Annotated in this window: 98 protein-coding genes, 1 tRNA gene and 2 pseudogenes (1 of these 101 running past the window's edge); 39 read left to right on the top strand and 62 right to left on the bottom strand. The window is 56.8% G+C overall.

Features of this window, described 5'->3' with window-relative positions; all coding sequences use genetic code 11:
• Window positions 1-110: 110 nt before the first annotated feature.
• The 3 genes from hisC to hisG form a co-directional block, all read right to left on the bottom strand.
• Window positions 111-1,163, bottom strand: a complete 1,053-nt coding sequence (hisC, locus tag J4D97_RS03495; protein WP_208306364.1) for a histidinol-phosphate transaminase — start codon at window positions 1,161-1,163, stop codon at window positions 111-113.
• A gap of 148 nt (window positions 1,164-1,311) precedes the next feature.
• On the bottom strand, window positions 1,312-2,604 hold the full coding sequence (gene hisD / locus J4D97_RS03490; RefSeq protein WP_208306363.1) for a histidinol dehydrogenase: 1,293 nt from the start codon (window positions 2,602-2,604) through the stop codon (window positions 1,312-1,314).
• Window positions 2,605-2,703: 99 nt separating this feature from the next.
• Window positions 2,704-3,555 (bottom strand): ATP phosphoribosyltransferase, encoded by an 852-nt coding sequence (gene hisG, locus J4D97_RS03485; RefSeq protein ID WP_243900103.1) that lies wholly within the window; start codon window positions 3,553-3,555, stop codon window positions 2,704-2,706.
• A 485-nt stretch (window positions 3,556-4,040) separates the two neighbouring features.
• Here hisG and J4D97_RS03480 point away from each other — a divergent pair, with 485 nt between their 5' ends.
• Window positions 4,041-5,021, top strand: a complete 981-nt coding sequence (locus tag J4D97_RS03480) for a DUF2911 domain-containing protein (RefSeq protein ID WP_208306362.1) — start codon at window positions 4,041-4,043, stop codon at window positions 5,019-5,021.
• 227 nt (window positions 5,022-5,248) lie between these two features.
• The gene (locus tag J4D97_RS03475) at window positions 5,249-5,716 is read left to right on the top strand and encodes a hypothetical protein (protein WP_208306361.1); all 468 of its coding nucleotides are present in this window, start codon (window positions 5,249-5,251) and stop codon (window positions 5,714-5,716) included.
• 79 nt (window positions 5,717-5,795) lie between these two features.
• Here the strand turns inward: J4D97_RS03475 and J4D97_RS03470 are convergent, their stop codons facing one another.
• From J4D97_RS03470 to mnmA, 6 genes are all read right to left on the bottom strand, one after another.
• Entirely contained in the window at window positions 5,796-8,330 is a 2,535-nt protein-coding gene (locus J4D97_RS03470; RefSeq protein ID WP_208306360.1) for a TonB-dependent receptor, read from the bottom strand.
• A 125-nt stretch (window positions 8,331-8,455) separates the two neighbouring features.
• Complete coding sequence (rpe, locus tag J4D97_RS03465; RefSeq protein ID WP_185283652.1) at window positions 8,456-9,139, bottom strand: ribulose-phosphate 3-epimerase; 684 nt, start codon at window positions 9,137-9,139, stop codon at window positions 8,456-8,458.
• Between the two features lie 122 nt (window positions 9,140-9,261).
• Entirely contained in the window at window positions 9,262-9,576 is a 315-nt protein-coding gene (locus J4D97_RS03460) for a hypothetical protein (protein ID WP_185283651.1), read from the bottom strand.
• 64 nt (window positions 9,577-9,640) lie between these two features.
• Entirely contained in the window at window positions 9,641-11,329 is a 1,689-nt protein-coding gene (locus J4D97_RS03455; RefSeq protein WP_208306359.1) for a S8 family peptidase, read from the bottom strand.
• 169 nt (window positions 11,330-11,498) lie between these two features.
• A complete protein-coding gene (locus tag J4D97_RS03450; protein WP_208306358.1) occupies window positions 11,499-12,242 on the bottom strand; it encodes a hypothetical protein in 744 nt (247 codons plus the stop codon).
• Between the two features lie 170 nt (window positions 12,243-12,412).
• Window positions 12,413-13,555, bottom strand: a complete 1,143-nt coding sequence (gene mnmA, locus J4D97_RS03445; protein WP_243900102.1) for a tRNA 2-thiouridine(34) synthase MnmA — start codon at window positions 13,553-13,555, stop codon at window positions 12,413-12,415.
• 275 nt (window positions 13,556-13,830) lie between these two features.
• On the opposite strand from mnmA, the gene J4D97_RS03440 reads away from it, so the two are divergent.
• Window positions 13,831-14,442 (top strand): hypothetical protein, encoded by a 612-nt coding sequence (locus J4D97_RS03440; protein WP_208306357.1) that lies wholly within the window; start codon window positions 13,831-13,833, stop codon window positions 14,440-14,442.
• A 175-nt stretch (window positions 14,443-14,617) separates the two neighbouring features.
• On the opposite strand, the gene trmB is transcribed toward J4D97_RS03440, so the two are convergent.
• From trmB to J4D97_RS03400, 8 genes are all read right to left on the bottom strand, one after another.
• Window positions 14,618-15,280, bottom strand: coding sequence for a tRNA (guanosine(46)-N7)-methyltransferase TrmB (trmB, locus tag J4D97_RS03435; protein ID WP_208306356.1), 663 nt, complete (start codon window positions 15,278-15,280; stop codon window positions 14,618-14,620).
• 151 nt (window positions 15,281-15,431) lie between these two features.
• On the bottom strand, window positions 15,432-16,736 hold the full coding sequence (locus tag J4D97_RS03430) for a bifunctional folylpolyglutamate synthase/dihydrofolate synthase (protein ID WP_208306355.1): 1,305 nt from the start codon (window positions 16,734-16,736) through the stop codon (window positions 15,432-15,434).
• Window positions 16,737-16,812: 76 nt separating this feature from the next.
• The gene (locus J4D97_RS03425; RefSeq protein WP_208306354.1) at window positions 16,813-17,727 is read right to left on the bottom strand and encodes a hypothetical protein; all 915 of its coding nucleotides are present in this window, start codon (window positions 17,725-17,727) and stop codon (window positions 16,813-16,815) included.
• A gap of 145 nt (window positions 17,728-17,872) precedes the next feature.
• Entirely contained in the window at window positions 17,873-18,271 is a 399-nt protein-coding gene (locus J4D97_RS03420) for an ExbD/TolR family protein (protein ID WP_185283644.1), read from the bottom strand.
• Between the two features lie 94 nt (window positions 18,272-18,365).
• Window positions 18,366-19,070: a MotA/TolQ/ExbB proton channel family protein gene (locus J4D97_RS03415; RefSeq protein WP_185283643.1), complete on the bottom strand. Its 705-nt coding sequence runs from the start codon at window positions 19,068-19,070 to the stop codon at window positions 18,366-18,368.
• Window positions 19,071-19,076: 6 nt separating this feature from the next.
• Window positions 19,077-20,285 carry an SPOR domain-containing protein gene (locus J4D97_RS03410; protein ID WP_208306353.1) on the bottom strand — a complete coding sequence of 403 codons (1,209 nt, stop codon included), beginning with the start codon at window positions 20,283-20,285 and terminating at the stop codon, window positions 19,077-19,079.
• A 172-nt stretch (window positions 20,286-20,457) separates the two neighbouring features.
• Entirely contained in the window at window positions 20,458-22,158 is a 1,701-nt protein-coding gene (locus J4D97_RS03405) for a TonB-dependent receptor (RefSeq protein ID WP_208306352.1), read from the bottom strand.
• 283 nt (window positions 22,159-22,441) lie between these two features.
• On the bottom strand, window positions 22,442-25,609 hold the full coding sequence (locus J4D97_RS03400) for a tetratricopeptide repeat protein (protein ID WP_208306351.1): 3,168 nt from the start codon (window positions 25,607-25,609) through the stop codon (window positions 22,442-22,444).
• Window positions 25,610-26,321: 712 nt separating this feature from the next.
• On the opposite strand from J4D97_RS03400, the gene J4D97_RS03395 reads away from it, so the two are divergent.
• The 4 genes from J4D97_RS03395 (at window position 26,322) to J4D97_RS03380 (ending at window position 30,764) form a co-directional block, all read left to right on the top strand.
• Window positions 26,322-27,797 carry a sensor histidine kinase gene (locus tag J4D97_RS03395; protein WP_208306350.1) on the top strand — a complete coding sequence of 492 codons (1,476 nt, stop codon included), beginning with the start codon at window positions 26,322-26,324 and terminating at the stop codon, window positions 27,795-27,797.
• A complete protein-coding gene (locus tag J4D97_RS03390; protein ID WP_185283638.1) occupies window positions 27,784-28,191 on the top strand; it encodes a response regulator in 408 nt (135 codons plus the stop codon). The genes J4D97_RS03395 and J4D97_RS03390 overlap by 14 nt, the downstream gene beginning before the upstream one ends.
• 70 nt (window positions 28,192-28,261) lie before the next feature.
• Window positions 28,262-29,740, top strand: coding sequence for a carotenoid oxygenase family protein (locus J4D97_RS03385; protein ID WP_208306349.1), 1,479 nt, complete (start codon window positions 28,262-28,264; stop codon window positions 29,738-29,740).
• Between the two features lie 163 nt (window positions 29,741-29,903).
• Window positions 29,904-30,764 (top strand): BLUF domain-containing protein, encoded by an 861-nt coding sequence (locus J4D97_RS03380; protein ID WP_208306348.1) that lies wholly within the window; start codon window positions 29,904-29,906, stop codon window positions 30,762-30,764.
• A gap of 18 nt (window positions 30,765-30,782) precedes the next feature.
• On the opposite strand, the gene J4D97_RS03375 is transcribed toward J4D97_RS03380, so the two are convergent.
• Both J4D97_RS03375 and parS read right to left on the bottom strand, forming a co-directional pair.
• Window positions 30,783-31,244 carry an RES family NAD+ phosphorylase gene (locus tag J4D97_RS03375; protein WP_208306347.1) on the bottom strand — a complete coding sequence of 154 codons (462 nt, stop codon included), beginning with the start codon at window positions 31,242-31,244 and terminating at the stop codon, window positions 30,783-30,785.
• 3 nt (window positions 31,245-31,247) lie between these two features.
• Complete coding sequence (gene parS, locus J4D97_RS03370; protein WP_208306346.1) at window positions 31,248-31,697, bottom strand: type II RES/Xre toxin-antitoxin system antitoxin; 450 nt, start codon at window positions 31,695-31,697, stop codon at window positions 31,248-31,250.
• 318 nt (window positions 31,698-32,015) lie between these two features.
• Between parS and J4D97_RS03365 the strand changes: the two genes are divergently transcribed.
• Window positions 32,016-32,621 (top strand): 2,3-bisphosphoglycerate-dependent phosphoglycerate mutase, encoded by a 606-nt coding sequence (locus J4D97_RS03365; RefSeq protein ID WP_208306345.1) that lies wholly within the window; start codon window positions 32,016-32,018, stop codon window positions 32,619-32,621.
• Window positions 32,622-32,700: 79 nt separating this feature from the next.
• Here J4D97_RS03365 and holA read toward each other — a convergent pair whose 3' ends face one another.
• Window positions 32,701-33,759: a DNA polymerase III subunit delta gene (holA, locus tag J4D97_RS03360; protein WP_243900101.1), complete on the bottom strand. Its 1,059-nt coding sequence runs from the start codon at window positions 33,757-33,759 to the stop codon at window positions 32,701-32,703.
• Between the two features lie 167 nt (window positions 33,760-33,926).
• Here holA and tyrS point away from each other — a divergent pair, with 167 nt between their 5' ends.
• The gene (tyrS, locus tag J4D97_RS03355) at window positions 33,927-35,231 is read left to right on the top strand and encodes a tyrosine--tRNA ligase (RefSeq protein ID WP_208306343.1); all 1,305 of its coding nucleotides are present in this window, start codon (window positions 33,927-33,929) and stop codon (window positions 35,229-35,231) included.
• A 254-nt stretch (window positions 35,232-35,485) separates the two neighbouring features.
• Here tyrS and J4D97_RS03350 read toward each other — a convergent pair.
• Window positions 35,486-35,659 (bottom strand): annotated as a pseudogene (locus J4D97_RS03350) (histone H1); the annotation flags it as partial.
• A 249-nt stretch (window positions 35,660-35,908) separates the two neighbouring features.
• The gene (locus J4D97_RS03345) at window positions 35,909-37,150 is read right to left on the bottom strand and encodes an aminotransferase class I/II-fold pyridoxal phosphate-dependent enzyme (protein ID WP_208306342.1); all 1,242 of its coding nucleotides are present in this window, start codon (window positions 37,148-37,150) and stop codon (window positions 35,909-35,911) included.
• A 307-nt stretch (window positions 37,151-37,457) separates the two neighbouring features.
• Here J4D97_RS03345 and accC point away from each other — a divergent pair, with 307 nt between their 5' ends.
• Both accC and J4D97_RS03335 read left to right on the top strand, forming a co-directional pair.
• Window positions 37,458-38,966 (top strand): acetyl-CoA carboxylase biotin carboxylase subunit, encoded by a 1,509-nt coding sequence (gene accC, locus J4D97_RS03340; RefSeq protein WP_208306341.1) that lies wholly within the window; start codon window positions 37,458-37,460, stop codon window positions 38,964-38,966.
• Window positions 38,967-39,073: 107 nt separating this feature from the next.
• Window positions 39,074-39,424 (top strand): Dabb family protein, encoded by a 351-nt coding sequence (locus J4D97_RS03335; RefSeq protein WP_208306340.1) that lies wholly within the window; start codon window positions 39,074-39,076, stop codon window positions 39,422-39,424.
• A gap of 101 nt (window positions 39,425-39,525) precedes the next feature.
• Here the strand turns inward: J4D97_RS03335 and J4D97_RS03330 are convergent, their stop codons facing one another.
• Together J4D97_RS03330 and J4D97_RS03325 are read right to left on the bottom strand one after the other, a co-directional pair.
• Window positions 39,526-40,056, bottom strand: a complete 531-nt coding sequence (locus J4D97_RS03330; protein WP_208306339.1) for a BLUF domain-containing protein — start codon at window positions 40,054-40,056, stop codon at window positions 39,526-39,528.
• Window positions 40,057-40,269: 213 nt separating this feature from the next.
• Entirely contained in the window at window positions 40,270-41,148 is an 879-nt protein-coding gene (locus J4D97_RS03325) for a universal stress protein (protein WP_208306338.1), read from the bottom strand.
• A 607-nt stretch (window positions 41,149-41,755) separates the two neighbouring features.
• On the opposite strand from J4D97_RS03325, the gene J4D97_RS03320 reads away from it, so the two are divergent.
• Window positions 41,756-42,157 (top strand): hypothetical protein, encoded by a 402-nt coding sequence (locus J4D97_RS03320; RefSeq protein ID WP_208306337.1) that lies wholly within the window; start codon window positions 41,756-41,758, stop codon window positions 42,155-42,157.
• 52 nt (window positions 42,158-42,209) lie between these two features.
• Here the strand turns inward: J4D97_RS03320 and bshB1 are convergent, their stop codons facing one another.
• From bshB1 to J4D97_RS03280, 8 genes are all read right to left on the bottom strand, one after another.
• Window positions 42,210-42,929: a bacillithiol biosynthesis deacetylase BshB1 gene (bshB1, locus tag J4D97_RS03315; protein WP_208306336.1), complete on the bottom strand. Its 720-nt coding sequence runs from the start codon at window positions 42,927-42,929 to the stop codon at window positions 42,210-42,212.
• 106 nt (window positions 42,930-43,035) lie between these two features.
• Window positions 43,036-44,142 carry a M23 family metallopeptidase gene (locus J4D97_RS23710; protein ID WP_279592404.1) on the bottom strand — a complete coding sequence of 369 codons (1,107 nt, stop codon included), beginning with the start codon at window positions 44,140-44,142 and terminating at the stop codon, window positions 43,036-43,038.
• A 130-nt stretch (window positions 44,143-44,272) separates the two neighbouring features.
• Window positions 44,273-45,217: a thioredoxin-disulfide reductase gene (trxB, locus tag J4D97_RS03305; protein WP_208306335.1), complete on the bottom strand. Its 945-nt coding sequence runs from the start codon at window positions 45,215-45,217 to the stop codon at window positions 44,273-44,275.
• Between the two features lie 192 nt (window positions 45,218-45,409).
• Window positions 45,410-46,273, bottom strand: coding sequence for a sigma-70 family RNA polymerase sigma factor (locus J4D97_RS03300; RefSeq protein WP_022823752.1), 864 nt, complete (start codon window positions 46,271-46,273; stop codon window positions 45,410-45,412).
• 117 nt (window positions 46,274-46,390) lie between these two features.
• Window positions 46,391-48,541, bottom strand: coding sequence for a polyribonucleotide nucleotidyltransferase (gene pnp, locus J4D97_RS03295; protein ID WP_208306334.1), 2,151 nt, complete (start codon window positions 48,539-48,541; stop codon window positions 46,391-46,393).
• Between the two features lie 175 nt (window positions 48,542-48,716).
• Complete coding sequence (gene rpsO / locus J4D97_RS03290; RefSeq protein WP_185283620.1) at window positions 48,717-48,992, bottom strand: 30S ribosomal protein S15; 276 nt, start codon at window positions 48,990-48,992, stop codon at window positions 48,717-48,719.
• A 153-nt stretch (window positions 48,993-49,145) separates the two neighbouring features.
• Entirely contained in the window at window positions 49,146-50,609 is a 1,464-nt protein-coding gene (locus J4D97_RS03285) for an LptF/LptG family permease (protein WP_208306333.1), read from the bottom strand.
• A gap of 91 nt (window positions 50,610-50,700) precedes the next feature.
• A complete protein-coding gene (locus tag J4D97_RS03280; RefSeq protein ID WP_185283618.1) occupies window positions 50,701-51,114 on the bottom strand; it encodes an START-like domain-containing protein in 414 nt (137 codons plus the stop codon).
• Between the two features lie 130 nt (window positions 51,115-51,244).
• Here J4D97_RS03280 and J4D97_RS03275 point away from each other — a divergent pair.
• Window positions 51,245-51,318 (top strand) — tRNA-Met (locus J4D97_RS03275).
• Between the two features lie 161 nt (window positions 51,319-51,479).
• On the opposite strand, the gene rplT is transcribed toward J4D97_RS03275, so the two are convergent.
• From rplT to J4D97_RS03235, 8 genes and pseudogenes are all read right to left on the bottom strand, one after another.
• On the bottom strand, window positions 51,480-51,824 hold the full coding sequence (rplT, locus tag J4D97_RS03270) for a 50S ribosomal protein L20 (protein WP_185283617.1): 345 nt from the start codon (window positions 51,822-51,824) through the stop codon (window positions 51,480-51,482).
• A gap of 163 nt (window positions 51,825-51,987) precedes the next feature.
• Window positions 51,988-52,182: a 50S ribosomal protein L35 gene (rpmI, locus tag J4D97_RS03265; RefSeq protein ID WP_208306332.1), complete on the bottom strand. Its 195-nt coding sequence runs from the start codon at window positions 52,180-52,182 to the stop codon at window positions 51,988-51,990.
• A gap of 153 nt (window positions 52,183-52,335) precedes the next feature.
• A pseudogene (gene infC / locus J4D97_RS03260) lies at window positions 52,336-52,893 on the bottom strand (translation initiation factor IF-3); the annotation flags it as partial.
• A 159-nt stretch (window positions 52,894-53,052) separates the two neighbouring features.
• Window positions 53,053-54,990: a threonine--tRNA ligase gene (thrS, locus tag J4D97_RS03255; protein ID WP_208306331.1), complete on the bottom strand. Its 1,938-nt coding sequence runs from the start codon at window positions 54,988-54,990 to the stop codon at window positions 53,053-53,055.
• Window positions 54,991-55,120: 130 nt separating this feature from the next.
• The gene (locus tag J4D97_RS03250) at window positions 55,121-56,269 is read right to left on the bottom strand and encodes a tetratricopeptide repeat protein (RefSeq protein WP_208306330.1); all 1,149 of its coding nucleotides are present in this window, start codon (window positions 56,267-56,269) and stop codon (window positions 55,121-55,123) included.
• Between the two features lie 43 nt (window positions 56,270-56,312).
• Entirely contained in the window at window positions 56,313-57,134 is an 822-nt protein-coding gene (locus J4D97_RS03245; RefSeq protein WP_208306329.1) for a hypothetical protein, read from the bottom strand.
• Window positions 57,135-57,233: 99 nt separating this feature from the next.
• On the bottom strand, window positions 57,234-59,981 hold the full coding sequence (locus J4D97_RS03240; protein ID WP_243900144.1) for a DNA gyrase/topoisomerase IV subunit A: 2,748 nt from the start codon (window positions 59,979-59,981) through the stop codon (window positions 57,234-57,236).
• Between the two features lie 352 nt (window positions 59,982-60,333).
• Window positions 60,334-62,271, bottom strand: coding sequence for a DNA topoisomerase IV subunit B (locus J4D97_RS03235; protein ID WP_208306328.1), 1,938 nt, complete (start codon window positions 62,269-62,271; stop codon window positions 60,334-60,336).
• A gap of 225 nt (window positions 62,272-62,496) precedes the next feature.
• Between J4D97_RS03235 and J4D97_RS03230 the strand changes: the two genes are divergently transcribed.
• The 3 genes from J4D97_RS03230 (at window position 62,497) to J4D97_RS03220 (ending at window position 65,856) form a co-directional block, all read left to right on the top strand.
• A complete protein-coding gene (locus J4D97_RS03230; protein ID WP_243900100.1) occupies window positions 62,497-63,675 on the top strand; it encodes an AI-2E family transporter in 1,179 nt (392 codons plus the stop codon).
• Window positions 63,676-63,756: 81 nt separating this feature from the next.
• Window positions 63,757-64,221, top strand: a complete 465-nt coding sequence (locus J4D97_RS03225) for a PA2169 family four-helix-bundle protein (protein WP_208306327.1) — start codon at window positions 63,757-63,759, stop codon at window positions 64,219-64,221.
• Between the two features lie 165 nt (window positions 64,222-64,386).
• Window positions 64,387-65,856 (top strand): exonuclease domain-containing protein, encoded by a 1,470-nt coding sequence (locus tag J4D97_RS03220; RefSeq protein ID WP_185283610.1) that lies wholly within the window; start codon window positions 64,387-64,389, stop codon window positions 65,854-65,856.
• 38 nt (window positions 65,857-65,894) lie between these two features.
• Here J4D97_RS03220 and J4D97_RS03215 read toward each other — a convergent pair whose 3' ends face one another.
• Window positions 65,895-67,505, bottom strand: coding sequence for a hypothetical protein (locus J4D97_RS03215; RefSeq protein ID WP_208306326.1), 1,611 nt, complete (start codon window positions 67,503-67,505; stop codon window positions 65,895-65,897).
• A gap of 153 nt (window positions 67,506-67,658) precedes the next feature.
• On the opposite strand from J4D97_RS03215, the gene J4D97_RS03210 reads away from it, so the two are divergent.
• Entirely contained in the window at window positions 67,659-69,260 is a 1,602-nt protein-coding gene (locus J4D97_RS03210) for a hypothetical protein (RefSeq protein ID WP_208306325.1), read from the top strand.
• A 185-nt stretch (window positions 69,261-69,445) separates the two neighbouring features.
• Here the strand turns inward: J4D97_RS03210 and J4D97_RS03205 are convergent, their stop codons facing one another.
• The gene (locus J4D97_RS03205; RefSeq protein WP_185283607.1) at window positions 69,446-70,558 is read right to left on the bottom strand and encodes a DNA topoisomerase IB; all 1,113 of its coding nucleotides are present in this window, start codon (window positions 70,556-70,558) and stop codon (window positions 69,446-69,448) included.
• Between the two features lie 99 nt (window positions 70,559-70,657).
• Complete coding sequence (locus tag J4D97_RS03200; RefSeq protein WP_243900099.1) at window positions 70,658-73,318, bottom strand: TonB-dependent receptor domain-containing protein; 2,661 nt, start codon at window positions 73,316-73,318, stop codon at window positions 70,658-70,660.
• Window positions 73,319-73,643: 325 nt separating this feature from the next.
• Here J4D97_RS03200 and J4D97_RS03195 point away from each other — a divergent pair, with 325 nt between their 5' ends.
• From J4D97_RS03195 to J4D97_RS03185, 3 genes are all read left to right on the top strand, one after another.
• The gene (locus tag J4D97_RS03195; protein WP_208306324.1) at window positions 73,644-74,771 is read left to right on the top strand and encodes a sensor histidine kinase; all 1,128 of its coding nucleotides are present in this window, start codon (window positions 73,644-73,646) and stop codon (window positions 74,769-74,771) included.
• 50 nt (window positions 74,772-74,821) lie between these two features.
• Entirely contained in the window at window positions 74,822-75,565 is a 744-nt protein-coding gene (locus J4D97_RS03190; RefSeq protein WP_185283606.1) for a LytR/AlgR family response regulator transcription factor, read from the top strand.
• A gap of 69 nt (window positions 75,566-75,634) precedes the next feature.
• Window positions 75,635-76,774: an App1 family protein gene (locus tag J4D97_RS03185; protein WP_208306322.1), complete on the top strand. Its 1,140-nt coding sequence runs from the start codon at window positions 75,635-75,637 to the stop codon at window positions 76,772-76,774.
• A 182-nt stretch (window positions 76,775-76,956) separates the two neighbouring features.
• On the opposite strand, the gene J4D97_RS03180 is transcribed toward J4D97_RS03185, so the two are convergent.
• On the bottom strand, window positions 76,957-77,370 hold the full coding sequence (locus J4D97_RS03180) for a YybH family protein (protein WP_243900098.1): 414 nt from the start codon (window positions 77,368-77,370) through the stop codon (window positions 76,957-76,959).
• A 150-nt stretch (window positions 77,371-77,520) separates the two neighbouring features.
• Between J4D97_RS03180 and J4D97_RS03175 the strand changes: the two genes are divergently transcribed.
• The gene (locus tag J4D97_RS03175; protein WP_208306321.1) at window positions 77,521-78,987 is read left to right on the top strand and encodes a Gfo/Idh/MocA family protein; all 1,467 of its coding nucleotides are present in this window, start codon (window positions 77,521-77,523) and stop codon (window positions 78,985-78,987) included.
• A gap of 168 nt (window positions 78,988-79,155) precedes the next feature.
• Here the strand turns inward: J4D97_RS03175 and mtgA are convergent, their stop codons facing one another.
• Window positions 79,156-79,902, bottom strand: coding sequence for a monofunctional biosynthetic peptidoglycan transglycosylase (gene mtgA, locus J4D97_RS03170; protein ID WP_208306320.1), 747 nt, complete (start codon window positions 79,900-79,902; stop codon window positions 79,156-79,158).
• Between the two features lie 131 nt (window positions 79,903-80,033).
• On the opposite strand from mtgA, the gene J4D97_RS03165 reads away from it, so the two are divergent.
• Window positions 80,034-80,669 (top strand): LON peptidase substrate-binding domain-containing protein, encoded by a 636-nt coding sequence (locus tag J4D97_RS03165; RefSeq protein ID WP_185283601.1) that lies wholly within the window; start codon window positions 80,034-80,036, stop codon window positions 80,667-80,669.
• Window positions 80,670-80,958: 289 nt separating this feature from the next.
• Entirely contained in the window at window positions 80,959-82,230 is a 1,272-nt protein-coding gene (locus tag J4D97_RS03160) for a metallophosphoesterase (RefSeq protein WP_208306319.1), read from the top strand.
• On the opposite strand, the gene J4D97_RS03155 is transcribed toward J4D97_RS03160, so the two are convergent.
• The gene (locus J4D97_RS03155; protein ID WP_208306318.1) at window positions 82,187-83,086 is read right to left on the bottom strand and encodes a diacylglycerol/lipid kinase family protein; all 900 of its coding nucleotides are present in this window, start codon (window positions 83,084-83,086) and stop codon (window positions 82,187-82,189) included. The genes J4D97_RS03160 and J4D97_RS03155 overlap by 44 nt on opposite strands.
• An 8-nt stretch (window positions 83,087-83,094) precedes the next feature.
• Window positions 83,095-83,904: a M48 family metallopeptidase gene (locus tag J4D97_RS03150; protein WP_185283598.1), complete on the bottom strand. Its 810-nt coding sequence runs from the start codon at window positions 83,902-83,904 to the stop codon at window positions 83,095-83,097.
• A 177-nt stretch (window positions 83,905-84,081) separates the two neighbouring features.
• On the opposite strand from J4D97_RS03150, the gene J4D97_RS03145 reads away from it, so the two are divergent.
• Window positions 84,082-84,276, top strand: a complete 195-nt coding sequence (locus J4D97_RS03145; protein ID WP_185283597.1) for a hypothetical protein — start codon at window positions 84,082-84,084, stop codon at window positions 84,274-84,276.
• Between the two features lie 80 nt (window positions 84,277-84,356).
• On the opposite strand, the gene J4D97_RS03140 is transcribed toward J4D97_RS03145, so the two are convergent.
• On the bottom strand, window positions 84,357-85,160 hold the full coding sequence (locus J4D97_RS03140; protein WP_208306317.1) for a murein L,D-transpeptidase catalytic domain family protein: 804 nt from the start codon (window positions 85,158-85,160) through the stop codon (window positions 84,357-84,359).
• A 195-nt stretch (window positions 85,161-85,355) separates the two neighbouring features.
• Between J4D97_RS03140 and J4D97_RS03135 the strand changes: the two genes are divergently transcribed.
• The gene (locus J4D97_RS03135) at window positions 85,356-85,742 is read left to right on the top strand and encodes a hypothetical protein (RefSeq protein WP_185283595.1); all 387 of its coding nucleotides are present in this window, start codon (window positions 85,356-85,358) and stop codon (window positions 85,740-85,742) included.
• A 90-nt stretch (window positions 85,743-85,832) separates the two neighbouring features.
• Here the strand turns inward: J4D97_RS03135 and J4D97_RS03130 are convergent, their stop codons facing one another.
• Both J4D97_RS03130 and J4D97_RS03125 read right to left on the bottom strand, forming a co-directional pair.
• On the bottom strand, window positions 85,833-86,237 hold the full coding sequence (locus tag J4D97_RS03130; RefSeq protein WP_208306316.1) for a hypothetical protein: 405 nt from the start codon (window positions 86,235-86,237) through the stop codon (window positions 85,833-85,835).
• A gap of 243 nt (window positions 86,238-86,480) precedes the next feature.
• Complete coding sequence (locus J4D97_RS03125) at window positions 86,481-86,951, bottom strand: DUF4199 domain-containing protein (protein ID WP_208306315.1); 471 nt, start codon at window positions 86,949-86,951, stop codon at window positions 86,481-86,483.
• Window positions 86,952-87,248: 297 nt separating this feature from the next.
• Here J4D97_RS03125 and J4D97_RS03120 point away from each other — a divergent pair, with 297 nt between their 5' ends.
• Together J4D97_RS03120 and J4D97_RS03115 are read left to right on the top strand one after the other, a co-directional pair.
• Window positions 87,249-88,871 carry an ABC-F family ATP-binding cassette domain-containing protein gene (locus tag J4D97_RS03120; RefSeq protein WP_185283592.1) on the top strand — a complete coding sequence of 541 codons (1,623 nt, stop codon included), beginning with the start codon at window positions 87,249-87,251 and terminating at the stop codon, window positions 88,869-88,871.
• A 17-nt stretch (window positions 88,872-88,888) separates the two neighbouring features.
• On the top strand, window positions 88,889-89,761 hold the full coding sequence (locus J4D97_RS03115; protein WP_208306314.1) for a hypothetical protein: 873 nt from the start codon (window positions 88,889-88,891) through the stop codon (window positions 89,759-89,761).
• Between the two features lie 92 nt (window positions 89,762-89,853).
• Here the strand turns inward: J4D97_RS03115 and J4D97_RS03110 are convergent, their stop codons facing one another.
• A complete protein-coding gene (locus J4D97_RS03110) occupies window positions 89,854-90,009 on the bottom strand; it encodes a lmo0937 family membrane protein (RefSeq protein ID WP_185283590.1) in 156 nt (51 codons plus the stop codon).
• A gap of 356 nt (window positions 90,010-90,365) precedes the next feature.
• On the opposite strand from J4D97_RS03110, the gene J4D97_RS03105 reads away from it, so the two are divergent.
• The gene (locus J4D97_RS03105; RefSeq protein ID WP_208306313.1) at window positions 90,366-91,256 is read left to right on the top strand and encodes a 3-hydroxyacyl-CoA dehydrogenase family protein; all 891 of its coding nucleotides are present in this window, start codon (window positions 90,366-90,368) and stop codon (window positions 91,254-91,256) included.
• A gap of 318 nt (window positions 91,257-91,574) precedes the next feature.
• Window positions 91,575-92,123 carry a peptide-methionine (S)-S-oxide reductase MsrA gene (gene msrA / locus J4D97_RS03100; RefSeq protein WP_185284245.1) on the top strand — a complete coding sequence of 183 codons (549 nt, stop codon included), beginning with the start codon at window positions 91,575-91,577 and terminating at the stop codon, window positions 92,121-92,123.
• Window positions 92,124-92,288: 165 nt separating this feature from the next.
• Here the strand turns inward: msrA and J4D97_RS03095 are convergent, their stop codons facing one another.
• Complete coding sequence (locus tag J4D97_RS03095) at window positions 92,289-93,119, bottom strand: 2,3,4,5-tetrahydropyridine-2,6-dicarboxylate N-succinyltransferase (protein WP_185283588.1); 831 nt, start codon at window positions 93,117-93,119, stop codon at window positions 92,289-92,291.
• 105 nt (window positions 93,120-93,224) lie between these two features.
• Complete coding sequence (locus J4D97_RS03090) at window positions 93,225-94,733, bottom strand: M28 family peptidase (protein WP_243900097.1); 1,509 nt, start codon at window positions 94,731-94,733, stop codon at window positions 93,225-93,227.
• A gap of 172 nt (window positions 94,734-94,905) precedes the next feature.
• On the opposite strand from J4D97_RS03090, the gene J4D97_RS03085 reads away from it, so the two are divergent.
• The 4 genes from J4D97_RS03085 to mnmE all read left to right on the top strand — a co-directional run bounded on the left by J4D97_RS03085 (window position 94,906) and on the right by mnmE (window position 99,543).
• Window positions 94,906-96,048 (top strand): glycosyltransferase, encoded by a 1,143-nt coding sequence (locus J4D97_RS03085; protein WP_208306312.1) that lies wholly within the window; start codon window positions 94,906-94,908, stop codon window positions 96,046-96,048.
• 111 nt (window positions 96,049-96,159) lie between these two features.
• Window positions 96,160-97,161 (top strand): 3-oxoacyl-ACP synthase III family protein, encoded by a 1,002-nt coding sequence (locus J4D97_RS03080; protein ID WP_243900142.1) that lies wholly within the window; start codon window positions 96,160-96,162, stop codon window positions 97,159-97,161.
• A gap of 227 nt (window positions 97,162-97,388) precedes the next feature.
• Window positions 97,389-98,048 carry a metal-dependent transcriptional regulator gene (locus J4D97_RS03075; protein ID WP_185283586.1) on the top strand — a complete coding sequence of 220 codons (660 nt, stop codon included), beginning with the start codon at window positions 97,389-97,391 and terminating at the stop codon, window positions 98,046-98,048.
• Between the two features lie 103 nt (window positions 98,049-98,151).
• Window positions 98,152-99,543: a tRNA uridine-5-carboxymethylaminomethyl(34) synthesis GTPase MnmE gene (gene mnmE, locus J4D97_RS03070; protein ID WP_208306310.1), complete on the top strand. Its 1,392-nt coding sequence runs from the start codon at window positions 98,152-98,154 to the stop codon at window positions 99,541-99,543.
• 4 nt (window positions 99,544-99,547) lie between these two features.
• Here mnmE and J4D97_RS03065 read toward each other — a convergent pair whose 3' ends face one another.
• Window positions 99,548-99,934, bottom strand: coding sequence for a hypothetical protein (locus tag J4D97_RS03065; RefSeq protein WP_208306309.1), 387 nt, complete (start codon window positions 99,932-99,934; stop codon window positions 99,548-99,550).
• Window positions 99,935-99,964: 30 nt separating this feature from the next.
• Entirely contained in the window at window positions 99,965-100,429 is a 465-nt protein-coding gene (locus J4D97_RS03060) for a hypothetical protein (protein WP_208306308.1), read from the bottom strand.
• An 88-nt stretch (window positions 100,430-100,517) separates the two neighbouring features.
• On the opposite strand from J4D97_RS03060, the gene J4D97_RS03055 reads away from it, so the two are divergent.
• The 4 genes from J4D97_RS03055 to J4D97_RS03040 all read left to right on the top strand — a co-directional run bounded on the left by J4D97_RS03055 (window position 100,518) and on the right by J4D97_RS03040 (window position 104,126).
• Window positions 100,518-101,153: a hypothetical protein gene (locus J4D97_RS03055; RefSeq protein WP_208306307.1), complete on the top strand. Its 636-nt coding sequence runs from the start codon at window positions 100,518-100,520 to the stop codon at window positions 101,151-101,153.
• A 136-nt stretch (window positions 101,154-101,289) separates the two neighbouring features.
• The gene (locus J4D97_RS03050; protein ID WP_208306306.1) at window positions 101,290-102,168 is read left to right on the top strand and encodes a helix-turn-helix transcriptional regulator; all 879 of its coding nucleotides are present in this window, start codon (window positions 101,290-101,292) and stop codon (window positions 102,166-102,168) included.
• 133 nt (window positions 102,169-102,301) lie between these two features.
• Window positions 102,302-103,186 carry an NmrA family NAD(P)-binding protein gene (locus J4D97_RS03045; RefSeq protein WP_208306305.1) on the top strand — a complete coding sequence of 295 codons (885 nt, stop codon included), beginning with the start codon at window positions 102,302-102,304 and terminating at the stop codon, window positions 103,184-103,186.
• 4 nt (window positions 103,187-103,190) lie between these two features.
• Entirely contained in the window at window positions 103,191-104,126 is a 936-nt protein-coding gene (locus tag J4D97_RS03040; protein WP_208306304.1) for an alpha/beta fold hydrolase, read from the top strand.
• A 269-nt stretch (window positions 104,127-104,395) separates the two neighbouring features.
• Here the strand turns inward: J4D97_RS03040 and J4D97_RS03035 are convergent, their stop codons facing one another.
• From J4D97_RS03035 to J4D97_RS03025, 3 genes are all read right to left on the bottom strand, one after another.
• Window positions 104,396-105,124, bottom strand: coding sequence for an MIP/aquaporin family protein (locus tag J4D97_RS03035; RefSeq protein ID WP_208306303.1), 729 nt, complete (start codon window positions 105,122-105,124; stop codon window positions 104,396-104,398).
• Window positions 105,121-106,659, bottom strand: coding sequence for a glycerol kinase GlpK (gene glpK, locus J4D97_RS03030; RefSeq protein WP_208306302.1), 1,539 nt, complete (start codon window positions 106,657-106,659; stop codon window positions 105,121-105,123). The genes J4D97_RS03035 and glpK overlap by 4 nt, the downstream gene beginning before the upstream one ends.
• A 203-nt stretch (window positions 106,660-106,862) precedes the next feature.
• Window positions 106,863-108,482: a glycerol-3-phosphate dehydrogenase/oxidase gene (locus tag J4D97_RS03025; protein ID WP_208306301.1), complete on the bottom strand. Its 1,620-nt coding sequence runs from the start codon at window positions 108,480-108,482 to the stop codon at window positions 106,863-106,865.
• A gap of 283 nt (window positions 108,483-108,765) precedes the next feature.
• Between J4D97_RS03025 and J4D97_RS03020 the strand changes: the two genes are divergently transcribed.
• Complete coding sequence (locus J4D97_RS03020; RefSeq protein WP_243900096.1) at window positions 108,766-109,518, top strand: DeoR/GlpR family DNA-binding transcription regulator; 753 nt, start codon at window positions 108,766-108,768, stop codon at window positions 109,516-109,518.
• Window positions 109,519-109,585: 67 nt separating this feature from the next.
• On the opposite strand, the gene J4D97_RS03015 is transcribed toward J4D97_RS03020, so the two are convergent.
• Entirely contained in the window at window positions 109,586-110,482 is an 897-nt protein-coding gene (locus tag J4D97_RS03015; protein ID WP_208306299.1) for an aldo/keto reductase, read from the bottom strand.
• Between the two features lie 245 nt (window positions 110,483-110,727).
• On the opposite strand from J4D97_RS03015, the gene J4D97_RS03010 reads away from it, so the two are divergent.
• Entirely contained in the window at window positions 110,728-112,017 is a 1,290-nt protein-coding gene (locus J4D97_RS03010) for a citrate synthase (protein WP_185283574.1), read from the top strand.
• Window positions 112,018-112,112: 95 nt separating this feature from the next.
• Here the strand turns inward: J4D97_RS03010 and J4D97_RS03005 are convergent, their stop codons facing one another.
• From J4D97_RS03005 to J4D97_RS02995, 3 genes are all read right to left on the bottom strand, one after another.
• A complete protein-coding gene (locus J4D97_RS03005) occupies window positions 112,113-112,475 on the bottom strand; it encodes a hypothetical protein (protein ID WP_208306298.1) in 363 nt (120 codons plus the stop codon).
• Between the two features lie 324 nt (window positions 112,476-112,799).
• A complete protein-coding gene (locus J4D97_RS03000) occupies window positions 112,800-113,171 on the bottom strand; it encodes a hypothetical protein (RefSeq protein ID WP_208306297.1) in 372 nt (123 codons plus the stop codon).
• A gap of 296 nt (window positions 113,172-113,467) precedes the next feature.
• Window positions 113,468-114,558, bottom strand: the 3' portion of a protein-coding gene (locus J4D97_RS02995; RefSeq protein WP_185283571.1) for an OmpA family protein. 856 nt of this gene lie beyond the right edge of the window; 1,091 of the gene's 1,947 nt are visible here — the last part of the coding sequence; its start codon lies beyond the right edge, outside the window; its stop codon occupies window positions 113,468-113,470.

The following is a 114,558-nucleotide window of genomic DNA, read 5'->3' as shown; positions in this document are numbered from 1 at the left end:
AAGCAAAGCCAACGCTTCGCGTGTGGTAGAACAAAATAAGTCGTCGATTGCAGCAGCTACCCCTGTCAGGGCTTGGAGATCTGACAGGAGTATAGGCGGCCGGGCAATTTCTATTTAGGATATTCCCGTAACGCCGCTAACAGCGCCTCGTTTTCCTGGGGCGTGCCCACCGTGAGGCGCAGCGTGCCGGCGCAGCCGGGTTGCGTCGTGCGGTTACGCACCACAATACCTTTGCCGAGCAGATAGTCATACACGGCCGTCGCATCGGGGCGGAAGCGGGCCAGCAGGAAATTAGCGTCGGAGGGGAATACTGCTTCCACCATTTCCAGGGTAGGCAGCTGTTGGGCCAGCCAGTCACGGCCTTGTAGCAACTCCTGCTTCATGGCCTCGAAGCGCGGTGCATCCTGCAAGGCAGCCAGCGCATGCTGCTGCGTGGCTTCCGATATATTATAAGGAGGCTTGATTTTGTTGAGGTACCCAATGATGTCCGGCGAAGCGAAGGCCATACCCAGGCGCAAGCCCGCCAAGCCCCAGGCTTTGGAGAAGGTTTGCAGCACCACTAGGTTTGGAAATTCTGCCAGGCGCATGGTCCAGCTGGGCGCGGCGGCGAAGTCGGCGTAGGCCTCATCCACTACCACTAAGCCGCGGAAGCCGCGCAGCACTTGCTCGATATCCTCGGCGCGGAGCAGGTTGCCGGTAGGGTTGTTGGGGGAGCATAGAAACACCAGCTTGGCGTCGGAGGCCACAATGCCTTCGATTACCTCCAGCGAGAGCTGGAAGTCGGGCGTGAGGGGGTGGCACTCCAAGGCCACATCGTTCAGGTTCGCGGCTACCTCGTACATACCATAGGTAGGCGGCAGGATGAGGATGCGGTCCTGGCCGGGCGTGCAGGTGAGGCGCACCAGTAGGTCGATGGCCTCATCGGAGCCGTTGCCGAGGAAGATTTGCGCGGGCTCCACGCCTTTCAGCTTGGCAAGCTCAGCTTTCACCTGGCGCTGCAAGGGGTCGGGGTAGCGGTTGAAGCTGGCGGGGCCAGCCGAGCCCAGGCTGTTTTCGTTGGCGTCGAGCATCACCTGCGCCTCGCCCTGAAACTCGTCACGAGCCGAGGAGTAGGGCTTCATCGCGCGGATATTCGGGCGAACCAGATTTTCTAAGTCAAACATGGTTGAGGGTATTTGTCAAGTTGAGCGCAGCGCAACGGAGTCGAAGCATCTTTATGAGTACTTCTATTGAGTACTTCTATCGGTAGCAACGAAGCGGGCGAGATACTTCGACTCCGCTGCGCTACGCGCAACTTGACGTTCTTTTGTTTTACTTTTTCGCCAACGATTTCAGCCGCAATGTCACGGCGCGGGCGTGGGCGCGGAGGCCTTCGGCTTCAGCCATCGTTTCCACAACGGGCCCTACCTGTTGTAGCCCCTGAGCGGTGATGCGCTGAAAAGTGATTTTCTTGAGAAACGAATCCAGCGACACGCCGCTATAGTTGCGGGCGTAGCCGTTGGTGGGGAGCGTATGGTTGGTGCCCGAAGCGTAGTCGCCGGCGGCTTCGGGCGTGAGATGCCCCAGGAACACCGAGCCGGCGCTGGTGACGCCTTCGGCCAGCTGCTCGGCATTTTCCACCGACAGAATCAAGTGCTCGGGCGCGTACTGGTTCGAGAAAAACAGCATCTCTTCCGGCGTGCGCAGCAGAATAGCGCGACTCTCTTGCAAGGCCTGGGCTGCTACCTCGCGGCGGGGCAACTCGGCTAACTGGCGCGCCACCTCAGCCGTTACCTGGGGCAGCAGTTCCACCGAGTCAGTGAGCAGCAGTACCTGCGAGTCGGGGCCGTGCTCGGCCTGGCTCAGCAAGTCGGCCGCCACGAAGGCGGGGTCGGCAGTGCTATCGGCAATAACCAGCACCTCCGACGGCCCGGCGGGCATGTCAATGGCTACCCCGTGGCGAGTAGCCAGCTGCTTGGCGGCCGTCACGTAGCGGTTGCCGGGGCCGAAGATTTTGTCGACGGCCGGCACGCTCTCGGTACCGCCGGTGAGGGCGGCCACGGCCTGCGCCCCACCCGCCTTAACAATCGTCGTGATACCCAGCAGCTGCGCCGTGAACAGAATCACCGGGTTCACGGAGCCGTCTTTCTGCGGCGGCGTGCACAGCACCACCTCCGGGCAACCCGCTAGCCGCGCCGGTACGCCCAGCATCAGCAAGGTGCTGAACAGCGGCGCCGTGCCTCCCGGAATGTAGAGCCCTACCCGCTGCACCGGCACCGATTTGCGCCAGCACGTCACGCCCGGCATGGTTTCTACTGGTTCTTCCGCATGAAATTGGGTGGCGTGAAATTTCTCCACGTTGGCACGAGCCTGCCGGATGGCCTGCTGCAACTTGGCGGGCACTTGCGCAGCGGCGGCTTCCAGTTCGGCCCCGCTCACGCGCAGGTCGGTGAGCTGCACGCCATCGAAGGTAGCCGCGTAATGGCGCAGGGCCTCGTCGCCACGCTGGCGCACATCGGCAAAAATCTGTGCCACGCGCGCCTCCACCTCAGCGGCCTCGGCGGCGGCGGCCCGCTGTTGCAACGCCGGCCACTCGGCCGGCACGGGGTATTGAAAGGTTTGCATTTTTTAGGAGCTGATAGCTATTAGCTGTTGGCTGATAGCTGTTTTTCTTCCACTCAAGAGAAGCTAACAGCCATCAGCCAACAGCTAACAGCTCAAAATCTAGGCTATCATCTTTTCAATCGGCAGCACGAGCAGGCCCTCGGCCCCAACGGCTTTGAGCTGGTCGGTGACGTGCCAAAAGTCATCCTCGTTCACCACCGACTGCACCGACACCCAGCCTTCCTCGGCCAGCTTGGTTACGGTAGGCGACTTGATGCCGGGCAACAAGGCCTTCACCTGGTCGAGCGCCGCCACAGGGGCGTTCAGGATAATATATTTGTTGCGGCGGGCGCGGCGCACGGCCTGCATCCGGAAGCGCAGCTGGTCGAGCAACTCCTGCTTTTCGGCCGACAGGTTTTGGTTGGCAATCAGCACCGCCTCGGAGCGAAACACGGTTTCCACTTCGCGCAGGCCATTGCCCAGCAAGGTAGAGCCGCTGCTCACGATGTCGCAAATAGCGTCGGCTAGGCCAATGCTGGGAGCAATTTCCACTGAGCCGCTGATGGTGTGCAGTTGGGCTTTCACGCCTTCTCCGGCCAGGTAGCGGCCCAGGATTTCGGGGTAGGATGTGGCAATATTCTTCCCTGCCAAATCGCCTACCCCGTTGTACTCAGCACCGCGGGGCACGGCCAGGCTCAGGCGGCACTTGCTGAAGCCCAAGGTTTCCACTTCCAGCGCCGGCAGCCCGGCTTCGATGAGCACGTTCTGCCCCACAATACCCAGGTCGGCCACGCCATCCTGCACGTAGCCGGGAATGTCGTCGTCGCGCAGAAACAGGATTTCGAGGGGGAAGTTGGTGGCTTCGGTTTTGAGCTTATAGGTACTGCTGAGGAAGGAAATACCGCACTCACGAATTAGATTCAGGGAATCTTCGCTCAGGCGGCCCGACTTCTGAATGGCCAGACGAATCATGTTGGTTATTAAAAAGTAAGAATTAAAAATTAAGAAGCTCCGAGTAGGTAGCGCTTAATTTTTACGTCGGTGGGAAGGACAAATTGGGAAGGCGCCCCGGCGAAAATCGCCCACAACGGGTAGGGCCGTCCTGCGGGAACGGCCGGGGAGCTGGTAATGCAGCCTCCCAACGGGGCAATATGATTCGTGGATTCCTCTAGAAAGAGGAATGATGTTCGTGTGCATGATGATGCGCCACGCGCAGCCGGCCGGCGGCCACAGGGGCGGCGGGGCAAAGGCAGATTAGCGAGGAGGCAACAACGAACATAGAAAAAGCAACTAGTGGCACAAAAGTACACGCCCGACGGTAGGATGAAAATTTTTTACCGAAAAAATTCAGCAACGCCAGATCTTTGCACCTCAATTGTGCAAAAAACTCTCGTTTTGGCACAATTGTTTCGAGTTTAGTTATTTCTGATCTGCTTCGCCTACTTTTTTATTGTTGCATGAATTTTCGCTCTCGTCGCCTGTTGCTGGCTTGTTTTGGTTTATGGGCCGGCTCTGCTCTTTTTAGTAGCACCGCTACCTACGCACAACAGGCACCCGTTGCCGACACTACCAGGCAAAAATCCATTGGAACCCCAGCGCAGGCTCCGGCTGCCCTGGCCTCTGCCACCACCGGGCAACCCCAGCTTCCCCTACCCCAGGCCAGCCCGCACGCTGTGATTGCGCAAACCTTGGGGCTGACAGACGTGACGGTAGACTACCACTCGCCCGCCGTTCGGAGCCGGGCCGTGTGGGGTGCGCTGGTGCCCTATAACCAAGTGTGGCGGGCGGGTGCCAACGAAAATACGCTGATTACGTTTTCACGCCCCGTGAAGCTGAACGGCAAGGACGTGGCAGCGGGCCAGTACTCGCTGTACGTCTACCCGCGGGCCGATTCGGAGTGGGACTTCATTCTGAACCGCGTGACTACGCACTGGGGCACGGAGAACTACGACCCCAAAGACGATGTGGTGCACGTGCCCGTATTGCCCGAAAAAGCTAATTTCCAGGAAACCCTGCTCTATTGGTTTTCGGAAGTGAAACCCGCCAGCGGCCGTCTTAATCTTACGTGGGAACGACGCACGCTAAGTATGCTTATTGAAACCGACGTGCAGACGCAAGTGCTGGCCGGTATTGCCCAAACGCTCACGCAACATCCCGGCAACTGGCAGCTGCTGGCCCAAGCCGCCGACTATCTGGTGCAGAACAACCTGCAACCAGAACTGGCCCTACGCTACATCAACGAGTCGTTGCGCCTCAACGATGCGTACGCCAATAACTGGATTAAGGCCCAACTGTTAGCCTCCCAGCAGGACTATACTACAGCTCTCATCTACACCCGAAAGGCTCTAAAACTAGGCTCTAAAGATGATGACGACTTTAAAAATCAGCAGGCCACCATGCGCGTCGCCCTCACGGAGTGGCAGGCTAAGGCGTACTAAGTAGTATTCCAAGAGCAAACATTCAACTAGAAGGGGTATGTAGCTGAGCTACATACCCCTTCTAGTTTTACTACTGAAACTGTATTCAAAAGACGTCCGTCATCTTGGCACAGGCCTTATATAATGTATAATTTATCCTATAAACACTTAGTTAAGCCACGCAGCTTTAAAACAGCTATACTATACTTGCAGATCGATTTTCTCTTGTTTATTCTTTTTACACATATATGAAAAAACCTTTACTCTTTCCTACCCTTGCATTCCTACCTTTCGTAACAAAGGCGCAGTCAGCTGTTGCTATTGGGCGCTTGATTGGGAGCGGTGTTGTGTTGGCCACGCGAACCAAGTCGAACGCGGCGCACAAAGCGGACAAGGCCGCCGCTACTACCACGCATTTTAAGGCTGGCTCGCAGTCTATTCCGCAGAAGCGGACGCCGCCCAACCAGGTACAAGGCAAAGCCAAAGAGGATATCCAAACGCTGGAATCGTTTCTGACTTCCTGCCAGCAAGCCTATGCCCGGCCGGAGGAGAAAACCATTTGCTTGACTCCGGATTTTGCCCGCACGCTCATCCAGAATATTCATAAGGCGCAGCCTACCTGGAACGTGCAACCCTACAAGCTGGAACTAGCCTTTTACGAACAGGAGCAGCAGCGTCGTCAGCAGCCTCCCGTTGCCGGTGAAGTTGGTCAGTAACGCACGTAATGTACTAGACAACAACAGCGCCTTCCTACCATCCGAGGGTAGGGAGGCGCTGCTGTTGTTGACATAAGTTCTAAAACCGCCCGATCAGGCGCAGGTTTACCACCCGTTGCGAGAGGTAATTGGCCACGGCGTACGTCCGGCCATTGATGTCCTGCACGTAGCTATAGCCGGCTACGTTATTGGCTTGCAGCACGTTGAGGATTTCCAACCCGAGCCACAGGCTTTGCAGTTGGCCGGGGTGGCGGCTATTCTCGGACTCGGCGCGCACCGTTAGCACTTTGGAGAAGCCCAGGTCTACGCGCTTGTAGGAGCGCACTAGCGTGCTGGTGCCGCGGGCGTCGGGGTCATTGGGGGGGCTGAAGGGTAGGCCCGTGCCGAAAACCAGGTTCACGTAGCCCCGCACCGAAGGATTGTCGGGAAGGTGGTCCTGGAAGAAAATGCCCGCGTTCAGGCGCTGGTCGCTGGGGCGGCGGATGTAGCCTTTGGCTTCCCTACCCGTTACCTGGCCCTGGGCGTTGTAGACGTTCATCGAGTCGCCATCCAGGTTCTCGCGCGTTGTCAGCACGCCCAGGCTGAACCACGATTCGGCGCCGCGCACAAACTCCCCGCTGATGCGCGCATCGATTCCGGTGGCGTAGGCACGGGCGTTGTTTTTGGCAAAGTAGCGCAGGCGCAGGTTGTCCACGTCGTAGGGCACCACATCGGTCAGGTACTTATAATATACCTCGCCCGAGAAGCAGAACGGCCGGTCAAACTGCTGAAAACGGATTTCGGTGCCTGCAATGGCGTGCAGCGACTTTTGTGCCCGCAGCTCGGGATTGAGTTGAGCCTGAATGAGCAGCGCATCTTGCGGGGTAGCCTGCGTGCCGGTCTGGTTGCGTAACTCGCGGTAAAAGGGCGGCTGAGCATACAGGCCCACGGCCGCCTTATACGATACATTAGGATGGCGGCGCGACACCTGCGCATACTGCACCCGCGGGCTCACGATTAGCTGCTGATTGACAGACCAATAATGCGCCCGCACGCCCAGCGTGAGCGTTTTCAAGGAATCTATGTCAACGGTATTCTGCACGTAGCCCTGGGTGCGGTAGCTGTCCAGATTCAGGTCCGATACCAGGCGGGTGCGGCGGTACTCGGGCACATAATCAGCCGAATCTACGAAGCTATACTCGTCCAGCTGATCGTCAATCTGCTCCCTACCCGTCTTCACCCCGAAGCGTACCAGATGGCGGGCGGCGGGCGTCCACTGACCTCGAGCTTCCAGCGTAAACACCTTCGCCAGCAGCGTGTTGCGGGAGTGGTCGAAGCGGGAGCCTACGTCGCGCACGCGCACCTCGCGGTTGAAATCGGGGCCGGGAGTGCGGTTCACCTCCGAGAAACGGTAGCTGGCCTCCACGTCGCGGTACTCCAGCTCCCGCGATATAAACGCGCCGGCCAGCAGCTCGCCTTGCAGGCGGTCGGTGAAGCGGTGGCGCAGGTTCAGGCCGCCCTGGTAGGTGTCGTACTGCATCCGCTCGCGGCCGTCGTAGAAGATGGTGAGGCGCGTAAGTTGGTTGCCCGCTGCGTTGAAGGTGCTCTGCCCACTCTCCGGCGTGAAACGAAAATCGTTGTGGGCCGTTGTGGCTAGTACCCCCAACGAGGTGCGGGTTTCGTCACCCGCACGACCCAGATTAGCATTCACGTAGAACTGGCCGTCGTAGAAGGTAGGGTTGTAGCCGCCCTGCTGCTGGCGCAGCGACTGCAACACGTAGCGGGCGTTTTTGTAGCGCACGCCGGCCAGGTAGCTCACGCGCTTATTGGGTGAAGTGGCTTCCACGTGGGCCGTGCCACCTACCAGACTAGCCGAGCCCGAAGCAGCAAAACGGCGGGGCGTTTTGTACTGCGCGCTCAGCACCGAGGACAGCTTATCACCGTACTTCGGCTGCCAGCCACCGGTCGAAAACTCCACGTTCTCCACCAAATCGGGGTTGATGAAGCTGAGGCCTTCCTGTTGGGCGGCCGTCACCAGAAACGGCCGGTATACCTCGAAGCCGTTCACATACACGAGGTTTTCCTCGTAGTTACCCCCCCGCACCGAGTAGGTGCTGGTCAGTTCGTTGTTGGCTACCACGCCAGGTAGGGTGGTCAGGATCTTGTTGAAATCGCCAAAGGTGGAGGGCAATTCCTTCACCGCCCGCGGGTCGAGGGGCGTGAGGCTAACCTGCTCGCGGGTATCGGCTTGGTCGCGGCGGCCGCGTACGGTTACGTTGCCGATGGCGCGGGAATCGGCCTGCAAGGTGAGCTGCAATGGCTGAGGTATAGTGGTCGCCAGAGGCACACGCAGAGCCTGAAATCCTAGGCTGCGCACCACCAGCACCGGCGCGGGTTCACCCGCCGGAAATAACACCCGCAGCCGAAAATAGCCTTGCTCGTTTGTCGTAGTGCCGCCGGGCTGGCCTTCCACGCCTACCCCCACTTGGGGCAATGGCTCGCCGGCCGCGTCGCGGACAGTGCCACTCACCAACTGCGAAGCTACTTGCTGCGCCACGGCGGCGGGCATTCCGCCCAACAGCAACACCGCTACAATTCCCCAAAAAAAACAACCCGAACGGTCCGAGTGCGTCATATATTGATTATCTGATATGCTAATTGGTTGATATGCTGATGATATAATGCAACACTACGACCTCACTGACAACCATTCTATAACACCTATCATATAACTCCATCAACTCATCAGCGCATTAGCAATCAATACGCCACCTCATCCACCTGTTGGCGTAACTTGGACAGCGTGCCCACCGGGTCGCCGCCGCTGAACACAAAGCTACCAGCCACCAGCACATCGGCGCCGGCCTGCACCAGGGCGGCGGCGTTGTCGCTGCTCACGCCCCCATCGATTTCAATAAGAGCCGGGGAGCCACAGTCTACCAGCAATTCTTTTAGGGCAGCTACTTTACGCAGGGTGTTCGGGATGAACGTTTGGCCGCCGAAGCCGGGATTCACGGACATTACCAATACCATATCCAGATCGGGGGCAATATCTTCGAGCAAACTCACGGGGGTAGCCGGATTCAGAGCCACGCATGCTTTGCAGCCCAGCTTCTTGATTTGCTGCACCACCCGATGCAGGTGCGGACAAGCCTCGTAATGCACCGTGATGCTACTAGCGCCCGCATCGCGAATGGCGTGCAGGTAGTCCTGCGGACTTTCGATCATCAGGTGCACGTCGAGGGGCTGCTTGGCGTAGCGGGCAATGGCTTCCAGCACGGGCACACCAAAGGAAATATTAGGCACGAAACGGCCGTCCATCACGTCGCAATGCAGCCAGTCGGCGGCGCTATCGGCCAAGCGCTCCACTTCGGCTTGCAGGTTGGCAAAATCACTGGCCAGCAGCGAAGGCGCCAGCTGAGGTTTCGGACGGGTAGCATTCATAGGGCGAAGATAGTAGTGAAACGGTGAGTGGTGAGATAGTGAGGTTGATGTTCTAATAGCGCCATGTGCGCAAACTGCGCCAGCAGAACGTCAACCTCACCCTCTCACCACTCACCATTTCATTACTTTTTCCAGGCTTGCCAGTCGATTTCGCCGTTTTCGCGCTTGCGCAGGAAGTAGGTTTGGTCGTCTTTCTGGGTTTTACCGAACGTCACGTCGCCCCGGCAATCGAGGCATTTGACGCTGGTATATTTGAACTTGTCCTGGGCCACGCGGGAGGTGAGGTCCAGGTTGTCGGAACCGCAGAGGCCGCAGGCGGGCACGTCGGGGAAGCTCAGACGGTCGTATTCGGCCACTACCTCGTGGAAGTTGGGGCCTTGCACGGTGAAGTGAAACTGTCGTCGACCAATGCGCTTGGTCACCATTAATTGTAACATCGAAAAAAAGTAAGGAATTAAAAAAACAAGAGAAAGCCAGCCGTGAACCGAGCCAGCGGCTGCGCTACAATCGAATCAGGCGCAACGTGTAGGGGGGGCCGCCGCTCCTACCCAATCGGCAGCTATATACACCCGGCCGCAACGCGGTAGTAGGCAGCTGCACGATGGCGGCGTTAGATGCGGGCAACAGCAGTGTTGTTACCAGCGTCCCCCGCACATCGTAGAGGCGCACTTCCAGCGGCTGACTGCGTAGCTCGGCGGGGAGCTGCAGGGTGCACGCGGCCGCGCCGGCCGGCACAGGATTCGGATACAATTGTACCCGATTCCCTACCCCCACGGTGGGCGCCGTGGGTAGGGGGATACCCGCCACCGCTTGCTGCGCCCGCCCAAAGTTGGGGATGCCGTAGCCTAAGAGAGTATCCGGCGTGGTGGCTTGCGAAGCCGAGCGTTGCAGATACTCAATTACCTGCTGCGCCGTGAGCGTGGGGTGTGCCTGCCAAAAACCGGCGGCCAGTCCCGCCGTGATAGGGCTGGAAAAGGAGGTACCATTGCCGCGCCCTATGGCTCCGCTGGGATACACAAAGGCCGCCTGCCGGCCCATAGCACTCACATTGGGCTTCAGGCGGTTATCGGCCGTAGGACCAATAGAACTGAAGTTAGCCCGAGCGCCCAGCGAGTCCACAGCGCCTACCGTCAGGATGGAATCAGCGTCGGCGGGGGCCGTGAGGTAGCGCCAGCGGTTGTTGCCCTCGTTGCCGGCACTGCTGACTACCAGCATTCCTACCCGCGCCGCCACGGTAGCCGCCCGCGTGCTGAGTGCGGTGCGGCCATCTAGCTCGGCGTAGGTGTAGTCGACAGAAGGTGCGTCGAAGGTGTTATAGCCCAACGAAGAGTTGATGATGTCGATGCCCAGCGAATCGGCGCGCTCGGCGGCAATCAACCAGTTGACTTCCTCAACCGGTTGCTCCGAGGCGACATCCTCCGTAACAAACAGATGGTAGGTTGCCTGCGGAGCCGTACCGATAAAGACGCCGGGTTGGTTACCGGCCATCGTGGAGAGCACCAGCGTACCGTGGTTGTCATACTGATATACATTCTGGTCGCGTCCAACGAAGTTGTACACGCTAGCTAAGCGGTTTTCCTGATAGAGCGAGGTGAAAACTGCCCCCGTATTCACTCCCGGAAAGCCACCATCAAATACGGCAATCTGCATGCCTTCGCCCCGAAAACCAGCATCGTGCATCACGTCGGCCCCAATCTGGTGGGTTTGGGCGTAGGCCCTGCCGTAGTCGGCGCGGGTACCGGCGGGGCGGGCGACAGTAGGCGCGCTACCCTCGCCGACCGGCGAAACGACAACCCCTACCCCACTCCGATTGAGCGTACGCGCACTTCGCACGCACGGCAGCGCCTGCACCACGGCCAGGGTAGCAGAGTCGCACTCCACTACCACCGCATTGAACCACCGCGAGGTGTACCATACCTTGGCACCGCTTACGGACTGCACCTGCTCTACGTAGACAGGATCTACAGGTAGGTCGCGGGATTGTAGGGCGATGCCTTGGCGGGTACGGCGCTCCAGGGCGCGGGCGGTTAGAAAGCGTTGGGGGGCGCTGAGGCTGTACGGGGTGTTGGCTTTGTCGCGCAGATAGACCAGGTGCTTGCGCACAGTGGGCACGCCTGGGGGCCGCAGCGCAGCTGCCGCCCGGTTTGTGAATGACCAGCAGGCCATTACTAATAAAATGAGAATCCGCATGAGGATGGCGCTACTTATTAGCTTCCAAGATACAGCTTTTTTGCGGCTTCTACGTATTTTAATACCCTCTCTCTATCCCAATATTCCTTTGCAATACAAAGGAGAAACGGCCCGTGTTTCCACAGGCCGTTTCTCATATTTTTAGCAAACTAAGTAACTATCCTACCGCTTATAGATTACCGGTTTCCAACAGCGTTTCCCGGCGCACCTGCCCACGATATATATTGGTTTTGGAGGGAACACAATTGCCGGTACCGCAGTACACAAACCGCCTCCGCACGCGTGCTACCGGACCTACGCCCTGGGCATATACCTGCCGGTACTTGGCCACGTTGTAGAGGCCGTCGTCGAGGGTAGTGCCGGTGGCAGTATTGAGTTCGGTATCGGTGGTGGTTACGGTGCGTTCGTAAGTGCGGCCGTTCACCGTATAAGACTCCCCTACTTGCTGGTACTGCCGGTTCTGGGCCGTCACGGTATCCAAGGCGTTGTACGCGTCGCGGTTCCAGCTGTAGCCGGTGCGGGTAGGAAACACCAGCTCCACGGTGCGGCGGTTGTTGCGAATCTGTTGCAGGGTACGGTCAGTGGGCAGCAGCACCAGGGTGCTGTCGTCCTGCCAAGCTTCGGTGGCGGTAGCACGGCGCGAGCGGATCACGTTGTAAGCCGTCTGCCCGCTAGCATCGGTGAAGGTACCCGCCACCCGCTCCCGGAACTGAAACTGCTGCACCGTCAGCACGTTGTCGCGCCAGAGGCTGTCAGTCACGGCGTAGGTACGGTAGGTGCCTACCGTCACAGGGTAGTAATCGTTTTCGGGTGCGGGTGTTTCCTCATTGCTCTTTGTGCAGGCCACAGCGGCCAACGCCAGTGAGCCAATAAGTAGTAACTGGCCTAACGGCCGCGTATAGCGTTGCGTCATAATTCAGTTTCTAGTTGTCAGTTGCTAGTTAGACCGTCATTTCGAGCTTGTCGAGAAATCTCGCGTGCTACAGTAATCCAATCGTTAGGAATTACCAGGAGGACGCAAGATTTCTCGACAAGCTCGAAATGACGGTCTTCATATACAACTTGCTACGGGCAACCCGCCACTTAAAGAGCAGCCAGCTCGGCCGGTAGCGGTAGCTCGCCAATAACGTGCCGTTCTATCCAACCGCCGCCCAGCACGTCCTGGCCGTCGTAGAACACAGCGGCCTGACCGGGCGTGATGGCGTGCACGGGCTCCTCGAAGTACACGCGAACTTTATCGCCTACCTGCTCCAGAAACGCTGGGGCACCATCGTGGTTGTATCGCACTTTGGTGGTACTGGGAACCAGACCACGGCCTTCCAGAGAGGCAAATTTGCCCATATTCAGCTTGCCAACCACGGTGGCCGTACTGGCCAAGTCGTCGTAATTGCCCAGCACTACCTGGTTGGTTTCGGGGTGAATGGCCGTAACGTAGACCGGGAAACCCAGCGCCACGCCCAGGCCCTTGCGCTGCCCAATGGTGTAGAAGGGGTAGCCCGCGTGGGTACCCACCACCGTACCGTCGCGCAGCACAAACTGGCCGCCAGCCACGCGCTCCTCCAGGCCCGGCACCCGGCGACGCAGAAAACCGCGGTAATCGTTGTCGGGAATGAAGCAAATTTCGTAGCTCTCGGGCTTGTTGACCAGCTCTGTGAAGCCACGGCGGCGTGCCTCGTCGTAAATCTCGGTTTTGCGCATGGCGCCCAAGGGAAATAGCGTGCGGCTCAGGCTTTCCTGCGACACCCCCCACAGGGCGTACGACTGGTCCTTGTTCTCGTCCACGCCTTTGCTAATCACGTAGCGGCCGTCTTCGTGGCGCACCTGGGCGTAGTGCCCCGTGGCGATGAACTCGCAACCGAGCTGATCGGCGCGGCGCAGCAAGGCATCCCACTTGATGTGGGTGTTGCAGAGCACGCAGGGGTTGGGCGTGCGGCCCGCTAAGTACTCGTCGGTGAAGTTGCTAATGACAAAATCCCCGAACTCGTCACGGATGTCGATAATATAGTGCGGAAAACCCAGCTCCACGGCAATCTGCCGGGCGTCGTTGATGCTGTCGAGGGAGCAGCAGCCGGTTTCCTTTTTGGAACCACCCGCCGAAGCATAGTCCCAGGTTTTCATGGTCATACCGACCACCTCGTAGCCTTGCTCGTGCAGCAGTACCGCCGCCACCGAGCTGTCGATGCCGCCGCTCATCGCGACCAGCACCCGTCCTTTCATCGTGTTCATGGAGAGTAGAAAAACGCCCGGGAGTCCAAAGTTCCCGGCCGCTGGGCAAAGATACGGAATTGCGTTTTGAGGCTGATTGTCGTTGTCATTCCGCGCAGAGCGAGAAATCTAAAAAACACCAACACAACGATTATTCAACAGATTCCTCGCCGTGCGCGGAATGGCAAGTATACTTTTGTCAATCTTTGCACTTTCAACCGGCCGGTGCTTGCGGGCTGGGCGTCTAATAAAACCACGGCCCCAAGTTCCCCAAGTCCCTAAGACCCTACCCCTCTATGCTCCGTATCCCCGTTCTCGTTCGCGGCATCAACAACCTATCCGACGCCCGCTACTGCGCCGGCATGGGCGCCGACGGCCTCATCTTCACCCTCGACCCTACCCTGCCTGATGCCGTGACGCCTACCCTCATGGGTGAGCTGGCCGGTTGGGTGGCCGGCGTGAAGCTGCTGGGCGAGTTCGACGCGCAGCCGGTATCAGAGATTAATCGGCTGGTGGAGGAATGTGGCCTTCAGGAAGTGTTGCTACGACAGCTACCTACCACGCCACTTTCGGTAGCCTCTTTGCTCACCGTGAATCTCGCCGATACCATCAGCAGCGCCCAGCGCGAGGAAATGGCGCAGCAATACACCTCCGTTTTCCCGGCTGGTTTTGGGGTAGTCGTCACGCTCGATTCGACTCACCTAGACATTACCACTCAGCAGGCGCTGGCAGAAGCCGCCGCCCGTTTCCCGCTATGGCTCAGCGGTGCTATTACCCCCAACAACGTGCTTTCCCTACTCGATACCGTGCAGCCGGCCGGCTTCATCCTCTCCGGCGGCGACGAAATCAAACCTGGTCTGCGCGATTTTACGGAGTTGGAAGCAGTGTTTGAGGCGTTAGAAGAGTAGAGAGAGGAAAGAGTAAAAAGTCGTTTGTCATCCTGCGCTTGCGAAGGACCTTCTCACGTCAGCATGAGTCGTTGTTACGCCTGTTGTTCTGAGGGCATAAGGTTCTTCGCAAGCTCAGCATGACAGACATGCTGCTTCTATTCACCATTTTATTACCTCACTACTTCCTATTCCTTCAACTCAGTGTAAACTGCACGTACTTAATCGGCACGCCCAACGTGCGGTATTTACGCTCGAAGGTTGTCTGGATGTCCTCGGCGTGGGGTAGCAGCTCGGGCGTGGCGTAGAGGTCTTTGGTGTGCGCCAGGATGGTAGCGCCGGGGCGTTCTTGCAGTACCTCCAGCGTATACTCGAACAGTCCTTCATTGTCGGTTTTGAGGTGGATGAGGCCGCCGGGCTGTAAGGTTTGCTGGTACAGATCCAGGAAGCGCGGCGAGGTGAGGCGGCGCTTGATATCCCGGTCGCGGGGGCGCGGGTCGGGGAAGGTAATCCAGATTTCGGTCAACTCGCCGGGCGCGAAGTGCGTGAGCAGGTCGTGGGCGCGGGTGCGCACGAAGCCCACATTCGTGAGGCCCAACGCCTCGGCACGAGTACTCCCCCGCCAAATTCGGTCACCCTTGATGTCGAGGCCCAGGAAATTGCGTTCGGGGTAGCGCTCGGCCAGCCCTACCGTGTACTCGCCCTTGCCGCAGCCTACCTCTAGGGTAATGGGATGATTATTCTGAAAAAAAGCCTCGTGCCAACGCCCGCCCAATTGCTGATACGTATCCTTACCCGGTTCTACAATATCCGGACGGTTGGCATTTTCCGCAAAGCGGATTAATTTGATTCGACTCACGGAGTGGTGAAATGGTGCGATTGTGAATGGTAACCCGTCTGTCATCCTGCGCTTGTGAAGAACCTTCTCACGGTAGAACGACAGGCGTAACAACGACTCGTTCTAACCTGATAAGGTCCTTCGCAAGCGCAGGATGACAGCGAAAAAAGTATTAAAGCTCGTCTACCTCGGCCACTACAAAAGTACTACCGCCAATATAGACGACGTCTTCGGCCGTGGCGGCGGCGCGGGCCGCTTGCACCGCTTCGGCCACTGTGGGGTAGGCGGCACCGTGCAGCCCTACTTCGGCCGCCTGAGCAGCCAGCGCTTCGGCTGGCAAAGCCCGCGGGATGCTGGCCTGGCAGAAATAGTAGGTGGCCTCTGGGGGTAGCAGGCGCAGTACCGGGGACACGTCTTTATCATTAACAACACCTAGTACAAGATGAAGTTGTTGGTGCGGCAGTTGGGCCAATTGGTGCATGGTCAGGCGCAGGCCGGCCTCATTATGGGCCGTGTCGCAGATGGTGAGAGGCTGACGACTGATGATGGTCCAGCGACCAGCAAAGCCGGTGAGGCGGCTGACTTCACGCAAGCCCGTGCGCAAGGCATCTTCTGAAATCGTGAAACCCTGTTGCTGCAATTCGTCCACCGTGGCCAGCACGCCGGGCAGGTTCAGGCGCTGGTAGTCGCCCAGCAACCCTAGCTCCAACTGCGCCAGGTAGGGCGTGCCGTGGCGTTGCACGTCTACCAGTTGGGTAGCCGCTTCAGGCGCGACAGTTTCCACGGGTTGCAACACTTGATATTCCTGATCAGCAAAAAGCAATGGCGCGTTTTCCGCCTGAGCTTTCTGCTCGAAAACCTCCACTACCTCCGGCTGGGTCTGGCTGATGATGGCCGGTACGCCGGGCTTAATGATGCCCGCTTTTTCGGCGGCAATCAGTGGCAGCGTGTCGCCGAGCATAGCTTGGTGGTCGTAGCTGATGTTGGTGATGAGCGAGACGAGCGGCGTGATGATATTGGTGGAATCCAGCCGACCGCCCAGCCCTACCTCTATTACGGCAATATCTACCTGCTCCTCGGCAAAATACGAGTAGGCCAGCGCTACGCACATCTCAAAAAATGACGGCTGGATTTCCTCGAACAATGGCTGCCATCTCGCTACCCATTGCACCAGATAATCGGGCGTTAGCTCTTGTCCGTTGAGGCGGATGCGCTCCGTGAACTCGCGCAGGTGCGGCGACGTGTAGAGCCCTACCCGGTAGCCGGCCGCTTGCAACACGGCGGCCAGCATGTTGGAGCTGCTCCCCTTGCCGTTGGTGCCCGCCACGTGCACAGCCCGAAACTTTCGCTCGGGGTTGCCCATTGCCACCGCCAGTGCTTCCGTGTTGCCGAGGCCTTTCTTGAAGCCCGCCGCCCCTACCCGCTGGTACATGGGCAGTTGCTGATAAAGATAAGCCAGGGTTTCGGTGTAGTTCATCAGAAGCGGACTAGAAGGACAACGCCGCCGACCAGAAATCCAGTCGGCGGCGTTGCAAAAGTAACAGAAAGCGGTTTTATCGTACTGTAAAGCGGAAGGTGTAATAGCCCGAGCCACCGCCCGTGGCCGAGGTAGTCCGCCGGAACTCGGCGTTTTGTAAGGCATCACGACAGGCTTTTTCCTGCGCTGCCGACACGTTACCGGACACCTTCGTAATAGCATCTACCTCACCATCGGCATTCACCTTGATGCGGAAGCGCACGAAACCGGAGTTATTGTCCAGAGCTGGCGCAGTGGGGCGGTTTACAAAAGCCCAACCGCTCATTTCCAGCCCGCCCGCGCCGCCGCTGCCGGGGCTGCTGCCGCTACCACCGCTGCCGGGCTGGCCGTACAGTGCCTTGGCATCGAGGGTGCCGCGTGGGTCGCCTTGGTCACCCACGCTGCCGGGCCGGTCGCCGTTGTTGTTGCCAGTGGGCGTGTTGCTGGTGCCGTTCACGCCGTTGCCGCCACCCGAGGCACTACCGCGGGGCGTGTAGAGCGTGCGGGGCTTGGGAGCTGGTTTGGGCGGCGCTTCTTCCCGTACCTCCTCGCGGGGTGGCTCGGGGGTAGGCCGGGGCGCAGCCCGCGTCACGGGCGGCACCGATACAGGACTTTCCTCGGCCTCGCTGGTTATTATCTTCTCCTGCACGGCCGGCTGGGGCGGGCTCGGCGGTGTCGTTACGGGAGCGGCCCGCGGCTGGGGCGACGGATTATTGGCGGGCGGACGGCTGTCCTCGCGGTTGCGCGAGTCGTTGGCCGTGGCTAGGCTCTGAATGTCACCCGAACCAGCCTCATCAATGCCATAGTTCAGCTCTACCCCATCGCCACCAAAGGTCAGGGGCGGATCGGGCTCCCGAAACACAGTAAATACAAACACCGCGGCCAGCAGTCCGTGAATAATCACGGCTCCCAGGAGGGCCTCGCGGCGGTGCTCTTCGCGGTGGGTTGCCATAGAGTGACTGAGTGATTGAGTGGCTAAGTGAATTTTGCTGTTCGACGTGCGGTCAAACAAAAAACCCTCTTCGTAAATGCAGCACCTAAGCAGCTAGATGGCCGAGCAACAAAGCGAGAACTCACTCAGTCACTTAGCCGCTCTGTCACTTTTGGGCCTGCGTGGCCATGACCATTTTGATTTTCAGGCGGTTGCCGATTTCCAGTACATCTACCAGCTTCTGCACGTTCAGGCCAGAATCAACGCGCAGCACGACGGTAGTATTTTCCTGGCCCTGCACGCGGCTACCTAATTCCTGCTCCAGAGTAGCAGCCGTTACGGGCTGGCGGTCAATGAAGTACTCCCCGTTGGCATTCACCGATACATTGATGGTCTGCTTCATGACGGCCTTACCCGAACGGGCATTGGGCAGCATGAGCTTAATCACGTTTGGGTTCACCATCGTGCTCACAATCAGGAAAAACAACATCAAAAAGAACATGATGTCGTTCATCGAGCTGGTCTCGACGTGCGAAGAAAGCTTTCGGCGACGGGTGAGATTCATCTTCTTGAGCTGTTAGCTTTTGGCTGATAGCTGTTAGCTTTTCTCGAACGTCAAGCTAATAGCCAACAGCCATCAACTAACAGCTAACAAACTTTTAGTTGTCCTGTAGAATATCCATGAACTCCACGGCGGAGTTCTCCATGCGTAGCACCAGGTTTTCGACCATGATGCTGAGCCAGTGGTAGCCAATGTGGGCAATGATACCCACGATGAGGCCGGCGGCCGAAGTCACCATCTTGGTGTACAAACCACCCGAAATCTGCGCGATGCCGAAGTCACCGGTGGTGGAGATGGAGTAGAAAATCTTGATTACGCCGATAATCGTACCCACGAAACCGAGCATGGGCGCAATACCAGCAATGATGCCCAGCACGCCAATACCTTTTTCGAGGCGGGCTACTTCAATTTTGCCTACGTTTTCTACGCTGGCCTCAATCTCCTGTAAGGGTAGGCCAATGCGGCGAATACCCTTCTCAATCATACGGGCTAGCGGTGAGGGCGTTTGCGCGCACAGCATTTTAGCTCCCTGCAAGTCGCCGCGCACCATCAGGCTCTTGATGCTACCCATGAAGCCGCCGGGAATAGTCGCTGCCCGCCGAATCGTGATATACCGCTCGATCATGATATAAATCGAAACGAACGAAAGCAGAAAGATTGGCACCATAATCCAGCCGCCCTTTAGAATCAGGTCGAGCAGGGAGAGGTCGGTGGTATCGGCAACGGGAACGTTGGTAGCTGCGGCGGCAGAGTCAGCGGCTACGGTGGCGGCAGTGGTAATCTGCAGCAGGAATGCACTCATGCTAGACTAGTAAGGGAGAACCCAGGGGGAGGAACTGGAATACTTTTTCAGCTGCGCTAAGTGCGCGGTGGCTGTTGGCTTGTCGGTGAAGTTTCCTACTGACACGCGGTAGTAGCGGCTGGTTGCGGAAGGCAGAATAATTTGCGCGTCTTGTCCTTGCTTGCTTAGCTGCGTCAGGCGCTGCTGAGCTTTCGGCAGGGAGTTGAACACATCAGCAATAACGTAGAAACGGCCCGTGCGGCTTTTAATTGTAGTCTCAACTTTGGCAGCTGGTGCCACGGTAGGAGCCACAGCTTTGGTGGGTGCTACCACCGCGGGTTTGGCAGCGGCTACCGGAGTTGATTTTTTAGCCGGAGCAGCGGGTACAGTGGTTACCGGCGCAGCTTTTTTAGCGGCGGGCACCGCTACCGTGGGCGCCGGGGCAGGCGTGGCTACTTCGGTTCCCCACGCAGCGGCAGTAGCTGGGTCTTCCGCAGCTACGGGGGTAGCAGCCTCAACGGGCGCTTCTGCTACCGTCGACCACTCCGTATTATCGGGGCGTGGCGACAGGGTAGCCTGCTGGCGCATAGGCCGCACCGAAGCCGGCGCCGATACTTCCGATTGCGCCGGTGCACCACTACTGAATCGTAGCGCGTCGGGCAGAAAATCAAGATTGAGGATATACAGGTACTGCGCTGACAGCGCCAGCCCTACCACCACTGCCACGGCTGCTGACTGCCACAGGCGCCGAGCCCGGCGTCCGGCGGCCAACTGCGGCACGGCCGGCTGCCGCTCGCGAGCTAGCAGCGCATCCGTAGCGCGCACCGGCCGCGACACTAGCTCTGGCAGGCCGTAGCTGGCGGGCAGCAGGTTTTGGGAGCCCGTGTATTCAAAATCCAGCCCACGACCCGCCGCTTGCCGGAACACGCCGATACCGGGCAGCTCGGCGCGTTGCTGATTCTCCAGATCGGTGCGCAGGCGAGCTACGGCATCCTGCACCAGCTGGCGGGCATGCCCGGCGCTTACACCCAGGGCGCGACTCAGCGCATCGACCAGCAACCCATCGTTGCGAGTCAACGACTGATTGAAGGCCACACGCTTGGTAGGCGGCGCCAAGGTATGGCGCACCGGATGAATCTGCGCTGGGGCGTAGTCGGCAATCAACCCACCAAAATCAGGAATAATAACGCAATCGTGGTGTTGAAGCAGGGTGCGAATATGGTCGGAAAGCTGCACGGGCAGGAAGGTCAGAGGGTAACAGAAAACGACAAGATATTGGTCAGCCGCTAAAAATTGAAAACCTTTCCGGTCTTGCTACCCCACTTTAGCACAATGGGGTAGCAAGACCGGAAAGGTCCTACATGGAATAGCAATGCAACGCAAAATCAGGCATTAACACAGTGAGCGGTTAAAAATCATACGTAACACCTGCCAAAACGTTAATTCCTTTCACTGGGTAGTTCAGGAAGTACTGGTATTGGCGGTTGAGCAAATTATTGCCCATGGCAAAGATTGACAGATTTTCCGAGAATCGGTAATCAGCCTTCAGGTTCAGGTCTATTACGGAGCTGGTAGGCAGCACTACCCGCTCGCGCACAGTGCCGGCCGGCGTGAGCACCGGGCGGTAGCCCGTGCCGTAGCTAGAGCTATACGTATACAGCTCGGCACCCACGCGCAGCTTCTCGCTGGCGTTGTAGCTGCCGAAGATGCTGGTTTGGAATTTGGGCCGGTGGAAAGCTTCGGCCAGGGTTTTGGTGTTGTAGCCGTTGTAGTCGGCCTTCAGGCCCAGCCGGAACTTCTCGGCGGCGTTGTACAGCGCCTCGGCGTGCACCTGCAACAGCTGAGTTGATTTCTCGTCATACACCAAGTCAAACTTGGTAGTGTCGCGGGCGTTGTTGTTGTAGAAATACAGGTTCTGGTCGTTGGAAACCGTCACTTTGGCGTTCAGCTCCAGGTTGCGGGCGGGCGTAGAATTGAAGCCCACGTAGAGGGTAGGACCGCGACGGGTGTCGGCCACGCGCTGGTTCTTCGCCAGCCAGGGGTTTTCGGTGGTCAGGTCGTAGAGCGTGACGCGCTGCAAGGCGCCGCCCAAGCCTGCATACACCAGAAACTTATCTTCCGTAACAGTGTAGCCCACGCGCACAGCGGGGTAAATTTTGAACTGGCTTCGGTCGTTGATGGTGTCGCCGGTGTACCCCAGGTTAGCGCCCACGGATATGGCCAGACGGTTCAACAGTAACTCGTAGCTGGGTGCAATCTGCACAAACGGTCGGCTCACAGTGCCAATAGAATCCTGCTGCGAGATGAACGACAGGTCGCCATTCACCACCACGCGCCCCTTTTCGGCCAGTGAATACGCCGATTTGAAGCCGATATTAAAGTTGCTTTCGCGGGCCTCAAACTGGTCTTTCCAGTAGTTGAACCCTACCCCCAAATCGTATTGGAAAGGAGCGTCGGCGGAGCGGTTGCGCACGTACACCTTGGCCGCAGCGCGGTAGAACACCTGCTTCAGCGCGTCGGGGTCGTCGGGCAGATCGGGCACGTTGCGGTTGTAGCCGTAGAAGTTGTACCGCTCACGGCCTACGTCCAGCTTGGCACCCAGCGCCACCGGGCCGTTGTAAATCTCCCCGTTCAGGCCCAGGCGAGTCTGGGCCTGGCGCGAGTTCTGCTTGTCAATCGGCCCACGCGACGACGACAGATGGCTGAAATCGAGGCCGTAGCTGGCGCGGTCGTCGCGGGTGTTGTGCAGGTAGGCTTTGCCATACACGGTGCCGTAGTTGCCCAAACCGGCTTTCACGTAGTTGCCCGTGAGCGGCAACAAGTCTTCCTGCCGGATGGTGAGCACCCGCACCGCGGGGTTAAGCCGGTCGGTGGGTAGGCGAAAATCGGGGTAGTTATAGGTGGTAGCGGCCGCCTGCTTGGTCGGCGGCTCGATGGCTACTTTTTCGTAGTTGCGGGCCGCTTCGGGCAACTGGTTCACGCGCTCCTTCACAATCTCCACTTCGGCCTCTTCAATCTTGCCGCCGGGCTTTTTCTGAGCCTGGGCAGCAAGCGGCGCAGCAGTCAGCGTAGCCAGGGCCAGGTAGGTATAGTAGGTAGTTCGTTTCATGGAATGGTTGTGCTGGCGTGGGACCTTACCCCCCCGCCCCCCTGCAAATGCTTAATGCGCATTACCTCGGGGAGAGGGGGGAGCCAGACGACGGGGTGGGTGGTTTTTAGTTGTTGTCGAGTGACGGGAGTAATAGAAAACAGTTGTCATCCTGAGCCTGCGAAGGACCTTCTCACGCTAGATCAATTTATTGCGCTTATTGGTTTCACGTGAGAAGGCCTTCGACACTGGCTTGATGCGCCACATGCTCAGGATGACAAATGATTTTCGCTACCATTCGAACCTACTGCGGCGTGGCCGTGGAGTCGGGTGGCGCGGTGGTGGGCGTGAGGTTACTGCGGACAGGTGCCGATTGACGAGTAGCGGGTTTCTTGGTGGTAGGCGCAGCGGGTGCGGCGGCCGGTGCGGCTGGCGTCGTGCTGCTACCCTCGGCCGGCAGAGCCGATAGGCGCTGCTTGGCACCTTCAATAATCTCGGCTAACGGGAAGTTGTTGTCGATGATGGAGTTGAGCGTGGCGCGGGCCTGGAACGTATCACCTTGCGCGGCGTAGATGTCGGCAATCAGCAGGAAGCCCCTACCCTGCCACGTCTCGAAAGCCGAGCCGTTGGTTTTGTAGGCGGCGTCCAGGGCATCGTCATATTTCTTCTGCTCAAACAGAATCTGCGCCACAGCATACTGCGCTTCGGCAGCGTTTTCGTCGGTGCCGGCGGCAGCTTTGTTCAGCTCCGTAATGGCCTGATCAAGGTTGCCGGCTTTGTAGCTCGCCTTGCCCAGGTAGAGCGGGGCCGCACCGGCCGCACTCAACGACGCGCCACTCTGCGCAATCAGCTCTTGGGCCACGCGGCGGGTGTTGTCGTAGTCGCCGCTTTCGTAGTAGCTTTTCATCAGCCCTACCCCGGCATTGGCCACTTCGCGCTTGTTGGTGCTGGACTCGCGCAGGCGCTGGAAGTACTTAATGGCCTCAGGATAATTCTTGTTGGCGTACTCCAGATCGGCCACGCGGCTCACGGCGCGGTTCACGTACTCGCTCTTGTTTTCCTCTACCACCGCTTTCAGGCGGGGCAGTGCCTCGCCTGGCTTGTTGGTTTGCAGGTAGGAATCGGCCAGGTAGTAGCGGCCGTTAGCGGCCAGGGCGTTATCGGGATACTGCTTAAGGTAGCTTTCCAGGCGCGGAATGGCCTGGGCGTATTTCTCGGCCAGGTACAGCGACTTGGCCGCTTCAAACTCCACGCTCACGGCGGCGTTGCTCTGTGGGTTCTGCTGCTTGAACTGCGCCAGAGACTTATCGAACTCCTCCGTGCGACCCAGCGCCGTGAGGCTTTCCTGCAAGCTATACAGGGCACTATTAGCGGCCTGCGTGCCGGGGTACTGATTTAATACCTGCTGAAAATCAGCCACGGCTTTGTCGTGCTGCTCTAGATTGGCGTAGGCCACACCGCGCTTTTGTAACGCCTGCGGGGCCAACGCGCTATTGGGGCGAGCTTTCAACAAGCGCGAGAAGCCATCCACGGCAGCCTGGAAATTGGCACCCTGAAAATCCAGCTCGGCCTGCTGGTACACGGCCTGCTCGGCGTAGCGCGAGTTGGGGTTGGTTTTCAGCAATGTGCTGAGCGTGCCGGCAGCCTCGTCGCGGCGGCCCAACAGGCCCAGCACCACGCTTTTTTGGTAGTAAGCGTAGTCCTTGTCGGCCGCATTGGCCTGAATGACTTTGTCGTAATAAGTCAGCGCCTGCGGGTAGGTTTTGTCCACGTAGGCGATGTCGCCCAGGCGCAGGGTCACATCGTAGTAGTTAGGGTTGGCCGGGCGGGCGGTTTTGTCGCCCAGCCACGCGGTAAACTGTGGCTTGGCGCGGGCGTAGTCCTTGGTATTATAGTAGGCATAGCCGAGGCCATAGCGGGCCTGCTGCTCAATGTCATTGTCGGCACCACCGCCCGAGCGGGTGGTGCGGGCCGCCGCGGCGTAGGCCGTAATGGCCTCGGGGTAGCGCTGGCCCACGCTGTAAATCTCCCCCTGCAACACTTGCGCCTGGGCACGCAGGGCGTCGTCCTGCGGATATTTCAGCGACTTGTCCAGCAACGCCAGTGCCTCCGTGAACTGGCTGTTGTTATAGAGCGTGGCCGCCTGCAAGTACGTCACGCGCTGGTAGGTAGCCTTCAGCTTGGGGCTCAGCGAGTTCAGCTTTTCGAGGTAGGCAATGGCCTTGGCGTAGTCCGACGAGTTCAGGAAGCTGGTGCTCAGCAAATCGTCCACCACGTCGGCGTTCTTGGAGCGCGGGTACTGCTTGTCGAAGTCCTGCAACACCGTAGTCACCTCCTGCGAGTTACCCAGCTCGTAGTTGATTTGGGCGTACTTCACGGTGGCATTTTCCGTAATCTGCTGGTCGAAGGTGGCCTTGCGGGCCGCGTCGAAGGCGTTGAGGGCGGGCTGCTTCTGATTGAGCTTCAGGTAGCTCAAGCCCAGGTGGTAAGCCGCGTTCTGCCCCAGCGAGTCCTTGCGGGCCGCCACGGTTTTAAAGCTGTTGGCGGCGTTCTTGTAGTCGCCCAACTGGTAGTTGGCGTACCCAATTTTATACTGCAAGGCCGGCTCGATGCGCTTGCGGCCGGCGGCGTACTTATCAAAGTAGGGCGCGGCCTGCTTAAAATCCTGCTTCTGGTAGTAGGCGTCGCCCACCAGCAGCTGGATTTCGTCGGCCGACTGCGGGGGCGGCGTTTGGTTCAGCGCGGCCGCGCCGTAGCGGATCAGGCCATCGTAGTCGCCTTCCTTGTAGTAAATCTGGCTCATCACAGCCGGCACTACGGGGCGGTAGGCGTCGTTCTGCTCGGCCACGCCCAGGTCCTGGCGGGCGGCGGCGTAGTCGCCGGCCTGGTAGGCCAGGTAGCCGGCATAGTAGCTGCTGGCGTAGCGGTACTGGTGGTTGCCCTGCTTGCTGCGGTCAAACAGCAACTTGGCCTTGTCGAACTCTTTTTGGGCGAAGTAGGAATAAGCCAGCTTGAACTCGGCCTCGCCCCGCTGCTCCAGCGCCAGGTTATCGGCCTCTACCCGTTGCAGGTAGTCGACGGCCTTGGGGTAGTCTTTCTTGGCAAAGTAAAACTTGCCCAGCTCCAAAAAGGCCGAGGCAGCCTTGGGGTGAGCCGGATTATGAGCCGCAAAGGCCAGCATCTGGCCCTCGGCGTCGGGGTGCAGCAGGTAGAGGCCCGATACGGCATCGTAGTACTCGGCGTCTGCGCCGCGGTCCTGGGTGAGTTGGGTGCCAGCGCGGCGCTCCGTGGCGGCCAGGTAGCGGCGAAATGCCTGCTGGGCCGCGCCATACTTGGCCCGATCGAACAGCTCCAGGCCTTCCTGGTAATAGCATTCGGTATTGGTGAAAACCTGCGTTTGCTGGGCCAAGGTAGCGGCCGGAACGGCGGCGCTGAGCGAGGCAGCCAGCGCCAGACGGGGTATAAACTTCATTACGAGGCGTTACGGAAAGGGGCGCCATCCGCCCGGAATCGGCCAAAAGTAGCGAAAATTGCCGGGCTAGGGTAGGAATTGTGCTACTTTCTAGCGGAAACGTCCCTACCCTGTGCTTTGGTATATACCTTATTAGGTCCGCAGGGTAAGGCTTCTCGTATTCGCTATGCCTATCTGCTCGACCTCCGTTCCACCCGTAAGGAGGAACGATACTAAGGCTATCCTCCTACTCGTTTCTTATCCGCTAATCAAACCGAAGCACTCCACACCGCCCGCTTTCTATGCGTTGGAGTGTTTAAACTTCAGATTCGCAGACATTCCGCACAACACGCAATAAGCCTCTCACGTCCCTACCTCTGTTGCTTTATTTCTCACATTTGGCCGAGCTACAATCTACTTTCCCCGATTGAAAATACGCATTAGCCGAAAAGTGACAATATTTTTAGTCAATCATTCTTTTACATCGTTATAGTTATATTATACACTAAACAACAGGCTTGTTAAGCCTTTATTATATTATAAAATTATATTTATTTATCAGTATGGCTAGACTATTGCAGGCGCTTCTACCTGTCCCAATATGGTTGTGCGCTATGCGCTTTCAACTACTTTTTGGGGAGTTTTCTGTTCAGCGCCACAACGTTAGTACGGCGCTTTAGCCTTATACAAAATGAACCAGGGTAGCGCCGAAGCTGAATTGTACCAGCACCTTATGACGAAAACTGTCATTTTTGACTTTTTGCAGACCCAGGTACTCGATGGGTTGTGGTACCAGGATGTGCAGGCGACTACGCACGAACATGATTGGGTGAGCCCTACCTTCTGGCGCACGCTGGGTTATGAGCCCGAGCAGGTACCTGCTGGCCCTACCCCGTGGCGGGCGACCATGCACCCCGCTGATTTGGCACTGGCCCAACTGCATCTGGAAGCCTGCCTGCAAGACCCCGATCATTCATACGATCATCTGTTGCGGTGCACCCATCGGGATGGCTCCGTGGTGTGGTTGCGCGGCCAGGGCCTGCTGCTGCGCAATGAGCAAGGCACGCCCACACGCCTGCTGGTAGCCCTGCGCAACATCACCAAGGAAAAGCACGCGGAGGCTTATGCCGAGGAAATAGCCAACCACTACGGCCTAATTCTGAGCAATCAGTCGGTCTATATTGTGAAGACCGATACGAAGGGCGACTACACCTACGCCAATGATATTTTTTACGAGCGTTTCGGGTATGGGCAGGATATTATAGGCACTTCTTCGTTGCTCAGCATTATTGAAGAAGACCGCCAGAAATGTCTAGCTATGGTGATGCGGTGTTTCGAGGAGCCCGAGGTAGGCCACCAGGTTATTCTGCGCAAGCTCTCCTCTGATAACACCGTCAAATCGAACCACTGGGAGCTGAAAGGAACGCTCAATGAGCAGGGCCAAGTAGAGGAAATTCTGTGCGTGGGCTACGACGTGACGCTGCTAGTAGAGAACCTGCAAAAGTCTCAGCACCTGCTGGATGTAACCAGCCAACAGAACATCCGGCTGCAAAATTTCGCCTACATCATCTCCCACAACATCCGCTCGCACTCCGCCAACCTTACCTCGCTGGTGCAGCTGCTCACGGAAGCGGAAGACGAGGAGCAGCACGCCATGTTTTTGCAGATGCTCCAAACCAGCACTCAAAAGCTAGCCGAAACCATCGTCAATCTGAGCGATATCGTTGCTGTGAACAGCAACGTCAACAAGCCCAAAGAACGGCGCTTCCTGCGGGCCGAAATCGACAGAACACTGGAAGCGTTGAGCGTGTTAATCCATCAGCACAAGATAACGATGGACGTGCACGTGCCCGCTGACCTCGCCATTACCGTCGTTCCGGCCTACCTCGATAGTATTCTGCTCAACCTGATCAGCAACGCCGTGAAGTACCGCTCGCCACACCGGCCCGCCGTTATCCGGTTGCACACGTACCAGGAACCGGGTTTCATCGTATTGAAGGTGCAGGACAACGGCCTGGGTATTGATATGGTGAAAAACCGCGCGAAGCTATTTGGCATGTATAAAACCTTCCACGATAATGAAGATGCGCGCGGGGTAGGCTTGTTCATTACCAAAAACCAAATCGAAGCCATGCAGGGCAGCATTGCCGTGGAAAGCGAGGTGGGAGTTGGGTCTACCTTTAAAGTCTATTTCAATGAAAACGCCTAAGCTGGCTTACGTGGTAGAAGATGACCCGATTACTTCCTCCATCACCAAGCTAATTCTGCGGAAGTCACTGGCCTGTGAGAAGGTGCAAACGTATGCCAACGGTCAGCGGGCCTTTGACCATCTATCTGCGGCGCTTCACAACGGCGCTGACCTGCCCGATCTGATTGTGCTGGACCTGAATATGCCCCTGATGGATGGCTGGGAGTTTTTAGACGCCTTCTCTGGTCTGCCCCTACCCACGAGCGTGTGCGTGTTTATCCTGACCTCCTCCATCCATCCTGATGACATCACGAAAGCGGCGCACTACAAGGAAGTGCACGGCTATTTCTCGAAGCCGCTGGACGACCACAATGTGGAGCGCATGCAGCGGCTATTTCAGACATGCGGCGAGTAACTGCGGCTGATGTTTCGATTCCTCGTCTCTTCCGCTCTCTTTTTCCTACCCTTCCTCTTCCTCACTCGCTATGTCGGTTCGTCACTACCCTGTTTTAGGTGATTACCTGGCGGCCAACCGCCAGGCCGCCGCCGAATACGACGATGTAGAGCTGGAGTTGGTAGAAGGTGCCCTACCCCCGGAACTGGTAGGCACCCTGCTGCGCAACGGTAACGGCCGCTTCGAGCACCACGGCGTGCCCTACGAGCATTTGTTTGACGGTGATGGCATGGTGGCGCGCTTTCATTTTGACGGGCAGCGCGTGCGCTACCGCAACCGCCACGTGCAAACCGCCGAGTTGGTGGCCGAAGAAAAAGCTGGGCGCATGCTCTACCGTAGCTTCGGCACCAACCTGCCCGGTGGCTTGCGGGCCAACTTCGGCAAAACGCAATTCAAGAACACCGCCAATACCAGCTTGGTAGCGCACGGCGGCCAGCTACTGGCGCTTTGGGAGGGCGGCCTCCCCCACCGCCTCGACCCCGACACTTTGGATACGTTGGGCCGCTTCGACTACGAGGGCGTGCTGCGCAACCCCTTTTCCTGGCTCGACCGGCGGATTACGCCTGAGCTGCCCTTTTCGGCCCACCCCAAGGTGCACCCTACCACCGGCGTGCTGCACAATTTTGGCACGGTAGCCGGCCGGCAGCATCGGTTGGTGCTGTACGAGGTAAGCCCAGCCGGTCAGGCCCGCATAGCGCACGTGCTGCCTATGCCTGCCGCTACCTTTGCCCATGATTTTGTGCTGACGCAGAGCGGCCACCAGATTTTCTTCCTGACGCCGGTGGCCTTTGATGTGCTGCGGGCGCTTACGGGCCTGGCCTCGCCGGCAGCCTCCATCCGCGTGGGCCGCGACCAACCCACGCAGGTAGTGGTAGTAGCCCCCGATGGCCAAGTGCACCACTTAGCTACGGACTTCGGCTTTGTGTTTCACTTTGTGAATGGCTACCAGGATGCGGATGGTACGCTGGTGGCCGACGCATTGCTCCTCGAGGACTACCCCGATACGTTGAGCATCAAGGCCTACTTGACTGGCTACCTACCCGATGACCAGTTGCAGGCCCAATTCGTCCGTTTCCGCCTCGACCTCACGCGCGGCACCGTGACGCGTCAGCCGCTATCGGACCACGAAGGCGAGCTACCCGAAATCAACCCCGACCGGCTGGGCCAGCCTTACCGCTACACCTGGACCATTGGCCGCCCCCCGCATCACTCGACTCCCCTACTCGACCACCTGATCAAGCTTGATGTGCAAACTGGTGAAGTCCGCTACGCCTACCAGCCGGGCGCGCTGTGCAGCGAGCCGGTGGTAGTGCCCCGGTCGGCAATGCCCGGCTACGCATCGCCGCTCGAAGACGAGGGCCACGTACTCTACCTACGTTTTGATGCTATCAGCAACCGTACGGAGTTGCTGGTGGCCGATGCTGCTACCCTGGCTACTGTAGCCCGCTTGCGGCTGCCACATCATATTCCTTTGGGGTTTCACGGCATATGGCTACCAGCGGCAGAATAGGTCTATACACATTTGCTTCTTGTATTTTTTTATTATCGATGAAATTGTATTTTTCTATCGCATTTCATATTATCCCTACGCTTCAGCTTGATTATGGGAATAATATAGTTGAATTTTAGCTTGTGATTCCAGCCGTATAATTTTGCAGCATAAGTAGTATTTTATGAATAATTCTACCCCCAACGCCGGCTTAATCTACGTAATCGAGGACGATAGCACCACCGCCACTATCACCCGAATACTTCTAGAGAAGGCCCTGGTCGGAAGCCGGGTGCAGCTTTATGCCAACGGTCAGCAGGCGCTAGAGCGTTTGACCCTTGCGCGCCAAGCGGGTGCATCTCACCTTCCCAGCCTTATCCTGCTGGATTTGAATATGCCGCTGATGGATGGTTGGGAGTTTCTGGATGCGTGCAATCACCTGACCATGGGCGAGCCAGTCTGCATTATGGTACTGACCTCCTCCATCAATCCGGAAGATCGGGCCAAAGCAGCTTGCTACCAAAACGTAGCCGGCTTCTTCAGCAAGCCACTAGATACAAGCACGATAGAGCGTATCCTGCGCCTGCGGCGGGCTGCCAGCGGGCCTACCCAGCGCACCGCCGCCACCGGCACCGAGGCCCCTCTGCACCACCTCATGTATCAGAGTCGGGCTACGGCCCCTATGGGCGATGCCGAGCTTACGCAGCTGCTTACGCAGTCGCGGGCATTCAACGCAGCCCACGACATAACCGGAATTCTCCTCTACAGCCAGGGCAACATCATCCAGTTGCTGGAAGGCCCTGAACCCAACATACGTACAGTCTTTGCCCGTATTCTGCGTGATGCTCGTCATACCAGCATCATAAAGCTGGCGGACGGCCCCATCAGAAAGCGGTTATTTGCGCAGTGGACCATGGGATTCCGCACCGCCGCTCCCACTGACTTTGCCAACCTGCTGGGCTATATCAACCCGCAGCACACCGACCGCCTGGCCCCCGCCGACCCCGATCTACAGGAATTGCTGGTCGCTTTCGCGGCTGAGTAAGGTACTATTTCCAAAAAATCAACTGTTCTCGGCGGCCTTTATTCGCGCATCAAACCGAAACCCCTCACGCCCTACTATCTGTACCCGACGGAACTCCGGGTGACGGGCATTGAGGATATAGTTGAACTCCTGCGGTACAATGGACGAAGGCACGCGTAGCACGGCCGCACGGCGAGCCACGTACCACGCCTCGCCCAATGGCTGGCACACGGCGTAGCGGCTGGCCTGCTCCCAGTCGGGGGGCAGTTGGGTCAGGATGATTTCCTCGATCAGCAAATCATCGGGAATATCAATTACAAGCACGCTGAACTGGTCGTTGAGGCCTTCGCCGCCGCGATGCACTACGTTTTCGAGGCAAGCTAGGGCCCGACTGGCAGCGGTGTAGATAACAAAACGGTCTTGGTAGTTCCAACGCGCCCGACGGCCGGAGGCAAACAGGTCGTCGGCGTACTTGGTGAGGCAGATGCGGTAGACGCGCACAGCTTAGCTCAGGTCGCCGTAAGCAATGCGCGTCAGCTCCTCCTCCACCAGATCGATACCGCCGCTGGTTTCGAGCAGGCGCAGGGGTACCTCCTGGTCGAGGCCATGGGCAGGCTTATCGAGCCAGCGTAGAAAAGCCGCCGCTTCGCCGAACACCTCTACCCCAAGCTGGTAGAGCGCAATGATTTTCAGGGTTTTCTCGCTGGCCGTGGCGCTCAGCGGTTTGTTTTCTTGGGAGTAATTGCGTAGCGTTTTGGTCGACAAATCATACACCGCTTCGAGCTGACTGGCGGCCCAATGGTAGGCCTCAGCCACTTCAAAAACCGTAGCGGCTGGAATTCCCTTCCGGGCCGTCATCACCAGGGCGAAGGAATCCTGACTGGTAAGTTTCCAGGCGGCCCACTTCGTAGTGCGGGGCTTCTGATTGGATGAACGGGCGGCGGTAGCAGTCATGGCGCGGAGAGAAATAATTCCCGAAGATGGGAAATATTTCTTAGTAACGTGGAAATATTTCCCATAGTTTCCTACCCTTGTTTTGTTGGGCCTACCCGACCGTCATTCCGAGCTTGTAGAGGACTCTCACGTGCTAATGGGAGATAAGAATTACTAACACGCAAAATTCCTCGACAAGCTCGGAATGACGGTCAGGTAGGTATTACGCAGATTTGCAAAGTCTCCCCGCCAAACACTTCACGCGCTGTTCACGGAGACGATAGCACCTTAGCTGCTATAGTTCGGCGGTTCCGGCCGTCATCACCCAACTTCCTCCTGATGTCCTTACTCGTGCTTGTACGCCACGGCCAGTCCGTTTCCAACCTGCAAAACGTCTTCACGGGCAGCCTCGATGTAGCCCTGACGCCCAAAGGCGAACAGGAAGCCCAGGAAACCGCTACCAAGCTGCGTGGCTTCCACTTCGATACCGCGTTTTGTTCCGATATGCTTCGCGCCCGGCGCACCCTCGATATTATGCTGCGCCAGCTGGGCCAGGCCGATATCCCTACCCACTACAACGCGGCCCTGAATGAGCGCTACTACGGTAATCTACAAGGCCTCAACAAAGCCGACACCGTGCAGAAGTATGGCGAGGAGCAGGTAGATCAGTGGCGCCGCAGCTACGACGTGGCCCCGCCTGACGGCGAGAGCCTGCACCAGACCCAGGACCGGGTAGTAGCCTACTATGAGCAGGCCATTGCGCCGTCGCTGCAACAAGGCCAGCACGTGCTGGTGGTAGCGCACGGCAACTCACTTCGGGCGCTCCGCATGTACCTGGAGCACTTTTCGGCTGAGCACGTGAAGGGGCTGGAAATCCCGACCGGCGGCGCTCGCGTCTACGAGCTAGACAACGCGTTGCATATCAAAGAAATGAGCGATTTATAGATTCTAGTTGATCGTGTTAGCCTAAGCCAGCTACTGAACCCAGATTCCTCGTTGCGCTCGGAATAACAGGTTACGGCTCCTACCCTACCACCGCCTGCAAGGGCACGGGGTGTAGAATCAGCCACACCAGTTCGCGCAGGATTTCGCCGTCGCTCATCGAGCCCGAGTCAATGCCTTTGCTCTGGCCGTCGGCGCGGCGGATGAGGTGGATGATGGCGCGGGTACGATCGGGCGTGAACACCTTGAGGCCAGTTTGGTAGTCCTTACGGGCAAAGGTGCTTTTCAGGCCCAGGCGGGTCCAGTCGGCATCGGTGGGGTTAGGCAGCTGGTGCAAGGCCAGCAGGCGCGAGAAGTAGTTGAACAGCAGCGTGAGGTTGGGAATCAGCGGACTGGCTTTGGGGTTGGCCTCGAAATAGAGTAGGATGCGGTTGGCCTTCAGCACGTCGCGCCGGATAAGGGCGCTTTGCAGCTCGAAGATGTTGTATTCCTTGCTGATACCCACCATCTTCTGCACTAGGTCCTCGTCGATAGGCTGGCCGGCGGGTAAGTTCAGCATCATCTTATCTACCTCGTTGATCAGCCGGCTCAGGTCGGTGCCGATGTACTCGGCTAGCATAGCCGTGGCCTGGGGCGCAATTTGCTGCCCCTTGCTGCGCACGTAGGCCGTGAGCCAGGCGGGCACCTGGTTGTCGTAGAGGCGGTTGCTGGTGAGCATAGCCGCCCGGGTGTCTTTGGCGGCCAGCAGTTTGCCCAGCTTCTTGCGCGAATCGAGGGTTTTATGCTTGTAGCAGAGCACCAGCACCGTGCTGGCCAACGGATTTTTGAGGTAGGCTTCCAGAAACGGCCACGCCTTTTCACTTTCCAGATCGGCTACGGCCTGCGCTTCTTTTACGATGATAACCGAGCGCTCAGCCATCATGGGGAAGCGCCGTGCTTGGTTCAGAATGCCCGCCACATCGGTATCCTTCCCATACAGTATCACTTGGTTGAACCCTCGCTCGTGCTCGGCCAAGGCGGTCTGCTCGATGATATCGGCTACGTGGTCGATGTAGTACGGCTCCTCGCCCTGCAACACGTACACGGGCTGAAACTGCCGCTGGCGCAGCTGCGCAAGAAGTTCGTCGGCGGAGAAAGTCAAGGGTGAAATTGTGAAAGGTGAAGTGGTGCAGCGGTGGCGCACGAAAACGCGCCAATACAGCACCAGCAGACGATGCACTAGCAAAGGTACCATTGTGCTTTCTACCTTTGCGCTATTCGTTGCGGAGCGTTTGCGCTTCACAACTTCACAACTTCATAGCTTCACTCTTGAATTTAATAGAAGAACTACGCTGGCGCGGCATGTTTCATGATATGATGCCCGGCACCGAGGAGCACCTGAGCACCGGCCAGCCCGTGACGGGCTACATTGGATTCGACCCTACGGCGCCGTCGTTGCACATTGGCAACCTGGCTACTATTATGCTACTGGTGCACTTGCAGCGCGCCGGCCACCGCCCCGTGGCTTTGGTGGGCGGCGCCACTGGCATGATTGGCGACCCTTCGGGCAAATCAGCCGAGCGTAATCTGTTGGATGAGACGACCCTACGCGCCAACCAAGCCGGCATCCAAGCGCAGCTAGAGAAGTTCCTCGACTTTTCGGAAGGCCCTACTGGTGCCCGCGTGGTGAATAACTACGACTGGTTCAAGGAAATTGGCTTCCTACAATTCCTGCGCGACGTGGGCAAGCACCTCACGGTGAACTACATGATGGCCAAGGATTCGGTGAAGCGCCGTATCAGCGGCAATGAGGAAAGTGGGGCCGAAGGCCTGAGCTACACTGAGTTCAGCTACCAGCTGCTGCAAGGCTACGACTTCTTCCACCTCTACGACACCCTGGGCACTACCCTGCAAATGGGCGCTTCGGACCAGTGGGGTAACATCACGACGGGCACCGAGCTGATCCGGCGCCTTACCAATGGTGAAGGCAAGGCATTTGCCCTCACCGGCCAGCTCATCACCAAGGCCGATGGCACCAAGTACGGCAAGAGCGAAACCGGCACGGTGTGGCTCGACCCCACCATGACCTCGCCCTACCAGTTCTACCAGTTCTTCCTAAACTCCGCCGATGCCGACGCGCCGCGTCTCATCCGCGTGTTTACGCTGCTGAGCCAGGAAGAAATTGAAGCCTTGGAAGCCGAGCACGCCCAAGCCCCGCACCTGCGGACCTTGCAAAAAGCTCTGGCCAAAGCCGTGACCATCCGGGTGCATTCCGAAGCGGCCTACGAAGCAGCCCTGGCGGCCTCGCAAGTCCTATTTGGCGGTGGCGACCTACACTCCCTCGACGAGCCTACCCTACTCGACGTATTTGCCGGTGTACCCCACCTGGAGGTAGAGCGCGCCCAACTCCCTACCCTCACGGCCACCGACTTACTGAGCGTGGCTACCAACGCGCAGGTATTCCCTTCCAAGGGCGAGGCCCGCAAGATGATTCAGCAGGGTGGCGTGAGCCTGAACCGCCAGAAGGTAGGCGCCCCCGAGCAGCCCGCCGCCGATGTACCGCTGCTACTGGATAAATACCTGGTAGCCCAGAAAGGCAAGAAGAACTACTACCTCCTTAAGATCACGGATTAGGACGAATTTTTCGGATTCATCGGATTTTGTGGACGATTGTACGAACGGTGTAGCTGATATGCCACAGGGTAGCACGGCTCATTTCTAATTCATATCCATCTCAATGCAAAAGAGCCCGGCTGAAAAGCCGGGCTCTTTTGTTAATGGTCCACAAAATCTGACGAATCCAAAAAATTCGTCCTAATCCGTGATTACTTTTTCTTGGCTGGAGCGGCTTTCTTAGCGGCGGGAGCAGGAGCAGCTTTGGTTTCCGTAGCCGAGTTTTTGGCGTTCTGCACTTCTGTGCGGATTTCCTGGGCCAGGTTCTTCAGCTCCTGCATGCCTTTGCGCACGCGAGTACCAGCGGCCGAGTTTTGCTTGTCGTAGAACTTTTCGAAGTCGCCTTCCAGAGACATCACCAGGTCCTTCAATTTGCTGAAATTGCTCATTTGAGAGAGGTTTTAGGGGTGTGGAATATATTGATTGAACGGCCCTAATATACAGGGATTTCAAATACAAGCAACACCTCACTTTTTTTTCAAAAGGCCCTTTGGCGCCTCACAAGGGCTTTTTCTTCTAATTTCCCTTCTTATTTACAGCATTCGCCGCCATCACACACATTAGATTAATGCAAAAAATTAGGCCCTCAAATCAGCTGATTCGAGGGCCTAACTGCCTTAGCACAACCGTAGCAGAGGCTATTCGGCCGGAACTTGCGATTTCGAATAAAGGCCTTTATCCAGCTTTTCAGCCATGGCTTCAAATGCACGAATGGTTTCGTCTACATCGGCCAACGTGTGCATGGCCGTCGGAATCAGGCGTAGCATGATCACACCTTTGGGCACCACCGGATACACCACAATAGAGCAGAAAATACCGTAATTCTCTCGTAGATCGAAGGTTATCTGCGTTGCATCGGATATTTCACCGTTCAGGAACACGGGCGTTACTGGCGACTGGGTTGTACCCAGGTTGAAGCCTTTTTCGCGCAAGCCGGTTTGCAGAGCGCGTACCACGGTCCAGAGGTTATCTTTCAGCTCGGGCTTGGTACGCAGCAGCTCCAGGCGCTTCAGCGCGCCTACAACTAGCGGCATAGGGAGCGATTTGGCAAAAATCTGGCTCCGCATGTTGTAGCGCAAATATTCAATTACCGTTTCCTCGCCACCCACGAAGGCGCCGATGCTGGCCATAGACTTCGCAAACGTCGAAAAATATAGGTCGATGCCGTCTTGTACGCCCTGTTCTTCGCCTGTACCGGCGCCCGTAGCGCCCATGGTACCGAAGCCGTGGGCATCATCTACGAACAGACGGAACTCATATTTTTCCTTCAGGGCAATGATTTCTTGCAGCTTGCCCATGTTGCCCGACATGCCAAATACGCCTTCGGTGATTACCAGGATGCCGCCACCGGTTTCGTCGGTCAAGCGTTTGGCACGCTCCAGCTGTTTTTCCAGGTTTTCGATGTTGTTGTGCGGGTACACGAAGCGCTTGCCCTGGTGCAGGCGCACACCGTCGATGATGCAGGCGTGCGACTCAGCATCGTACACGATGGCGTCGTGCCGGTTCACAATGGCATCGATAATCGACACCACGCCCTGGTAACCGAAATTGAGCAGCATCACGTCGGGCTTCTTGATGAAGTCGGCCAGCTCGCTTTCCAGCTGCTCGTGCAGGTTGGAGTTGCCGCTCATGATGCGTGCCCCCATGGGTAGAGCCATACCGTACTGGGCGGCCCCATCCACGTCGGCCTGACGAACTTCGGGGTGGTTGGCTAGGCCCAGGTAGTTGTTCAGGCTCCAGGTGAGCACCTCCTTACCGCGAAAAATCATGCGGGGCTTGATTTCGCCTTCCAGTTTGGGAAATGTGAAATAGCCGTGCGCATAGTGCGAGTGGCTGCCCAGCGGGCCGCGGTTGGCGGCTATCTTGTTGAAAAGATCCACGAAGGAACAGGTTTAATGTGGGAAATACAGACGGGTAGTGCTAGTGCAGAACACGCCTAAGAAGACAAAGTTAACTAAAAAGCAAAAGTAGGGGCCCGCCCGGTGGCGTCCAACTGATTTCCGTCAGGTGCACCCGCTTTTTTGGGTAGGCAGAAAAGCTGTTTCTTTGGTGTAAACTGCGCTCCTCTGTTATCCTGAGCTTGCGAAGGACCTTATGCCAGCCAACGACTTATCCTGACGTGAGAAGGTCCTTCGCAAGCTCAGGATGACAGATACTTCTACTTCACTGCTCTCTACCCCACCCCACATGAAAGAAATCAAGAAGCTTTTGGTAGCTAACCGCGGCGAAATTGCCCTGCGCGTGCTGCGCTCAGCCAAGGAAATGGGCCTGCAAACCGTGGCTATCTACTCCGAAGCCGACCGCCACGCCCTGCACGTACGCTACGCCGATGAGGCAGTGTGCGTGGGCCCGCCTACCTCCGCCGAAAGCTACCTGCGCGGCGACAAGATTCTGGCCGTGTGCCGCGAGTTGGGCGTCGATGCCATTCACCCCGGCTATGGTTTCCTAAGTGAAAATGCCGCCTTCGCCCGCATGGTGCGAGAGGCAGGGTTGATTTTCGTGGGGCCGTCGCCGGAAGCCATGGAGATGATGGGCGACAAGCTTTCGGCCAAGCAGGCGGCTAAGGCCTATAATATTCCGCTGGTGCCGGGCACAGAGGAAGCCATTACGGACGTGGCCGCTGCCCGGCAGATTGCCACGGAGGTAGGCTTTCCCATCCTCATCAAAGCCTCGGCCGGCGGGGGCGGCAAGGGCATGCGCGTGGTGAACTCGGCCGATGAATTTGCCGAGCAGATGCAACTGGCCGTGTCGGAGGCTACCTCAGCCTTTGGCGATGGCGCGGTGTTTATCGAGAAATACATTGGCGCGCCCCGCCACATCGAGATTCAGGTACTAGGCGATGAGCACGGCAATATTGTGCACCTGTTTGAGCGCGAATGCTCCATTCAGCGCCGTCACCAGAAGGTGATTGAAGAAGCACCGTCCTCGGTGCTTACGCCCGAGCTGCGCACCGCCATGGGTAGGACGGCCGTGGAGGTAGCCCGCGCCTGCCAGTACACGGGCGCTGGCACAGTGGAGTTTTTGCTCGATGAGCAGCACAACTTCTACTTTCTGGAAATGAACACCCGCTTGCAGGTAGAGCACCCCGTTACGGAGCTAATCACGGGCCTCGACCTAGTGAAAGAGCAAATCAAGGTAGCGCGAGGTGAGAAGCTGCGTTTCGGGCAGGACGACCTGCATATCACTGGCCACGCCCTGGAATTGCGCGTGTACGCCGAAGATCCGCAGAACAACTTCCTACCTGACATCGGCACGCTTACTACCTATGTGCGCCCGCAAGGCCCCGGCGTGCGCGTCGACGACGGTTTTGAGCAGGGCATGGACATCCCGATTTACTACGACCCAATGATTGCCAAGCTCATCACCTACGGCCACAACCGCCAGGAGGCCATCGAGCGGATGCTGCGCGCCATTGCCGAATACCAGATTACCGGCATCGCAACCACGCTAAAATTTGGCACCTACGTGCTGCAGCATCCCGCTTTCGTTTCAGGGAATTTCGACACCAACTTCATCCGCGACCATTTCCCTTCCGACGCCCTCACGCCCCCTACCCCCAATGAGGACACAGCCAAGGTAGCAGCCGTGCTAGCCGCCATGCTATTGGAAACCCGAAAGCCGCAGGCAGCTCCAGCAACTGAAGCAAGCAGCGCGGGAGTTTCGGGCTGGCGGCAAAATCGATTAGGCGGACGGTAGCACACTGCGTACCTATTGCTGTATCATCCTCATCTCATGTCGCGCTGCGGAGACGTATGCCGTATTTAGTAGACAAGTAAATCAATACGTTTCTCTGCCCTACCCTTATGACTACCTCACTGCCACACAATCTGTTTGTGCACCACGTGCTGTTTTACATGCCCGAAACAGTCACCGACGCTGACAAAGCGAAACTACTGGAAGGTCTCCATCTACTCCAGCAGATTCCGTCCGTCAAACTAGCGCACATTGGTACCCCAGCGGCCACCAATCGTGCCGTTATTGAGCGCAGCTACACCTATTCCTGGCTATGCTTCTTTGAGAATGCCGAGGCCGAAGCGGACTACCAGCAGCACCCACTACACGATAAGTTCCGGGAACAATATGCCCGTTACTGGGAGAAGGTAGTGATTTATGATTCGGTGGGATCAGCGCAGGGAGAACTATCGGAGAGCTAATCAAGCTATTACTGCTCGCTATACTGCTCAGTTCTGAGCGGTATGTGGGATAGAGATGACGTAGTCATCTCTATCCCACATACCTAAATATAGCCAAGCCATTAATTAGTCGGGTAGGCACTTCGCCACTCTGCCAATAGAACCAGCAGCGTTGGGTCAGTAACAGGAATCTTGGGTAGCAGCAAACGGTGCCGTTGCGCTTGCAAATAGTCTAACAGCCAATAAAATTCCTCTGGCTCTGGCTCGGCAAACGCCATAGCCCACCCGGCAAACACCCGTTGCGACTGCACGGCACGGTATAAGGTCGTGATCTGCTGGTGCCGTGCGTCTTTTTGGATTTGTGCGTAAAGAGGCTCTACAACATCTTCACTTCCTTCCAAAAACTGAACGAAGTAGCCGTCGTGGTAAAAAAGCAGGCCTGTAATGCCGTGTTGTTGATTATAGGTCCGCGCTTGTTCCAATAAATCAATCAGCTCTGCTTCGGAGAAGGATTGTCGTGCCCGACTCCGATACAACAGCTGCACAATAGGCGCTGCAGGCAGCCTATGCCGCGTATTGGCACTTGATGATGCCGTTGCAACCAGGTATTCGGGCAACTCAGGAAGCGGCAACGCGGCTGTAGCGGCGGCCAAACGCAAGAGCGCGTGGTGACGCTGCGAAATAGTTAACGGTGATTCCACTCGCCCATGTACGTAACTAGCACTGCGAAAGTGGGTTTCCCTCGTTCTTTCTTCTGCACGGTTACATCATATTGTCTCATTTTTAGATAGATACGGATAGAAAAAAGCCCTTAAACTCCTACCAAACAGAGTATGAGCAAGGGTCGGCATGGCTATCAGTGCGTGCTATATACTGTACAATAAGCCATCTGTTTCTGTTGGCCGGGGTGGGCGCTTACGGGCCGGCGTATTCTGGACGGGTAGTACTAGCACCGGCACGGGACTGTGCAAAAGCAGCTGCGCTGTCACGCTACGATGAAACAGCTCGCCCCAAACGCTGCGCGGCCGGGCCAGCACCACCAGCAAGTCGGCGCGCTGCGCTGCCACGGCCTGTAGAAGGCCCTGCGTGGGGCTCGCGTGGCAGATGTGGTTGGTCGAAACTCGCGGCAAATCACGCGTCAGCCCTGCGCCAGCAACCGTTTCGTAGGCTTGCGCCGCCGTGTGCTGGGTTGCCGATTCGGTCACGTGTACCAGGGTAACGGGCGCGTGGAGGGCCGCCAGCACGTGACGTAGAGCGTCGCCGTGCTCGTCCACCCCAAACTCCCCGCCGTCGGCAGCAAGCAGTACGTGCCGCGGAGCTGTCATTTTGGTTGTAGCCGGCGGCACTACCAGCAGGGGGAAGCTGCTGCTACGCAATAGTTGCAAGGCAGTGGTCGTGGCCAATTCATCGGGTATGTTTTCTGCATCCGGACGACTGAGCACCACCAGCAGCGGGTGGTAGCGCCGTATAGCATCGGCTACCACATCCGGCAGCAGACCCTGGCCTACCTCGGCTAAGGCTGGCACAGGTAGTTGACGCACCAAGCTATGCAATGCCCGCATGGTTGCCTCATAGCTCTCTCCAGAAAGCTTCCCTGTGAACCGCTCCGGGTCGAGTAGTGAATCACGATGCACGTGTAGTACAACCAGTTGCGCCTCCAACAGATGGGCAAAATTCACGGCTACTTTCAGCGACCGGTTGGCCCCTGCAGAAAAGTCAGTTAGTACAAGCAGGGTAGGACACATGGCGATATGGGCTAAGCGAATACGCATTTTTTCAACTGATTTACAGGCTATTATAACTGCATCAGTGAATCCGACAAAACATTTATTTCAGCTGAATCTGGCTGACGCTATACGCTATAGTCCTTCCCTTGAGGTAGTAGTGGACAGGCCCTACAGAGTAAGTGGCCTAAAGATTCTAGGATATCGGTTCGCTTTCACTGACGTAGATCATCTATTGACCTGACAATTATCAGTGAGGTTCGCTCAGTGTTGGTGAGACGCACATGTACTGGAAAATGATGACCGCAGTACAGGTCATAGCCAGCAACTACTTTACGGAATTCAGGATATATCCCGCGTTCACAAGAACCTACCCCATGTCACATAGAAGCAGGATGGTAGTCAGCAGTATTGTAATCTAAAATTGATTGGCTGTTTGCTTAACAGCTATAAGTTGATTGCAACCTATTGGATTGTCAGGCTACTCCTGTGTAAGTAGTTACAGCTACTTACACGCAGTTGAACTGCGAAAGCCGAATAAAAGCAGCAACATATCCTTCCTTACTTCTTCAGAATAGCAAAAACTGAAGCCGTTTTGTGTATCCGCTAGTTGCATCTACCCTATATAATGAAAGCTATAAACCGTTTGCTCCTTCTCCTACTACTATGTTCTTTCGCGCAAGGCTATGCGCAAACTACTGCCGACCGGGTGGCTTGCCTCAAAGAAAACGCAGTTGTAGTCAGTAATGTAGAACCAAGCAATGAAGACTACACAGACTTAGCCCCTTTGAAACAAAGCTTACAGGACATAACAATTGTCGGGTTAGGAGAGCAGAGCCATCACGATGGCAGCACCTTCAAGGCTAAGACTAGGCTCGTTAAATTTCTGCACCAGCAAATGGGCTTTCGCGTCATTGCCTTTGAGAGCGGCTTTTATGATTGCTACAAGGCCTGGCAAGAAATACAGACGGGCAAAACGGCCATAGATGCCGCCAGGAAGTCTATCTACCTCGCAACAGCCAACAAATAGAAAATCTACTCCTTAACGAGCTTTTTGCGTCTAAAAGTGAATTACCTGTAGCTTAGATTAAATCGCCTAGCTCCCGCACTCCCAGTGTCCGTTGCTTCGTGAATCCTTCCCCAAACTCTACCCCTATCATGTGGCCGAACTCGCGGGCACGGGCTTCCATAAACTTGCTAAACTCCAATGACGAGAGGTAGGTGCTGGGCGCATCCAAGTCGGGGTTGAAGAATTGCGTTTTATAGGCTAAGATAGACGCCCACTTTTTTTCCCAGTGCGGGGTGATGTCCACCACAAAATCGGGCACGATGGGCCGGTCCTGAATGAAATGGTATACATGTGCAGGCCGCCACGCGGCCTGGGCCTGGCCAGCCTCGTCCAATGTTTCGATCATCCGCAAGCCAGCCAGAAAGCAGGCATCCGTGATAAGTTGAGCAGCGCGGCCGTGGTCGGGGTGGCGGTCCGTGATGGCATTGCACAGCACCACATCGGGCCGGTGGCGGCGCAACGCGGCTATAATGGGTAGCTGATGCTCCCGATCATTGCGGAAAAAGCCGTCGGGTAGGCCCAGGTTTTCGCGCACCGATAGGCCCAGAATCTGGCTGGCCTCGGCGGCTTCGGCAGCCCGGGTTTCAGGCGTACCGCGCGTACCTAGCTCTCCGCGCGTGAGGTCTACAACTCCAATTTTCTTTCCTACCGCCGTAGCCGCCAGCAATGTGCCGGCACAAGACATTTCTACGTCGTCCGGATGGGCCGCAATGGCCAGAATATCAAGCTTCATTTTTCAGAATCTAGGGACCTGGGGGATTTTAAGGATGTACTCGGGATACAGCTTCTGGGATTAGTCTATCCAAAATCTTAAATCCTTATTCCCAAAGCCCCCAAGCCTATTTTATCCGCAGCGTACGGCCCGGACGAAGGATACCTATATTACCATTTAAACGACGTATCTGTGCCTGCGATACGCCATATTTCTGCGCAATTCCCGAAACCGTGTCACCCGACCGGATGCGGTGCGTGACCGTACGTCGGGCCGATGAGGCACCTCGGCTCCCGCTCCTACTCGACGAAGACCGGCTACTCAGCGCCCGGCTATAGTAGTTGAACAGGGCCGAGGTGATCTGGAAATTATCACTCCACAGCTTATAGTCCGGGAAATCATACATCCGGGATGGATCGATGGGGTTGCCCTCGTAACGCACCTCAAAGTGCAAGTGCGAGCCGGTGCTACGCCCTGTGCTACCACCCAGGCCAATTACCTCTCCGGCCTTTACAAAGGTACCCACAGGTAGGAGCGACTTACTCAGGTGACCGTAAAGCGTTTCTACCCCGTTGTAGTGCCGCACCAGCAAGTAGTTGCCGTAGCCTGAGCCATCCCACTTCGAAATGCGAATCACGCCGTCGAAAGCAGCGCGCACGGAGTCGCCGGTTTCCAGGTCCAGGTCTACCCCATAGTGCCAGCGGCCATTCCGGAACTTGAAGGCCGAGGTGATGGGCGTCGTTTCCAGCGGCATGCGGGCAAAGCGTTGCCGAGGCACGTCGGTGAGTTGCAGGTTGAGTGTATCCTTAATTCGGCGTCCATCCACCCGGTAGGGGTTGATGTTGCGCGTATCCCAGATAGCGTAGTAGCCCGCTACTTTAATCCAGGTGCTGTCAATCAACACTTCCTCCGACGTTTCCACAATCTGCTGCTCTCCTTCGTTCAGGGAGGTGGTATCCTCGTTGACGATGGAGAGCTTCTTGGCGGGGTTGAAGAGAATGGATTTGGCAGCCTCCGAATTTTCGTCGGGCAGGTCTTCCGTTTCGACCGTTACTTTGGTCTTCGGCGTAACTTTTTTAATGGTAGGCGATTTGATTTGGAAAAAATCACGCCGCCTCGTAGTGCTGGTTTTGGGTTTGGTTGTCCGTCGACGTTGCGCCAACCCTTGTTCGGGCAACGCAAGCAGAAACACTGCCAGCACCGGCCACAACCAGGTTTTTATCAGATGAAGCAAGAGAAAACAATGAAATGGTGAAAATAGTGAGATAGTGAAATGGTGAGATAGCGAGTCTGACGTTCTATTTGCTCAAAACCTAGCAGTAGGCTGTCAAACTCACTATCTCACCATTTCACTATCTCACCGTTTAATGTAGCCCCAAAGCAGCTAGGTAACGCTCAGCGTCGAGGGCAGCCATGCAACCCGTGCCAGCAGCCGTCACGGCCTGACGGTAGGTAAAATCCTGCACGTCGCCGCAGGCAAATACACCGTCCACGTTGGTTTTGCTAGTGCCAGGAATAGTTTTCAGGTATCCCTGTTCGTCGTGGTGCAGGTAGGGCTGAAAAATCTTAGAATTCGGTTCGTGTCCAATAGCAACGAAGAAACCCTGTACTGTAATATCCCGGCACTCGTGGGTGAGTAAGTTTTTTACGCGCACGCCTTCCACGGCGTGTTCGCCCAGCACCTCATCCGTTACAGTGTCAAACAACACCTCAATCTTGGGGTTGTCAAGCACGCGTTGCTGCATGATCTTGGAAGCACGCATTTCGCCTTTCCGTACAATCATGTACACCTTGCTAGCCAGATTGGCTAGGTAAGTAGCTTCTTCGGCCGCCGTGTCGCCAGCACCCACAATAGCCACCTCCATATTGCGGTAGAAGAAACCGTCGCACACAGCGCAGGCCGATACGCCCGAGCCATTCAGACGAGCCTCCGACTCCAGTCCCAGCCACTTAGCCGAAGCACCAGTAGCAATAATCACCGCATCAGCTGTGAGTTCTTTGTTTTCGTCGATGGTGATTTTGTGCGGATGGCTTGAAAAGTCCACCGCCGTTGCCAAACCATAGCGGATATCCGTACCGAAACGCTCCGCCTGTTTCTTCAAATCCTCCATCATCGACGGCCCCATCACCCCATCAGGGTAGCCGGGGAAATTTTCCACGTCGTTGGTAATCGTGAGCTGGCCACCGGGTTGCAAGCCCTGATACATAACGGGTTGCATGTTGGCGCGGGCAGCATAAATAGCCGCTGTATAGCCGGCCGGCCCCGAGCCGATAATCAGACACTTTATGTGTTCAGCAGTAGTAGTCATTGTGCTGGTGAAAGCAGTGTGAAAGACAAAGGTAAGCGTAGCCAAAAACTTCGGCTGCGACTGGTCTACCAGACGGAAGAAAACCAACAAAACCGGTACTGAGGTTTAGTCAGTTCTTCGCCTTAGGGGTAGAACGGCAATAAAAAACCCCAACAACTGGGCTGGGGTTTTTCGGGTAGAAATAAAAAACGCTTACCCCAGGTAGGGCTTCAGCGCTTTAGAGCGGGACGTGTGACGCAAACGACGGATAGCCTTCTCCTTGATCTGGCGTACTCGCTCGCGGGTGAGGTTGAATTTCTCGCCAATCTCTTCCAGCGTGAGCGAATGCTCACCGTTCAAACCAAAGTAAAGTGTAATAACGTCGGCTTCGCGCTTGGTGAGGGTAGAGAGAGCACGCTGCACTTCCTTGCGCAACGAGTCGTTCATTAGGCCCGTATCTGGCGATTCTTCGTCCTCGTTTTCGAGCACGTCGAGCAGACGGTTCTCTTCACCTTGCACAAACGGCGCATCTACAGACACGTGACGACCCGAGATTTTCAGGGTGTCCACTACCTCGGAAGTCGTCAGCTCCAGTACTTCGGCAATTTCCTCCGGCGAGGGCTCCCGTTCGAACTTCTGCTCCAGTTCCGAGAACGACTTGCTGATTTTATTCAGCGAGCCTACCCGGTTCAGGGGCAAACGCACAATGCGCGACTGCTCGGCCAGGGCCTGTAGAATGGATTGGCGAATCCACCATACGGCGTAAGAAATAAATTTGAAGCCGCGCGTTTCATCGAAGCGCTTGGCGGCTTTAATCAAACCGAGGTTGCCCTCGTTGATCAAGTCACCCAGCGAAAGACCTTGGTTTTGGTATTGCTTGGCCACCGACACCACGAAGCGCAGGTTAGCTTTGGTCAGCTTTTCCAGCGCTTGCTGGTCGCCTTCCTTGATGCGTTGCGCCAGCGTCACCTCCTCGTCGGGAGTGAGCAGATCTACCTTACCAATCTCCTGGAGGTATTTATCCAGCGACTGGCTTTCGCGGTTGGTAATCTGCTTGCTGATTTTTAGCTGTCTCATTGCAGGCGCTAAAGAATTGTATTTCTAAAAGTTGAATAGCAGCTTCCTTTTGTGGGAGCCGGACATTGATTAGCAACAGTCCAACCCCCACGAAAGTTCGTACGTCGTCTGCTGTGCTTAGTTGGCCGAAGCAGCTTGCTCCGGTTTCGGAAGCAATACTTTGCGCGACAAGCGGTACTTACCGGTCTTTTTGTCGATGTCCAGCAGCTTCACGTCTATCTCCTGCCCTACTTCCAGTACGCCTTCCAGCGAAGCCAGTCGCTCGTGAGCTACCTCCGAAATATGCAGCAGACCGTCTTTGCCCGGCATAATCTCCACGAAAGCACCATAGGGCTGAATGCTGCGCACTTTGCCTTTGTAGGTTTCGCCTACCTCAGGCTGGGCCGCAATGGCCCGGATGCGCGAAATAGCAGCTTCCATATCCTCTTGGTTGGAAGCGAAAATGCTCACGTGGCCTTTTTCGTCCTTCTCCTCGATAATAACAGTAGCGTTGGTATCCTTCTGAATCTGCTGGATAACCTTGCCGCCAGGTCCGATAACTGCACCGATGAACTCTTTATCGATGAGCATTTTGTGCGAACGGGGCGTATGGGGCTTCAGCTCCTCAGCCGGTGCTGAGATGGTCTTTGCCATTTCCCTCAGGATATGCAAACGGCCCTCGCGCGCCTGGTGCAGTGCCTTGGTCAGGATTTCGTTGCTTAGACCTTGAATTTTAATGTCCATCTGGCAAGCCACGATACCCTTCTCGGTACCGGTCACTTTGAAGTCCATATCACCGAGGTGGTCCTCATCGCCCAAGATATCCGAAAGCACAGCGTATTCGCCGGTCTCTTTATCTTGCACAAGACCCATGGCAATACCCGAAACAGCCGAGCGAATCTTGATACCGGCATCCATCAGCGCTAGCGAAGCCGCGCATACCGTCGCCATCGACGACGAGCCGTTCGACTCCAGGATGTCCGACACAATGCGGATGGTGTAGGGATTCTCTTCTTCGGGCGGCAGCACCTTCTTAATGGAGCGCATGGCCAGGTTGCCGTGCCCTACCTCCCGACGGCCGGGGCCGCGGTTAGGCTTCACCTCACCAGTCGAGAAGGCTGGGAAGTTGTAGTGCAGCATAAACTTACTGTAGCCGGACTGCATCGCCGAGTCAATAATCTGCTCGTCGAGCTTGGTGCCGAGGGCTACTGTAGTTAGCGACTGGGTTTCGCCACGCGTGAACAGCGACGAGCCGTGGGCGCCAGGCAGGTAGTTCACCTCCGACCAAATCGGACGGATTTCTGTCAGCTTGCGGCCGTCCAAGCGGGTGCCTTCCTTGATCATCATGTCACGGATGGCTTTCTTCTCCGCGGAGGAATAGTAACGGCCAAACTGCTTCATATCCAATTCGGGCTGCTCAGCCACCAATTGCTGTAGAAACTGGTCCTTTACGCCCCCAAAGCCTTTTTTGCGACCAGCTTTGCTAGCATCGCCCATCTTGGCCACATTATAAGCCAGATCGTAAATACCCTGAGTAATACGGGTTTTCAGATCTTCGTTCTCATCATATTTAGGATACTCTCGCTTGGTGTGCGACTTTTCTACCGCTACAGCTAGTTCCTGCTGCACGCGCACCTGCTCTTTGATGGCCTCGTGCGCATAAGCAATGGCTTCCACCATCTCTTCCTCGCTCACTTCATCCATCTCACCTTCTACCATTGCCACCGAGTCGGCCGTTGCGCCCACGATGAGGTCAATGTCAGCACGAGCAATGTCAGCTGTTAGTGGGTTGATCTGAAGCTTACCATCAATACGAGCTACGCGTACTTCTGAAATCGGTCCAGCAAATGGGATATCTGAAATTGACAGAGCCGCCGAAGCCGCTAAAGCTGCCAGCGCATCCGGCTGCACGTCCTTATCAGCCGAAATCAGCGAAATCATCACCTGCACTTCGTAGTGATAGTCCTTGGGGAACATCGGCCGCAAAATGCGGTCTACAAGGCGGCAAACCAATACTTCGTAATCTGAAAGGCGGCCTTCGCGGCGCTGAAACGAGCCGGGAATTTTACCAGCACCGCCAAATTTTTCCTGATAGTCAACCGACAGTGGCAGGAAGTCCACCCCATCGCGCTGTGAAGGTTGCGACACCACCGTTGCTAGCAACATGGCATCCCCGAGGCGAACAACAACTGCCCCGTCGGCGAATTTGGCCAGTTTACCAGTTTCAATCGAAATCTGCCGACCATCCGGCAGGGTAATATATTTTGTAACCGCGTTGTAATTGGGCATCTTGTGTGGTTGGAGATGAGATGGGAGAAGTGAGATAGGAGCCTTCTATTGGAGCATAACACCAAACAGCAAGGTTTTGTCCCGCCTTCTGGTGTGCCCGGCTACTATCTCCCGCCAGGCAAAAAAAAGAGTAGGGAACCCTTGTAACAGGGCTCCCTACTCTCGGCAGCGGGGCTTACTTACGGATACCCAGCTCCTTGATGATAGCGCGGTAGCGGTTGATTTCGCGGTGCTGCAGGTAGTCCAACAGGCGGCGACGCTTACCTACCAGCTTCAGCAGACCCAAGCGAGTCGAGTAGTCCTTCTTGTTCACCTTCAGGTGCTCAGTCAGATGCGTGATGCGGTGGGTGAAGAGTGCAATTTGCGATTCAGCCGAACCGGTATCGGTGGCAGTTTTCTGCAGGCTATTTTTCTCAAAAATGGCCTGTTTAGTTTCGGTGGTAAGTTTCATCGGCAGATAGGTTTCCCCGTCTTTGATTTAAAGGGTAAAAAAGAATTTTCAGTCACTCCGCATTCCGGAGTGGCCGCAAAGGTACGGCTTTATTCCGGATGCTGAAAATATAAATTACCGAAATAGGGCAAAACATAGGCTGTTCTGCGTTTGCTAAGCTTGTGCGCGGCGGGCCAAAAAGGCCCGGTTGCGCACCAAGTTGCGAAACTGCTCGGTAGGTACCCAGCGTACAATACGCCGCCAGAAATCACCTTCCAGCAGTCCAGAATCGTTACGAGCCTGATAAAGGAAAAACAGGCCTACTGGCAGAAGCGTCAAGTCGGCCAGCCACATACCCAGCGGTACCGTCAGAATCATTTCACGGGCATATTTCTCGCCCATAATGGATACAACGTAGTAGATGATAAAGAACAGAATGGCAATGAGCAGCGGAACACCCAAACCACCTTTTTTAATAATAGCACCTAGCGGCGCACCAATCAGGAACATTAGCAGTATAGCCGCCGACTGCGTGTATTTACGGTAAATCTCGATCCGAAACATGCTGGTGTCGCGGGCTAGAGTATTCAAACGCTCGGCGTTGCTGCCTATAAAGGCGCGCACATTACGCGCCCGGTTACTAGCCTGCTGCATCATGCCCACGCTCAAAGCAGGAAGGCGCTCATCGGACACCTGCCAGTCCGCTAAACGCCGGTTGGCAGCTTGGCCTGTAGTATCAAAGCGGGCATAAGAGTAATAAGGATTCAGCTGCGTGACCATCAGGCGCCGTTCTACGTTCAGGCGCTGGTGGAGGGAATCGCTATGGGCAATTAGCTGCGGGATGTTCTTCATCATCTTATTCTCCGCAAAGTACTCCTCATTGGTGCGGTCTAAGCCGAAAGAGGCCAGAGAGAACAGCAGTTGATTGCGGTCAAAACTCTGCCGGGTGAAGCTGGCGCCAGCGCGGTTGTGCTGGTCAGGCTTCTCTATGTACGAAGTACCCCGAAATAGCTCCAGACTTAGGTATTGCCCATCAAAGCGCGTCGTCATGCGTCCCGAATCAGCCAGAATCATGGCAGAACTGCCCGCGCGGCCGCTGTGGTCGTAAATCATTACGCCCTTCAAAATATCTCCGTTCTCGCCCTGCTTTTCGTTTACTTTAATGGTGTAGCCCGGAATGCCAGTGTAAAAGATATTTTCCCGAATATCCAGCGCCAGCTTCTGCTGACGCACATCCCACAGCAGGCTGTACGCTTTGAGGTTGGCTTTTGGAATGATAGTCTCATTGTACCAAAAAGCTCCAACGCTCAATAACAAGCTTAAGATGAAGATGGGCCGCAGAATGCGCGTGAGGGAAATTCCCGATGTCTTAATAGCCGTCAACTCATGGTGCTCCCCTAGAGTACCAAACGTCATCAACGAGGAAAGCAACACAGCCAGTGGTAGCGAAATCGGCACCATCAGCACGCTGAAGAAGAATAAGAGTTGGGCAATAACACCCGCACCTAAGTCTTTCCCGATGATATCATCGAGATACTTCAGCATGTATTGCGTCAGAAAAATAAACTCGACTACCGCAAAGGTGAGAAAGAATGGCCCGGCAAAGGCTTTCAGAATGAGCTTATCTAGTTTTTTCATACGCAACTGGTGCCGCCACCGTGAGGCAGCACCACAGTAAAGGAGGCAAAAAAGAACGCGAAGATACAGCGCGCTATTGTGGCAACGGTGCCTACCCCCCTACTTGTTCCCGCAGCGTCAGGATGAGATTATCCCACATTTCCTGCAATTCTATTTCATCCGTCTCTTCGGAGTAATCTACCACCCGCAGAAAAACTTCTTGCGTAAGCTCCGACGATTCAATAGAGAAATCTAGGTAGCTGGCATCTGGCACAGAACGCTTCTGATCGTTCAGAAATACAAAGCGCACCGACTTATTGGTGCGGTGCGAGCTGATTTCGGCATAATGACTCTGGTTGTCCCAGATGAAGTTGAGCCGGTGGTCGGGGTCGATTTTCACATCCTGGCAGAACCAGCGGGCCAGGCCAGAAGCAGAAGCCAGATAAGGGTATAAAATCTTTGGCGACGCGTTGATAGGGTACTCCACCGTGAACCGGTGTTTGGAACGGGTAGCGGAAAGCGGCATAAACGTAATGGAAACAAATAAGCCCCTGCTAACTACAATTGTCAGCAGAAACAGCCAATATACACATAATTTTTTACCCTAGATGTTGTGCTAATTCAAATTTCATTTCTACATTTGCACCACCAAACAGGGCGGGGTAGCTCAGTTGGTTAGAGCACAGGATTCATAACCCTGAGGTCACGAGTTCAACTCTCGTCCCCGCTACAGAAAAAAGGCCTTCCTATTGCAGGAAGGCCTTTTTCGTTGTATTCTACACTTCCCTGATTTCTACCAATTTATCGTTAGCAGATAGGTAGGTTATAAATGCAAAGAGCGCCTGACCACTAATGATCAGGCGCTCTTTATGTTGTAATGCCAGTAGACGATTACTTTACTTTGTCCACAATGCCTTTGAAGGCAGCGGGGTGGTTCAGGGCCAAATCAGCCAGCACCTTACGGTTCAGCTCGATACCAGCTTTCTTCAAGCCACCCATCAGCTGCGAGTAGGACAAGCCGTGCTCACGGGCACCCGCGTTGATACGCTGAATCCAGAGGGCGCGGAACTCACGTTTCTTGGTTTTCCGGTCGCGGTACGCGTAGAGAAGGCCTTTCTCAACGGCGTTTTTCGCAACGGTCCATACATTTTTACGACGGCCATAATAACCTTTGGCCAAACGCATTACTTTTTTCCGACGAAGGCGCGAGGCCACGTGGTTGACACTTCTGGGCATAACCTGCTCTGTTTTTGGCGGCCGGCGGCGGACAATTTACCGCGGCTTGCGTTTCTACCGGACGCCTGGTTTGAATTAATTAACAATTAATAAGTAGGAAGTAGGAATTGGATGTAGACTATGTATTAGTACTAACGCTCAATTCTTACTCATTCATTATTAATTAGATATTCAGCATATCCTTCACGCGCGGCATGTCGGCCGAACTAACCAGCGTTACGTGGGTAAGAGCACGTTTCTGCTTGGTGTTTTTTTTGGTGAGGATGTGCGATTTGAAGGCGTGCTTCCGCTTCACCTTGCCCGTTCCGGTGAGCGTAAAACGCTTCTTAGCACCGGATTTCGTCTTTACTTTCGGCATTGTGTATGTATTGAAAAAAGGGAAATGCAGAGTTGCGTGTGCCCCTATCCTACCTAGAATCTACTCCTGATCGGGAGCAACTTCTTTAGTAAGTTTCGGTGCGCCTTCCTTAGCAGGTTTAGCTGCTGCGGGAGCGGCTTCTTTCACGGCAGGCTTCGGCTTGGGTGCTACTTTGGGTGCCAAGTACAGGAACATGCGCTTGCCTTCTAGCTTAGGTAGTTGCTCGACCTTAGCAAGTTCTTCGAGCGCCTGCGCAAACTTGAGTAGCAGAATTTCGCCACGCTCTTTGAATACAATCGAGCGGCCTACGAAGTGTACGTAGGCTTTGATTTTGGCGCCTTCCTTCAGGAATTCCTGTGCGTGCTTTAGCTTGAAAGCGAAGTCGTGATCATCCGTATTGGGTCCGAAACGAATTTCCTTTTGCACGACTTTCGTCTGCTTGGCTTTCATTTCGCGGGTGCGCTTCTTCTGCTCGTACTTAAATTTCGAGTAGTCGATAACGCGACAAACGGGCGGTACAGCAGTAGGCGAAATCTCAACTAGGTCAAGGTTTTGCTCCTGCGCCATACGGCGGGCTTGCTCAACAGGATAAATGCCCTGCTCGACGTTGTCGCCGACCAGACGCACCTCACGGGCCGTGATTTTATTGTTAATCTTGAACGGCTCCTCCACTTGAGCGCGGGGGATGTAACGGCGATTTGGGGTAGCTATGGGTAGGTCCTCCTTCTAAAAGTGGTGGTCTAATCGGATAGTGAAAGGCCCCGGCGAAAAGTCGCTAGGGCCTATTCAGGGGGCAAATATCCGCTTTTTTTTTGAAATCTGAAAGTTTTGCTATATAAAATTGCGGGATTGGGGCTGCTTTCCCTGCTCTTATTTCATAAGAGCGGCTACTTCAGATTGAAACTTCGCAATGAATTCATCGATAGGTAAAGAGCCCAAGTCTCCCTCGCCGTGGCGGCGCACCGAAACCTGACCGTTTTCCTGTTCTTTTTCACCCACAATTAGCATGTAGGGTACTTTAGAAATCTCCGCATCGCGGATTTTACGGCCGATTTTTTCGTCCCGGTTATCAATAGAGCCTCGCAGTTCTTCTCCCTGAAGTCGGTCGTACACCTGCTGGGCATACTCCTGATACTTCTCCGAAATGGGTAAGATGGCGAACTGCTCGGGAGCCAGCCACAGCGGGAAATTGCCGGCGCAATGCTCAATCAGTACAGCTACAAAGCGCTCTAACGAGCCAAACGGCGCCCGGTGCAGCATCACAGGACGCTGGCGGGAGTTATCGGGAGCTACGTACTCCAGGTCGAAGCGCTCGGGCAGGTTGTAGTCAACCTGAATGGTTCCTAACTGCCACTTGCGGCCCAACGCGTCACGTACCATAAAGTCGAGCTTGGGGCCATAGAAGGCTGCCTCGCCGTACTCGGTTATTGTGGGTAGGCCTTTTTCAGCAGCTGCTTCCTGAATAGCACTTTCAGCCAGTGCCCAGTTCTCGTCGGAGCCAATATACTTAGTCTTGTTCTCAGGGTCGCGCAGGGAAATTTGCGCGGTATAATCCTCAAAACCCAAGGCACGGAACACGTAGAGTACAAGGTCGATAACCTTCTTGAACTCGTCCTTTACTTGATCGGGGCGGCAAAAGATGTGCGCGTCGTCTTGCGTGAAGCCGCGTACGCGCGTGAGGCCATGCAACTCGCCCGACTGCTCGTAGCGATATACCGTACCAAACTCGGCCAGACGTAAGGGCAAGTCGCGGTAAGAACGCGGCTTGGTTTTGTAAATCTCGCAGTGGTGCGGGCAGTTCATGGGCTTGAGGAAAAACTCCTCACCCGGGTTAGGCGTTTTGATCGGCTGAAAGGAGTCGGCCCCGTATTTTTCGTAGTGACCCGACGTGACATATAGTTCCTTGGAGCCAATGTGCGGCGTCACCACGGGCAGGTAGCCCGACTTGATTTGGGCCTTGCGCATAAACTGCTCTAGCCGTTCGCGCAGGGCCGTACCCTTGGGCAACCATAGGGGTAAGCCGGCGCCCACCTTCTCCGAAAAAGCAAATAGCTCCAACTCTTTTCCCAACTTGCGGTGGTCGCGGCGCTTGGCCTCTTCCAGCCTTTCCAAGTATTCGGTTAGTTCTTTAGCCTTGGGGAAGGTGATGCCGTAGATGCGCGTGAGCTGCTTGTTTTTCTCATCGCCGCGCCAGTAAGCACCGGCTACGTTTAGCAGCTTTACCGCTTTTATAGGCGAAGTATCAGGCAAGTGGGGGCCGCGGCAGAGGTCCACGAAATTACCTTGCTGGTAGAACGTAATGCTACCGTCTTCCAGGTGGTCAATTAGGTCCAGCTTGTACGGATCGTCTTTCTCAGTGAAATACGCTACTGCCTCGGCCTTACGAACGGGACGGCACTCGAAGCGGCTTTTCTGTTTGGCCAGCTCCAACATCTTCTTCTCGATAACTGGAAAGTCATCGGTTGAAATCGTCCGGCCTTCGCCTAGGTCAATATCGTAGTAGAAGCCATTTTCGATGGCGGGCCCAATGCCCAGCTTCACGCCGGGGTATAGGTCTTCCAGCGCTTCGGCCAGCAAGTGAGCCGAAGAGTGCCAGAAGGCCATTTTGCCACCGGCGTCATTCCAGGTCAGGATTTCCAGGTTGCTGCTCTGGTCGATTGGGCGGTGCAGGTCGCGCACTTCGCCATCAACGCGCACGGCCAATGCATTGCGGGCCAGCCCTTCGCTGATGCTGGCGGCTACATCGTAGCCCGTGGCGCCGGCCTCAAACTGGCGGACGGAACCATCGGGGAGCGTGATGTCAATCATCGGTAATTCGTTGTCAGGGTTAGTTGTTGGGTAGCTGAGACAGGATTGCGTGCCATTACCCACTGTGTAGAAAGCGCAAGTTAGCAGCTTGAGGTGGATTTAAACCGGTATTTCATTTCGGCCCCTACCCCTAATCCTCTTCATGATTTGCTGTAGCCGGACGTGGGGCGAGTGGCGCCACTGCCGATACGCGGCTGCGGGTGGTATCTCCCGAAAACCCGCGGGCCCGCTCCCCGGTCTTCCAGACTTTATAGGTCCAATGGCGGTTGCCGGGGTTTTCGGCCACCAATTGCCGGTATTGGACCTGCGCCTCGGTATAGCGGCCCATGTTTTCCAGACTTTCGGCTAGCTGTTGCCGGGCTTCCGGCAAGCGGGATGCTCGGCGCAGTGCCCGTTGTAGCGCCGGAATAGCCACGGCGTATCGCCGCTGCTCGTAGGCCAGTTGCCCCAGGTGATAATCGGCGCGGTAGAGGGTAGAGTCTTGCTGCAACGCCTGGGTGTAATAGCGCAATGCGCTATCGGGTGCGGCCTGCAATTCAAACTGCCGAGCATAGTCGTACAGCAACGGAGCATAGTTGGGGTCTAGCCCGAGCCCACGGGCAGCGTACCGCCCCCCCTGCTCTGGCTGATGGTAGGCGTTGAGCAGAAAGGCCAATTGATGCAGGGTTTCGGCCTGGCGCGGGTCGCGAACTAGGCTGGCCCGCAGATAATCAATGGCTTGTGTCGTATCGCCGGTGGCAGCAAATGCTAAGCCTTTGTAAAACAAAGCTGCCACGTGGTCGGGCTCCTGCTGCAATACGCGGTCGAGTTGGTCGAGGGCGGCCTGGTAGTGGCGCGTAGCCAGGTTGGCCTCGCCTACCAGCAAGTTTAGCTCGGGTGAGGCAAACCCGTGGCGGGCGGCTTCGTCGGCAGCAGCCAGGGCAGCCGTCAGATGATATTGGGCACGCAAGGCGCGCGCTTTGGTGAAGTAGAATTCACCGGGGCCATCGTCCAGGTCCAGTGCTTGGTTGATATCCTGCAACGCCGGCTCCACCTGACCCGCATCAAGCCGGAAGGCGGCACGCCGGGCGTAGAGCGAGGCATTGCCGGGCTGGCGGGCAATAGCGCCATCTAACTCCTGAGCCTGAATATGAGGACCACTTTGCACGGTAGCCAACGGCACCATCCGGTCGGGCCGCTCGGCGGGGCCGCTGCAACCTGTGGTCAGCAGCGCGGCCGCTACCCAGATTAACCAGTGGCGTTGTTTGCTTTTGTCCCACAGCCTATCACGTGCTATCACTCTTCTTGCTTGTTTTGACAAAGATACAATCCTAGCATCACGGTTAGTGCTGGAAGCTAGCCGGACGGCGCTGCTGCCGACGACGAGCCTGCAACAGCATTGCCCGACAGCGCCGACTTACTTCCAGCTCGTCGCTGGTAGAAGGGCTAAGTTGCACGGCTTCTTCCAGTATCAGGCGGGCATTGCGGCGCTGGCCTTGATTGCGGTACACCCGCGCCAGGTCGTAGCAGAACTGAATGCGGGTAGAATCTAGTTCATGCGCGCGCCGTAGCGCATCAATGGCTTTGCGTGAGCCGGCACCACCGGGCATTCCACCCAAAAAGAGCTTCGTAAAAATGCGCTCCAGAATATTATAATGGTCTACGCGGTAGTGCCAGCGCCCTAGCAGCTGCCAGGCATCGGCCCACCCGGGGCATCGGGCCACGGCCATAAAAACGTACGGCTTCATCGTTTTATAGGCGTGCAGACGGCTGCGGGCCGTAAGCAGCGTAGCCCGGTTCACTAAAGACAAGGCTACCACATAGTTGGCCTCTCCCCCTGTTGGCTGCACCACTAGTGCTCGGTCGGCAAACTGCCGGGCCGATATAAAGTAGGCCCCCCGGCGGGTTTCGTCGGTGTAGCGGGCGCCGATACGGACACTAAGCAAAGCAGCCTGCCACAACGCTTCGTAACAGCGTGGTTCTTGGCGCAGTGCCTGCTCGTATTTGCCCAACGCCTCCGATTCTTGGTAGGCAGCCTGTAGCGTATGCGCTTGCTTCAACAATTTCTGCACCGTCACGGAATCGTTGGTGACAGTTGTCGATGCCGTAGCGCTACGCCCCGAAAGGCACCCCAGCAGCCATAACACCAGAATATACCGTTTCATACGCACGCGCTTTTAACGGCTATAGAAGCATTTTGGTACCTAACAGGGCTAAATGTGTAAAGTAAGGCCAACACTTGCTAGCCCTACCCTATAATTCATTTAAAAAAGCTTTAACTGTGACTTGGGCCGACGCAACAGCGCCTGCGCGCGCTCCACCTCTTCAGCCGTTACATCCACCGGCTCCTGCAATTCGGGCAGATCGTCGGGGGCTGGTGCGGCCGTTGAGCGCGGGATGGTGGCCGGGCCGCGCTTTTTGCGGGCTTCGCGGCGTTCCGGCTCAGGGCCTTCATCGGTAAGTAACGCCAAAGCGTGGATTTTGTAGTACGCCAGTTTGTTGCCCTGAGCTTTCCAGCCTTTCACGTCGATGAACTCGTGCAGTAGGAACTGCTCGGTTTCGCGGTCAGCTTTCTTTTCTCGCTGCATTTTCACCTCTACTGCTGGCTCGGGGTTGGCGGTGGCCGCTAGAAGTTTAGAGCCTTTGCTTTCCGAGATGAAAATAAAGCGCTTATCCAAGGTACTGGTTTCGATGCGGAAGCGCTTGACGTAGTGGGTTTTCGTTTCGCCTTCCATATACACGGCGCTGAGCACCGTTTCGGGTTCCAGCTTGCGCAGCAATACTATGTTGGGCACGTCGAAGTGGTGGCCCGGGTCGGGGGATTTCAGCTCGTAGCTACCGTCTTTGTAAAGCACCAGAATGGTGTTGTCGGTGTCGAACGTGCCTAGGTAGCGGCCGTGGCCAGCGGTGTTCAGGCGGCCTACCACCGCATCGAAGAACATTTCGCGCCCGCCCAGAGTGGAGTCGCCCAGGCTTTTCTGGGTGATTTTCTTAATAGGCTGCTTGGTCACGATGTTGCCCATGGAGCCCTTGCCCTTGATGGCTAGCTCAGCAAAATCAAAGTCAAACTGCTTCACGCGGGCTGGGGCCTTATCAGATAGCTGCACGCCCACTACCTCCGACTCAGAGTTAGGATTGGCCGTGAGGTAGAGCACTTTTGAGCCCTTCGAGCCTTTGGTAAGGTCGTAGGTTTTGTCGCGGGTGATGCCCGTTACCAGGAAACGCTTGGCGTAGGTGATGCCCGAGGCGCCGTCGAGGTACATCATGTTGTACACCAGCCGGTCGTCGTTCTTATTATAAATACCCACGTGCAGAATATCCTTCCCCACAAAGGTCTTCTCGGCCACTTTGGTCACCACGAATGAGCCGTCGCGGCGGATGGCGATGATGTCGTCGAGGTCGGAGCAGTCTACTACGAACTCGGCTTTGTCGTCTTTTTTCAGACCATAGCCCACAAAACCGTCCTGGCGGTTCACATAGAGCTTTTGGTTGGCAATGGCTACCTTCTGCGCCGTCACCACGTCGAAGGTGCGCAACTGGGTTTTCCGCTCCCTACCCGCGCCGTACTTCTTCAGTAAATTCTCGAAATAGTTGATAGCGTAGCGCGTGAGGTGCACCAGGTGGTCGGCCACTTCGGCCATTTCCACCTCCAGGCGCTGGATGTACTCGTCGGCCTTGAACCCGTCGAATTTAGAAATGCGCTTGATGCGGATTTCGGTCAGGCGCGTGAGGTCGTCTTCGGTGATGGCGCGGCGCAGCACAATGCGCGTGTCGTTGGCGCGGGCTTTCTCGCCGTCCACGCGCACAAACTTTTTCAGGCCCGCGTCCATGATTTCCAGGATTTGCTCCCAGGTTTCGGCTTCTTCTATCTTGCGGTAGATGCGGTTTTCAATGAAGATCTTCTCCAACGACGCCGAGTGCCACTTTTCTCGCAGCTCATCCTGGCGGATTTCCAGTTCCCGCTCCAGCAGCCGCAGGGTTTTGGCGGTGCTCATGTGCAGCACGTCCTCCACCGCCATAAAGCGCGGCTTCTCGTCGATGATGACGCAGGTATTGGGCGAGATGCTGATTTCGCAATCCGTGAAAGCGTAGAGCGCATCAATGGTGAGGTCGGGCGACACGCCGGGGGGCAGCTGCACCTGAATCTCAACCTCCGCCGTGGTGCTATCCACGATTTTCTTGATCTTGATTTTGTTGGCTTCCGTGGCTTTCACGATACTCTCCATCAGCGCCGTGGTGGTGGTGCCGTAGGGAATATCGCGAATCACGAGCGTGGTTTTGTCTACCTTTTCGATGGTAGCGCGCAGGCGAATTTTGCCGCCGCGCTGCCCGTTCTGGTAGTTGCTCACGTCGCAGAGGCCACCCGTCGGGAAGTCGGGGTACAGCTCCACCGCCTTGCCCCGCAGCACGTCGATGCTGGCCTTGCACAACTCGCGGAAGTTGTGGGGCATAATCTTCGTGCTCAGACCCACGGCAATGCCCTCTACCCCCTGTGCCAGCAGCAACGGAAACTTCACGGGTAGGGTCACGGGCTCGCGCTTGCGGCCGTCGTAGCTGAGCTGCCACTCGGTGGTATCGGGGTTGAAAACCACATCAAGCGCAAACTTGCTCAGGCGGGCTTCAATATAACGAGGCGCAGCAGCCGAGTCGCCGGTGCGAATGTTACCCCAGTTGCCTTGGTGGTCGATCAGCAGGTCCTTCTGCCCCAAGTTCACAATGGCGTCGCCAATGCTGGCGTCGCCGTGGGGGTGGTACTGCATGGTCTGGCCGATGATGTTGGCTACCTTGTTCAGGCGGCCATCATCCATCTCCTTCATCGCGTGCAGGATACGGCGCTGCACAGGTTTCAAGCCATCTTCGAGGGCTGGTACGGCGCGCTCCAGAATTACGTAGCTGGCATAGTCCAGAAACCAGTTCTGGTACATGCCGCGCACGGATGAGATGTCGTGGATGGTTTCGCCGGGGGCAAACTTCGCTTCCACTTCCTCCTCTTGCTCTGCTGGTTCGCTCAGCTCCTCGCTTTCCTCCGCGTCGATAGCGGCTTCCGGGTCAGCGGCGGTAGGCGCTTCCTCATGGGTAGCAGCCAGGTCTTCGGCTTCGCCCGTAGCAAACAAATGGGCCGCTGGAGTAGCGGCGCCAAAGTCGAGCGTATCGCCCGCACCGAACGATTCGGGCTGCGGGTCGGTCGGATTCAGGTCGTGGGGGTTGTTTTCTTCTGACACAGTTACGTGTGGCCGGAGCCACGTTTTTTGTTCTTGTACCTCTCTCCTACCCTGCTTCTCGCCGGCTTACCTAGCCTGTTACTTGTACAAAGTAAGGTAGGTCGGCGAGAAGCTTCCTACTAGGAGGCTATCTATATACTTGTTATGCTACCTCAATCTCGGCTGCTTCCAGCTGCTCGGCCGGCGCTTCTTCTACAGGCAGTACATCACTGGTAATCAAATCTTTTTCCAAACGCAGGTTATCGATGATGAACTCCTGACGGGCAGGCGTATTCTTGCCCATGTAGTACGTCAGGATTTGCTGCACCGAGCGCTCGGCCTGCAAGATGACGGGTTCCAAGCGAATATTGTCGCCGATAAACTTACCGAACTCGTCGGGCGAAATTTCGCCCAGGCCTTTGAAGCGGGTAATTTCGGGGTTGCGGCCTAATTGCCGAATGGCCTGCTGCTTTTCCCCCTCGTTGTAGCAGTAAATCGTCTGCTTTTTGTTGCGGACGCGGAATAGTGGCGTTTCCAGGATGTACACGTGGCCGTTGCGCACCAAATCGGGGAAAAATTGCAGGAAGAAGGTCAGCAGCAACAGTCGGATGTGCATACCATCCACGTCGGCATCAGTAGCAATTACCACCCGGTTATAGCGCAGGTTTTCGATGCCTTCCTCAATGTTGAGGGCGTGCTGCAAGAGGTTGAACTCCTCGTTTTCGTACACCACTTTTTTCTTCAACCCGAAGCAGTTCAACGGCTTACCGCGCAGGCTAAATACAGCCTCGGTTTCCACGTTGCGGCTCATAGTGATGGAGCCCGAGGCCGAGTCGCCCTCCGTGATGAACAGGGTAGTCAGCTGCTCGTTGTCGTGCTTGTTGTCGCCAAGGTGCAGGCGGCAGTCGCGGAGCTTGCGGTTGTGCAGGTTGGCTTTTTTGGCGCGCTGGTTGGCCAGCTTTTTCACGCCGGCCATGTCTTTGCGCTCCCGCTCGCTCTGCTCGATGCGTTTTTTGAGGGCTTCCTTGGTGTCGGGGTTCTTGTGGAGGTAGTTATCGAGGTGCTCCTTCACAAAGTCCAGAATGAACCCACGCACCGTGGGGCCATCGGGGCCCATGTTGAGGCTACCTAGCTTGGTCTTGGTCTGGCTCTCGAACACCGGCTCTTGCACCCGCACCGAAATGGCCCCAATCACAGACGCCCGAATGTCGGCCGCGTCGTAGTCTTTGCCGTAGTGCTCGCGCACGGTTTTCACTAAGGCTTCGCGGAAAGCGGCCAAGTGCGTGCCACCCTGGGTGGTGTACTGCCCGTTCACGAAGGCATAATGTTCCTCTCCGTAGTCGTTGCCGTGAGTGAGGGCAAGCTCAATATCTTCGCCTTTCAGGTGAATGATGGGGTACCGCAGGCTTTCCTCATCGGTTTTGTGGCGCAGCAGGTCCAGCAAGCCATTCTCGGACACGTATTTCTGCCCGTTGAAGTGGATAGCTAAGCCAGCGTTCAGGTAGCAATAATTCCGGATCTGGCTTTCTAGGTACTCCGGAATAAAGCGGTAGTTCTTAAAAATGGTATCGTCGGGCTCGAAGACCATCAGCGTGCCATTGCGCTGGCTGGTCTTCACCGGTTTGGGGTTTTTCTGCAATTCGCCGCGGGCAAACTCGGCGCTTTTCTGCTCGCCGTCGCGGGTGCTTTGCACCAGGAAATAGTTACTGAGCGCGTTCACCGCTTTGGTGCCTACCCCATTCAACCCTACCGATTTTTGGAACACCTTGCTGTCATACTTACCGCCAGTGTTGATCTTGCTGACCACATCCACCACCTTGCCTAGCGGAATACCGCGGCCGTAGTCGCGCACTTGCACGCGGGTGTCGGTAATCTTCACTTCAATGGTGCGGCCGTAGCCCATCACGTGCTCATCGATACAGTTGTCGATGACTTCCTTCACCAGCACGTAAATGCCGTCGTCGGCGGCCGAGCCATCGCCAAGTTTGCCAATGTACATACCCGGCCGCAGGCGGATGTGCTCACGCCAGTCGAGGGAGCGGATGCTATCCTCGTTATAGGCGTGGGCGGGCGGTGCGAGGGGGAGTTGTTCGTCGGCCATAGAAACAGGTAAAAAGCAAATTTGAGGTAAAATAACACAGAAAATCGGCCTTTTTTCGCAAGGGTGCGTAAAGGCCGGCACGGGTAGATAACGTCGTGTTTATTTCGCAAAAAGCGAATGACGTTAGCAAAACCTCATTCATCCAGTCATAGTTCACACTGAACTCCCAAATGTAGCCATTTTAGGCCTCTTTTCCCACTCCAACCCTCCCAATTTTATTAGCTAATGCTACCCCATCCCAATAATTTTAATGCGCCACGCCACGCGGCACCAGCAGCTGAGGTTAAGCAGTCAGCGGTGGTGCACTACACGTTTGTGCTCATCGGTATGTCGCTGCTGGTGTACGTGCTGCACAAGCTAGATGGCATTATTCTGCCTCTTGCTTTTTCTGCCTTGCTGGCGGTCCTGTTGTTGCCTGTTTGCCGTCGGCTGGAGGTCTGGGGACTTTCGCGCATACTCGCTATCGTTGTATGTCTGCTGTTGGTAGTAGCCCTGCTTATTGGGCTATTCTATGTGTTTGGAACGCAACTCATGCAGTTTCGCAATGAGATACCGCTATTTCAGCAGAAGCTAGCGCTGTATTTCGATCAGATTCAGCAGATGCTCAGCTCACGCTTTGGTTTTCAACCGATTAGCAAAGACCAAGTAATTGATCAATCGTTGGAAACGCTGAAAAACCGTGCGGGCGGCTGGCTGGGTACTACCCTAGACACGACTACCAGCGTGCTGAGCGTGGTCACGCTGATTCCTATTTATATCTTCTGCTTGCTGTACTACCGCGACCACATGCGGCAGTTTCTGTTCCGCTTCGTGACGCCGGACAAGCGTACTTCGGTGCTCAATACGATGGATAACATCCAGACGGTGGTGCAGGCCTATATTTCTGGTCTGCTCACGGTTATCGTCATTGTAGCTATCCTGAACGCTATTGGCCTGCTAATTCTGGGAGTGAAGTTTGCCATCTTCTTCGCCATTTTCGCTTCGGTACTGGCCGTTATTCCTTTCATCGGCATCTTCATCGGCGCGGCGCTGCCTACCCTGATCACGCTGGTAGAAACCGGCTCGCCGCTGAAAGCCCTGGGCGTTATTGGCGTTTTTACCATTGTGCAGTTCCTAGAAGGCAACTTCATTACGCCTACCATTACGGGCTCTAAGGTAAGCATCAACCCCATGGCAGCCATTATTGCGCTGATACTGGGCGGCGAATTGTGGGGCACACCCGGTATGATTCTGAGCATTCCGCTGACGGCCGTGCTGAAGGTGATTTTCGATGCGTCGAAGTCGACGGAACCATGGGGCTTTTTGCTGGGCGACGTGGCGGACGGGGAGGACGACCCTGATAAGCCGAAGAATCAACCTGGTTTCTTTGGTCGCATGTGGCAACAACTTTCGGGCAAATCGTAACCCGGCCGAAACTGGTTTAGTATAAAGAACACAACTGCATTAGCAGAACCCTAAACTCTTCCACTATAAACACCTACAGCCATGGCTGCTATTACCGAAAAAACCGCTCGCGCCTACAGTGACCTCGTAGAAATCAACGAAACTGGTGCTAAAGGCTACCAAGAAGCCGCTGAAGGCGTATCGAACCCACAACTAAAATCAGAATTCAGCCAGTTGAGCCAGCAGCGCGCTCAGTTCGCCAGCGAGTTGAAACAGCACGCTAGCCAATATGGCATCCAGACGGATCAGGAAGGTACCATTGAAGGTGCAGTAGCTGACGCTGCCGCTGCCGTACACCGCGGCTGGATCAACTTGAAATCGGCTATTACCGGCCAAGACGACAACGCCATTCTAGGCGAAGCCGAAACCGGCGATGCTACGGCCCTGAAAGCCTACGAAACTGCTCTGAGCGCCGAAGGCCTGCCCCAAGAAGCAAAAAGCCTGATTCAACAGCAGCACAGCCAGATTCTGGCCGCCAAAAACAAAATTACGGCGATGAAAAAATAAGTATTGCCCCAACAGCAATGCCTATAGTGAAAGCGACCCGCATCATGCGGGTCGCTTTTTTTTGTGCGCCTATCCATCAAGGTGAATAGTGTGTGTGCAACCTTACGGAGTAGTATCTTTGTTACCAATCTGGTTAGCATTGTACCGACTTTATCAGTAGCGCTTTTGTACGCCATCATCGACCTTGAAACTACCGGCGGGCAGCCCACCCAGGACCGCATCACGGAAATAGCCATCTTCATCCACGACGGCGAAAAAATCGTGGACCAATACAGCACGTTGCTGAATCCGGGCCGGCAGATTCCGTTTTTTATCACACAGCTCACCGGCATCAACGACGAGATGGTGAGGGATGCGCCGCCCTTTCATGAGGTGGCTCGCAAAGTGGTGGAAATGACCGAGGGCTGCGTGTTTGTGGCACATAACGTGCGCTTTGACTACTCGTTTCTGAAAAAGGAATTTGCCGACCTAGGCTACAACTACTCGCGCAAAACGCTGTGCACGGTGCGCCTGAGCCGCTCCCTGATTCCGGGGCAACCCAGCTACAGTTTGGGCAAGCTCTGCCAGAACATTGGGATACCGTTGGAGGGTAGGCACCGCGCCGCCGGCGACGCCCACGCCACGGCTATTTTGTTCGACAGGCTCCTGAAAATTAGCCAGCAGGATGAGGCACTGCAAACGCCCGGCACGTCGGCGGCCGATACGCTGGCCGCTGTGGATGCCGTGGCGCCCGCCGGCAAGAAACCCAGCGCCCGCAAGGTGAAGGCCGTGCAGGAGGCCATCAAAACGGCCCTGCTGCCGCCGCTTATCACGCCCCAGCAAGTAGCAGCCCTACCCCAGGAGGCGGGCGTATATTACTTCCACAACGAGGCGGGCGAGGTGATTTATGTGGGCAAGAGCATCAACATCTACAAGCGCATTCAGCAGCACTTCGCGGTGGATTATAAATCGCGCAAAAGCCTGGAATTCAAAAACTCTATTGCTGATATCACCTGGGAGCTGACGGGCTCGGAACTGGTGGCGCTGCTCTACGAGTCGCACGAGATTAAGCGCCTGAAGCCGCTGTATAACCGCGCCCAGCGACGCTCGGTATTTCCGGCGGGTATCTTCCTGCGGACCGATGAAAACGGCTACAAGCACCTCTACTACGGCCGCGCCGACGACCACAGCGAGTCGCACCCGCTCATTGCGCTAGGTAATCAGTTCAAAGCCAAAGGATTTCTGTTTCACAAGGTTTCCAAGTTCAACCTCTGCCAGAAGCTGTGCGACTTGTACAAGACCACGGGCTCGTGCTTCGACTACCAGGTGCACCGCTGCAAGGGTGCTTGTGTAGGTTTGGAGCCACCCGAGGAGTACAACCTGCGGGTAGAACAGGCCATTGAGTCCTTTACCTACGAGCACGGCTCTTTCGTGGTGATTGGGCCGGGCCGCACGCCCTTTGAGCAGACGATTGTGGTAGTAGAAAATGGCCGCTACCTGGGCTTCGGCTATGTCGACGACACTTTTTCGGCGCGGCGGCTGGACGATTTCAAGGAGGTTATCACCCGCTACAACGACAACAAGGATGTGCAGCAGATCATCCGCCAATATGTCCGCACCAAGCGGCGTGGCGAGAAAGTCAAGGTGTTTAAGTAGTGTAGTGGCAAGATTGTGACTACACTACTTCACCATTTCTAATACAACCGATGGCGGAGGAGCCAGCCGGTGCCGTCGAACTCGTTGGCGGCGGGTTGGTAGTCTTTCACTTTGATGGCTTTTCCTACCTTCACGATATTGCCATCGTTGCTGTTGTAGAGGGTAATGCGGTTAGAGGTAGTGCTTTGGGGAAGCTGTTGGCGGATAGTATCCTGCCCAGCACCATCGTAGAGGTGAATGGCGATGCGGGCGTCGGGTAGACCGTTGATTTCGAACACGTCGTTGCCGCCCAGCCCGAACAGCTTGATGGAGCGCGTATCGCGGGCGCTGAATACCCGCTGGTCAATTAGGGTAGGCGCTTGTTTTTGGATTAGCCGGTAGACGCTGACGCGTACCTGCCCTACCCCGGCTGGCTCCACCACAAACCGCTCCGGCTCGTCGGTGCCGGGAATTTCTATGTCGCGGGCGAGCAGGCTGTAAAACTTGGCCGCTACAGCCGGTAGCTGGTCGCGGCGGCTGCGTAGCTTCTCGGTGAATTCTTCACCCGACAGCGCATAGATTTCCGGCGTCCACACTTGCAGCGAGCGACGAATGACGTCGTCGGTGAGGCGCTGACGCAGAGAATCTGCTACTTCCTGAAAATCCTTTTCCGATAGGTATACCAGCAGCGACTTGTCCATGGGGCGCGCGGCGCGGTTGAGGCCTTCCACATCGGCGAGTCGGATGTTTTTGTGGAAGCTCTGGTAGTTGGTTTTCACCCAGCCGATGAGGTGTGTTAGTAGCCCGTCATCGAACTTGAAAAAGGCGTGGTCCCGGTCGCGTGGAATGGCTTGGTAGCGCGTGCTGCTGTCGGCAGATGGAAAGCTGGCCCAGCGCCACTGGTCTTCCCGACGGCTCCAATCGCCCAGCCACATGTCAAACAAGCGCGAGCGAAGGTATTGCCGCGCATCGACGCGGTAGCGCGCACTGGCTATCAAGTTGGTGAACACCTTGCGCGAGCTTTCTACCCTGGCCGACTGCCCAAAGCTGCGTACGGTGCTCTGGTCGCCATCGGGACGCTCCTCCAGTAGGTAAAGCGCGTTGGCGTAGTCTTTCCGAAACTTCCCCAGGGCCGGATCATCGCTCAAATACCCCAGAATGGGGTTGGTGTGGTATACGCCCGCTGCCTCGGCCAGCACCGGCACAATGAACGCGCCGTAGGGATGAATTACGCTGGTTTGATCTTTCATCAGCCGCCCAATGGGACCCTTTTGCAGCCGGGCGGGTAGGGCCTTGGTGGCATCCTTGTCCACGGAGCGCAGCACGTACTCCACACCGTTGCGGTCTTTGAGGCGCAGGTTTTTGGTCTGAAAACTCCCGCCGGCCTGCACGGGCGTAAGGCCGCCGGGCACTACGGTACTTAGGTTGAAGACGCGCACTTGCACGGGTGTAGCCCACTCTTTGCGGTAATGGCGCCCCCAAAAAAACTTATACACGCGGCCACGCGCGTACTGTGGCCCCGCTGCTACCTCTACTACGGAATCGGGGCCAATACCAGGCAGCACAAAAGCAGCCTCAGGCGCGGGCGAGGCACACGAAGTATTTAAAAGAGCACACAGCACACCCGTTATCAGAACCTGAAGACGGTGCGAGGAGAAAAAAACGGACACAAATCAGAAGGAAATAGTCAAACGAAAAGCAGCCTGCATCGTTCTGCTCGTCCGTATACCCCAACCAGGCAGCAGCGGTTGTACAATTAGGGTTGACTTTTCTGTTCTGGTTGCGTTTAAGGGGCTACCTCTCTCTTCTTCCTGCTCTTTTATATGCTCTACCGCTACTTGTTGGGCGGCGCGTTGCTGACTGGTATGGCAGGCTGCGCCCACCATAACACCTTTTTTCAGCGTGATGCCCGCGTACTGCCTCCTCCCACTGCCGCCCTACCCCCCGGTACCGACTCGGTGCTGGCTACTGCCGGACGCCACTACCAACGTAGTGGCTTCTACATGCTTTTCTTTGGGAAGCACTACCGGGAAGTGTGGGCCACACCCGTGCAAGTGCCCGTGCTGAACCCAACCACCGAAATGGGCGGACTGAAATTTGAAAAGCGCGGCGGCGGCTTTCAAACCACCAGTGCCACCGTGGAAAGCCAGGAAGGACGCGAATATGCCCTGCGCACGCTCGATAAAGACCCGTACCGAACCCTACCCAAAGTATTGCGCCATACGTTTGTGCTAACGTTGGTACGCGATGCCACCTCGGCTGCCAATCCCTACGCTGCTCTCACGGTGCCACCGCTGGCGCAGGCCGCCGGCGTGCCGCACACTCACCCGCGAATTTTCTACGTACGTCCCGGCGAAACTGGCTTGGGTGCTGTGTCGGAAGATATGCAGGGCAAGCTGGTGATGCTAGAAGAAAAGTTTGATGGCGCCGAAAACCTCACACCTGCCTTCGGCAATGCCGTGGATCTGGCTGATACCGACGACGTACTGGCCGAGCGCTACGCTTCCCCTACCCACCAGATCGACCAGTTGGCTTTTGCCCGGGCCCGCCTGCTAGACATCCTGATCGGCGACTGGGACCGGCACGAGGGCCAGTGGCAGTGGGCCGTGTATGCGCAAAACGGCCGCACGCTCTACCGTCCTGTGCCCAAAGACCGTGACCAAGTGTATTTTCGGTTTGATGATGGCTTGATTCCCTGGCTGATGTCGCGGAAGTGGGCCGTGCGCAAATTTCGCACGTTCCGGCCGCGTTACGAAGATATTCCCGGTACCGTGCGCAACGCGCACTTTCTGGATACCCGCGCCCTACCCGAAGTCACAGCCGCGCAATTTCAACAGCTAGCCACTGACTTGCAGCGTCGCCTCACCGACTCGGTAATTGCCGTGGCCGTGCGCCAATTGCCCCCTCCCATCTATAAGTTGGAAGGCGAGTACATTGCCAAGTCGTTGCGGGCGCGCCGGGATGCGCTGCCGAAAGCTGCGCAAGAGTTCTATCAGCTGCTGGCCGAGCACGTGGAAGTAGCCGGCACTGATGAGAACGAACGGTTCGTGACCGAACGCCTTTCCGACTCTACTACCCGCGTGAGCGTGTATCGCCTACCCGAAAAGAAGGGGCAGACAGTGGACCCACGTCCCTTTTACCAGCGCACGTTTCGCACGCAGGATACCAAGACCATCACGTTCTATGGTCTGCGCGGCGAGGACGAGTTTGTGGTGCGGGGAAACGTCAATAAAGGAATTCGCCTCAACATCCACGGCGGCCCCAACGAGGACATGGTAGTGGACTCGTCGCAGGTAGCGGGTGGCAAAAGAAGAACGTTCTACTACGACACCAAAACCGGAAACGAACTCACGGAAGGCCCCAGCACCGTCGACCGTCGCCGCCGCGGCGTTGCGGCTCATGCCTACGACCGAGAGGGGTACTAGGGAGCGACTGAGTGAGAGAGTGACTGGGTGCATGCAAAAGCGGCTGTCATCCTGAGCAGCGCGAAGGACCTTATCCCAGTTGAACGAGTCGTTAACACGATTATCGTTCTTGTGTGAGAAGGTCCTTCGTGCTGCTCAGAATGACAGCCGCTTTTGCATGCACCACTTCACAAATTCACCACTCACTATTTCACCTCCGCTAGCATATCCAGCACCATGTGCTCGGTGGGGGAAAGCAGGTCATTTTCGGTGGGGTCTACGTCGTGGCGGCGGAGGTAGTCGATGAGCTTATCGGACTTGAATAAGTCGACTACTTGGGGGTGAATGTAGTATTTGGAGCACACTGTGGGCGTGTTACCCAGGCCGGCGGCTACGTCCTTCACGGCACGCTTCAGTACTTTGTCTTTCGGCAGGTCGGGCTCTTCTTCCAGAATGGCTTCCAGACACGTCACCATTTTTACGGTGCCGCCCCAGGTGCGGAAGTCTTTGGCCGATAGGGCCATGCCCGTTACCTCGTGCAGGTAGTCGTTCACGTCGCCCGATTCCAACTCGGCGCGGTGGCCGGTGGCATCATAATACTGAAACAAGTGCTGGCCGGGTATATCCTTGCACTTGCGCACCAGGCGGGCCAGCTTCCGGTCGTGTAAGGTCACGTCGTGGGGTACGCCTTTTTTGCCCACAAAGCTGAAGCGTACGTCGTCGCCTTCAATTTTCACGTGCTTGTCGCGCAGGGTAGTCAGGCCGTAGCTCTTGTTTTTCTTGGCATACTCCCGGTTCCCTACCCGAATAAAGGACTGATCCATCAGCAGCAACACCAGCGCAATCACCTTCTGCTTGTCCAGCTTGGGGCGGCCTAGGTCTTTGCGCAAGCGCTGGCGCAGGGCGGGCAGTTGCTCGCCAAAAGCACGTAACCGGCTGAATTTGGTAAGGCTGCGGGCCTGGTCCCAGGCCGGGTGGTAGCGGTACTGCTTGCGGCCCTTGGCATCGCGTCCAGTTACCTGCAAGTGGGCATTCGCCGAAGGCGAAATCCAGACGTCCGTCCAGGCCGGCGGTATCACATAGCCGTGGATGCGGTCCAGCACCTTCTGATCGGTTATTTTCTCGCCTTTGGCGGAGGTATAGGTGAAGTTTCCGGCGCGAGTGGCCTTACGCGTAATGCCCGGTTTGTCGTCGGTGGCGTAGCGCAGGCCGGCCAGCTCGGCTTGGCGAGCGGGGTCTTTGTAGAGCAAGTGCGCTTCTTCCAATGGGTCGAGGCGCTTCTTCTTGGTTTTGGGGCGGGGGGTGGTAGTAGTCGACATAAACAAAAGCTCCGCTCACCGAAGCTGGTGAGCGGAGCTTTCTTACGCAGAAAAGGGAGAGTAGGTACGCCAGATCTGCTGCTTTTCGTGTGCTGGCTATTAGCGCTGGCCGCGGCCACCACCGCCCGCTGGCTGCGGAGCTGGCGTGGTGCTTGGGTCGGCACCTTCGCCACCCTCTTTCAGGTCGTCGTTGTTGACGGAGCGACGACGGCGGCGAGGCTGCGCATCGGCCACGCTCAGCTTGCCAATCCGGTAGCTGAAGTTTACCTTGAAATTCAAGCGGTTCGGGATGTTTTCGCTGTTTTGTACCAGCAGCGGCGAAGTAAATTCGGTACGAATCGGGATTTTGGGCGAGAAGAAGTTTTCGGCGCCCAGGCCAATGCTGCCGCGCTTCTCGGCAAACTCGCGGCGGATGCTGAGGCTATATACCCCAAACCCGCTCTGGTAGCCTTGCAGCTGCACCTGGCGGCCGCGGGCAAAGCCGAAGGCCTGCAAGCTCCAATTGTCGTTGAGATTGTAGGTACCAAATAAGCGGCCGCTAATCACAAAGCCTTCATTACTGGCGTTGTAGATGCGGTCATCCACGTTGTTGCGCAGCACAGCGTAGTAGAAATCGGGGCCGCCGTTCAGCGTGAATTTGTTGCCAATCTTGGCATTCACAAACAGGCTACCGCCGTAAGCGTTTTCCTGCCCGATGTTGTCGTAGGTGGTGAAGATGGCACCCGGCGACAAATTGTACGACTCAATTTCCTGCTGCGTGGCCGGCCGGCGCACTGCCTGAATAGAGCCCGTGGTATTACGCGCAAACACCGACATATTCAGCAGAATATTTTTGATGAAGGTGCTGTAACCCAACTCGTAGTTGTTGGTGTACTCTGGATCCAGTGTTGGATTACCCTGTGAAGGGCTACGCGTGTTGGAAGCCTGCACGTTGGGGTTCAGGTAGCGCAGCGAAGGGCGCTGAATCCGGCGGTTGTAGGCGGCCTTAATCACGTTGCCGTTGGCCAGCTTGCGCGAAAGGTTTACGCTGGGCACCAGCACCCCGTACGACGGAATGTTGGTGGTATCGGTAGCCTCGTTGGCAAACGTGGCATCAATGGTCGTGTACTCGTAGCGGGCACCGGCCTTCAAGGTGTACTGCTTCAGGAAGCTAAGCGTGTAGGCGGCGTAGGCGGCAGCCACGTTCTGCTTGTAGTCGAATACGTTATTAAGGCCCGCGTTTTCCAGCGGCACAAACGCACCTTCCGACAAGCCCTCGGCGCGCAGGTAGGTGTAGTCGCTGTTCACCTTGCGCATAATGTCCTTCACCCCAAACTCTACCAGCTGCTTGTCGCCGATGGGCGTTTGGTAGTCGGCCTGTACGGTCAGCTCCTCGTTGTAGTTCTCGTTCAGGTTTTTGAGGCGATACGGCGTAGTGCTAGCGCCGGAAGTGGTATTGATTATATCGGTAATGGTGTTGGTGAAGTCGTTGTTGCGGTTGTTGCGGCTGTATACGCCCAGGAAGCTAAATTCCTGCTGGGGCTTGTCGGTGGTGTGGGTGTAGCCCAGGCTCAGGTCCACGTTGTTCGACTTGTCGTTGGTGCGTACGTTGCGCGTGTCGCCGGTACGGCGCAGGATGGCACCCGATTCGCCGTAGAACTCGGAGCGGGTGAGCAGGTCGTCCTGGTAGTCGACCCCACTGCGCAGCCCGTAGCGCACAGAGGCTGCCAGGGAGTTGTACTTGTTAATGTCGAAATCCCAACCCAGCGTATAGCGCCCGAAGGTGTTGTTAGAACGCGTATCGGCCTGCTGGCGGGTAGTAGAAGCCAGCGCGCCGGACTCATTAAACGTCTGCTGATCGTTGGAGAACGAGCCGGGCGTGTTGTAGCTGGTGCGGCCCCAGCCACCCAGCGAGAAGCCCATGCGCCCTACCCGGTAGCCCCCGTTCAGGCCCAGGTTGGAGGAGCGGTTGCCCACGCTGGTATCAATGCTCAGGGTTTTGCCTTGCAGGTTATTTTTCTTGGTAACGATGTTGATGATACCGCCCGAGCCTTCGGCGTCGTACTTGGCCGAGGGTGAGGTAATCACTTCCACCGACTTAATCTCGTCGGCCGGAATCTGCTTCAGCGCGTCGGAAATACTGCTGGCCGTGATGGTAGAGGGCTTGTTGTTGATGAGCACGCGCACGTTCTGGTTGCCGCGCAGGCTCACGTTGCCGTCGAGGTCTACCGTGAGCAGGGGCACGCGCTTGAGTACGTCGGTGGCGTCGCCGCCGCGGGTGGTCTGGTCCTGCTCGGCGTTGTATACGGTGCGGTCTACCTTCTCTTCAATCAGAGAGCGTTGGCCCTCCACGCGCACCTCGGCCAGCTGCTGGGTAGCCGAAACCAGCGATACGGTGCCCACGTTCAGGTTGCCGCTACCTACCGTAATGGGTTTCTCTACCGTCTTGTAGCCAATAAAGCTGAACTGAAGCTGGTAGCTGCCAGCGGCCACGCCGCTGATGGTAAACTTACCCGCGTCGTCGCAGGCCGCACCATCAATAGGCTTACCGGTGGAGGTGTCAATAAGAGCAACTGTGGCAAACGGTACCGGCTTTTTGGTACCAGCATCCACGACGGTACCCGTGATGCGGGCATCGGCGGCAGCGGCCTTTGTGGCTCCTGCCGGGGCTGCGCCCATCGGCCGGGAACCGCCCACGAGGGTAAGACCCGCGGGCGTTGTTTGCGCCAGCGCCACGTGGCCGCACAGCAACAAACTCACAAAGGATAAAGGCTTTTTCATGAAGTAGTTATAATAAAAGAGAAGTCAGGGGCGTGTACGTAAGTCGTGCAAAGCCAGCTACCGATACTGGTTTTACTTTTTTGGACTCACGACAGAGTACCCAAAACAACAAGATGGGTTGCTTCCAACTAAAACAAATAGATTGCCTCGCCGCAAACGCCGATGAGTTGGGGCGTTTGTACCGATTGATGTTGCACTGGTGATTCGGGGACCTATTGGCAGATAAAATACCCTGCATCGGTCGGTGAAATCTGCGGAACCGGCGAGGCAAGCACTTGGGGCACCCAGGGCACGGTATGTTTGGTAGCCTGATTCTCCTTTCCTTATGACTTCTTCCACCTTTCGGCACTTCGCGCAACGCTTTTCGCGCCCGCTTTTGTGGGTGATGTTTGGCTCGGCCCTGCTGCTTGCCCAGCCGCTTACCTGGAGTGTGCAGCTGCCCCCGCAGTTTTGGGTGCGCCAGTTTTTGCTGCTCCTGCTGTGGGTAGCCCTGTTTTATTTTAATGCGCAGGTGGCGGTGCCGCGCTTGTTATTTCGGGGGCACACGGGCTGGTTTATTGCGGTGCTGGCTGCTTCGTTGGTGGCGGTGCTGGCGCTCAACTCACTTATCGAAAACCTGCTGCATCTGCCCGAGCTGATGCATAAAGCGTTTCACCCAGATGGCAGCCCGTCGCGGCGCCGGTCGTCGGCGGGGTGGTTCGATATGGGCACGCTGCTGATTTCGATGCTGGTGCTAGGCATTAGTACCAGTGTGGCAGTGGTGCGCAAGTGGCAAAACGACGCGCAAATCCGGCGCGAGTTGGAGCAGCAGCAAACCACCGCCGAGCTGTCGTTTCTGAAAGCGCAGATCAACCCGCACTTCTTTTTCAACACGCTCAACAACATCTACGCCCTCACGGTGGTGAACGGCGAGCTGGCCCGGCAGGCCATTCACACGCTTTCGCGCATGATGCGCTACGTGCTCTACGAAACCCAGTCCAGCACTACCCTGCTTAGCCAAGAGGTATCCTTCGTGCAGGACTATATTTCGCTGATGCAACTGCGCCTGACGGATAAAGTGACCGTCACCTTCGAGCGCCCTACCCCCCTGCTGCGCGACGTACCCATTGCCCCCATGCTGCTGCTGCCGTTTGTGGAGAATGCCTTTAAGCACGGCGTGAGTGCCACCCTGCCCAGCCAGATCTACATTGGCCTGCACCAGCACAACGGCACGCTTACGCTGGAGGTGCGCAACACCGTGTTCCCCGACAAGCGCCCCGCCGTGGAGGAGGTAGGCAGCGGCATTGGCCTCACCAACACCCGCCGTCGCCTCGATTTGCTCTACCCCCAGCGCTACCAGCTCAGCGTAGAAGAAGCCACGGCCGGCCACGAGTTTCGGGTATTGCTTAGCTTGGAAGTGGTGCCTAGCGTACAAGCCGTCAAGCCCCGTTTGGCATCCGCGGACGCTGAATGAGCACTGAAAGACTAATTTCTAATTCTCACTTTTTACTTTTTACTTTTTACTTGAAAACCCTTCGTTGCATTGCCGTTGACGATGAGCCGCTGGCCCTGGGGCTGGTGTGCGCGTTTGTGGAGCAAACGCCTTTCTTGGAGCTGGTAGGCCGCTACAGTAGCGCCGTGGAAGCCTTACAGGGCCTGCACCAGCTGCCCGACATCGACCTAATTTTCCTGGACATCCAAATGCCCGACCTCAGCGGTCTGGAGCTGGCGCGGGTGCTCGACCGGGGCCGGCCGGGCACGGGGCCGCGCATTATCTTCACCACGGCTTACAACCAGTTTGCGCTGGATGGCTACCGCGTCGATGCGCTGGACTACCTCGTGAAGCCGTTCAACTACGAGGAGTTTTTGCGGGCGGCCACCAAGGCCCACGCCTATGCCACGCTTGCGCAACCAACTGCACTACCCGCCGCCCCACCCGAGCCCGAGGAAGAGTACCTCTTTCTGAAAATTGAATATCAATTGGTGCGCGTGGCCTTCCAGGACATACTCTATATAGAAGGACTGAAGGACTATGTGAAGGTGCATCTCACGGGTGACGCGCGGCCCCTGCTCTCGCTCACCAGCCTGAAGGTGCTGGAAGAAAAGCTGCCCGCCCGGCGCTTCATGCGCATTCACCGCTCTACCATTGTAGCCCTGGATAAAATCCGGGCCGTGACGCGCAACTCGGTGCAGATTGAGGACCAGACGCTGCCCGTGAGTGACCAGTACAAGGAAGCCTTCACGCAGTTTTTGAGTCGTTGGACGTAGGGGCGGGGCAACTTCCTACCCCGTACGGCCCGTAGGGTAGGAAGATTACTCGTTTTCTTTTCGCACCCTATGACTTCTCTCCGCGATAAAATCAGCGACCTGGCCGAGCGGGCCGACGACTTTCTGACACGCACTCGCCAGCGCCTGGGTATGCTGGCGCCGTTGCAGCTGCTTCCCTACCGTAGTTACGGCACCCCCAACCGCCTCTACGTGAAGGGTCGCCTACTCACCGACAAAGGCATCACCGAGCCCGACTCCAACGACTCGCGCCTCCACAACCTGCTGAACATGTACCGGCGCTTTGATAGCGACGAAATTCGCGGCGCGCAGGTTATCGTGCGGGCGGCCGATGGCGTTGAGCACCCGGTTCTGACGGACGACGAGGGCTACTTTACGGTGAACCTGGCCCCCGAGCGCCTGCCCGAGCCCATCGACTACCTCTGGTACCCGGTAGATACGCTGCTACAGCAGGTGCCGGCGCCCTTCACGCTCCCCGATGGCCTTCGCGCCCAGGCCCATGTGCTCATCCCACCCGACGACGCCGAATACGGCATCATCTCCGATCTGGATGATACCGTCATTCAGACTTCTGCTACCCACTTGCTGCGTATGGCGCGCACAGTGTTGCTGCGCAATGCCCGCTCGCGCCTACCCTTCAAGGGGGTAGCCGAGTTCTATAGGCAGCTACAGCTAGGCCGCAATGGCAAGCGCAACAACCCCTTTTTCTACGTCAGCAGTTCGCCCTGGAATTTGTACGATTTACTGGAAGATTTCCTGCACCTCAACGATATTCCGCCCGGCCCGCTCCTGCTGCGTGATATGGGCCTAAAACGCGCCGATAAAAAAGCTGAGTCGGCGCACCATGGCCACAAGCTCAAGGAAATCGACAACCTGCTGCTCACCTACCCCAAGCTGCCTTTCGTGCTTATCGGCGACTCGGGCCAGGAAGATGCCAACATCTACCGGGAGGTGGTGCGCCGCCACCCTGGCCGCGTGCTGGCCATATACATCCGCGACGTGCAGCTTCCCAACCGTGCCCAATTAGTAGAAAAAGTATCCGACGACCTGCGCGACGAAAACGTGGAAATGCTGCTAGTACAGGATACCGTGCAAGCCGCCGAGCACGCCGCCGCCCATAACCTCATCTTCACCGAAGCCATTCCCGCCGTCGAAAACGAAAAGCAAAAGGATGAAACGGCAGAGGAGTAAGTGGTGAAATAGTGAGTTTGTGAAGTGGTGAGTTAAAAAAGCGTCTGTCATCCTGAGCGCAGCGAAGGACCTTATCACGGTAGAACGACAAGTGTAACAACGACTCGTTCAACTGGCATAAGGTCCTTCGCAAGCTCAGGATGACAGACGCTTTTTACTTCACCACTTCACCATCTCACTACCTATTCATTATTCGTGTGGTCGGCTACAATCACCCACTGGCCTTTCACTTGTCGAAAAACCAATAAGAAGTGCCCGCCTATGTCGCCGGCGGTGGGGCGGGTCAGGTGCCAGCGGCCTACCACGTGGGCAGCCTGAGGGCCATCAGGGGTGATGTGGAGGTCGGAAAAAGCGAGTTGGCCCATAGCAGCAGCATCGGGGTAGCCGCGACGGTAGTTGTCGAGGGTTTGCTGCCAGCCGTAGGTAGGACCCTTACGCCCCAAGAATACCAAAGAATCGGAGCGCCAGTAGCCCTCCATAAAGGCGGGTATGTCGCCGCGGTTCCAGGCGGCGGCTTGGGTGGTGAGCACCTGCCGGATGGGCCCCTGTACAGCGGCGGGGCGTGTGGTGGCACAGGCCGTTAGCAGGAGCATCATGCAGCCCCCGGATAAGTTCTTTGTCATTGGGTTTAGAAATGGACTACGGAAAATCCAGTCCGCCATGCTTTTGCGGTCGGAAAATAGTAGTACTATTATAGGCAAACTATTGAATCTACTTCATCTTTCCACTTCCAATCCCCTCATTCAATGGCAAAACCAAATCCCACCCCCCCTACCTCCCCCGAATCGAGGCGCAAATTTCTCCAACAAGGCGCCGTTGCGGCTGCTAGCTTCATGATTGTACCCCGCTTCGTACTGGGTGGCAAGGGCTACGTCGCCCCCAGCGACCGGCTGGTTGTAGCTGGTATCGGTGTAGGTGGCAAGGGCGAAAGCGACATCATGAACTTCTCGAAGAGCGGTAAGGCAGATATTGCCTACCTCTGCGACGTAGATGATCAGCGCGCTGCTAAAACGATTAAGTCGTTCCCAAAGGCCAAGTACTACAAGGATTGGCGCCAGATGCTCGACAAAGAGCACAAGCACATTGATGCTGTTTCGGTGTCTACCCCCGACCACAACCACGCCGCACCGGCTATGGCGGCCATGCAGCTGGGCAAGCACGTGTATGTGCAGAAGCCGCTTACCCACGACATCTACGAGGCCCGCGCCCTCACTGAGGCAGCGCGTAAGTACAAAGTAGTAACGCAGATGGGCAACCAGGGCGCTTCCAACGACGGTGCCCGCCTGCTGCGCGAGTGGTACGACGCTGGCCTGCTCGGCGACGTGCATACCGTATACTGCTGGACCGACCGCCCCGTGTGGCCCCAGGGCATTGCCTGGCCCGACAAAGCTGCTCCCGTGCCCTCTACCCTCGACTGGGACCTGTGGCTGGGCACGGCGCCCAAAGAAAACTACATCGAGAAGCTGGTTCCCTTCAACTGGCGTGGCTGGTGGGAATACGGCACCGGCGCCCTCGGCGACATGGGTTGCCACCTGGTAGAAGCTCCGTTCCGGGTACTGGACCTAGGTTATCCTAAGTCGGTAGCGGCTAGCGTGGGTAGCGTGTACGTGGATGAGTTTAAGCGCGGCTACTTCCCCAAGAGCTGCCCGCCTTCCAGCCACGTAATTCTCAAATTCCCGAAAACGGCCAAGACCAAGGGCGATATCACCCTGCACTGGATGGATGGTGGCATTCAGCCCGAGCGCCCCGCCGAGTTAGGCCCCAACGAGGTATTTGGCGACGGCGGCAACGGTATCCTATTTATCGGTGATAAGGGCAAGATGATGGCCAGCACCTATGCCGAGAATCCGCGTCTGCTGCCTACCTCCCTCACGGCTACCACCAAAGTACCCGAGAAATTTGCTCGCGTACCCGGCGGCGCCAATGGTCACTACGCCCAGTGGGTAGAGGCCGCCATTGCCGGCCACGGCAAAAAAGAGGTTAGCTCGCCTTTCGACATTGCTGGCCCGCTCACCGAAACGCTGCTGATTGCCAACCTGGCCGTGCGCGGCTACGACGTGCAAACGCCCAAAGCCGACGGCAAAGGCTCCAACTACCCCGGCCGCAACGTAGAGCTGATCTGGGATCCTAAGCAGTTGAAAGTAACCAACCTGGACGCTGTGAATCAGTTCGTGAAGCGCGACTACCGCCAGGGCTGGAAGCTAGGCGCATAATCTGTCATTCCGAGTGTAGCGAGGAATCTGAGTAAACCTATTGCTTGTAATAAAAAGATGCCGTTTTTCTGCGGGCTGGAGCACAAGTAGCAAGTTTACTCAGATTCCTCGCTACACTCGGAATGACAAACAAAAAAGCCGGACCTATGGTCCGGCTTTTTTGTTTGTCTACTCCTCCATCAACTCCTTCACATAGACCGACCCGCGCAAACTGCGCATCCGGCGCACCACGCGCTGCTGCTTGGCGCGGGCCTGGGGACCGGGGTTGCTGGCTCGGAAACGTAGCGGATTGGGCAGCACACCGGCCAGCAGCGCGGCCTCGGCCTGCGTGAGCTTGCTGGCCGATTTGTGGAAATATTGCTGCGAGGCAGCTTCCACCCCAAACATACAGTCGCCCATCTCGGCCACGCTCATGTACATTTCCATGATGCGGCGCTTGTTCCATAGCACCTCAATCAGCACCGTAAAGTAGGCCTCGGCGGCCTTGCGCACGTAGCTGCGGCCGTGCCACAGAAATACGTTTTTGGCCACTTGCTGCGAGATGGTGCTACCCCCTACCAGCTTACTGCCTCCCTCCCAGTTGTGCTTGGCAGCCTGCCACAGCGCGCCGCCATCGAAGCCGTGATGCACCAGGAAGCGCTGGTCCTCGGCGGCTACCAGGGCTAGCGGCACGTTGGGCGATACTTCGTCCAACGAACAGAACGTGTAGCGAATCTGCCGGTCGCCCTCGGGGCGGATGCCGTAGTAGCCGCGGCCGATAGGCGGGTGCGCGCGGCGCTCCAGCATAATCCAGGTGGCGGGCGGTGCCACCCAGCGGTACACCAGCACCCAGGCCACCGAAGCCAGAAACAAAGCCGCCGCTACTTGCAGCACGATGCGCCCTGTGCGGCGCGCTAGTTGTGTATAATCCGCCACTACCGACGAGAATTCCGTTTAATGCCTACCAGCGTCCACCGGACACCAGCGCAAAAGTAGGCGATTTGCGTTGCCGATGGCCGCTGTTTTCAATTTTCCGGTACCTTTCGGTTCTTATCTTCCTTGCTTGTATGGCACGTCTGTTGGCCTTGTTTCCGTTGAATTTGATAGTTTTTCCGGGGGAAAAGCTGAATCTACACATCTTTGAGCCCCGCTACCGGCAACTGGTGCGCGACTGCATCGAGGAGGGCATTACCTTCGGTATTCCGCCCTACTTAAATAACAGCGTGGGTCAACTAGGCACCGAAGTGAAATTGCTGGAAGTGGAGAAGGTGTATCCCTCCGGCGAGATGGACATTCGGACGCAAGGCGTGGGCGTATTCCGCATTCGGGAGTTTTATCGTCAGGCCCCCAACAAGTTGTATGCCGCTGGCAAGATAGAGGATATTCAAGACGATGCCGTGGGCGACCCCGTGCTGCAAGAGCGCATCTCGGAGCAGGTACGCCGTCTCTACGACATCCTGGGCCTGCGCAAGCTCTTGCTAGACCTCCCTACCGACTACCGTATTTTCGATGTAGCCCATCATTTGGGCATGAGCCAGACACAGGAATACCAATTACTGGCCGCCACCAGCGAACTGGAACGCCAAGAACTCGTGCGCGAACACCTCGACCAAACCCTACCTGTGCTGATGGAAACCGAGCGCCTGAAAGACCGCGCTCGGCTGAACGGTCATTTCAAAAACCTTACGCCGCCCAACTTCTAATCACAGATGGTGCAGGTTAGCTGGATTTTGCGGCTTCTTCGCAACTTCGATTTCAAGTACCTGGTTTCGAAATGCCCGCACGGTTCGCTTCATCATTGAAAACGAAGTGAAAGCCGCATCAGAAAAACAAGTCAGATAAGAACCTTCATGGTTCCTCCTCGCCCTTTATAAGAGATGGGATGGAGGGGTGAGGTGAGGTGAACCAGCCGCATAGTACTACCGTGCCCTGGAACGCAAAATGTTACGCTTCCACTCCGTACTTGGTGGCGCTGTTTTGCGTACCTGTAGTATGTCTTTCACTTTCTTTCTGGTGTATGCGCTGGTTGGCTTGGCCGGCGCAACTGCCCTGTGGCTGCTGTATCGCTATGGTCAGGAACGCCGCTACCGGCGTCAGCCCTACGTGGCTTCTACTGCCCGTGCGGGAGCGGCTGCCCCTACCCCATCTGAAACGCCGGCCTACAGTATCGCGCTGGTAGGCGACCTGGGCGCCGTAGCCACCAACGGCCGCGACCCAGTGATTAACCTATTGCAAGACTGGCAGCAACAAACGGGCGAAGCAGGAGCAGTGGTTATTCTGGGCGATAATATCTACCCTACCGGCCTGCCGGCCCCTACCCACCCCGGCCGCGCCGATGCCGAGCACCGCCTCAACGCCCAGTTGGACGCCCTGCGGCCGTTTGCAGGACGTGTAATATTCCTCAGCGGCAACCACGATTGGAACAAAGGTCGCCGCGACGGCTACGAATATCTGCTGCGCCAGGAGGCCTATGTGCGCGACCACTTACCCACAGCGCACTACCTACCCGCCCGCGGCTGCCCCGGCCCCGCTACCCTGCAACTTCCTGGCAATGTGTTGTTGGTGGTGCTGAACACGCAGTGGTGGGTGCAGCATGGCACGCGCCCGCTGGGCGATGCCTACGGGTGCACGGCCACTACCAGCCGGGAGCCGTTTGAGCAGCTACGCCAAGTACTAGCCGCCAATCAGCACCAGCGTATTGTGGTGGCAGGGCACCACCCGCTGTATTCTAATGCCATGCACGGCGGCCAGTTTACTACCAAGCAGCACGTGTTTCCGCTGCTGGCAGTGCACAAGAAGGCTTATTTGCCTCTACCCGTGGTGGGGTCGTTGTTTCCGGCGTACCGGCGGGTGGTAGGCGCGGCCGAGGACATGGCCCACCCGCGCTACCGTGCCATGCGGCGGCGCTTGCTTCGGGTGCTGCGTGATTTTCCCAACATCATCTACGCCGCTGGCCACGACCACAACCTGCAATATTTCCAGCGGCGCGGGGGGCACTATCTGGTGAGTGGCTCGGGTAGCAAAACGGCTTTCGTGCAGAAGGGAGGCAAAGCTACCTTCACGCACGAGCACAAAGGCTTCTTCGTGATAGAGTTTTATGCCAACGGCGAAGCCTGGCTGCGCACCTTGGAGCCCGGCAACCAGACGGGCGCAGTGCGCGCCACCGAGCCCTTCCGAAGCCGCTTGTATACTGCCGCCGCTCCGAGCGAAGCCGTAGCGCCTACCCCTGCCGCGGCGTCAGCACGCGCAGGCTCTGTGGGCTAATTTCAACGGTGATAGGTAGTTCCAATTCCAGAGGCTCGCCGTCTACCTGCACTAGGGCCTTTTCATGCCCTGGCACACGAATAGTAGCCCGCCGACACGATAGGCGCCGGGTGTAATCCGAGGTGTCGAATGCCTGCGTGTATAGGCGGTAGAGTAAGCCCGGCGCAGCCTCGGCCGGAAAGGGCGCCACCAAACAGATTTCAAACTTTCCGTCATCTAACCGGCTATTGGGGTTGATAACAACATTGCTACCGAAGGTATTGGCGTTGGCAATGGTCAGCATAAACGCTTCCGTCTCTACCTCTTCCTCATCGGTTTCGATGCGGTAGCGCAATGGCTCGTATTCCCCATACTCAGCCAGCGCGATGCGCACGTAGGCGCCCGGCCCGCGCGTATCGCCCTCGCAGAACTTTTTCACTACTAAAGCATTGAAGCCCAGGTCGGCTAGGTGGGCGGAGAATTGGCCATTGACACGCACTGTGTCAATGGCCTGCACTTCGTGGTCCCAGATCAGCTCCAGCGCTTCATCCGTGTCCTGCGGAATATGCAAGTCTTTGGAGAGGCCATTGCCTGATCCCATGGGTAGGATGCCCAATATGGAATCTGTAGTCAGCAAAGCTTCAGCCACCAGTTTCACAGTACCATCACCGCCCACGGCAAACACGGCGTCGTAGCGCTGCTTGGCCAGGTGCTGGGTCAGCTTTAGTAGGTCATCCTCGCCAGTCGTGTGCCAGAACGCGGCCGTGCGGCCGTGCTCGGTACAGGTTTGCTGCAAGGTAGTTTCCAATTTATCCTTGTCAATATCACCGGAAACGGGATTTAGCACAAACAGCAAGTGGCGCAGTTGCTCAGCCATGACAGGGGCTATTGCTTCAGATTGGAGGGTACGCCCTGGGGAAACTCGGCGGCAATTTCTTCCTGCAAGTGCCCAATGCGGTTGCTGGGGTTGGGGTGCGTGCTCAGGAACTCGGGTGGGTTGCTGCCCCCGGCTTTCTGGTCCAGAATCTCCATCACCTTGATCATAGAGCGAGGGTCGTACCCGGCCTGGGGTGTGAAATCGACGGCCAGCTTATCGGCTTCCAATTCATCGTCGCGGCCGTAACGCAGGGTTAGGAGTTTGGAAATAGCAGCGGCTACGGCTCCACCTGCGGCCGTGGCCGGACGGTCGGGGTCGTATGCAGCAATGGCGGCGGCCCCGCTCAGGCCTTGTGTGAGCTTGGACTTCGCTACCTGCTCGGCCGAGTGCCGGCCTACCACGTGCCCTACCTCGTGGGCCAGCACGCCGGCCAGCTCCCCTTCGGAAGTCAGGCTGCGCAACAGACCTTCGGTGATAAACACTTGCCCGCCGGGCAGCGCAAAGGCATTAATGGTTTTCGGATCGGCCAGCAAGTGAAACTGAAACTTGTAGGGCGTCTGGCCGGCCTTGGTGCTACTGATAATCTTTTCTCCTACGCGCTCCACTACGGCCCGCGCCTGCGCATCCTGCGATAGGCCGCCGTACTGTTGGGCCATTTGGGGCGCGGCTTGCAGGCCCAGGGCAATTTCCTCGTCGGTGGTCATAGCCACGTGCTGCGTTTCGCCGGTCACCTCATTGGTGGTGGAGTTGCAGTAATAAGTGATGAATGCGGATAGGGCCAGCACAGCGGCGACCACATAGCGCAGAAGTCCTCTCATGGTGTAGGGCAGTAAAAAGGGAGTGAGTAGGCCGATTGGTAGGCCTTGTTGGGCTTACTAACGACGGCCGGCACGCAGGGTTGCTTTCGGCTATATAGCCAAATTCTGTTTGTTCACGTATCAGGTCAAAATAGACTCTCCCGTCTTCCTATTCTCCCATTTCAACTCTCCCTTCTCATGAATCAGAAACGCACGTTCGGCACTATCCTCACGGTTCTAGGCATCGTTGGTATCATCATTGGCGCCATGGGCTTTCTTGGCGTCGGCGGCATCGGTTTAGGCAAGATGAACTCTTTTGTTCCCTTCCTGGTGGGCCTGATTTTCTTTTTTGCCGGCATCAACCTGGTAAAAACAACCAGCGACCGGGCCTAACTGCTTCCACCCCAATAAGCAACCACGCCCCGCGGCTAATTGGCCGCGGGGCGTGGTTGCTTATCAGCATAATTATAACGCTATTGTCCGGCTACTACCCTACTCGTAGTGCCGGCAAAGGCCAGCACGGCGGGCTCTAGGTTCAGCCAGTTGGAGGCGTAGCTGGCCTGAGCAGGCCCGTGTGCATACACCACGGAGCCGTTTTTGATGGCCCGAATAATGTCCGACGACTCGCCCACGGGTAGAGCGGGGCAGCCCTGGCTGCGACCCAACCGGCCATGTTGCCGGACAAAGTCTTCGCTCACGTAGCTGGCACCGTGCACTACCACGGCCCGGTCGTAGGCGTTGGTATTGTAATTCGTATCAAGTCCGTGCAGCTTCAACGACAGGCCGTGCTTGCCCTGGTAGGTGCGCCCGGTGCGGTAGAAACCCAGGCTGCTCATTTCGGAGCCTTCGCGGTTGGAGAAGGTGCGCGCAAGGTCTTCGCCGGTGTTTTTACCGTGCGCTACCAGGGTGCGGAACAGCAGGCGCTGCTTTTCCAGATCAATCACCCAAAACCGTTGCGCCTTGCTCGACTGACTGAAATCGATAACCGTGAGCACGTGCTGGTCGGGTGCTATTTTGCCTTGCTGTCGCAGGTTGTAGAATCCAATCAGCGCCTCGCGGAACACCAAGACGGGTAGGCCAGATGTCACCAAACCACTCTGGGCGTAGCTTTGCAAAATATGTTGCTCGAAGGCAGCTGTGGCCAGGGCGCGGGAAGATGGCGCCTCTACGACCACCGCAGTAGGGGCCGGCGCGGCCGCTACGGGCGCGCTGTTGGTGGGCAGAAACGAGAGAGCGGACAAGAGCAGGCTAGCGCTAACAGTCGGCAGGTAGGACATAGGCTGTGAGTAGTCGAGATGAACAGATATCGGTACGCGGAGAGCTATTCCATAGAACTGGCTTGCCAAATTTAACAGAAATAGCGGAACTACACCCAGCCTACCCCCGTAGCAGGCCGATTAAATCTGCGTTACTTTGCGTTCTGCCGAGCTATTTACCCTGCTCTTTCTACCTAAATTTCTATTGCGTTTTCTATGCTCCCTACCCTTCGCCGCCTGTTTGCCTTTGCTGTTTGCCTAGTGCTGCTGAGTGCCTGCGGGCACGATTTGCGCGCTATTCCGGGCTTCGATGCGGCGGCGTGGCGGCAGGATGCTTATGCCTGTCGTAACCAGCGTGCTGCCCTACTCCCCGCTCTGCTCCAGCACCGCGACCTGCTCTACGATACCCGCACCGACGCCATCGACGCCCTGCTGGGCCACCCCGACGAAAACGAGTTGAGCGAACAAACCGAGAAGATTTATATCTATTACGTGGCGCCCGGCGCCCAGTGTGAGCCGCGCCACCCGCGCTCGGCAGCCAGCAAGCTGCGTCTGCGCTTCAGCCCAACGGGCGTCGTGAGCGAGGTACTCTATCAGCCGTAACCGCCTTTCCTACCCTCTATCAACAACGAAGGGCGGCTGCACCATCTGATGCAGCCGCCCTTCGTTTATAATGTTCAATTGACAGATGGCTTAGCCTACCCCACCTATGCTGGGGTCGCGCTTGGGCTGCTGGTCTTTCTTCTGCTCCTCGCGCAGGGCCATCAACTGAGACGGCGACAGAATGCGGCTGCATTCCGTTTCGTACTGTGCCTGCAACTCCAAGGTTTGCGCTTGCTGCTGGGCCACGTTGTCGCGGGTCTGCCACTGAATCTCGTCGAGGCGGGTGAGCTTGATGCGGTTTGCCTCGCGTAGGCGCATATACTGGCCTTCATTGAGGTGCAGGGTAGTCGCCATAGCACGCGTCAGGGCCTCTACCCGTTCGGCAGAGATTTCATTGGTGCCGGGCAGTTCCGCCAGTAGGCTTTGCTGCTTTTGTGCTGAGGCAGAACCAACAAGTGCACAGGTAAGCAGGAGCGTAAAGAATGCCGTTTTCATTTATTCTGAAAGAAGTATCACGTATGGTGATGTTGCCTTACTCGGAGCTTGGGCCTATAGGCTACCCTTAGCTTGCCCCTAATAATACAAATGTATGTTACTATAATTAAAGTTCATGCACTATATCGTTTTTTTTTCATAAAAAGTTACGGATACGTCCAATTCTTTTTATACAAAAGCAAAAAAGGCCGGCTTCGTGAGAAGCTGGCCTGTACGTAGTCCTAGAAATAGTGAGCAATTAGCTTACTCTACTTCTTCAATGGGCTTATGATCAGGGCTCTTATAATATTGCATTGCAATAAGTGCCACAATGCTTGCTCCCATGAAACTTTGCAATACAATGGCTAAGAAAGCAATTACCACCGACAGGTCATATCCAAACAGGTCGCGGGCGGAAATCTGGTCCATCAGGGCCGGATTGATAGTAGCGTAGATAACGAAGAACAGGCCAAATAGCACACCGGCTACTGCACCTGTGATAATGCCTGTACCAAGACCTTGCAGGTAGGCCATGTGGTCGTCCTTGGCATACTTAAAGTGGCGGATAGCCAGGGCTACGCCAATAGACATGATAATGCCATTTAGAAAACTGAACTCGATGCGGTCTGTAAGATCAAACAAAGAAGCAACGAGGAAATAGATAATCATGGCGCCTGTGGTGTAGATGCCGTAGCGGAGGCCATTTTTTTCGGATGTTAGGCGAGTGTCACTCATGAGGGTAGGTCGAAGAGAGAGTTGAAAAGGAAGAGGTAGGTGTGCGGAACTGCTACCTAGGGTTGGCTGTTGACCAAACGCCGGGCATACGGGCCACAATCGGTCTTTTTATACTTTAATTTTCAATTGGATGTTGTGCCTAGCTACCTTTTTTAGTAGCTAGCCCAGCATTTTATAGATGTTAGCCCCGAGACGTTGCCATGGGTTATAGAAGCCTCCCGGTCAATTTGCGTATTTTCGCGGGTCGTTGCGGTGCCCGGCGCACCTTCACATTGTTACTTCGTTTTCTACTACTGCATGATTAGTACCTCCAACGTGAGCCTGCGCTACGGCAAGCGCGTGCTGTTTGAAGATGTCACCATCAAGTTTATGCCCGGCAACGTGTATGGCCTCATTGGGGCCAACGGTGCGGGCAAGTCTACCTTCCTAAAAATCCTGTCGGGCGAGATTGAGCCCAATACCGGCTCGGTGGATATGCCCAAGGGCGCCCGCCTCTCGGTGCTGAAGCAGGACCAGTTTGCGGCCGACGCCTTCCCGGTGCTCCAGACCGTGATTATGGGCCACACGCGCCTGTGGAAGGTGATGGAAGAAAAAGACGCCATCTACGCTAAGGCCGACTTCTCGGACGCCGACGGCGAGCGGGCCGCCGAGCTGGAAGGCGAGTTTGCCGACCTGGAAGGCTGGAACGCTGAGTACGAAGCCGCTGAGCTGCTCTCCGGCCTAGGCATTTCGGAAGACAAGCACCAGACCCTGATGGGCGACCTGGGCACCTCCGACAAGGTGCGCGTGCTGCTGGCCCAGGCCCTGTTCGGCAACCCCGACGTGCTGCTGCTGGACGAACCCACCAACGGCCTCGACGCTGAAACCGTGCTGTGGCTGGAGAACTTCCTCGATTCCTTCCAGAACACAGTAATCGTAGTGAGCCACGACCGCCACTTCCTGGACGCCGTGTGTAACTACATGGCCGACCTAGACTTCTCGAAAATCACCATGTACCCCGGCAACTACTCGTTCTGGTACGAGAGCAGCCAGCTGGCTTTGCGTCAGCGTCAGGAGGTGAACAAGAAAACCGAGGACAAGCGCAAGGAACTGGAAGAGTTTGTACGCCGCTTTTCGGCCAACGCTTCCAAATCTAAACAGGCTACCTCGCGCCAGAAGCTGCTGCAAAAGCTGACGCTGGAAGAAATCAAGCCTTCGTCGCGCAAGTATCCTTATATCGCCTTCAAATCGGAACGCGAGGCAGGCAACCAGCTGCTGACGACGGAAGACCTAGCGGCCTCGATAGACGGCCGCTCTATTTTCCGCAACGTGTCCTTTACGCTCGACAAGGGCGATAAGGTAGCCATTGTGAGCCGCGACGACCGGGCGGCTTCGCTGCTGTTTGATATTCTGTTCGAGCAGGTGAAAGCCGATAAGGGCAAATTCAACTGGGGCACCACCATCACGCCCAGCTACTTCCCCAAGGAAAACACCGAGTTCTTCGACACCGACCTGAACCTGGTGGATTGGCTGCGGCAGTATTCCACGGAAAAGGACGAGTCGTTTATACGCGGGTTCTTGGGCCGCATGCTGTTCTCGGGCGAGGAGTCGCAGAAGAAATCCAACGTGCTAAGCGGGGGCGAGAAAGTGCGCTGCATGCTCTCCAAGATGATGATGGAAGCCGGCAACGTGCTGGTGCTCGACGACCCCACGAACCACCTGGACCTAGAAAGCATTCAGGCTCTGAACAACTCCCTGCGCGACTTTTCGGGCACGCTGCTGTTCACTTCCCACGACTTGCAGTTCATCGACACCATTGCCAATCGCATCATCGAGCTGACGCCCGACGGCATCTTGGACCGGCGCATGAGCTACGAGGAATACCTGGCCGATGACCATTTGAAGGCGCAGCGCAAGCGCATGTACCAACTTGTATCGTAACAACGTTTAGGCTCCGTATGAAAAAGCTTTTGCTCGTGCTGGGCGTGGTGGTAGGGGCCGGTTTGGCTCCTACCCTTTCCCAGGCCCAGACTACCCCCACCCCCGATACCACCCGCACGCAGCAGGCAAAGCCCCAGCTGAACACGGCCCCGCCCGGTGCGCCTGCCCGGCAGGCTCCGGCCCCTACTCCCGCGCCAGCCCGCGGCTACGAGGTAACTACGCCAGCCCCTACCCCGGCACCGGCTACGCCCGCGCCGCAGCCGGGCGTACCAGCTGACCAGCCCGGCGCGCCCGTGTACCGGCCGAACCCCAACAGTCCGTCGGGGCTGGAGTTCCCGCCAGGTAGCCGGGCCAGCGAGCAGCCTAAGCCCTTACGGCGCTATTTTGTGTATAGCAACTTTGGGTTGGGTTACAGCAGTTTCTATGGAGATGGTCAATTTAATATCGGGGTTGCTCCCGCCATTGGCTACCGGGTGTCAGAACGCTTTGCCATTGGGCCGGGTATCAGCTATAGTTACATTAGTGCCAACTATTCGGCCCTAACACAGTCTGTGAATGGCTACCCCGCTAAGATTCACTACCACAATGTCGGAGTGAAAGGGTTTGCACAGTTCATCGTGTACAAGCAATTCTTTCTGCATGGTGAATACGAGGTAACCCAGCTAAATGCAACAGCTACTGATTCAAATGGCAGAATCAGCAAAGGGCATCAGGTAGCCAATACCTTGTTGGGCGGTGCTGGCTACCGCACCCAGCTTGGCGACCGTTTTGCGGCGGACATTGTGATATTATACAACTTCAATGATGGCCTTGATAGTGGCGGGTATCGCAACTCTCCCTACGGGCAGCCCGAAATCCGATTCAACTTCCTGTTCGACATCGGGAAATAGTCTTTCCCGATGCCGAGCAAACACAAAAAGGCCGCTCCCGATATCGGGAGCGGCCTTTTTGTGTTTTCAGACGAGCAGCTTGTGCGCAAATGCTACACAGAGCTGCCGCGGATCAGACGCAGCAATACAGCAATGATGGCAATAACCAGCAGCACGTGAATGATGCTACCGCTTACGAAACCTCCGAAGAAGCTAATGGCCCAAATGATGACCAAAACAACGGCAATGATATACAACAGATTTCCCATGGTGGTGGAGTTAAGTTAGGGATGAATGAAGGGAGAGAGAAACACTAGGCAATCTGTCTGTTCCTGATTGGTAGCAAGAGTAAAACAGGTGCTTGTGGTCTTGTACGGGTACTTTCCCTGGAAGGATATATGCTGAAAAGAAAATTTTTTATTGCGAGAGTGCAACTACTATTTTTTGGCTGCTTGTTCGCCCCTACCATGCCTGCTACCTCCCTACTACAAGGTGGACCGGTATTTCCCGTAATTTAGCGGGCAAAGGAGGCCGGCTCACTCAGCCCTTACAGCAATTACTGCTCTGATGGGCAACTGCTTGACTTCCTTGGCTCACCTCATTTTTCCCACCCACTTCTCACACTATGTTGCAAGTTGCCGTTATTGGCTCGGGCACGATGGGCAACGGCATTGCCCACGTTTTTGCCCAGCACGGATTTTCAGTTCATCTGATTGATATCAATCAGCCCGCACTAGACAAGTCGCTGGGCACCATTGGCAAAAACCTCGACCGCCAAGTAGCCAAAGGTACCCTCGCCGAGACCGATAAAACCAATACGCTCGGGCGCATCACCACCTTTACGTCTCTACCCGACGGCGTGCGCAACGCCCAGCTGGTAGTGGAAGCCGCCACCGAAAACGAGGCCCTGAAGCTGCAAATCTTCCGCGACCTAGACCAGCACGCGCCCGCCGAGGCCATTCTGGCTAGCAATACTTCGTCGATTTCCATCACCAAAATTGCGGCCGCCACCCAGCGCCCCCAACAGGTGATTGGCATGCACTTCATGAACCCCGTGCCGGTGATGAAGCTGGTAGAGGTGATTCGGGGCTACGCTACCTCCGACGAGGTGACGGCGCAGGTGATGGACCTTGCGCGCCAGTTGGAGAAAACGCCCACGGAGGTGAACGACTACCCCGGCTTTGTAGCCAACCGCATTCTGATGCCGATGATCAACGAGGCCATCTATTCGCTGTTTGAGGGCGTGGCTGGCGTAGAGGAAATCGATACGGTGATGAAGCTGGGCATGGCTCACCCCATGGGCCCGCTGCAACTCGCCGACTTTATCGGGTTGGACGTGTGCCTGGCCATTCTGCGGGTACTGCACGACGGCCTGGGCAACCCCAAATACGCGCCCTGCCCCCTACTGGTGAATATGGTAATGGCCGGCCGACTCGGCGTGAAATCGGGCGAAGGCTTCTACACGTGGGGCCACGGCACCAAGGAGCTGGTGGTAGCCGAGCGTTTTCGCAAGTAGCTCGGTCGTGCCGCCTGCTCTGTTCAAAAATTTATAGGGTAGGCGGTAGTGGCGCCCGCCCCCAAAATTACAACCCCAGTAAATCTGCCCGGCCCGCCGCCGACGTATACATAGTCGACGGCGGGCCGGGCTATTTTTAAGCTGCATAAAATGAGTCCTATATAGCTTGTGGGCCGTGTAGTTAAACTTTTTTACCTGAAATTTCCTTTCTATCGTATGATCAAGCTGCTTACTACCGCGCTCCTGCTGTTGAGCTTCTGCTACGGCAGCCTCGCCCAAAGCAAAGCGGTTAAACCCTCTACCAAGACAACCAAGAAAATGGAATTAGCAACATTTGGCGCCGGCTGCTTCTGGTGCACCGAGGCCGTTTTTCAGGACCTCGAAGGTGTGGAAAAAGTGGAATCGGGCTATGCCGGCGGGCGCATCGCCAACCCTACCTATAAGGAAGTATGCTCGGGCCTGACAGGCCACGCTGAAGTCATCAACATCACCTACGACCCCGGCAAAATCAGCTTCAAGGAGTTGCTGGAAATATTCTGGAAAACCCACGACCCGACTACCCTCAACCGCCAGGGCAACGACGTGGGTACGCAGTATCGCTCAGTGGTATATTATCACAACGACGAGCAAAAGCAACTAGCCGAGGAGTATAAGAAGAAGCTCAACGACGCTCACGCTTTCCCCAACCCCGTGGTAACGGAAATTAGCGCTGCTCCTACCTTCTACAAGGCCGAAAACTACCACCAGGACTACTACAACCTGAACGGCACTCAGCCTTATTGCCAGTTTGTGGTAAAACCAAAAGTAGACAAGGTGAAAGCCGTATTTGGCGATAAGCTGAAGAAAACCGCTTCGGCAACTAAGTAGGTCTGAACCACGGATTCGCTCGGATGTTGAGGATTACGCGGATTTTGTGGATTAGTATAAAACAAAAAGAGCTTGCCAAATGGCAAGCTCTTTTTGTTTTGGTTCGGTTGCTTGTGGTCGTACACGAAATCCAGATAACCCTCAACATCTGAGCGAATCCGTGGTTCAGACGGCCACGTTGTGCTCGCGTAAAGCGTCGTTCAACGACGTTTTCAAGTCCGTGCTGGGCTTGCGCTGGCCGATGATGAGGGCGCAGGGCACCTGGTACTCGCCAGCGGGGAACTGCTTGGTGTAGGAACCAGGAATGACCACCGAACGAGCCGGCACCATGCCTTTGTACTCCTTGGGCTCAGAGCCCGTTACGTCGATGATTTTGGTGCTGCCGGTGATGGTAACGCCTGCGCCGATAACGGCTTCTTTGCCGATGTGGCAGCCTTCTACCAGAATGCTACGCGAGCCGATGAAGGCACCGTCTTCCACAATTACCGGAGCGGCTTGCACGGGTTCTAGCACACCGCCAATGCCCACGCCGCCGCTCAGGTGCACGCCCGCGCCAATTTGCGCGCACGAGCCTACCGTGGCCCAGGTATCCACCATGGTGCCCTCGCCTACCCACGCACCGATGTTGGTGTAGCTGGGCATCAGAATTACGCCGGGAGCCAGGTAGGCGCCGTAGCGGGCCGTAGCGGGCGGTACCACGCGCACGCCTTGGCCGGCATAATCGGTCTTGAGGCGCATTTTGTCGCGGTACTCAAAGGGCGTCAGCTCGATGGTTTCCATCTGCTGAATGGGGAAGTACAGGATAACGGCCTTCTTCACCCAGTCGTTTACCTGCCACTCGCCGTCTTTGCCTTCGATGGGCTGCGCCACGCGCAGACGGCCCTTATCCAGCTCTTCGATCACAGCGTGAATGGCGTCGGTGGTAGCAGCTTGCTGCAACAGGCTGCGGTCGGCCCAGGCGGCTTCAATGATATTTTGCAGTTCGGAAGTATTCATATCAATTTTTAAAAACGGAATGAGCGGCAAAACTAGCGCCGGCGGTGGTTATGTTCCCAATGCCCGACCGGAAAACATTCGGGCTGCGGGTTTCCTACCCGTTCCCTACCGCTCCAGTTTAAAGCCTGCTTCCCGCGCCGGGCGCTGGTCGCGGTTGGCTACCTGCCAGCCGGTGAGGTACATCCACTGCGTCATTTTAGTGAGCTTGGGGTAGTCGATACGGCTGGCTTCGTCTTTGGGCGTGTGGTAGTCGATGTGCAGCAGGGAGGTGTACATCACGGCCGGAATGCCCAGGCGGGCGTAGGGTAGGTGGTCGGAGCGGAAGTACCAGCCCTCGGGGTGGGTGGCTTTGTCCCACTCGGTATCGAGCTTGAACTTGGGTCCAGCCTGGTTGGCGGCCAGGGCTATATCTACCAGGTCTTGAGAGTTGCGGTGGGGCGGCGTAGAGCCTAGCAGGGCGGCACTATCGGGGTCGTTGCGGCCCATCATCTCGGCGTTCAGCACGGCTACAATCGACTCTTGCGGCACGGTAGGATTAGCCGAGTAGTAGCGCGAGCCCAGCAAGCCCCGCTCCTCGGCGCCGTGGTACACAAACAAGGCCGAGCGACGGGCGGGCTGCTGCTTGAAGGCCCGCATGATAGCCAGTAAGGCCGCGCAGCCGGTGGCATTGTCGTCGGCGCCGTTGTAGATGGAGTCGCCGGCCACGGGGGCGCGGGCGCCGTCGTGGTCCTGGTGGGTGCTGAAGAGCACGTATTCCTTTTTCAGTTGCGCATCGGTCCCGGGCATCTTGGCCACAATGTTCACGGAGGGGTAGGCGAAAGTTTCCACTTTCAGCTCGGTGCTGAACTGCTGGCCGGCTTGCCGCACCCAGCTTAGGGCATTGGCGGGCAGCCACACCACAGGCGTTTGGTCGGCTGGCACCTTCACGTTGGCGTCGCCGGGCAGACCGTAGCGGCCCCGCTCGAAGATGTGGCTCCAATGGTCGTAAATAGCCTGAGCCTTCTCATCAGACACAAATACCACGGCCACGGCACCTGCCTTGGTTAGCTCGGCGGCCTGGTCGCGCAGTTTGGCAAACAGGTAGCGCCGGTAGCTGATGCCATCGGTGGGCGCCCCGGAAATCTGCAAGGCCACGGCTTTGCCCTTCACGTCTACCTTCCCTATCTCGGCCGGCGTGGCCGTACCCACAAAGACTAACGGGGCCGTGATGCTGGCGTTGGTAGGTGCTACAATCACGGCATCGTGGTTGGGCCGGAGCTGGTGAGAGCCGATGCGGAGCGTGCTGGCGGACGTGAGGCGGGTGCGCTGGAGCTGAAAAAACTGGAAATATGTACCGTCGTCGCCGGCCGGCTCTAGGCCGATGGCACGTATCTGCTCGGCTATCCAGGCGGAGGCGCGCAACTCGTCGAGGGTGCCGCCTTCCCTACCCCGGTACTTGTCGTCGGCCAGCACGTACAGGTCGCGCTTGATGTCGGCTTCGCGGATGGCGGCTTCGGCTTTGGGAGCTTTGGTGGTCAATTGACGGACTTTTTTCTGGGCCGTGGCAGCGTGTGGGGCCGTGAGCGTGAGGCCTAGCAGCAGGCAGCTCATGGCAGCTTTGTGCGTGATGTTCATGCGGAGGAGAGAATAGATAAATAGATGCGGAAGGCTATGATAGAGAAAAGAAACCAGTTTGTCAGGCTAGGGATTGTCTGAACTACGGATTCAGACTCCTCGCTACGCTCAGAATGACAAATACGCTTACCCTTTCAAACCCGCCCTAAAACCGGCATCTTTGGCCCCAACGATGCCGCCTACTACGATCCTACTTGCCTCCGTCCTTAAGCCCCTCGACGACACCCGTATGTTCGGGAAGTTTGGCCGTACGCTGGCTGAGCGGCTCGGGATACAGGTGCACGTAGCCGGTCGCCGCGCCCCGCACCCACCCGGTGCGCCAACTAACCTGCACACCCACGAGCTGCTGGCCGGCTCGCGCCTGAGTTGGCAGCGCCTAGCCGCGCAGTGGCGCTATTGGCAACTGTTGCAGCAGGTGCAACCGCAAGTGGTGGTGGTGCACGCGCCAGAGCTGCTCCCGCTCACGCGGCTATGGTGCAGCCAGGGTAGGGAGCGTCATTTTATATATGATGTGCGGGAAAACTATGCCCTCAACATCCTGACCCAGCAGGTCTACCCGCATGTACTGCGGCAGCTGCTGGCCAAGTTGGTACGCCGCATCGAAACGGCAGCGACACGGCGGGCCGCTGCGCTGGTGCTGGCCGAACGCAGCTACGCCGAGGAGCTACCCTTTGCCACACTCAACAACTCAGTTATTCTGGAAAACAAGTACCAGCCGCCACCCAACGAGCCTGCTTCTGCCGCGCCGCACGCCCTACCCATGCCCCCAGCACCGCTGGAACTGCTGTACTCCGGCACCATTTCGGAGCTGAATGGCGTGTTCGACGCCATTGCCTTCACGCACGCATTCAGGCAGGTATGGCCCACGGCCCGCCTCACTATCATCGGTTTCTGTCAGCAGCCGGAGGTGCTGCGCCGCCTGCAACAAGCCGTGGCGGCGGCCCCCGAGGCATTGACGCTGCTTGGCGGCGACCAGCTCGTGCCGCACCGCGAGGTGGTTCGGGTCATACAGCGTAGCCACCTGGGACTGTTGCCCTACCAGCCTCACCCGAGTACCTGGCGTTGCTTGCCCACTAAACTGTTTGAGTACGCTGCCCACGGCCTCCCCATGCTGCTACCCTACAATGCGCTGTGGCTGGCCGCAACGCAGGCATACACGGCGGCCCTACCCTGCGCAGATTTCGCGCAGCCCAACGCAACCGCTTTAGCAGCCGATCTGCGGGCAACTCGTTTCTACCCTCATGGCATTCCTACGGATGTATTCTGGGCTTCGGAAGCGGCAAAATTGTGGTCCGTAGTAGATGCTATCCGGTAACTACCGACCTTCGCGACCCGTTTGCATAATAGGGTCGGCGTTTTTTTTACCTTCGACCACCTGTTTTCTTTGTTTCGCTGCCCACCCAAACTCTCTCCCCCTATGTCTACTCTGCGTTATTCTGAAATTGCCGGCGTCGGTCACTATGTACCCGAGCGTGTGGTGACCAATGCCGACATTGAACAGCTCATGGAAACCACCGATGCCTGGATTCAGGAGCGCACGGGCATCAAGGAGCGGCGCTGGTTTACGGAAGGCGTAGACACCACCGCCAACATGGGCGCCAAAGCTGCCCGCCGGGCTCTGGAAGCCGCCGGCCTCACCCCCGACGATGTGCAGCTCATCGTGTTTGCTACCCTCTCGCCCGACTACTTTTTCCCTGGCTCGGGCGTACTGTTGCAGCGCGAGCTGGGTATGAAAGAAGCTACCCCGGCGTTCGACGTGCGCAACCAGTGTTCGGGCTTCATCTACTCGCTTTCCATGGCCGATCAATTCATCAAGACCGGCATGTATGATACGGTACTGGTGGTAGGCTCCGAAATTCACTCCTCGGGCCTCGATAAATCGACGCGCGGGCGGGCTGTATCCGTTATTTTTGGCGATGGCGCTGGCGCCGTGGTACTGCGTCCCAGCACCCAGGAAGGCCACGGCATCCTGAGCACCCACCTGCACTCCCAGGGCGAGCACGCCGAGGAGCTGATTGTGAAAGAGCCCGGCTCGAACCGCGAAGGCCGCGTAGATTACGCCATTGCCCATGAGCCCGATATGTACCCCTACATGAACGGCCAGAACGTGTTCAAGCACGCTGTAGTGCGCTTTCCGCAGGTCATCAAGGAAGCGCTGGACCAGAATGGCATGCAGCCTCAGGACATCGATATGCTGATCCCGCACCAAGCCAACCTGCGCATTACGCAGTACGTGCAGCAGAAAATGGGTTTATCGGACGATAAAATCTTCAGCAACATTCAGCGTTACGGTAATACTACCGCCGCTTCTATTCCAATTGCGCTGAGCGAAGCCGTACAAGAAGGCAAAGTAAAGCGCGGCGATTTGGTTTGCCTGGCTGCCTTCGGCTCCGGCTTCACCTGGGCATCGGCTCTGATTAAGTGGTAAATCATCACCTGTTAGCTTGGCTGTCATCTCGAACCGTCCCCTCTGTCATCCTGAGCTGCGAAGGACCTTATGGCAACTGAACGAGTCGTTGTGAAGATGGCCGTTCTCGCGTGAGAAGGTCCTTCGTAAGCTCAGGATGACAGAGGGACGGTTTAAGCTAACAGACAGCCTATAATGACAGAACGAAAACTCACCTTTTCACTATCCCACAATTTCACCATTTCCCCTTGCCTAGCTTCACCGAGGAAAATTACCTAAAGGCCATCTACAAACTCTCTGAAGCCGAGCCCGGTGTGGAGGTCAGCACCAACCGCATTGCGGAGGCGTTGCAAACGCGGGCGGCCTCGGTGACGGACATGCTGCGCCGCCTCGGGGAGAAAGGGTTGCTGGATTACCAGCGCTACCGGGGGGCTACCCTCACCCGCGAGGGTAGGCAGGTGGCCTTGCTCACTATTCGGCGGCACCGGCTGTGGGAAGTGTTTCTAGTCCAAACGCTGGGCTTCAACTGGGACGAGGTGCACGAGGTGGCCGAGGAAATGGAACATTTGCAGTCGCCCTTGCTGCTGCGCCGGCTCGACGAATTCTTGGGCTTCCCCCAACTCGACCCCCACGGCGACCCGATTCCGAGCGAGGATGGCGCCGTGCAGCGCCCCCGCAGCCGCCTAGTAGCTGACCTCACACCCGGCGAGCACGGCACCGTGGTAGCCGTGAAAGACACCTCACCCGCTTTCCTGCGTTACCTAGATAAGGTAGGCTTGAGCCTAGGCGCGCAGCTTGAAGTGCTGGATAAGGTAGACTTTGATAATTCGCTTGAAATCAGGGTGAACCAACAGCAAAAAGCATTGATTTCGGCGGAAGTAAGCCGCAATCTGATGGTGACGCAGTAGGGGCAGTGCCCCCTTCTACCCTGTCTGGCGGCACGCTGCCCCCACAATCCGTGTTAGGGTAACATACGTATTTTTACGACCGAATTAGCTTAGATTTTTCTCCGTGGCTGCTTTCCTTCCCCCTACCCTTTCTGATACCATCATTGCCCTGTCGACGCCGCCGGGCGCGGGCGCCATTGCGGTGCTGCGCCTCTCTGGTCCGTCGGCCATTGGCATTACAGACCTAGTGTTTCACGGCCATCAGTTGTCCGACCAGCGCGGCCATACAATGCACTATGGCACCATCCGCGACGAGGGTAGGATTATTGACGAGGTGGTGGTGTCGTTGTTTCGAGGACCGCGTTCCTATACTCGCGAGGATGTGGTGGAAATCAGCTGCCACGGCTCCAATTACATTGTGCAGCAGTTGCTGCTGCTGTTGGTGCGCTGCGGCGCCCGGCTAGCCGAGCCCGGCGAGTTCACCAAGCGGGCTTTCTTGCGAGGTGCCCTCGATCTGGCCCAGGCCGAAGCTGTGGCCGACCTCATTGCGGCCGACTCGGCTCTATCGCACCAGGTAGCCATGCAGCAGATGCGCGGCGGCTTCTCGCGCGAACTGCGCGATTTGCGGGCGCGGCTGGTGCAGTTTGCTTCATTGCTGGAACTGGAACTGGACTTTGGCGAAGAGGACGTAGAATTTGCCGACCGCACCGGTTTGGTGGCATTGAGCCAGGAAGTGCAGACGCTGGTGCGCAAGCTGCTGCGCTCCTTTGAGCTGGGTAACGTCATTAAAAACGGCGTGACCACCGTTATTGCCGGCCGACCCAACGCGGGCAAGTCTACCCTCCTGAATGCCCTACTGCACGAGGAGCGCGCCATCGTATCGGCCATTGCCGGTACCACCCGCGACCTGATTGAGGATGAGGTAAGCATCGACGGCATCCGCTTCCGCTTTGTGGATACGGCCGGCCTGCGTGACACCACCGACGTGGTGGAATCCATTGGGGTAGAGCGCACTCGGCAGCGCGTATTGCAAGCGGCCGTTGTGTTGTATCTATTTGATATTACGAGCACTTCACCCGCGCAACTTGAAGCAGAGATTGAGGACCTGCGCCTACCCGCCGGCGTGCCGGTAGTGGCCGTGGGCAACAAGCTCGACGTGGCTTCCGACGACGAAATCAGCACCTTCAGCGCCCGTCCCGATACCGTGCTTATTGCCGCCTCCCGCGGCGACGGTCTCGACGAGCTCCAAACGGCCCTGCTCGAGCACGTCCGCGGCGCCGGCCTCGACCGCACCGGCAGCAGCACCATCGTCACCAACCTGCGCCACGCCCGCAGCCTCGAAGCCACCATCGTGGCCCTTGATGCGGTGCTGGTAGGCCTTGCCACCGGCGCCGGTACCGAGCTGGTTGCCGCCGACCTGCGCCAGGCCCTAGCTGCGCTGGGCGAAATCACCGGTGAGATTTCCAACGACGACTTGCTGACCAGCATCTTCACGCAGTTTTGTATCGGGAAGTAGTGGCCTACGCCAGTTTGCCTTTTCCAAGGCAAGCGGCGTCGTGCAGTTCCATCACTTGTGCGGCGTCTGGGCACACCTGGCCGCTTCCATATTCACCTACCCACTTACACACGGAGTAAACAGCGCTGCGGTCTGCGTACTCCTGTTCCCATTCTCGTTGCTTTTGCTGCTGCGCGGGCGTGTCGTAGGGGAACACCAACCGGGGACGCTGCCACCCCACGCGCCAAGGCTTCGGACTAAGCCGGGCACGGTAGCAATGCTGTTTCTGACACAGGCGCACGTACGTAGCATCGGTGCGGAACGCGGTGAAAACGGCTTGTGCGGCGGCAGTGTCAGGAGCCAGGAGTTGATGGGTGACCAACAGCCGGAACCCCAACCGGGTGCGGTACACCCGAAAATTCCAGTCGGGGTGCTGGTGCAGCTAGGCCGTGAGGCGCAGTTGCAGCGCTTCGTCCAAGTCGCGGTATACTGGGGCTGGCGGCGGACTGAAAAGCCGTCGAAAAAACTCGGCTACGCTGAGTGGTGGCGGTGTTGGATAAATTCGCTCCCGTAGGTCTACTGCATCTATATCCAGAAACATAACGGCCAGCGTATTCAGCACGATGCTTCCGTAGTGGTTGCGCGTGAGGGCTCCTACTAATTCGCCCTGCTTGCTGTGTAGGCGCTGTATCAACTCTTCCCGGAGTGGAGCGCTACCCGTAGGGTATTCGGCCAGCGCCTGGTTGGCCAGCAGGCATGCGTGACGCGTATGCAGGAGCTGCCCAACGGCCTGTTTAGCGGCTGCATCACTGTCGTCGCTACCCGCGTATGCCGTGAGGTGGTACGGCAAACCTGCCGCATCGGCACAATCGAGAGTGGCACGTGCCCAATAAGAGTATACTTGCATCTGAAAACGAGGTGAGCCGCCAAGATAACTTACCTGGCCTCATCCTGCCGCTTTCCGTTGACCCTTTTATCACGCATTCTGCCTACCCATGCTTTCTACCCTAAATCCAACTGCCCTACCTGATATAGACGCTCTACGCCGCTTGTGCCAGTCGCTGGCGGTGCTGGATGCCGTTAATGCTCCGGAGCCTGAGTATCGGTATTACACCTACAACCCGGCGTGGGATGAGAGCGAGGAGCTGTTTGAAATGGCTGATGGCGAAGGCGACCAGATGCTGGTGCTATTCCGACCGGAAGGCTGCGTCATCAACGGTTTCCTGGCCGACTACGACCAGCCCGACAAAGCACAGGTGACCCGCGGCCTACCCGATGCGTTTGATGAGTTCATGTTTGGGGAGCCGGTCAACTCTATTGGTACCACGTTTTGCCTGTGGTACACCCCTGCGCACGGCTGGCAAACCGGCGTGGTAGAAAACGAAGACGATGGCTCCGAGGAGCTACTATTCATCTTCGACCAACAACCTGCTACCTACACCGAGTGGGCCACCGAGTACTACCTCGACGAAACCGACCGGCAGCCCATTGCTGCTGACGCCGTAGCGGCCATTTATCGTCATGAATCACTCACAAAAGACACGGCTCTAGCTATCAACAGCGAACTAGAAGACTGGGCCGAGCTAGAGGCAGACCTACAAGGCATCGGCTACCCCTACAACTTTGGGTAGGCACTAAAGCTGTTTAGGTCTCTAACTGTCAGCTTGATCTGGCGTCCGTTTGCTGAATCGCAATGGTCAGAATGATCTAAAACGACCTGTTAAACAGCTTTGCTATCTACCTGTTTTACGGTATACCTTGCTCCTTATGGCGGCCTTCACTACCCATGTCTACACATCCGAGCTATACGACCGTCCGGCCCTTACAACCACTCAGGCGCTGGACTGGCCGGGGGTGCGGCTTGAGCGCTATCAGCTGGACGCAATGACCCTACCCGCGCACTACCACGAGCAACACCTCCTACTCGTGCACCAGGGGGAGCAGCCGGTAGTAGCCAGCAGGCGCACCGGCGCGCGCGTGGAGGCTGACCAGTTTCGTCGGGGAGATGTCGGTCTATACCCACAGGGAGAGTATGGCCCGTTTGGGTGGGATGGCCCCGCGGACATCATTCATGTGCACTTGGATGCGCAGGCTCTGGAAACACGCGCCCGCCGCGACCTGGACCTCGCGTATTTCGCCTTGCGCGAGCGGTTTCGCAGCGAGGACGGGCTACTGGCGCAAGTGGGCCAGCAGTTGCTCGCCGCCGCCGGCCGGGCGCACACCCTGGGCCAGCTTTATGCTGAGTCGTTGGTCACGGCCCTCTCCTACCACCTAATTGAGCACCACGCTACCTTTGAGCGCCGCTTACCGGGGCAGACCCAGGGCCGCCTACCCACGGCAGTACTAACCCGCATTGATGCGTATCTGGAAGCGCACGCGGAGGCGCCCATTACGCTGGAAGTGCTGGCTGACTTGGCCAATTTGAGCGTCTTTCACTTTGCGCGCCGCTTCAAGCACACTACCGGGCGCGCGCCCTACCAGTACGTGCTGGACTGGAAAATCCGACAAGCCCGCGCCCTGCTGCGGGCCAGCGAGTTGCCCGTAGCTGCCATTGGCGACGCGCTGGGCTTTGCCTCGCCGGCGCATTTTGCGGCTGCCTTTAAGCGGGCCACGGGTCAGAGTCCGCGCGCATTTCAGCAGGGTTAGGCCTCGCCGCATAAGCGCAAGAATGTGTAAGTAAAGCGCAAGAATCAGGCGCTGGACCGAGAGAGGTTGGAGGACCTTTGGGGTAGTTAAAGTGGCCGCGGCAAAGCGGCCGTTTCTTCCTCTTCCCTCTTCTATGAATCCTCTACTTGTAGTGGCCGGCGCGACGGGTAACCTCGGCAGCCGTATTGTAAATGCCCTGCGGCAGCGTGGTGCACATGTGCGGGTGCTGGTGCGCCCCGAAACCAATTCCGCCAAAGTTGACAGCCTAACCCAGCAGGGCATCGAGGTGCGCCGCGTCGACTTTGCGGACCTCCCTACCCTCACCCAAGCCTGTACTGGGGCCAGCTGCGTGGTATCGGTGCTGGCGGGTTTGCGAGAAGTCATTGTGGAAGCGCAAACGCAGCTACTTCAGGCGGCCGTAGCAGCCGACGTGCCTCGTTTCATTCCCTCCGATTTTTGCAGCGACTACACCCAGCAGGCGCCCGGCGCAAACCGCAATTTTGATCTGCGGCGCGAGTTTCAGAGCCGCCTCGACCAAGCCCCTATCGCCGCTACGTCTATCCTCAACGGGGCCTTCGCTGAAGTACTGACCTATAATATTCCCCTGTTCGACTTTCGGCAGCAGCAGGTTGGCTATTGGGAAGATGCCGACTGGCACATCGACTTTACGACGATGGATGACACGGCCGCTTTCACGGCCGCCGCCGCGCTGGACCCCACTACGCTCCGTTTTCTGCGCATCGCCAGCTTTCAGCCCAGCCCCCGCGAGCTGGTTACCCTCGCCCAGCAGGCCGGTCGGGGAAATTTCACCCTAACACAGCTAGGCTCTCGGGATGATCTGGCTGCGGCCATTCAGCACGTGCGGGCGGCTAACCCCGCCGGCGAGCAGCAGCTATACGCCGACTGGCAGCAAATGCAGTACCTGCTCAGCATGTTTAGCGTGCAGAACCACCCCCTCGACAACGCCCGCTACCCAGACCTCACCTGGACCTCTCCTCTTACCTTCTTAACGAACTGATTTTATGCAACCTGACACCTCTTCTACCCTGGGCGCTTACTCCGACGAGGCACTGATTCAGCGCTTGCCCGGTTTTACCAATCACTACGCAACCGTGAATGGGGTGCGGCTCCATTATGTGGAGGGCGGCAGTGGTCCGGCTCTGGTGTGCCTGCCGGGCTGGCCGCAAACCTGGTACTCCTACCACCCCATTGCCGCCGAGCTGGCCCGGCACTACCGGGTCATCATCGTGGACATTCGCGGCATGGGCAGCTCCGAGAAGCCCGCCACCGGCTACGACAAAAAGACGATGGCTCAGGACATATACGCTCTATTGCGCCACCTGAACATAGAAAAAGCCTCCCTACTCGGCCACGATATCGGCGGCATGGTTGCCAGCAGCTTCGGCTTTAACTACCCGCAGGCAACGGAAAAACTTATTCTGGCCGATGGCGCCCATCCCAGCGAAGGCATGCGGCAGATGCCGCTGCTACCGGCTCCCGGCGCTTTCAACGATAAAATGGATGGGCAGCAGCCCTATGTCTGGTGGATGGCCTTCAACCAGGTAAAAGAGCTGCCCGAGCAGCTTCTGGCCGGGCGTTTCCACTACTTGCTAGACTACCTTTTCCGCTACGTGATGTTGGACGAGCGGCAAATGTCGGCCTTTGATCGGGAGGTGTATGCGGCCGTGTATAACCAGCCCGAAAACATTCGGGCTGCCAATGCCTGGTACCAGGCGCTAAACCAGGATATTGCCGACGCCAACACCTACAGGCGCCTCACGATGCCGGTGCTGGGTATCGGGAGCAACGTATCATTCAACTACTTGCAAATGAGCTTACCATACATGGCCGAAAACGTGGAAGTCGTGGGCATTCTGGACAGCGGCCACTACATGTTTGAAGAAAAGCCAGCGCAGGTAGTAGACGCCGTGTTACGCTTCCTGAAACACGCTGGTTAAGCTCTTTGGATCTTTTACTACTGGCGCGAGTTTAGCGTAGCGTAACTCGTGCCCGCTAAGATGTGGAGGCTGCGCCTCCATTGCCGTGTTAGCGGCAAGCCGGAGCCGCACCGCCAAACAAACTGCTTGAATTAGCAAAAGCGCTGTTAGAAACGGGGTAGAGACGCATACTTGCGTCTCGTCGTTGAACGATTTAGGCGACAGACGTTCAACGACGAGACGCAAGTATGCGTCTCTACCCCATTTCCAATAGCCAAATACCTTACCACCTACCCCAGCCACCCATACAGCATAGCAGCCAGCACCGCTCCGATGAATGGGTCTACCACCGGAATCCAAGCATAGGACCATTCGCTGGAGCCTTTGCCCTTGATGGGTAGTAGGGCGTGCGCGATGCGGGGTCCCAGGTCGCGGGCCGGGTTGATGGCGTAGCCCGTAGTACCGCCCAGGCCCAGCCCCACTACCCACACCAGCAGCGCCACCGGCAATGCCCCTACCGAGCCCAACCCAATGGGCGTATGGGTAGGCGTGATTTCACCACCTACAATGTAGAAGATGGTGAGCACCAGCACCAGTGTACCTAGGATTTCGCTGCACAGGTTGCTGACGTGGTTGCGAATGGCCGGGCCAGTGGCAAACACCGCCAGCTTGGCCAGCGGGTCGGGCGTACGGTCGAAGTGGTCTTTGTATAGCACCCATACCAACGTGTTACCCACAAAGGCGCCCGCCAACTGTGCCCCGACGTAGGGCAGCACCTGCGACCAGCCAAACTTACCAGCTACGGCCAAGCCCAGCGTCACGGCGGGGTTCAGGTGGGCACCGCTGCTGGGGCCGGCAATCACTACCCCTACAAATACCGCCAGGGCCCAGGCCGTGCTAATAACTATCCAGCCGCTGTTGTGGCCTTTCGTGTCGTTCAGCACCACGTTGGCCACTGCCCCATTGCCGAGCAGAAGCAGCACAGCGGTTCCCACAAACTCTGCTACGAAAGGGCTCATTTGGCGGTGGTTTCTGGGGTGGCCTCTGTTTTCATGGGATGCGCGCCCTCCGACCACACTTGCAGGGCCTGCACGGCCCGGTTCCAGTTGGCAATACCGTCCTCAATGGTAGCGCGATTGGGCTTAGGCGTATACGAAGTATCGGCCTGCCCCAACGCTTTTATTTCCTCTACGCTTTGCCAGTACCCCACGGCCAGCCCAGCCAGGTAGGCAGCACCCAGAGCGGTGGTTTCGGCCATGCGGGGGCGCACTACGCTTGTATTCAGCACATCGGCCAGAAACTGCATGAGTAGCTCGTTGCTGGTGGCACCACCATCTACGCGCAGCGCCGTAATGGGCAGTTCTGCATCGGCCTGCATGGCTTGTAGCACGTCCATGGTCTGGTAGGCAATGGCCTCCACGGCGGCGCGGGCTACGTGTGCCGCCTTCGTAGCCCGGCTCATTCCGAAGATGACACCCCGGGCATAGGGGTCCCAATAGGGCGCGCCCAACCCGGCAAACGCCGGCACGAAATACACGCCATCGGTACTGCTCACCTGCCGGGCCAACTGCTCTACCTCGGCCGAGGTTTTGATGATGCCCAGGTTGTCGCGCAGCCACTGCACCACGGCGCCGGCAATGAAAATGCTACCCTCCAGCGCGTACTGCACCTGCCCGTTTATTTGCCAGGCCACCGTAGTGAGTAGGTTGTTTTGCGACGCCTTGGGTTCGGTACCGATGTTCATCAGCATGAAGCAGCCGGTGCCATAGGTGCTTTTCACCATGCCCGGCTCGGTGCACAACTGCCCAAACAGCGCGGCCTGCTGGTCGCCGGCAATGCCAGCAATGGGAATCTTAGAGGCAAAAATGGTGGTCTTGGTTTCGCCGTACACCTCACTCGACTGCCGCACCTCGGGCAACATGCTGCGCGGAATATCGAACAGTGCCAGCAGCTCGTCGTCCCAGGCCAGGGAGTGGATGTTGAACAACATGGTGCGCGAGGCGTTGGTGACGTCCGTGACGTGCAGTTCGCCCTGCGTGAAGTTCCAGATCAGCCAGCTATCCACCGTACCGAAGGCCAGCTTGCCGGCCTCGGCCTTTTGGCGGGCGCCCTTCACGTTATCGAGAATCCAGCGCACTTTGCTGGCCGAGAAATAGGCATCCAGCAATAAACCGGTTTTCGAGCGAATCAGGTCTTCCCTACCCTCCGCGCGCAGTTCATCGCAGTAGGCAGCCGTGCGCCGGTCTTGCCACACAATGGCGTTGTAAACCGGCTTGCCGGTTTTGCGGTTCCAGACCACCACCGTTTCGCGCTGGTTGGTGATGCCGAGTGCCGCGATGCTCTTGCCATTCTGCCCTGCCTTCACGGTAGCCTCCGCCGCCACGCCCGCCTGCGTCGACCAGATTTCCAACGGGTCGTGCTCCACCCAGCCCGGCTTCGGAAAGATCTGCGTGAACTCCTTCTGCGCCTGCGATACAATGTGCCCTTTCTGGTCGAAAAGAATAGCGCGGGAGCTGGTTGTGCCTTGGTCGAGTGAGAGAATGTATTGCTGCATAGAGGAATTTATTGGATGGCAGGAAGTTGCGGAAAATTGCGGGTTTTAACACGTCTAATAAGGTAGAGACGACAGCCAACTACACCGCTAGGGCGTCATGCTGAGCTTGTCGAAGCATCTCACGTGCTGACGACAGATAATATCCCACATCAGCACGCGAGATGCTTCGACAAGCTCAGCATGACGAACCGAAAAATGGATACTCAGGATTCTTCAGCCACAGGCCGCGGCTGGCTTTGCAGCACATAATGCTGCGCTACCTTGCCAAAAGCAGCTACCTGCTCCTGTTCCCAGCGGGCGTCGTGCCCCAGCTCGCGGGCCAGCAGGGCAGCCACTTCCGGCGCCATTCTGATAGCGGCCTGCGCATCCAGAAACAACACCCGTACACGGCGCGCCAGTACGTCTTCCACGGTGCGCGCCAGCTCGTAGCGAGCGGCCCACACCACTTCGGCCTTCAAGAATTCCAGGGTAGGGTCTAGCTTTTCGCCCAGACTCGGCTCGGCGGCAACTAGTTGCTGCAAAGCGGGTTGGTCGGAACCGTACACGTAGAGGTGGTTGCTGCGGTCGGTGGTAGCCAGGGCGCCGTGGATGGGCAGGTGCGCCGTCTGGCTTTGCGCTTTAGGAAGCTTGCCTATGGCAATAGCCTTGTCCACTGTATCCTGGCCCATGCGGCGGTAGGTAGTCCACTTGCCGCCAGTAATGGTAATCAGGCCCGCGTCTGATACCAGAATCTTATGGCTGCGGGAAATCTCCTTGGTTTTCTCGGAGCCATCTTGGGGCGCGGCCAGGGGCCGCAGGCCGGCAAAAACGCTTAGCGCATCGCTCCGTTTGGGTGGGCGCGCCAGGTAGCGGGCGGCAGTACGCAGAATGAAATCGATTTCCTCTTCCAGAGCCTGAGGCTCCTGGCTGTACTCACTCAGGGGCGTGTCGGTGGTGCCCAGCACCACGCGCTCGTGCCACGGCACAGCAAACAGCACCCGTCCGTCGTCGGTCTTCGGAATCATGATGGCATCGTTGCCGGGTAGGAAGGATTTGTCGAGCACAATGTGCACGCCCTGGCTGGGACGCACCAGTTTTTTGGCGCCGGGCTGATCCATTTGCAGGATTTCATCGACGAAGATGCCGGTAGCATTCACCACGGCTTTGGCTGTTAGCTCATACACGCGCTCTGTTTCCTGGTCGGCGGCTACTACCCCGGCTACCTTGCCCTGCGCATCTTTCAGCAGATTGCGCACCTCGAAGTGGTTGAGCAGCGTGCCGCCTTGCTCAATGGCCGTTTGCGCCAGATTCACGGCTAGGCGGGCATCGTCAAACTGCCCATCGTGGTAGAGCACGCCGCCTCTCAGGCCGTTGGTTTTGATGTTGCTCAGGCGCAGGATGGTTTCTTTTTTATTGAGATGCTTGGAAGCGCCCAGGCTCAGCTTGCCGGCCAGCAGGTCGTACATCGTCAGGCCGATGGTGTAGAAGGCCCCACCCCACCACTCGTAGTTGGGAATGATAAAATCCTGATTTTTGACTAAGTGAGGGGCATTTTTCAGCAGCAGCCCTCGCTCGTAGAGCGCCTCGCGCACCAAGCCAATATCGCCTTGCGCCAGGTAGCGCACGCCGCCGTGTACCAGCTTAGTGCTGCGGCTGCTAGTGCCCTTGGCATAGTCTACTTGTTCAAGTAGCAAGGTTTTGTAGCCCCGGCTAATGCCGTCGAGCGCTACGCCTAAGCCCGTAGCACCGCCTCCAATCACAATCAGGTCCCAGGTGGGCTGGCTGGTCAACTGCTGAATGAGGGTCTCCCGCTGGAAACTACGCTCGGTTACTTGCTTGCCCATATTTTCGTTTTGTTACTTTAATTTTCAATATCAATATAAAAATAACAAAACGAAACTTACAAACGAAACAAAATAACGCAACAGCTTTATTGATTACAGGCAGTCACATCATACTACCCTATTTATCAATTACTTAATACGAATATTCATCCCGAAGCGATACTGTAAACTTATTGCTCATCTTCCCACTACCTCATTGTAACCGAAACACAACAGCTAGAAAGAGCATAAAAGAAGACAGCTCCACGAAAAATTGGATACATTTACTCTGATGAATCCCAGCATGAAAAGGCACCAGCTCATTTTGCAGCAGTTGCAGGAGCATAAGCACGTAGAAGTACCCGCGCTGTGTGAGGTGCTAAATGTGTCGGCCGTGACAATACGTAAGGATCTGAAACTACTTGAAGAAAAAGGGTTGCTGTTTCGCACCCACGGCGGCGCGGCTCTGGAAAGTCCGTATATCAAGGACCGGCCTGTGAACGAGAAAGAGTTGCTGAACGTGACCGAGAAAACGGCCATTGTGTCGGCCGCTGCCCGGCTCATTGAGGCGCAGGAGTCGGTTATTATTGCCTCGGGCACCACCATGCTGGCGCTGGCCCGCGCCCTACCCGCCCAGTTGCCGCTCACCGTTATTACCTCGGCCCTGAACGTGGGCATGGAGCTGTTGCGCCACCCCGAAATAGAGGTGTTGCAGCTTGGCGGCTACCTACGGCACAGTTCATCGTCGGTGACGGGACCGTACGCCGAGCAGGTGCTAGCCGATACCTCGTGCAGCAAGCTCTTCCTAGGCATCGACGGTATCGACCTGGATTTTGGCCTGACTACCACCAATATGGGCGAGGCCCGCCTGAACCAGCAGATGATTCGGGCAGCGCAGGAAACCATTGTGCTGGCGGACTCCTCGAAGTTCGGCCGCCGCGGCTTCGGCCGTATCTGTGGCCTCGACCAAGTGCACCGCATCATTACCGACGCTGGTATCTCTCACCACGATGCCAAACGGCTGGAAGAGCAAGGCATCCTGCTGACTGTGGTATAGAAAACCCGGCCTGCAAACCGAACGAAATACCCTCGTCAGGGCTTCAAGCTCTGACGAGGGTAACCTGCTACCGGTGCTGCTCGTATTGCTTGCTTTCCAGCACTTCCTCTAGCGTCTGCCGTGCCTGGCTGGGTAGTACGGTGCATTCCTTTATGCGTAGCGCTTCTGCCAACTGCTCCGCCGTTCGGATGCCTAAAACGGCCGAGGCTACCCCTGGCGTATCTAATACAAACCGCGCAGCCACTTGCGCCGGCGCTGTATGCAATTCGCCAGCCGTAGCCCGAACGGCCGTAGCCATGGCGCCTACCTCTTTCGCCGAATGTCCTAAATACTCTTTCGCAGGCTTATCTAGTAGCAATCCCTGCGCATAGCTGCCGCGCACCATTACACTAATAGAATGCTCGTGCAGCAGCTTCAGGGTTTCTTCCTCCGGCCGACGGTCGAGGAGGCTGTATTGGGTCATCACGCTCACCATAGCAGACCGCTGCACGTACTCGCGGATGACATTGGGGCGGATAGACGAAATGCCGTAGTAGCGGATTTTGCCTTCTTGTTGCAGTTGCTCAAAGGCCGCAATAGTATCGTCGATGGGGTCGTCGAGGGTACCGCCGTGGAGCTGGTAGAGGTCGATGTAGTCGGTTTGGAGGCGGCGCAGGCTCTGCTCTACAGCCTGTAGGATGTAGGCTTTGCTGGCATTCCAGGCGGTGCTGCCGTCGGGTAGTAGTTGGTTGCCGACCTTTGTGGCCAGTAGTACATTGGAGCGCCGCCCTTTAAAGGCTTTGCCGACGGAGGCTTCGTTTTCGCCTTTTTGGTAGAGGTCGGCCGTATCAAAGTAGTTGATGCCCTGGTCGAACGCCTGGTGCAGCAGGCGGGCGTTGGCGGCGTGGTCGTCTTGCAAAGACATGCAGCCGTAGCTGATTTCGCTGGCCTGTAGGTCGGATTTCCCTAGTTGGTTGTATTTCATGCGGGGGTGTTTGGTATTAGAGACGCAGGTTTGCGCCACGGCGTTACGGCACAGGCAATAGGAGTGCAACCCGTAACAGGAAATTAGACGGAGGCACCTTCTATTTCTAGTTTAGTTTCCCTTTGGTTCGCGCCTGAACAACACAACGTCTGTGTTTGTAGTATAGCAGACAATTGGCCGCTAATCTTTCCTGCTTACCGGTAATTCTTTAGCTTCGCCCCGGAACCCACCTCTAACCACTACTTATGGCAGAGTCTGCTGAGATTATTCTCGAAGGGAAATCATTTTCTTTCCCCACTATTGAAGGCACTGAGCATGAAAAGGCAATTGACATTGCTAAGCTCCGCGACCAAACCGGCTACGTCACTATTGATCCGGGCTACAAGAACACCGGTGCCACGAAGAGCGCCATCACGTTCCTCGACGGCGAGGAAGGCATTCTGCGCTACCGCGGCTACCCCATCGAGCAACTAGCTGAGCAGTCGAGCTTCCTGGAAGTGGCCTATCTGCTGATTTATGGCTCCCTACCCACCCAGAGCGAGCTAGATGCATTCAGCAACCGCATCACCAAGCACACGCTGGTGCACGAGGACATCCGCAAGATCTTCTCCGGCTTCCCCAGCAGTACGCACCCCATGGCCATCCTCAGCAGCATCACCTGTGCGCTGACTGGTTTCTACCCCGAGAGCATCGACCCCAACCAGACCAAGGAGCAGGTAGACCTGACCATTGTGCGGTTGCTGGCTAAAATGCCCACCATTGCGGCCTGGACTTACAAAAACTCCATCGGGCACCCGCTTAGCTACCCCCGCAACGACCTCGACTACTGCGCCAACTTCCTCCACATGATGTTTGGCTACCCCACGGAGAAGTACGAGGTGAACCCGGTGGTGGTGCGCGCCCTCAACAAGCTGCTCATCCTGCACGCCGACCACGAGCAGAACTGCTCTACGTCTACCGTGCGCCTAGTAGGCTCGTCCAACGCGTCGCTCTACGGCTCGGTTTCGGCTGGTATCAATGCCCTGTGGGGCCCGCTGCACGGCGGCGCCAACCAAGAGGTGATTGAGATGCTGGAGGCCATTGAGCGCGATGGTGGCGACACTAGCAAGTTCATTGCGAAGGCCAAGGACAAGGAAGACCCCTTCCGCCTGATGGGCTTTGGCCACCGCGTGTACAAGAACTTCGACCCGCGCGCCAAGATTATCAAAAAGGCTGCCGATGAGGTGTTGCAGGAACTAGGCGTTACGAATAGCCCCCTGCTGAAAATCGCCAAGGAGCTGGAAGAAGCCGCCCTTACCGATCAATACTTCGTTGACCGTAAGCTCTATCCAAACGTGGACTTCTACTCGGGCATCATCTACAAAGCCCTGGGTATTCCGTCGGAAATGTTCACGGTACTGTTTGCCCTGGGCCGCCTACCCGGCTGGATTGCCCAGTGGAAAGAGATGCGCGAGAACAAGGAGCCCATCGGCCGTCCGCGCCAGATCTATGTGGGCGAGCGGGAGCGCGACTATGTTGGCATCGAGCAGCGCTAAGCTGCCTCTTATTACCCGCTACACAAAAAGCCCGCTTTACAGCGGGCTTTTTTCGTGTACTCCAGTGAAGTAGCTGTTGTATCGATAGCAGGCGATTAACGTAGATTCACGGCTGTCATCGACGCTTTAGCTTCTCTGTAAGCAACCATCTGGCGGGGCCACAGGATAGCGGCCAGATCCCACTCGTAGTGGTCCTGGATTTCGGCCATCTGCTTGTCAACGGCTTCTGCATCCATGGTGCGCTGTTTTTTCAGGGTTTCCACGGCCGTCAGCATCTGCAGGTTCAGTCGCTTCACTTTCAGGTACTGGCCTTCGTTGAGGTGCGTTTTAGCCGCAATCTGCTGGGTCATGGTTTTGGCACGAGTTGCCAGAGGCGAATCGCCGGGACCACCAGCTACTACAGAAGTCGTGCTGAACGGAGCGAATACGGCGAGCAGAATGTAGGATTTCGTTTTCATGGTTGATACTGGGTAGAAGGTGGAAAGATGAACTGTATTACAGGAATGAGACAATGGAAAAAGTTAACTGGTGGCAGCACTGGCGATACATAGACCGGCTAATGAGGCAAAACATAATTATAATCGAATATAATACTATTTATTAATAAAGTGCAACATAAACTTATTATATTTTTCTACTAACTATCACTTAACTAATCTATAGCTGCATTCCTATTCGTTTTTGCATTGCTTAGCTCCGAGCTGATAGAAGTAGAAATGCATGATAATTGTATTACTACCCTAAGAGGGACGACGAAGAATTGTCTTTTCAGCTCAGCGAAGCTACTCGGCGCGGAAGGCCATACGAGTATTTTCGAGGTGACGGTAGATCTGCTGCTGGGCAGGATACAGTAGGGCCAGCATCTCGCTTTCGTATTGCGCCTGCATAGCCGAAGCGTTTTCATCCAGCGCCGATATAGTAGTGCTACCATCTTGTTTAAGCGCTTCCATCTCCGTAAGCCACCGAATATTCAGTTGCTTTAACTTTAGATACTGGCCTTCATCGAGGCGCATCTTGGTGGCCATGGCCCGAGTGAGTACTACCGCTCGCTGCTGAATAGTAGCTTTTTCATCGGGTTCTTGATGGCTCCCCTTAGCCAGGCTGCTTGAGTACAATCCTAGTAGCAAGGCGGCGGTTAAGTATGCTTTTTTCATGCTCGTGGTAAGTGAAAGAGTGAAAATGAACGGATACAACTATGTATTGACATTGTGTTCCACAAGGCTAAATCCTATTTTCAATGGATAATTAGCCTTGTGGAACGGTACAAACGTATTGGCTAAATTTTAACTTAAAAAAGATATTGTAGTATTTAAATAACTGATAACTTGCACTAAACTTATACAACATACTTATTCCCAGCTACCTGTTCGGTGCCTGAAAAAGGAATACTACAATCATAAAAAAAGCCAATAGCGGAGGCTATTGGCTTGGGTGTCGAACGAGTAGTGAGCTACAATAGCCGGAACTCGATGCGGCGGTTCTGCTGGCGGTGTGCTTCTGAATCGTTGGCGACCAAGGGACGGGTTTCGCCATAGCCTTTGAAGCGCAAGCGGGTAGCCTTCACGCCGTGCTCGCTTAGGTAATCATATACGGCCTTGGCGCGGTTTTGCGAGAGCACCATGTTGTCGGCATCAGCGCCTACATCATCGGTATGGCCGGAAATCTCCACCTGCACCTCCTGATACTGCTGCATAAACTGAATCAGCCGGTTCAACTCAGTGCGCGACTTGGGCTTCAGCTCGTACTTATTGGTATCAAAAAACAAGTTATTGAGCACGATGGTGCGCCCGGCCCGCACGGGCTCTAGGTAGATGTCAAGCGTGAGCGGGTCGAAGCTGCGCTTGTCAGTGTAATCGAAACTTAGGCTTTTGAGCAGGTATTTATCGGCCACGGCGTACATGGCGTACTGCCTACCCTCGTTCAGCACCACCGTGTAGTCGCCCTGCTCGGGGTCGGAGGTCACATATTGTGTGAGCTGGTCGGTGTTGAGGTCGTAGAGCTGCACATCGGCCTTTAGCGGCTTTTTCGTGATGGCATCGAACACCCTACCTTGCGTGTAGGTGCTAGTTTCCTGCGCCTGCACCGACTGCGGCACCTCGAAGCTATACAGTTCTACCGGCCGGTTGCGCACCTTGGTTACGCCTGGCTCCGAAGTGCGCGAGCGGGAGCAGAAGCCCCGGCGGTTGTCGGAGGAAATAAACAGCGAGGCTTCGTTCTCAAAGGTATTGAGCGGGTAGCCCAGGTTCTGCGGCACGCCCCACTTGCCATCGGGCTGCACGGCACTACGGAACACGTCCAAGCCGCCCATGCCTACCAGCCCATCCGTCACGTAGTAGAGCGTGGTGCCCGAGGCATGAATAAAAGGCGCCATATCCTGGCCCGGCGTGTTCACGGGGGCGCCCAGGTTGCGGGCGGGGCTCCAGGAGCCGTCGTCTTGCTGGGTGGTCACGTAGATGTCTTCCTTACCCAGGCCGCCGCGCCGGTCGGAGGTGAAGTAGAGCGTGCGCCCATCGGCCGAGAGCGAGGCCTGCGAATCCCAGT

The sequence above is a fragment of the Hymenobacter defluvii genome, assembly GCF_017589435.1.
GTDB classification, from domain to species: Bacteria; Bacteroidota; Bacteroidia; order Cytophagales; family Hymenobacteraceae; genus Hymenobacter; species Hymenobacter profundi.
Note: the sequence above shows the minus strand (reverse complement) of the source record. Positions and strands in the feature narration are given on the sequence as shown.

What these genes read in the sequence shown, in the direction of transcription:
- J4D97_RS03095 (WP_185283588.1), bottom strand. Translation starts at nt 93,119, where the DNA reads ATGAATACTTCCGAACTGCAAAATATCATTGAAGCCGCCTGGGCCGAC.
- J4D97_RS03205 (WP_185283607.1), bottom strand. Translation starts at nt 70,558, where the DNA reads ATGTCGACTACTACCACCCCCCGCCCCAAAACCAAGAAGAAGCGCCTC.
- J4D97_RS03140 (WP_208306317.1), bottom strand. Translation starts at nt 85,160, where the DNA reads ATGTCCTACCTGCCGACTGTTAGCGCTAGCCTGCTCTTGTCCGCTCTC.
- J4D97_RS03145 (WP_185283597.1), top strand. Translation starts at nt 84,082, where the DNA reads ATGAATCAGAAACGCACGTTCGGCACTATCCTCACGGTTCTAGGCATC.
- J4D97_RS03380 (WP_208306348.1), top strand. Translation starts at nt 29,904, where the DNA reads ATGAATAATTCTACCCCCAACGCCGGCTTAATCTACGTAATCGAGGAC.
- J4D97_RS03090 (WP_243900097.1), bottom strand. Translation starts at nt 94,733, where the DNA reads ATGAACATCACGCACAAAGCTGCCATGAGCTGCCTGCTGCTAGGCCTC.
- J4D97_RS03050 (WP_208306306.1), top strand. Translation starts at nt 101,290, where the DNA reads ATGGCGGCCTTCACTACCCATGTCTACACATCCGAGCTATACGACCGT.
- J4D97_RS03110 (WP_185283590.1), bottom strand. Translation starts at nt 90,009, where the DNA reads ATGGGAAATCTGTTGTATATCATTGCCGTTGTTTTGGTCATCATTTGG.
- J4D97_RS03400 (WP_208306351.1), bottom strand. Translation starts at nt 25,609, where the DNA reads ATGAAGTTTATACCCCGTCTGGCGCTGGCTGCCTCGCTCAGCGCCGCC.
- J4D97_RS03420 (WP_185283644.1), bottom strand. Translation starts at nt 18,271, where the DNA reads ATGAATCTCACCCGTCGCCGAAAGCTTTCTTCGCACGTCGAGACCAGC.
- J4D97_RS03430 (WP_208306355.1), bottom strand. Translation starts at nt 16,736, where the DNA reads ATGAACTACACCGAAACCCTGGCTTATCTTTATCAGCAACTGCCCATG.
- J4D97_RS03115 (WP_208306314.1), top strand. Translation starts at nt 88,889, where the DNA reads ATGAAAAAGCTTTTGCTCGTGCTGGGCGTGGTGGTAGGGGCCGGTTTG.
- J4D97_RS03045 (WP_208306305.1), top strand. Translation starts at nt 102,302, where the DNA reads ATGAATCCTCTACTTGTAGTGGCCGGCGCGACGGGTAACCTCGGCAGC.
- J4D97_RS03135 (WP_185283595.1), top strand. Translation starts at nt 85,356, where the DNA reads ATGCTCCCTACCCTTCGCCGCCTGTTTGCCTTTGCTGTTTGCCTAGTG.
- hisD (WP_208306363.1), bottom strand. Translation starts at nt 2,604, where the DNA reads ATGCAAACCTTTCAATACCCCGTGCCGGCCGAGTGGCCGGCGTTGCAA.
- pnp (WP_208306334.1), bottom strand. Translation starts at nt 48,541, where the DNA reads ATGCCCAATTACAACGCGGTTACAAAATATATTACCCTGCCGGATGGT.
- J4D97_RS03455 (WP_208306359.1), bottom strand. Translation starts at nt 11,329, where the DNA reads ATGCGGATTCTCATTTTATTAGTAATGGCCTGCTGGTCATTCACAAAC.
- J4D97_RS03040 (WP_208306304.1), top strand. Translation starts at nt 103,191, where the DNA reads ATGCAACCTGACACCTCTTCTACCCTGGGCGCTTACTCCGACGAGGCA.
- J4D97_RS03475 (WP_208306361.1), top strand. Translation starts at nt 5,249, where the DNA reads ATGAAAAAACCTTTACTCTTTCCTACCCTTGCATTCCTACCTTTCGTA.
- J4D97_RS03060 (WP_208306308.1), bottom strand. Translation starts at nt 100,429, where the DNA reads ATGCAAGTATACTCTTATTGGGCACGTGCCACTCTCGATTGTGCCGAT.
- J4D97_RS03280 (WP_185283618.1), bottom strand. Translation starts at nt 51,114, where the DNA reads ATGCCGCTTTCCGCTACCCGTTCCAAACACCGGTTCACGGTGGAGTAC.
- rpsO (WP_185283620.1), bottom strand. Translation starts at nt 48,992, where the DNA reads ATGAAACTTACCACCGAAACTAAACAGGCCATTTTTGAGAAAAATAGC.
- J4D97_RS03425 (WP_208306354.1), bottom strand. Translation starts at nt 17,727, where the DNA reads ATGGCAACCCACCGCGAAGAGCACCGCCGCGAGGCCCTCCTGGGAGCC.
- J4D97_RS03335 (WP_208306340.1), top strand. Translation starts at nt 39,074, where the DNA reads ATGACTACCTCACTGCCACACAATCTGTTTGTGCACCACGTGCTGTTT.
- J4D97_RS03055 (WP_208306307.1), top strand. Translation starts at nt 100,518, where the DNA reads ATGCTTTCTACCCTAAATCCAACTGCCCTACCTGATATAGACGCTCTA.
- J4D97_RS03210 (WP_208306325.1), top strand. Translation starts at nt 67,659, where the DNA reads ATGCTCTACCGCTACTTGTTGGGCGGCGCGTTGCTGACTGGTATGGCA.
- J4D97_RS03235 (WP_208306328.1), bottom strand. Translation starts at nt 62,271, where the DNA reads ATGGCCGACGAACAACTCCCCCTCGCACCGCCCGCCCACGCCTATAAC.
- parS (WP_208306346.1), bottom strand. Translation starts at nt 31,697, where the DNA reads ATGACTGCTACCGCCGCCCGTTCATCCAATCAGAAGCCCCGCACTACG.
- J4D97_RS03440 (WP_208306357.1), top strand. Translation starts at nt 13,831, where the DNA reads ATGCTCCGTATCCCCGTTCTCGTTCGCGGCATCAACAACCTATCCGAC.
- J4D97_RS03085 (WP_208306312.1), top strand. Translation starts at nt 94,906, where the DNA reads ATGCCGCCTACTACGATCCTACTTGCCTCCGTCCTTAAGCCCCTCGAC.
- J4D97_RS03185 (WP_208306322.1), top strand. Translation starts at nt 75,635, where the DNA reads ATGACTTCTCTCCGCGATAAAATCAGCGACCTGGCCGAGCGGGCCGAC.
- J4D97_RS03320 (WP_208306337.1), top strand. Translation starts at nt 41,756, where the DNA reads ATGAAAGCTATAAACCGTTTGCTCCTTCTCCTACTACTATGTTCTTTC.
- J4D97_RS03200 (WP_243900099.1), bottom strand. Translation starts at nt 73,318, where the DNA reads ATGAAAAAGCCTTTATCCTTTGTGAGTTTGTTGCTGTGCGGCCACGTG.
- rpe (WP_185283652.1), bottom strand. Translation starts at nt 9,139, where the DNA reads ATGAATGCTACCCGTCCGAAACCTCAGCTGGCGCCTTCGCTGCTGGCC.
- J4D97_RS03155 (WP_208306318.1), bottom strand. Translation starts at nt 83,086, where the DNA reads ATGGCTGAGCAACTGCGCCACTTGCTGTTTGTGCTAAATCCCGTTTCC.
- J4D97_RS03365 (WP_208306345.1), top strand. Translation starts at nt 32,016, where the DNA reads ATGTCCTTACTCGTGCTTGTACGCCACGGCCAGTCCGTTTCCAACCTG.
- J4D97_RS03415 (WP_185283643.1), bottom strand. Translation starts at nt 19,070, where the DNA reads ATGAGTGCATTCCTGCTGCAGATTACCACTGCCGCCACCGTAGCCGCT.
- J4D97_RS03130 (WP_208306316.1), bottom strand. Translation starts at nt 86,237, where the DNA reads ATGAAAACGGCATTCTTTACGCTCCTGCTTACCTGTGCACTTGTTGGT.
- J4D97_RS03385 (WP_208306349.1), top strand. Translation starts at nt 28,262, where the DNA reads ATGTCGGTTCGTCACTACCCTGTTTTAGGTGATTACCTGGCGGCCAAC.
- J4D97_RS03325 (WP_208306338.1), bottom strand. Translation starts at nt 41,148, where the DNA reads ATGTGTCCTACCCTGCTTGTACTAACTGACTTTTCTGCAGGGGCCAAC.
- J4D97_RS03225 (WP_208306327.1), top strand. Translation starts at nt 63,757, where the DNA reads ATGGCTGCTATTACCGAAAAAACCGCTCGCGCCTACAGTGACCTCGTA.
- J4D97_RS03175 (WP_208306321.1), top strand. Translation starts at nt 77,521, where the DNA reads ATGGCAAAACCAAATCCCACCCCCCCTACCTCCCCCGAATCGAGGCGC.
- J4D97_RS03285 (WP_208306333.1), bottom strand. Translation starts at nt 50,609, where the DNA reads ATGAAAAAACTAGATAAGCTCATTCTGAAAGCCTTTGCCGGGCCATTC.
- rpmI (WP_208306332.1), bottom strand. Translation starts at nt 52,182, where the DNA reads ATGCCGAAAGTAAAGACGAAATCCGGTGCTAAGAAGCGTTTTACGCTC.
- J4D97_RS03390 (WP_185283638.1), top strand. Translation starts at nt 27,784, where the DNA reads ATGAAAACGCCTAAGCTGGCTTACGTGGTAGAAGATGACCCGATTACT.
- hisC (WP_208306364.1), bottom strand. Translation starts at nt 1,163, where the DNA reads ATGTTTGACTTAGAAAATCTGGTTCGCCCGAATATCCGCGCGATGAAG.
- J4D97_RS03000 (WP_208306297.1), bottom strand. Translation starts at nt 113,171, where the DNA reads ATGAAAAAAGCATACTTAACCGCCGCCTTGCTACTAGGATTGTACTCA.
- J4D97_RS03245 (WP_208306329.1), bottom strand. Translation starts at nt 57,134, where the DNA reads ATGAAACGGTATATTCTGGTGTTATGGCTGCTGGGGTGCCTTTCGGGG.
- J4D97_RS03450 (WP_208306358.1), bottom strand. Translation starts at nt 12,242, where the DNA reads ATGACGCAACGCTATACGCGGCCGTTAGGCCAGTTACTACTTATTGGC.
- J4D97_RS03165 (WP_185283601.1), top strand. Translation starts at nt 80,034, where the DNA reads ATGGCACGTCTGTTGGCCTTGTTTCCGTTGAATTTGATAGTTTTTCCG.
- J4D97_RS03125 (WP_208306315.1), bottom strand. Translation starts at nt 86,951, where the DNA reads ATGAGTGACACTCGCCTAACATCCGAAAAAAATGGCCTCCGCTACGGC.
- J4D97_RS03120 (WP_185283592.1), top strand. Translation starts at nt 87,249, where the DNA reads ATGATTAGTACCTCCAACGTGAGCCTGCGCTACGGCAAGCGCGTGCTG.
- J4D97_RS03470 (WP_208306360.1), bottom strand. Translation starts at nt 8,330, where the DNA reads ATGACGCACTCGGACCGTTCGGGTTGTTTTTTTTGGGGAATTGTAGCG.
- J4D97_RS03015 (WP_208306299.1), bottom strand. Translation starts at nt 110,482, where the DNA reads ATGAAATACAACCAACTAGGGAAATCCGACCTACAGGCCAGCGAAATC.
- J4D97_RS03010 (WP_185283574.1), top strand. Translation starts at nt 110,728, where the DNA reads ATGGCAGAGTCTGCTGAGATTATTCTCGAAGGGAAATCATTTTCTTTC.
- thrS (WP_208306331.1), bottom strand. Translation starts at nt 54,990, where the DNA reads ATGATTGACATCACGCTCCCCGATGGTTCCGTCCGCCAGTTTGAGGCC.
- J4D97_RS03460 (WP_185283651.1), bottom strand. Translation starts at nt 9,576, where the DNA reads ATGTTACAATTAATGGTGACCAAGCGCATTGGTCGACGACAGTTTCAC.
- trxB (WP_208306335.1), bottom strand. Translation starts at nt 45,217, where the DNA reads ATGACTACTACTGCTGAACACATAAAGTGTCTGATTATCGGCTCGGGG.
- hisG (WP_243900103.1), bottom strand. Translation starts at nt 3,555, where the DNA reads ATGATTCGTCTGGCCATTCAGAAGTCGGGCCGCCTGAGCGAAGATTCC.
- J4D97_RS03395 (WP_208306350.1), top strand. Translation starts at nt 26,322, where the DNA reads ATGACGAAAACTGTCATTTTTGACTTTTTGCAGACCCAGGTACTCGAT.
- J4D97_RS03160 (WP_208306319.1), top strand. Translation starts at nt 80,959, where the DNA reads ATGTCTTTCACTTTCTTTCTGGTGTATGCGCTGGTTGGCTTGGCCGGC.
- msrA (WP_185284245.1), top strand. Translation starts at nt 91,575, where the DNA reads ATGGAATTAGCAACATTTGGCGCCGGCTGCTTCTGGTGCACCGAGGCC.
- bshB1 (WP_208306336.1), bottom strand. Translation starts at nt 42,929, where the DNA reads ATGAAGCTTGATATTCTGGCCATTGCGGCCCATCCGGACGACGTAGAA.
- J4D97_RS03025 (WP_208306301.1), bottom strand. Translation starts at nt 108,482, where the DNA reads ATGGGCAAGCAAGTAACCGAGCGTAGTTTCCAGCGGGAGACCCTCATT.
- J4D97_RS03005 (WP_208306298.1), bottom strand. Translation starts at nt 112,475, where the DNA reads ATGAAAACGAAATCCTACATTCTGCTCGCCGTATTCGCTCCGTTCAGC.
- J4D97_RS03195 (WP_208306324.1), top strand. Translation starts at nt 73,644, where the DNA reads ATGACTTCTTCCACCTTTCGGCACTTCGCGCAACGCTTTTCGCGCCCG.
- J4D97_RS03180 (WP_243900098.1), bottom strand. Translation starts at nt 77,370, where the DNA reads ATGATGCTCCTGCTAACGGCCTGTGCCACCACACGCCCCGCCGCTGTA.
- J4D97_RS03150 (WP_185283598.1), bottom strand. Translation starts at nt 83,904, where the DNA reads ATGAGAGGACTTCTGCGCTATGTGGTCGCCGCTGTGCTGGCCCTATCC.
- rplT (WP_185283617.1), bottom strand. Translation starts at nt 51,824, where the DNA reads ATGCCCAGAAGTGTCAACCACGTGGCCTCGCGCCTTCGTCGGAAAAAA.
- J4D97_RS03035 (WP_208306303.1), bottom strand. Translation starts at nt 105,124, where the DNA reads ATGAGCCCTTTCGTAGCAGAGTTTGTGGGAACCGCTGTGCTGCTTCTG.
- J4D97_RS03105 (WP_208306313.1), top strand. Translation starts at nt 90,366, where the DNA reads ATGTTGCAAGTTGCCGTTATTGGCTCGGGCACGATGGGCAACGGCATT.
- J4D97_RS03020 (WP_243900096.1), top strand. Translation starts at nt 108,766, where the DNA reads ATGAAAAGGCACCAGCTCATTTTGCAGCAGTTGCAGGAGCATAAGCAC.
- J4D97_RS03230 (WP_243900100.1), top strand. Translation starts at nt 62,497, where the DNA reads ATGCTACCCCATCCCAATAATTTTAATGCGCCACGCCACGCGGCACCA.
- glpK (WP_208306302.1), bottom strand. Translation starts at nt 106,659, where the DNA reads ATGCAGCAATACATTCTCTCACTCGACCAAGGCACAACCAGCTCCCGC.
- J4D97_RS03405 (WP_208306352.1), bottom strand. Translation starts at nt 22,158, where the DNA reads ATGAAACGAACTACCTACTATACCTACCTGGCCCTGGCTACGCTGACT.
- J4D97_RS03480 (WP_208306362.1), top strand. Translation starts at nt 4,041, where the DNA reads ATGAATTTTCGCTCTCGTCGCCTGTTGCTGGCTTGTTTTGGTTTATGG.
- J4D97_RS03300 (WP_022823752.1), bottom strand. Translation starts at nt 46,273, where the DNA reads ATGAGACAGCTAAAAATCAGCAAGCAGATTACCAACCGCGAAAGCCAG.
- accC (WP_208306341.1), top strand. Translation starts at nt 37,458, where the DNA reads ATGAAAGAAATCAAGAAGCTTTTGGTAGCTAACCGCGGCGAAATTGCC.
- mnmA (WP_243900102.1), bottom strand. Translation starts at nt 13,555, where the DNA reads ATGAACACGATGAAAGGACGGGTGCTGGTCGCGATGAGCGGCGGCATC.